General features: G+C 65.0%; 116 protein-coding genes and 2 tRNA genes (2 of these 118 running past the window's edge). 71 read left to right on the top strand and 47 right to left on the bottom strand.

Going from position 1 to position 106773, the window contains the following annotated elements; all coding sequences use genetic code 11:
- Nucleotides 1–1299 carry the 3' portion of a lipopolysaccharide biosynthesis protein gene (locus tag U1702_RS15385; protein WP_332726063.1) on the top strand. The gene continues 171 nt to the left of window position 1, outside the view, so the window shows 1299 of its 1470 coding nt (coding positions 172–1470); its start codon lies beyond the left edge, outside the window; the stop codon is at nt 1297–1299.
- A gap of 115 nt (nt 1300–1414) precedes the next feature.
- Here U1702_RS15385 and U1702_RS15380 read toward each other — a convergent pair whose 3' ends face one another.
- Nucleotides 1415–1843 (bottom strand): CBS domain-containing protein, encoded by a 429-nt coding sequence (locus U1702_RS15380; protein ID WP_332726062.1) that lies wholly within the window; start codon nt 1841–1843, stop codon nt 1415–1417.
- 66 nt (nt 1844–1909) lie between these two features.
- On the opposite strand from U1702_RS15380, the gene U1702_RS15375 reads away from it, so the two are divergent.
- Complete coding sequence (locus U1702_RS15375) at nt 1910–2191, top strand: hypothetical protein (RefSeq protein WP_332726061.1); 282 nt, start codon at nt 1910–1912, stop codon at nt 2189–2191.
- An 8-nt stretch (nt 2192–2199) separates the two neighbouring features.
- Here U1702_RS15375 and U1702_RS15370 read toward each other — a convergent pair whose 3' ends face one another.
- The 6 genes from U1702_RS15370 to hisS all read right to left on the bottom strand — a co-directional run bounded on the left by U1702_RS15370 (nt 2200) and on the right by hisS (nt 9787).
- Nucleotides 2200–3723, bottom strand: coding sequence for a DUF4139 domain-containing protein (locus U1702_RS15370; RefSeq protein ID WP_332726060.1), 1524 nt, complete (start codon nt 3721–3723; stop codon nt 2200–2202).
- Nucleotides 3724–3731: 8 nt separating this feature from the next.
- Nucleotides 3732–5087: a DUF4139 domain-containing protein gene (locus U1702_RS15365; RefSeq protein WP_332726059.1), complete on the bottom strand. Its 1356-nt coding sequence runs from the start codon at nt 5085–5087 to the stop codon at nt 3732–3734.
- A 162-nt stretch (nt 5088–5249) separates the two neighbouring features.
- Nucleotides 5250–6179: a DUF4167 domain-containing protein gene (locus U1702_RS15360; protein WP_332726058.1), complete on the bottom strand. Its 930-nt coding sequence runs from the start codon at nt 6177–6179 to the stop codon at nt 5250–5252.
- Between the two features lie 255 nt (nt 6180–6434).
- Nucleotides 6435–7265, bottom strand: coding sequence for a peptide chain release factor N(5)-glutamine methyltransferase (gene prmC, locus U1702_RS15355; protein ID WP_332726057.1), 831 nt, complete (start codon nt 7263–7265; stop codon nt 6435–6437).
- Between the two features lie 117 nt (nt 7266–7382).
- The gene (gene prfA, locus U1702_RS15350) at nt 7383–8456 is read right to left on the bottom strand and encodes a peptide chain release factor 1 (RefSeq protein WP_332726056.1); all 1074 of its coding nucleotides are present in this window, start codon (nt 8454–8456) and stop codon (nt 7383–7385) included.
- On the bottom strand, nt 8453–9787 hold the full coding sequence (gene hisS / locus U1702_RS15345; protein WP_332726055.1) for a histidine--tRNA ligase: 1335 nt from the start codon (nt 9785–9787) through the stop codon (nt 8453–8455). The genes prfA and hisS overlap by 4 nt, the downstream gene beginning before the upstream one ends.
- A gap of 70 nt (nt 9788–9857) precedes the next feature.
- Here hisS and miaB point away from each other — a divergent pair, with 70 nt between their 5' ends.
- Nucleotides 9858–11195, top strand: coding sequence for a tRNA (N6-isopentenyl adenosine(37)-C2)-methylthiotransferase MiaB (gene miaB / locus U1702_RS15340; protein ID WP_332726402.1), 1338 nt, complete (start codon nt 9858–9860; stop codon nt 11193–11195).
- 18 nt (nt 11196–11213) lie between these two features.
- Here the strand turns inward: miaB and U1702_RS15335 are convergent, their stop codons facing one another.
- On the bottom strand, nt 11214–11747 hold the full coding sequence (locus tag U1702_RS15335; protein ID WP_332726054.1) for a hypothetical protein: 534 nt from the start codon (nt 11745–11747) through the stop codon (nt 11214–11216).
- A gap of 315 nt (nt 11748–12062) precedes the next feature.
- On the opposite strand from U1702_RS15335, the gene U1702_RS15330 reads away from it, so the two are divergent.
- From U1702_RS15330 to U1702_RS15305, 6 genes are read left to right on the top strand one after another with little or no spacing between them, the layout of a single operon-like run.
- Nucleotides 12063–13076 carry a PhoH family protein gene (locus U1702_RS15330; protein WP_332726053.1) on the top strand — a complete coding sequence of 338 codons (1014 nt, stop codon included), beginning with the start codon at nt 12063–12065 and terminating at the stop codon, nt 13074–13076.
- A 49-nt stretch (nt 13077–13125) separates the two neighbouring features.
- Nucleotides 13126–13380 (top strand): type II toxin-antitoxin system VapB family antitoxin, encoded by a 255-nt coding sequence (locus U1702_RS15325; RefSeq protein ID WP_332726052.1) that lies wholly within the window; start codon nt 13126–13128, stop codon nt 13378–13380.
- Nucleotides 13377–13775: a type II toxin-antitoxin system VapC family toxin gene (locus U1702_RS15320; protein WP_332726051.1), complete on the top strand. Its 399-nt coding sequence runs from the start codon at nt 13377–13379 to the stop codon at nt 13773–13775. Before U1702_RS15325 ends, U1702_RS15320 begins: the two co-directional genes overlap by 4 nt.
- Entirely contained in the window at nt 13775–14284 is a 510-nt protein-coding gene (gene ybeY, locus U1702_RS15315) for an rRNA maturation RNase YbeY (RefSeq protein ID WP_332726050.1), read from the top strand. The genes U1702_RS15320 and ybeY overlap by 1 nt, the downstream gene beginning before the upstream one ends.
- 9 nt (nt 14285–14293) lie before the next feature.
- The gene (locus U1702_RS15310) at nt 14294–15223 is read left to right on the top strand and encodes a hemolysin family protein (RefSeq protein WP_332726049.1); all 930 of its coding nucleotides are present in this window, start codon (nt 14294–14296) and stop codon (nt 15221–15223) included.
- 5 nt (nt 15224–15228) lie between these two features.
- Nucleotides 15229–16599: a PQQ-dependent sugar dehydrogenase gene (locus tag U1702_RS15305; protein ID WP_332726401.1), complete on the top strand. Its 1371-nt coding sequence runs from the start codon at nt 15229–15231 to the stop codon at nt 16597–16599.
- Here U1702_RS15305 and U1702_RS15300 read toward each other — a convergent pair.
- Genes U1702_RS15300 through U1702_RS15290 form a run of 3 tightly spaced genes read right to left on the bottom strand, consistent with a single transcriptional unit; the run spans nt 16572 to nt 17559 of the window.
- Entirely contained in the window at nt 16572–16781 is a 210-nt protein-coding gene (locus U1702_RS15300) for a hypothetical protein (protein WP_332726048.1), read from the bottom strand. The genes U1702_RS15305 and U1702_RS15300 overlap by 28 nt on opposite strands.
- Nucleotide 16782: 1 nt before the next feature.
- Nucleotides 16783–17208, bottom strand: coding sequence for a hypothetical protein (locus tag U1702_RS15295; RefSeq protein WP_332726047.1), 426 nt, complete (start codon nt 17206–17208; stop codon nt 16783–16785).
- A gap of 48 nt (nt 17209–17256) precedes the next feature.
- Nucleotides 17257–17559 (bottom strand): polyhydroxyalkanoic acid system family protein, encoded by a 303-nt coding sequence (locus tag U1702_RS15290; RefSeq protein ID WP_332726046.1) that lies wholly within the window; start codon nt 17557–17559, stop codon nt 17257–17259.
- A 79-nt stretch (nt 17560–17638) separates the two neighbouring features.
- Here U1702_RS15290 and lnt point away from each other — a divergent pair, with 79 nt between their 5' ends.
- From lnt to U1702_RS15255, 7 genes are all read left to right on the top strand, one after another.
- Nucleotides 17639–19192: an apolipoprotein N-acyltransferase gene (gene lnt / locus U1702_RS15285; RefSeq protein WP_332726045.1), complete on the top strand. Its 1554-nt coding sequence runs from the start codon at nt 17639–17641 to the stop codon at nt 19190–19192.
- A gap of 83 nt (nt 19193–19275) precedes the next feature.
- Nucleotides 19276–20487 carry a methionine adenosyltransferase gene (gene metK, locus U1702_RS15280; RefSeq protein ID WP_332726044.1) on the top strand — a complete coding sequence of 404 codons (1212 nt, stop codon included), beginning with the start codon at nt 19276–19278 and terminating at the stop codon, nt 20485–20487.
- 87 nt (nt 20488–20574) lie between these two features.
- Nucleotides 20575–21960 carry an RNB domain-containing ribonuclease gene (locus U1702_RS15275; protein ID WP_332726043.1) on the top strand — a complete coding sequence of 462 codons (1386 nt, stop codon included), beginning with the start codon at nt 20575–20577 and terminating at the stop codon, nt 21958–21960.
- A 43-nt stretch (nt 21961–22003) separates the two neighbouring features.
- Nucleotides 22004–22684: a tRNA (guanine(46)-N(7))-methyltransferase TrmB gene (trmB, locus tag U1702_RS15270; RefSeq protein WP_332726042.1), complete on the top strand. Its 681-nt coding sequence runs from the start codon at nt 22004–22006 to the stop codon at nt 22682–22684.
- Nucleotides 22685–22828: 144 nt separating this feature from the next.
- Entirely contained in the window at nt 22829–25561 is a 2733-nt protein-coding gene (locus U1702_RS15265; protein WP_332726041.1) for a TonB-dependent receptor, read from the top strand.
- 28 nt (nt 25562–25589) lie between these two features.
- A complete protein-coding gene (locus tag U1702_RS15260; RefSeq protein WP_332726040.1) occupies nt 25590–28421 on the top strand; it encodes a hypothetical protein in 2832 nt (943 codons plus the stop codon).
- Nucleotides 28422–28553: 132 nt separating this feature from the next.
- On the top strand, nt 28554–28892 hold the full coding sequence (locus U1702_RS15255; protein WP_332726039.1) for a hypothetical protein: 339 nt from the start codon (nt 28554–28556) through the stop codon (nt 28890–28892).
- Between the two features lie 18 nt (nt 28893–28910).
- Here U1702_RS15255 and U1702_RS15250 read toward each other — a convergent pair whose 3' ends face one another.
- The 3 genes from U1702_RS15250 to U1702_RS15240 form a co-directional block, all read right to left on the bottom strand.
- Complete coding sequence (locus tag U1702_RS15250) at nt 28911–30086, bottom strand: mandelate racemase/muconate lactonizing enzyme family protein (RefSeq protein WP_332726038.1); 1176 nt, start codon at nt 30084–30086, stop codon at nt 28911–28913.
- A gap of 8 nt (nt 30087–30094) precedes the next feature.
- A complete protein-coding gene (locus tag U1702_RS15245) occupies nt 30095–31018 on the bottom strand; it encodes a dihydrodipicolinate synthase family protein (RefSeq protein WP_332726037.1) in 924 nt (307 codons plus the stop codon).
- 110 nt (nt 31019–31128) lie between these two features.
- Nucleotides 31129–31851, bottom strand: coding sequence for an IclR family transcriptional regulator (locus U1702_RS15240; RefSeq protein WP_332726036.1), 723 nt, complete (start codon nt 31849–31851; stop codon nt 31129–31131).
- A 178-nt stretch (nt 31852–32029) separates the two neighbouring features.
- On the opposite strand from U1702_RS15240, the gene U1702_RS15235 reads away from it, so the two are divergent.
- The 6 genes from U1702_RS15235 to U1702_RS15210 are packed head-to-tail and all read left to right on the top strand — an operon-like array spanning nt 32030 to nt 37842.
- Nucleotides 32030–32989: a 2-dehydro-3-deoxygalactonokinase gene (locus tag U1702_RS15235; RefSeq protein ID WP_332726035.1), complete on the top strand. Its 960-nt coding sequence runs from the start codon at nt 32030–32032 to the stop codon at nt 32987–32989.
- On the top strand, nt 32986–34224 hold the full coding sequence (locus tag U1702_RS15230; protein ID WP_332726034.1) for an MFS transporter: 1239 nt from the start codon (nt 32986–32988) through the stop codon (nt 34222–34224). The genes U1702_RS15235 and U1702_RS15230 overlap by 4 nt, the downstream gene beginning before the upstream one ends.
- Nucleotides 34221–35309 (top strand): DUF4432 family protein, encoded by a 1089-nt coding sequence (locus U1702_RS15225; RefSeq protein ID WP_332726033.1) that lies wholly within the window; start codon nt 34221–34223, stop codon nt 35307–35309. The genes U1702_RS15230 and U1702_RS15225 overlap by 4 nt, the downstream gene beginning before the upstream one ends.
- A complete protein-coding gene (locus U1702_RS15220) occupies nt 35299–36030 on the top strand; it encodes an SDR family NAD(P)-dependent oxidoreductase (RefSeq protein WP_332726032.1) in 732 nt (243 codons plus the stop codon). Before U1702_RS15225 ends, U1702_RS15220 begins: the two co-directional genes overlap by 11 nt.
- A 4-nt stretch (nt 36031–36034) precedes the next feature.
- A complete protein-coding gene (locus U1702_RS15215) occupies nt 36035–36658 on the top strand; it encodes a 2-dehydro-3-deoxy-6-phosphogalactonate aldolase (RefSeq protein ID WP_332726031.1) in 624 nt (207 codons plus the stop codon).
- Entirely contained in the window at nt 36655–37842 is a 1188-nt protein-coding gene (locus U1702_RS15210; RefSeq protein ID WP_332726030.1) for a GDSL-type esterase/lipase family protein, read from the top strand. Before U1702_RS15215 ends, U1702_RS15210 begins: the two co-directional genes overlap by 4 nt.
- A gap of 33 nt (nt 37843–37875) precedes the next feature.
- On the opposite strand, the gene U1702_RS15205 is transcribed toward U1702_RS15210, so the two are convergent.
- Together U1702_RS15205 and U1702_RS15200 are read right to left on the bottom strand one after the other, a co-directional pair.
- Entirely contained in the window at nt 37876–39249 is a 1374-nt protein-coding gene (locus tag U1702_RS15205; protein ID WP_332726029.1) for a hypothetical protein, read from the bottom strand.
- Between the two features lie 114 nt (nt 39250–39363).
- Nucleotides 39364–40461 (bottom strand): GNAT family N-acetyltransferase, encoded by a 1098-nt coding sequence (locus tag U1702_RS15200; protein ID WP_332726028.1) that lies wholly within the window; start codon nt 40459–40461, stop codon nt 39364–39366.
- A gap of 96 nt (nt 40462–40557) precedes the next feature.
- Here U1702_RS15200 and U1702_RS15195 point away from each other — a divergent pair, with 96 nt between their 5' ends.
- A complete protein-coding gene (locus U1702_RS15195) occupies nt 40558–41013 on the top strand; it encodes a DUF2721 domain-containing protein (RefSeq protein WP_332726027.1) in 456 nt (151 codons plus the stop codon).
- A gap of 1 nt (nt 41014) precedes the next feature.
- Here the strand turns inward: U1702_RS15195 and U1702_RS15190 are convergent.
- The 4 genes from U1702_RS15190 to dapB form a co-directional block, all read right to left on the bottom strand.
- Nucleotides 41015–41091, bottom strand: a tRNA-Arg gene (locus U1702_RS15190).
- A gap of 64 nt (nt 41092–41155) precedes the next feature.
- A complete protein-coding gene (locus U1702_RS15185) occupies nt 41156–41530 on the bottom strand; it encodes a hypothetical protein (protein WP_332726026.1) in 375 nt (124 codons plus the stop codon).
- 10 nt (nt 41531–41540) lie between these two features.
- The gene (nth, locus tag U1702_RS15180; protein ID WP_332726025.1) at nt 41541–42206 is read right to left on the bottom strand and encodes an endonuclease III; all 666 of its coding nucleotides are present in this window, start codon (nt 42204–42206) and stop codon (nt 41541–41543) included.
- Nucleotides 42203–42931 carry a 4-hydroxy-tetrahydrodipicolinate reductase gene (gene dapB / locus U1702_RS15175; RefSeq protein WP_332726024.1) on the bottom strand — a complete coding sequence of 243 codons (729 nt, stop codon included), beginning with the start codon at nt 42929–42931 and terminating at the stop codon, nt 42203–42205. The genes nth and dapB overlap by 4 nt, the downstream gene beginning before the upstream one ends.
- An 88-nt stretch (nt 42932–43019) precedes the next feature.
- On the opposite strand from dapB, the gene U1702_RS15170 reads away from it, so the two are divergent.
- Nucleotides 43020–43946: a M28 family peptidase gene (locus U1702_RS15170; protein ID WP_332726023.1), complete on the top strand. Its 927-nt coding sequence runs from the start codon at nt 43020–43022 to the stop codon at nt 43944–43946.
- A 6-nt stretch (nt 43947–43952) separates the two neighbouring features.
- On the opposite strand, the gene rpoN is transcribed toward U1702_RS15170, so the two are convergent.
- From rpoN to U1702_RS15140, 6 genes are all read right to left on the bottom strand, one after another.
- Nucleotides 43953–45446 carry an RNA polymerase factor sigma-54 gene (rpoN, locus tag U1702_RS15165; protein WP_332726022.1) on the bottom strand — a complete coding sequence of 498 codons (1494 nt, stop codon included), beginning with the start codon at nt 45444–45446 and terminating at the stop codon, nt 43953–43955.
- A gap of 3 nt (nt 45447–45449) precedes the next feature.
- Nucleotides 45450–46226, bottom strand: coding sequence for an LPS export ABC transporter ATP-binding protein (gene lptB, locus U1702_RS15160; protein ID WP_332726021.1), 777 nt, complete (start codon nt 46224–46226; stop codon nt 45450–45452).
- Nucleotides 46227–46329: 103 nt separating this feature from the next.
- Nucleotides 46330–46875, bottom strand: coding sequence for an LptA/OstA family protein (locus U1702_RS15155; protein WP_332726020.1), 546 nt, complete (start codon nt 46873–46875; stop codon nt 46330–46332).
- A 2-nt stretch (nt 46876–46877) separates the two neighbouring features.
- Nucleotides 46878–47519 carry an LPS export ABC transporter periplasmic protein LptC gene (gene lptC, locus U1702_RS15150; protein ID WP_332726019.1) on the bottom strand — a complete coding sequence of 214 codons (642 nt, stop codon included), beginning with the start codon at nt 47517–47519 and terminating at the stop codon, nt 46878–46880.
- The gene (locus U1702_RS15145) at nt 47512–48132 is read right to left on the bottom strand and encodes a ribonuclease D (protein WP_332726018.1); all 621 of its coding nucleotides are present in this window, start codon (nt 48130–48132) and stop codon (nt 47512–47514) included. Before U1702_RS15145 ends, lptC begins: the two co-directional genes overlap by 8 nt.
- Nucleotides 48133–48175: 43 nt before the next feature.
- The gene (locus U1702_RS15140) at nt 48176–48985 is read right to left on the bottom strand and encodes a TerC family protein (RefSeq protein WP_332726017.1); all 810 of its coding nucleotides are present in this window, start codon (nt 48983–48985) and stop codon (nt 48176–48178) included.
- Between the two features lie 204 nt (nt 48986–49189).
- Here U1702_RS15140 and U1702_RS15135 point away from each other — a divergent pair, with 204 nt between their 5' ends.
- Nucleotides 49190–50041 (top strand): cold-shock protein, encoded by an 852-nt coding sequence (locus U1702_RS15135; protein ID WP_332726016.1) that lies wholly within the window; start codon nt 49190–49192, stop codon nt 50039–50041.
- A gap of 20 nt (nt 50042–50061) precedes the next feature.
- A complete protein-coding gene (locus U1702_RS15130) occupies nt 50062–50883 on the top strand; it encodes a glutaminyl-peptide cyclotransferase (RefSeq protein WP_332726015.1) in 822 nt (273 codons plus the stop codon).
- On the opposite strand, the gene U1702_RS15125 is transcribed toward U1702_RS15130, so the two are convergent.
- Nucleotides 50880–51908 carry a DUF1176 domain-containing protein gene (locus tag U1702_RS15125; RefSeq protein ID WP_332726014.1) on the bottom strand — a complete coding sequence of 343 codons (1029 nt, stop codon included), beginning with the start codon at nt 51906–51908 and terminating at the stop codon, nt 50880–50882. The genes U1702_RS15130 and U1702_RS15125 overlap by 4 nt on opposite strands.
- Before the next feature lie 68 nt (nt 51909–51976).
- Between U1702_RS15125 and U1702_RS15120 the strand changes: the two genes are divergently transcribed.
- A complete protein-coding gene (locus tag U1702_RS15120; RefSeq protein ID WP_332726013.1) occupies nt 51977–52846 on the top strand; it encodes a 3-hydroxybutyryl-CoA dehydrogenase in 870 nt (289 codons plus the stop codon).
- On the opposite strand, the gene U1702_RS15115 is transcribed toward U1702_RS15120, so the two are convergent.
- Both U1702_RS15115 and U1702_RS15110 read right to left on the bottom strand, forming a co-directional pair.
- On the bottom strand, nt 52813–53361 hold the full coding sequence (locus U1702_RS15115; RefSeq protein WP_332726012.1) for an STM3941 family protein: 549 nt from the start codon (nt 53359–53361) through the stop codon (nt 52813–52815). The two genes, U1702_RS15120 and U1702_RS15115, sit on opposite strands and share 34 nt — an antisense overlap.
- The gene (locus tag U1702_RS15110; RefSeq protein ID WP_332726011.1) at nt 53358–54644 is read right to left on the bottom strand and encodes a NupC/NupG family nucleoside CNT transporter; all 1287 of its coding nucleotides are present in this window, start codon (nt 54642–54644) and stop codon (nt 53358–53360) included. The genes U1702_RS15115 and U1702_RS15110 overlap by 4 nt, the downstream gene beginning before the upstream one ends.
- Nucleotides 54645–54732: 88 nt before the next feature.
- On the opposite strand from U1702_RS15110, the gene U1702_RS15105 reads away from it, so the two are divergent.
- The 5 genes from U1702_RS15105 to U1702_RS15085 all read left to right on the top strand — a co-directional run bounded on the left by U1702_RS15105 (nt 54733) and on the right by U1702_RS15085 (nt 59880).
- Entirely contained in the window at nt 54733–55389 is a 657-nt protein-coding gene (locus tag U1702_RS15105; RefSeq protein ID WP_332726010.1) for a queuosine precursor transporter, read from the top strand.
- Nucleotides 55390–55398: 9 nt separating this feature from the next.
- A complete protein-coding gene (gene argB, locus U1702_RS15100; RefSeq protein ID WP_332726009.1) occupies nt 55399–56298 on the top strand; it encodes an acetylglutamate kinase in 900 nt (299 codons plus the stop codon).
- Nucleotides 56299–56374: 76 nt separating this feature from the next.
- Complete coding sequence (locus U1702_RS15095) at nt 56375–56689, top strand: YggT family protein (protein ID WP_332726008.1); 315 nt, start codon at nt 56375–56377, stop codon at nt 56687–56689.
- A 44-nt stretch (nt 56690–56733) separates the two neighbouring features.
- Nucleotides 56734–57606 (top strand): bifunctional 5,10-methylenetetrahydrofolate dehydrogenase/5,10-methenyltetrahydrofolate cyclohydrolase, encoded by an 873-nt coding sequence (locus U1702_RS15090; protein WP_332726007.1) that lies wholly within the window; start codon nt 56734–56736, stop codon nt 57604–57606.
- 111 nt (nt 57607–57717) lie between these two features.
- Nucleotides 57718–59880 (top strand): TonB-dependent receptor, encoded by a 2163-nt coding sequence (locus tag U1702_RS15085; protein ID WP_332726006.1) that lies wholly within the window; start codon nt 57718–57720, stop codon nt 59878–59880.
- Nucleotides 59881–60104: 224 nt separating this feature from the next.
- Here the strand turns inward: U1702_RS15085 and ung are convergent, their stop codons facing one another.
- Entirely contained in the window at nt 60105–60791 is a 687-nt protein-coding gene (ung, locus tag U1702_RS15080; protein ID WP_332726005.1) for a uracil-DNA glycosylase, read from the bottom strand.
- A gap of 60 nt (nt 60792–60851) precedes the next feature.
- On the opposite strand from ung, the gene U1702_RS15075 reads away from it, so the two are divergent.
- Both U1702_RS15075 and U1702_RS15070 read left to right on the top strand, forming a co-directional pair.
- On the top strand, nt 60852–61223 hold the full coding sequence (locus U1702_RS15075) for a tRNA-binding protein (RefSeq protein WP_332726004.1): 372 nt from the start codon (nt 60852–60854) through the stop codon (nt 61221–61223).
- A 306-nt stretch (nt 61224–61529) separates the two neighbouring features.
- On the top strand, nt 61530–62096 hold the full coding sequence (locus U1702_RS15070) for a hypothetical protein (protein WP_332726003.1): 567 nt from the start codon (nt 61530–61532) through the stop codon (nt 62094–62096).
- Between the two features lie 94 nt (nt 62097–62190).
- Here U1702_RS15070 and ubiG read toward each other — a convergent pair whose 3' ends face one another.
- Complete coding sequence (gene ubiG, locus U1702_RS15065; protein ID WP_332726002.1) at nt 62191–62940, bottom strand: bifunctional 2-polyprenyl-6-hydroxyphenol methylase/3-demethylubiquinol 3-O-methyltransferase UbiG; 750 nt, start codon at nt 62938–62940, stop codon at nt 62191–62193.
- A gap of 62 nt (nt 62941–63002) precedes the next feature.
- On the opposite strand from ubiG, the gene U1702_RS15060 reads away from it, so the two are divergent.
- From U1702_RS15060 to U1702_RS15050, 3 genes are all read left to right on the top strand, one after another.
- Nucleotides 63003–64262 carry an aspartate kinase gene (locus U1702_RS15060; protein WP_332726001.1) on the top strand — a complete coding sequence of 420 codons (1260 nt, stop codon included), beginning with the start codon at nt 63003–63005 and terminating at the stop codon, nt 64260–64262.
- 43 nt (nt 64263–64305) lie between these two features.
- The gene (locus tag U1702_RS15055; protein ID WP_332726000.1) at nt 64306–65325 is read left to right on the top strand and encodes an NAD(P)H-dependent flavin oxidoreductase; all 1020 of its coding nucleotides are present in this window, start codon (nt 64306–64308) and stop codon (nt 65323–65325) included.
- A 75-nt stretch (nt 65326–65400) separates the two neighbouring features.
- Nucleotides 65401–65476, top strand: a tRNA-Val gene (locus tag U1702_RS15050).
- Between the two features lie 160 nt (nt 65477–65636).
- On the opposite strand, the gene U1702_RS15045 is transcribed toward U1702_RS15050, so the two are convergent.
- Both U1702_RS15045 and U1702_RS15040 read right to left on the bottom strand, forming a co-directional pair.
- The gene (locus U1702_RS15045; RefSeq protein ID WP_332725999.1) at nt 65637–65999 is read right to left on the bottom strand and encodes a hypothetical protein; all 363 of its coding nucleotides are present in this window, start codon (nt 65997–65999) and stop codon (nt 65637–65639) included.
- A gap of 66 nt (nt 66000–66065) precedes the next feature.
- Complete coding sequence (locus U1702_RS15040) at nt 66066–66635, bottom strand: helix-turn-helix domain-containing protein (RefSeq protein ID WP_332725998.1); 570 nt, start codon at nt 66633–66635, stop codon at nt 66066–66068.
- Nucleotides 66636–66726: 91 nt separating this feature from the next.
- Here U1702_RS15040 and U1702_RS15035 point away from each other — a divergent pair, with 91 nt between their 5' ends.
- The gene (locus U1702_RS15035) at nt 66727–67206 is read left to right on the top strand and encodes a DUF6456 domain-containing protein (protein WP_332725997.1); all 480 of its coding nucleotides are present in this window, start codon (nt 66727–66729) and stop codon (nt 67204–67206) included.
- 4 nt (nt 67207–67210) lie between these two features.
- Here the strand turns inward: U1702_RS15035 and U1702_RS15030 are convergent, their stop codons facing one another.
- From U1702_RS15030 to U1702_RS15020, 3 genes are read right to left on the bottom strand one after another with little or no spacing between them, the layout of a single operon-like run.
- On the bottom strand, nt 67211–67675 hold the full coding sequence (locus U1702_RS15030) for a hypothetical protein (protein ID WP_332725996.1): 465 nt from the start codon (nt 67673–67675) through the stop codon (nt 67211–67213).
- Between the two features lie 3 nt (nt 67676–67678).
- Nucleotides 67679–68107: a hypothetical protein gene (locus tag U1702_RS15025; RefSeq protein WP_332725995.1), complete on the bottom strand. Its 429-nt coding sequence runs from the start codon at nt 68105–68107 to the stop codon at nt 67679–67681.
- A gap of 44 nt (nt 68108–68151) precedes the next feature.
- The gene (locus U1702_RS15020) at nt 68152–70647 is read right to left on the bottom strand and encodes a DUF2339 domain-containing protein (RefSeq protein WP_332725994.1); all 2496 of its coding nucleotides are present in this window, start codon (nt 70645–70647) and stop codon (nt 68152–68154) included.
- Between the two features lie 103 nt (nt 70648–70750).
- Between U1702_RS15020 and dapF the strand changes: the two genes are divergently transcribed.
- The 8 genes from dapF to U1702_RS14980 all read left to right on the top strand — a co-directional run bounded on the left by dapF (nt 70751) and on the right by U1702_RS14980 (nt 77580).
- Entirely contained in the window at nt 70751–71689 is a 939-nt protein-coding gene (gene dapF, locus U1702_RS15015) for a diaminopimelate epimerase (RefSeq protein ID WP_332725993.1), read from the top strand.
- 155 nt (nt 71690–71844) lie between these two features.
- On the top strand, nt 71845–72621 hold the full coding sequence (locus tag U1702_RS15010) for a hypothetical protein (RefSeq protein WP_332725992.1): 777 nt from the start codon (nt 71845–71847) through the stop codon (nt 72619–72621).
- On the top strand, nt 72618–73928 hold the full coding sequence (locus U1702_RS15005) for a DNA-packaging protein (RefSeq protein ID WP_443026851.1): 1311 nt from the start codon (nt 72618–72620) through the stop codon (nt 73926–73928). The genes U1702_RS15010 and U1702_RS15005 overlap by 4 nt, the downstream gene beginning before the upstream one ends.
- Nucleotides 73929–74623: 695 nt before the next feature.
- Nucleotides 74624–74980: a hypothetical protein gene (locus U1702_RS15000; protein WP_332725991.1), complete on the top strand. Its 357-nt coding sequence runs from the start codon at nt 74624–74626 to the stop codon at nt 74978–74980.
- Nucleotides 74981–75000: 20 nt separating this feature from the next.
- The gene (locus U1702_RS14995) at nt 75001–75672 is read left to right on the top strand and encodes a spermidine synthase (protein ID WP_332725990.1); all 672 of its coding nucleotides are present in this window, start codon (nt 75001–75003) and stop codon (nt 75670–75672) included.
- 89 nt (nt 75673–75761) lie between these two features.
- Nucleotides 75762–76874, top strand: coding sequence for a phage portal protein (locus U1702_RS14990; RefSeq protein ID WP_332725989.1), 1113 nt, complete (start codon nt 75762–75764; stop codon nt 76872–76874).
- Nucleotides 76871–77176: a DUF6127 family protein gene (locus tag U1702_RS14985; RefSeq protein ID WP_332725988.1), complete on the top strand. Its 306-nt coding sequence runs from the start codon at nt 76871–76873 to the stop codon at nt 77174–77176. Before U1702_RS14990 ends, U1702_RS14985 begins: the two co-directional genes overlap by 4 nt.
- Complete coding sequence (locus U1702_RS14980) at nt 77173–77580, top strand: HK97 family phage prohead protease (RefSeq protein ID WP_332725987.1); 408 nt, start codon at nt 77173–77175, stop codon at nt 77578–77580. Before U1702_RS14985 ends, U1702_RS14980 begins: the two co-directional genes overlap by 4 nt.
- Here U1702_RS14980 and U1702_RS14975 read toward each other — a convergent pair.
- Genes U1702_RS14975 through U1702_RS14965 form a run of 3 tightly spaced genes read right to left on the bottom strand, consistent with a single transcriptional unit; the run spans nt 77565 to nt 79356 of the window.
- Nucleotides 77565–78149: a hypothetical protein gene (locus U1702_RS14975; protein ID WP_332725986.1), complete on the bottom strand. Its 585-nt coding sequence runs from the start codon at nt 78147–78149 to the stop codon at nt 77565–77567. The two genes, U1702_RS14980 and U1702_RS14975, sit on opposite strands and share 16 nt — an antisense overlap.
- Entirely contained in the window at nt 78146–78751 is a 606-nt protein-coding gene (locus tag U1702_RS14970; RefSeq protein ID WP_332725985.1) for a hypothetical protein, read from the bottom strand. Before U1702_RS14970 ends, U1702_RS14975 begins: the two co-directional genes overlap by 4 nt.
- A complete protein-coding gene (locus U1702_RS14965; RefSeq protein ID WP_332725984.1) occupies nt 78748–79356 on the bottom strand; it encodes a hypothetical protein in 609 nt (202 codons plus the stop codon). The genes U1702_RS14970 and U1702_RS14965 overlap by 4 nt, the downstream gene beginning before the upstream one ends.
- 104 nt (nt 79357–79460) lie before the next feature.
- Between U1702_RS14965 and U1702_RS14960 the strand changes: the two genes are divergently transcribed.
- From U1702_RS14960 to U1702_RS14880, 17 genes are all read left to right on the top strand, one after another.
- Nucleotides 79461–80516 (top strand): phage major capsid protein, encoded by a 1056-nt coding sequence (locus U1702_RS14960; protein ID WP_332725983.1) that lies wholly within the window; start codon nt 79461–79463, stop codon nt 80514–80516.
- Nucleotides 80517–80591: 75 nt separating this feature from the next.
- Nucleotides 80592–80858, top strand: coding sequence for a spike base protein, RCAP_Rcc01079 family (locus U1702_RS14955; RefSeq protein ID WP_332725982.1), 267 nt, complete (start codon nt 80592–80594; stop codon nt 80856–80858).
- Complete coding sequence (locus U1702_RS14950; RefSeq protein WP_332725981.1) at nt 80858–81790, top strand: phage head spike fiber domain-containing protein; 933 nt, start codon at nt 80858–80860, stop codon at nt 81788–81790. The genes U1702_RS14955 and U1702_RS14950 overlap by 1 nt, the downstream gene beginning before the upstream one ends.
- Before the next feature lie 27 nt (nt 81791–81817).
- Complete coding sequence (locus U1702_RS14945) at nt 81818–82360, top strand: head-tail connector protein (RefSeq protein ID WP_332725980.1); 543 nt, start codon at nt 81818–81820, stop codon at nt 82358–82360.
- Nucleotides 82357–82557 (top strand): hypothetical protein, encoded by a 201-nt coding sequence (locus U1702_RS14940; protein WP_332725979.1) that lies wholly within the window; start codon nt 82357–82359, stop codon nt 82555–82557. Before U1702_RS14945 ends, U1702_RS14940 begins: the two co-directional genes overlap by 4 nt.
- Nucleotides 82554–82943 carry a DUF3168 domain-containing protein gene (locus U1702_RS14935; RefSeq protein ID WP_332725978.1) on the top strand — a complete coding sequence of 130 codons (390 nt, stop codon included), beginning with the start codon at nt 82554–82556 and terminating at the stop codon, nt 82941–82943. The genes U1702_RS14940 and U1702_RS14935 overlap by 4 nt, the downstream gene beginning before the upstream one ends.
- A gap of 102 nt (nt 82944–83045) precedes the next feature.
- On the top strand, nt 83046–83453 hold the full coding sequence (locus tag U1702_RS14930; protein WP_332725977.1) for a phage major tail protein, TP901-1 family: 408 nt from the start codon (nt 83046–83048) through the stop codon (nt 83451–83453).
- Nucleotides 83454–83521: 68 nt separating this feature from the next.
- On the top strand, nt 83522–83815 hold the full coding sequence (locus U1702_RS14925; RefSeq protein ID WP_332725976.1) for a gene transfer agent family protein: 294 nt from the start codon (nt 83522–83524) through the stop codon (nt 83813–83815).
- A complete protein-coding gene (locus tag U1702_RS14920; RefSeq protein ID WP_332725975.1) occupies nt 83812–84006 on the top strand; it encodes a phage tail assembly chaperone in 195 nt (64 codons plus the stop codon). Before U1702_RS14925 ends, U1702_RS14920 begins: the two co-directional genes overlap by 4 nt.
- Entirely contained in the window at nt 83999–84556 is a 558-nt protein-coding gene (locus tag U1702_RS14915; protein WP_332725974.1) for a tail tape measure protein, read from the top strand. Before U1702_RS14920 ends, U1702_RS14915 begins: the two co-directional genes overlap by 8 nt.
- A 255-nt stretch (nt 84557–84811) precedes the next feature.
- Nucleotides 84812–87091 carry a DUF2460 domain-containing protein gene (locus U1702_RS14910; protein WP_332725973.1) on the top strand — a complete coding sequence of 760 codons (2280 nt, stop codon included), beginning with the start codon at nt 84812–84814 and terminating at the stop codon, nt 87089–87091.
- A 526-nt stretch (nt 87092–87617) separates the two neighbouring features.
- Entirely contained in the window at nt 87618–88415 is a 798-nt protein-coding gene (locus U1702_RS14905; RefSeq protein WP_332725972.1) for a phage/gene transfer agent baseplate hub protein, read from the top strand.
- Nucleotides 88412–88792, top strand: coding sequence for a peptidoglycan endopeptidase (locus U1702_RS14900; protein ID WP_332725971.1), 381 nt, complete (start codon nt 88412–88414; stop codon nt 88790–88792). The genes U1702_RS14905 and U1702_RS14900 overlap by 4 nt, the downstream gene beginning before the upstream one ends.
- Before the next feature lies 1 nt (nt 88793).
- Nucleotides 88794–90953, top strand: a complete 2160-nt coding sequence (locus tag U1702_RS14895) for a phage tail protein (RefSeq protein WP_332725970.1) — start codon at nt 88794–88796, stop codon at nt 90951–90953.
- Nucleotides 90954–90958: 5 nt separating this feature from the next.
- Entirely contained in the window at nt 90959–91459 is a 501-nt protein-coding gene (locus tag U1702_RS14890) for a DUF2793 domain-containing protein (protein WP_332725969.1), read from the top strand.
- A gap of 108 nt (nt 91460–91567) precedes the next feature.
- A complete protein-coding gene (locus tag U1702_RS14885) occupies nt 91568–92686 on the top strand; it encodes an OmpA family protein (RefSeq protein WP_332725968.1) in 1119 nt (372 codons plus the stop codon).
- 190 nt (nt 92687–92876) lie between these two features.
- On the top strand, nt 92877–93572 hold the full coding sequence (locus U1702_RS14880) for a phytanoyl-CoA dioxygenase family protein (RefSeq protein ID WP_332725967.1): 696 nt from the start codon (nt 92877–92879) through the stop codon (nt 93570–93572).
- Here U1702_RS14880 and ygfZ read toward each other — a convergent pair.
- A complete protein-coding gene (gene ygfZ, locus U1702_RS14875; RefSeq protein ID WP_332725966.1) occupies nt 93561–94301 on the bottom strand; it encodes a CAF17-like 4Fe-4S cluster assembly/insertion protein YgfZ in 741 nt (246 codons plus the stop codon). The genes U1702_RS14880 and ygfZ overlap by 12 nt on opposite strands.
- Before the next feature lie 44 nt (nt 94302–94345).
- Between ygfZ and U1702_RS14870 the strand changes: the two genes are divergently transcribed.
- Complete coding sequence (locus tag U1702_RS14870) at nt 94346–95671, top strand: dihydroorotase (RefSeq protein WP_332725965.1); 1326 nt, start codon at nt 94346–94348, stop codon at nt 95669–95671.
- A 392-nt stretch (nt 95672–96063) separates the two neighbouring features.
- On the opposite strand, the gene U1702_RS14865 is transcribed toward U1702_RS14870, so the two are convergent.
- Nucleotides 96064–97893, bottom strand: coding sequence for an ABCB family ABC transporter ATP-binding protein/permease (locus U1702_RS14865; RefSeq protein WP_332725964.1), 1830 nt, complete (start codon nt 97891–97893; stop codon nt 96064–96066).
- 84 nt (nt 97894–97977) lie between these two features.
- Here U1702_RS14865 and U1702_RS14860 point away from each other — a divergent pair, with 84 nt between their 5' ends.
- Nucleotides 97978–98208 carry a hypothetical protein gene (locus tag U1702_RS14860; protein WP_332725963.1) on the top strand — a complete coding sequence of 77 codons (231 nt, stop codon included), beginning with the start codon at nt 97978–97980 and terminating at the stop codon, nt 98206–98208.
- Nucleotides 98209–98220: 12 nt separating this feature from the next.
- Here the strand turns inward: U1702_RS14860 and U1702_RS14855 are convergent, their stop codons facing one another.
- Genes U1702_RS14855 through crtY form a run of 6 tightly spaced genes read right to left on the bottom strand, consistent with a single transcriptional unit; the run spans nt 98221 to nt 103067 of the window.
- Nucleotides 98221–98418 carry a hypothetical protein gene (locus U1702_RS14855; protein ID WP_332725962.1) on the bottom strand — a complete coding sequence of 66 codons (198 nt, stop codon included), beginning with the start codon at nt 98416–98418 and terminating at the stop codon, nt 98221–98223.
- Between the two features lie 48 nt (nt 98419–98466).
- Entirely contained in the window at nt 98467–99411 is a 945-nt protein-coding gene (locus tag U1702_RS14850; protein ID WP_332725961.1) for a phytoene/squalene synthase family protein, read from the bottom strand.
- On the bottom strand, nt 99408–99989 hold the full coding sequence (locus U1702_RS14845; RefSeq protein ID WP_332725960.1) for an LOG family protein: 582 nt from the start codon (nt 99987–99989) through the stop codon (nt 99408–99410). The genes U1702_RS14850 and U1702_RS14845 overlap by 4 nt, the downstream gene beginning before the upstream one ends.
- Complete coding sequence (locus U1702_RS14840; RefSeq protein ID WP_332725959.1) at nt 99986–100432, bottom strand: T6SS immunity protein Tdi1 domain-containing protein; 447 nt, start codon at nt 100430–100432, stop codon at nt 99986–99988. The genes U1702_RS14845 and U1702_RS14840 overlap by 4 nt, the downstream gene beginning before the upstream one ends.
- Nucleotides 100429–101997, bottom strand: a complete 1569-nt coding sequence (locus U1702_RS14835; protein ID WP_332726399.1) for a phytoene desaturase — start codon at nt 101995–101997, stop codon at nt 100429–100431. Before U1702_RS14835 ends, U1702_RS14840 begins: the two co-directional genes overlap by 4 nt.
- Nucleotides 101904–103067, bottom strand: a complete 1164-nt coding sequence (gene crtY / locus U1702_RS14830; RefSeq protein ID WP_332725958.1) for a lycopene beta-cyclase CrtY — start codon at nt 103065–103067, stop codon at nt 101904–101906. The genes U1702_RS14835 and crtY overlap by 94 nt, the downstream gene beginning before the upstream one ends.
- A 167-nt stretch (nt 103068–103234) precedes the next feature.
- On the opposite strand from crtY, the gene U1702_RS14825 reads away from it, so the two are divergent.
- The 6 genes in view from U1702_RS14825 to U1702_RS14800 are tightly spaced (at most 37 nt apart) and all read left to right on the top strand, a layout consistent with a single transcriptional unit that may run on beyond the window.
- Entirely contained in the window at nt 103235–104656 is a 1422-nt protein-coding gene (locus tag U1702_RS14825; protein ID WP_332725957.1) for an HWE histidine kinase domain-containing protein, read from the top strand.
- Nucleotides 104657–104667: 11 nt separating this feature from the next.
- Nucleotides 104668–105252, top strand: a complete 585-nt coding sequence (locus U1702_RS14820) for a DUF2585 domain-containing protein (protein WP_332725956.1) — start codon at nt 104668–104670, stop codon at nt 105250–105252.
- Nucleotides 105253–105289: 37 nt separating this feature from the next.
- Nucleotides 105290–105517 (top strand): type II toxin-antitoxin system ParD family antitoxin, encoded by a 228-nt coding sequence (locus U1702_RS14815; protein WP_332725955.1) that lies wholly within the window; start codon nt 105290–105292, stop codon nt 105515–105517.
- The gene (locus tag U1702_RS14810; protein ID WP_332725954.1) at nt 105517–105810 is read left to right on the top strand and encodes a type II toxin-antitoxin system RelE/ParE family toxin; all 294 of its coding nucleotides are present in this window, start codon (nt 105517–105519) and stop codon (nt 105808–105810) included. The genes U1702_RS14815 and U1702_RS14810 overlap by 1 nt, the downstream gene beginning before the upstream one ends.
- On the top strand, nt 105798–106589 hold the full coding sequence (locus U1702_RS14805) for a sterol desaturase family protein (protein WP_332725953.1): 792 nt from the start codon (nt 105798–105800) through the stop codon (nt 106587–106589). The genes U1702_RS14810 and U1702_RS14805 overlap by 13 nt, the downstream gene beginning before the upstream one ends.
- On the top strand, nt 106552–106773 hold the 5' portion of the coding sequence (locus tag U1702_RS14800) for a DUF2141 domain-containing protein (protein WP_332725952.1). The gene runs 171 nt beyond the window's last position; the window shows 222 of its 393 coding nt (coding positions 1–222); its start codon is at nt 106552–106554; its stop codon lies beyond the right edge, outside the window. The genes U1702_RS14805 and U1702_RS14800 overlap by 38 nt, the downstream gene beginning before the upstream one ends.

Here is a 106773-nt window from a genome sequence, read left to right as displayed (position 1 = left end):
GCCATGACTCAGGTCGTGCTGGTGCTGCTCAACATGCTCAACGGCTATGGGCTGGCGAGCGCGATCATCCAGAAGCCCGATGTCGACGACCGCGCGGTGCGCCAGCTGTTCGGCATGCTGTTGCTGCTCAATTTCGGTCTTGGCGCAATGCAGTTCCTGCTCGCCCCGCTGGCGGCGGCTTACTATCGGCAGGATATCGTCGCCGATCTGCTGCGGGTGCAGGCGCTGCTCTATATCGCAACGCCGTTCATCGCCCTTCCTTATGCACTGCTCGCCCGCGCGATGGATTTCCGCAAACAGGCGCAGGTCAATCTGATCTCCGCCACCTGCGGCGCGATCGCGGCACTCGCCGGTGCCTATGCCGGAATGGGCGTGTGGACGCTGGTGCTCGCCCCGCTCGTCCTGTTCGCAACGCGCGCGATCGGCATGACATGGGCGGCGCGCTCGCTGATGTGGCCGAGCTTCGATTTCCGCGGCGCGGGCGAGATGGCGCGGTTCGGCGGATTGATGGCGGCGGGCCAGCTCTTCTGGTTCGCGCAGAGTCAGGCCGATATATTCATCGCCGGCCGCCTGTTCGACCCGCACTGGTTGGGCATTTATACCACCAGCCTGTTTCTGACGCAGATTCTGGTGTCGAAATTCGTCCCCGCACTGAACGAGGTCGCCTTCTCCGCCTATTCGCGCATGCAGGACGATGCGGCAGGGGCGGCAACCGCCTTCGCCAAGTCGGTGCGGCTTATCATGGTCGCGGCGATGCCATTCTACCTTGGTCTCGCCGCCACCGCCGAACCTTTGGTGCGCGTGGCGCTGGGCGAGAAATGGATCGAGGCGGGTCCGATCGTCCATCTGCTCGCGCTCGCCATGCCGTTCATGACGCTTCAGATCCTGTTCGCCGCCGCCACCGACGCGCGCGGAAGACCGGGCATCGCGGCGCAGATATCGGCGATCGGCGCGTTCCTGCTCCCTGCAGCGTTTCTGGTCGGCGTCCAGTGGGGCGTCACCGGGCTGGCGATCACATGGATTGCGATCTGGCCGGTCTATCTGGTCATCACCGCGTGGCGCAGCCTGCCGGTTATCGGCCTGTCATGGCGCAACTGGCTCGCGGCGATCGCACCGCCCGTCACCGCCGCAGCAGCCATGGCGTTGATCGTCGCCTTGGTCGATCGCGCACTGCCCCCGCTGGGGTCGCTGCCGCATCTGATGATCCTGAGCGCGACCGGTGCCGCCGCCTATGGCGCATGGCTGTTCCTGTTCGCGCGCGAAACGGTAAATGACGCGATCGGCATGATCCGGCGCTGAACTGCCGCATAGCGGCATTTATCTCGCACAAAGACACAAAGCCACGAAGAGAGTGTTGCCTCCTCTTTGTGGTTTTGTGTCTTTGTGCGAGTCAAAATAGCGCTACGCGCCAACCTCACGCCTGTTGAATATACGCCCGCATCATGTTCGCCTCGGTCTCGATCCGGTCGATGCGGTACTTCACCAGATCGCCGATCGACACGAAACCCACCAGCGCACCATTCTCGACCACCGGTAAATGCCGAATGCGCCGCTGCGTCATCAGCGACAATGCGGCCAGCACCGGTTCTTCGCCGGTCACCGTGATCGCGGGGGCGGTCATCACCATCCGCACCTGATGATCCATCGCCGCCGCGCCGTCACGCTCGATACAATGGATCACGTCGCGTTCGGAAAAGATGCCGACGACGGTACCACCCTCGATCACCGGCACCGCGCCGATGCGTTTTTCCGCCAGCAGCGTCACGGCGTCGCGCACCGTGCGGTCGCCCGTGATCGTGATGACATCCTGTCCGCGTCCGCTCAGGATCGCCGCGATGGTCATCGCCTGTCTCCTTTATATCTGTTCAGGCGATTGAGACTTTCATGTTTCGTCCCCAAATGAAAGGGCATGGAACCCGATCTCGACAATCCCGATTATGCCCGGCTCGCCTGGCGACGTTATCGCCGCATCTTTGCGCTGGTCGGGGTGGTCGCGTTCCTCTCCGCCGTGGTCGCCGTGGTCGCCTTGTGGCTGTCGCTCGGCGAGTTCCAGTTGCATGCGTCGATCGCAATGGCGATCGGCATCGGGCTTTCGGTGCTGCTCGGCGGCGCGCTGATGGGGCTGATCTTCATGAGTTCGGGCACCGGGCATGACGAACGATCGCGCGATGCGACCGAACGAAACCCCTAATTTGCCAGCTACCTTGGCAACGTAACCGTATAGCGCAGGTCCGACGATCCGTTCGCCGGCACTGTTACCGCCCACAGATAGCGTCCGTCCTTGCGCCCCACCTTCGCCGACATGCTGCCCATCATTTCGGCGGCAATGTCGAAATCCCCCTCAAAGCGGACGGGGAACGGATTGGCGTTGCGCACGGTCAGTTCAAAGGGGCGTTTCTTGCCCTCCGACACCAGTGCACGATGCTCCAGCGTGACGTTCGACGCGCTGCCGAACTTGATCTCAACCTCCTCGCCGATCGCCTTGTCATCGGTCGACGACTCACCGATCAACAGGTTGCGCTCGCCCTGCCGCTCGAACAGTGCGACCGGCCCGGCGGGCAAGGGCAGACCCAGCCCCTTGTCGGCCTTGTTCATGGCCCGAATTGTGATCTGCGGGGCGGTGGCATAGGAAAACTGGATATCGGCGGCATAGATGATGGCCACCGGCACCGCGTCCTTGCTCAGCAGCGCGACCTGCTTCTGCGATTTGCCCGCAACCGTCGTCCGCTCGGGCACACGATAGGCCTTCAGGTCGCCCAGATCCTCCTGCTCGACCCTACGGATGCGCGCGCCGGTCACGACGATCGCATCCTCACGCGCCATCATCGCTGGCGGCGCGGACATCACCGGTGCCGGCGGCGGTGGCGGCGCGGGCGGGGGCGGGGGCGGTTCGGGCGCGGTCAGGAAACACTGAAACTCGAACGCCTCGGTCGATTCATAAGGGTTGGATGTGCGGCCGGTGGTGCGGTTGACCTTGCCCGCCACCACCATCGTCTCGGCATCGACAAAGCTCGTCATGTCGGTGCTCGCCAGCGTCACCCAGCCGAACAGGTCGGCGGCGGTTCCGCCCTCGCGCAAGGTTGCGACATAATTGGCCTGCCAGTCGAAACCCCAGGCGAGGTAGGACAAGGTCACCGTCGCCGTCCCGCCCTGCGGTGAGTCCGTCTCGACCGACAAGGTCGGCCGCGCCGACAGCCCCGGCGGCACCCCGTCATAGCTGATCGCATCCTCGGTCGGCCCGCAGTTCAGCACCTCGAACCCGCGCGACGTCTCGACGATCGCGGCACCGGCTGGCCCCGACCGGATGATCGCCTGCTCCTCCACCGTCTTGCCGTCACGCGTGCGGCGTAGCGTCACCGGTCGGGCATAGCCGCGACTGTACAGGCTGGCGGCGGAGAGCAATTCGGCATCCAGATTCTTCTCGCGCACCCCCGATGGCAGCCCGGTGACGATCGCGCTTTCGGGCAGGATGCCCGACGCCACCCCTTCGAACCGGATTACCGCGCGCCCCTGTGGAATCGTGATCGTGCGCGTCTCGGTAATCAGCGCATAACCGCCCAGATAGCTCAGCTCGATCTTGTCGCTCGCATCGCGATAAGGCGCACGATAGACAGTGACCGCGACCGCGTTCGGCCCGGCGGAAGTCTGCACTTCCTCCGCCCACGCGCCGCCCGCCGTCGTCATCGCGGCGAGTACCATGATCGATGTGCGGAACCCCCGCACCGGCGCGATCAGTACCGGGTTTCAAAGATGGCGGTGAGCGTCGCCTCGCCATTGGCAGGCACGCTCACCTTCCACAGCGCTTCGTCAGCGTTGACGCGCTCGCTCACCTGGCTTTCCTCGATGATTTTGGTGTCCTTCCACCAGCTGTCGAGTCCGCCCTGCGACAGTTCGACTACCGCCGCGTCGGCCCGCGCATTGGTCAGCGTATAGACCATCGTCGTGCGCCATTTGCTGCTGTTCACCCGCTCGCGGGCCTGCACCACCGCCTTGACCTTCACGTCGAATGCCTCGCCGGTCTTGATCGCCAGCCGCGATCCCATCGGCGTGTGGCCGATGCCATTCTCACCGATGAACTGCGGTGCCCCGCGCGCATCGCGCATGTAGATACGCACGGTCCCGGCGGGAAGCGCATCGCCCAGCCCGCCTTCTGCCGAAGACGAGAAGCGCAGCACCGTATCGACGCTGCGCGGCTGATCCTGGCGCCCCAGCCACGGATTGCGATAGGCATAGGCTTTCGCAGCGGGTGCACCCGCGACATCCAGGAAACTAACCTGCTTCTGTTGCCGCTGGGCGATCGTCACCCGACCGGGTATCGGATAGACGTAAAAATCGCCGATCCGCTCGCGGCTCGCCGTCTCGGTCCCCGGCACCATCGTCGAACCGGACCCGCGCCCCATCTGTCCACCACCGCCCGCAACCAGCAGAGTCATCGCATTGCTATAGGTCGTGCCGCTATTGTTGGTCAGCGTCAGCCAGCCCTGCACGTCGATCTTGCCCGCCTTCTCGTCGAACAGCGCGACATAATCGGACTTCCAGCCCATCCCGTAGGTCAGATAGCTGAGCGTCGCCGGGCGCGATCCTGCGGCATCGGCATCCAGCGTCACCGACAGGGTGGGACGCGCGCGCAGCGAAGGCGGCAGCGCCGGGAAGACCACGCGGTCCTCCTTCTGCAAAATCTCGATCCGCCCGCCAATCTCGACCACCGCGCCGTCATTATAGGCCAGCACTTTCGCGGGCAGGCTCTGGCCGCCGCGCACGACGGTGACACTCTGCCCGACCGCCTTTTCCATCAGCGCCTCGGGCGTCAGCAGGTCGAAATCGAAATTCTGCTCGACGATCGTCGCGCCAGCGGTGGCCAGCGTCACCGTCTCCGGCCGCATCTGTGCCGACACGTCGGGGAAATCCTGTTTCGACTTGCCCGCAGGCAGCCGCAGGTCGCGCTTGTCCTGAACCAGCGCCAGATTGTTGTTGTAAATGGTGACGGAAACTTCGCCCTGCGCGGACTGCGCGAACGCCGTGCCTGGAAGCGCGGCTCCCACCGCCAACGCCCCAATTGCCGCATGAGCCAAGGTCAGACGCCGCATCGCACTCCCCCTTCGTACCGTTGCCGCAACATCGCCAGCCTACCGTGCGTGTCAACGGACAATACAAAGAATCAGAATGATTTGGCTGGCGCGCAAAATACGAAAGAGGCCGGTTCGCCTGTGACGAACCAGCCCCCTTATTCTTCCCGCAACGGCAAGAACTCACTCCGCCGCAGCAGGCTCGTCGTCTTTCTTCACGCGGCGACGGCGGGGCTTGACCTCGACCACCTCACCCTCGACGCCCAGCGAAGGGGGCAGGATCGCGGCGATGCCGATAGCCTCGCCCGTATCCTCGGGTTCGCGGCGCGGACGGCCACGGCGGGGACGCTCGGGAACGGCTTCGGTGCGGGGGGACTCATCCTCGTTCGCAGGCATCGGCACGGCCGGAGCCGGGGCCTCAGTCATTTCCGAACGATAGGCGTTGGGACGACGATCACTCCGGTCTGGACGGTTGTCGCGCTCGGCGCGCTCAGGGCGTGCATCACGATTGTCGCGCTCCGGGCGCGCTTCCCGCTCAGGGCGCACATCGCGGTCCTGACGCTGGTCGCGGTCGGCGCGCGGTTCGCGCTCCGGGCGAGTGTCGCGTTGAGGCCGGTCCTCGCGCTGGGGCCGGTTGTCCTGACGCCCCTGATCCTGACGGCCATCGCGGTCCTGACGGTAATTCCGCTCGGGCCGCGCATCGCGGCGCTGGCCGCGATCGTCGCCATCGTCGGCGTCACCCTCGTTACCGCGCGGGCCTTCATTGCCGTCGGTGTCGAAATCCTCGTCGTCGCCGTCGATATCGGTGTTCGGGCGCTTGCCATGCGCGGTCTGGCCGGGGTTCTGCTCCTCGAAGCGCGAACGCGTCTCGGCCAGCACGCGGAAATAATGGTCGGCGAACTGCAGATAATATTCGGTGTTGACCCGATCGCCATGCATCTGCGCTTCACGCGCCAGATTCTTGTATTTCTCTAGCAATTGCGCGGCATTGCCACGCGCGCGGCTGTCGATGCGATTGCCGTTGCCTGCGTTCTGGTTGCCACCGCCACCCTGGGGGCGCTGACCGCCACGGCCACGCCGGCGGCCGTTGTTAGCCTGACGATTGTTGATCAAGTCTTTGCGTCCTGTCCTTACTCAATCCGCCATCGGTCAAAACAGCGATCCCGGATGCGTGTTATACCGCGTGCCGCACCGGACCTTTAGGTCCGAAACGGCTTTCCCGCATGGCTGCCGGACATTCAGCAGCGCGCATGCTCTGGAGCGGGGCAGCGCCCTTTTTCAACGATTTAGGTTGAAAATGCCGTCCCCGGAGGCAGTCTTAGCCCGCGGCAGGGCTTTCTCCAAGCATATTATTGTGGTGCCACACCATTAGTTCAACTTCGCCGTCACCACGCGCGGTCGCCCGCCCAGGTCGTGATGCACCGCCGCGACCAGCCCCGCCGCCGCGACCAATGTCGACACTGCGTCACCTTGCGTCCACCCGATCTCCAGCACCGCGATTCCGCCCGGCGCGATCAAGCGGGGCAGATCGGGCACGATCCGCCGGTAATCGTCCAACCCGTCCGCCCCCGCGAACAGGGCGCCAGGCGGCTCATGGTCGCGCACCTCTGGCCCCAGGTCTTCACCGGTGCCGATATAAGGCGGGTTGCACAGGATCAGGTCGAACTGGCCTTCCAGCCCGTTAGCCCAGTCGCCCAGCTTGAAGCGTGCGCGCTCTTCCATCCCAAGGTCAATCGCATTGTCCTGCGCGTAGACAAGCGCCTTCTCGAACTCATCGATACCCAGCCCATATGCCTCGGGCCATTCAGCCAGCGCCGCCAGCAACAACGTCCCCGGCCCGGTGCCAAGGTCCAGCACCCGGCTCGGCCCTGCGGTCCCGGCGAAGTGCCCCACCGCCACCTCGATCAGCGTCTCGCTGTCGGCACGCGGCACCAGCACTCCCGGCCCGACGCCCAGTTCGATTGTCCGGAACCCCCGGCTTCCGGTAATATAAGCCACCGGCTCGTGCGCGATCCGCCGTTCGATAAGCGCCGCAAATCCGGCGGGTTCGGGATCGCCCAGATGTTTGAGGATGAGTGTTTCCCGCGACACCCCCAGCGCATGTGCCATCAGCAATTCGGCATCGAGGCGCGGTGTGGCGGAGTCGATCCGCGCGGCGGCAGCAGCTATGGCGGTGCGGATGTCGGCATACTCCGACATTTCAAAATTCTTTCGTCACCCCGGCTTTGAGCCGGGGTCCCGCTTCTTGTTTGGGAAAGGCAGCGGGACTCCGGGTCAAGCCCGGGGTGACGGAAAGAAGGAGGATAAAGCCTCCCTTCACGAATCCAGCGTCGCCAACCGGTCAGCCTCATCCTCGGCACTCAGCGCGCCGATCAACTCGTCCATCGCGCCCTCCAATATCTCCGGCAACCGGTGCAGCGTCAGGTTGATCCGATGATCCGTCACCCGTCCCTGCGGGAAATTATACGTCCGTATGCGCTCCGACCGATCCCCGGACCCCACCATCGACTTGCGCGCGCCAGACCGCTCGTCTGCCAGCCGCGACCGCTCAAGCTCGTACAGCCGCGTGCGCAACACCTGCATCGCCTTGTCGCGATTCTTGTGCTGCGACCGCTGATCCTGCTGGATCACAACCAGCCCCGTCGGGATATGCGTCAGCCGGATCGCGCTATCCGTCGTGTTCACATGTTGTCCGCCAGCGCCCGACGAGCGATAGATATCGACGCGCAGATCCTCGGGCCGGATCTCGACATCGACCTCTTCCGCCTCGGGCAGCACCGCCACGGTCGCCGCGCTGGTATGGATGCGCCCGCCGCTCTCCGTCACCGGCACGCGCTGCACGCGGTGGACGCCGCTCTCGAACTTCAATTTCGCGAACACGCCCTTGCCCGCGACATTCGCGACGACTTCCTTGTAACCGCCAGCTTCGGAGGTGGAGGCGGAGATCATCTCGACCTTCCATCCCTGATTCTCGGCATAGCGGGTGTACATCCGCAACAGGTCGCCTGCGAACAGCGCCGCCTCGTCGCCACCGGTCCCGGCCCGGATTTCCAGCATCGCCGCGCGCTCGTCCGCCGCATCGCGCGGCAACAGCGACAGCGCGAGCGCGAGGTCGGCTTGCTCCAGCGCCGCCGCATTGTCGTGCAGCTCCTCATTCGCCATCGCGCGCAATTCGGGGTCGCCGTCGCGGCTCATCTCGGTCAGCGCGACCGCCTCGTCCCGCAACCGCCGCACTTCGCCCGCCGCCGCCGCAACCGGCTCCAGCTCGGCATATTCCTTCGACACCGCGACAAAGCGCTCCGATGGCAGATCGCCGGTCGCCATCATCGCCGACAGCTCATCCCGCCGCGCCTCGATCGCCGCGATCTTTTCCGGCGAGATGCGGGTCACAGGTTTAAATCTCGCCGAGAGACTTCGGCTTCAAATATGCCCGCTTGCGCATCCGTAAACGTAGTCTGGTAGAGATAAAGCGGATCAATCGCGTTCAAAACTTCGATGAAGTCGGCTTCGCTTGCGATTCCCCAAGTTGGTGAGAATGTTCTGAAGCGTAGTTTTGTCGACTGCGTTGAAACCGCTTCTAAGGTAATCTGGAAAATCGGAAGCGATTTCCGAGCGATCTCAAATCGCCGCTTTGCATTTCCTTTGAATGCAATCTCAACGGCCCGCCCTGCTGCCCGTACCGCCGACGCGATAGCATGAGCATCGACACTGGTGTCGTTGGCTTCTGGAATTACGACGGCCCAGTTTGATCCCTGGGTTGGTTCCTCCAACAACATCCCCAACCGCTCGATCCCGGCCGCCCAGCCCACGCCGGCCGTCTCCGGCCCGCCCAGATTCCCGATCAGCCCGTCATACCGCCCGCCAGCCAGCACCGTCCCCTGCGCCCCAAGCCGGTCGGTGACGAATTCAAACGCGGTGTGCCGATAGTAATCCAAACCCCGCACTAGCTTGTCATTAAGCTCGAAATCTACTTTTGCCGCCACCAGACCTTCTTTTACCTTGTCAAAGAAACTGCGGGCATCATCCGTCAGATATCTTTCTATGCCCGGCGCCATCTCGACGATCTTACGATCACCGGCATCCTTGCTGTCGAGTATCCGAAGTGGGTTTAACTTGAGGCGCATCTGACTGTCAGGCGAAAGGTATGTGCTGTGAGCATTCAAGTGGTCGAGTAGCGCACTTCTCCACTTTTCCCGGCTTACCGAATCGCCCAGCGTATTCAGCTGCAACGTCACGCCCTCGGATATCCCCAGCTCGCGCAAAAGCTGGTCCGCCATCGTCAGCAATTCGACATCGGCCTGCGGTTCCGCCGCCCCGATGATCTCGGCGTCGATCTGGTGGAACTGGCGATACCGCCCCTTTTGCGGGCGCTCATAGCGGAACACCGGGCCATGCGTGGTGAGCTTGAGCGGCGCGAACTGCTGCCACCCCTCGGTAATATATGCCCGGCAAATCCCGGCGGTGAATTCCGGCCGCAGCGTCAGCAGGTCGTCGCCGCGATCCGGAAACGTATACATCTCCTTCGACACCACGTCGGACGTCTCGCCCATCGACCGCGCGAACACGGCGGTGGATTCGAACACCGGCACCTGGACTTGCTGGAAGCAGTAGAGCCGCCGCACCTTCTCGAACGCCTCGACCACCCGCGCAAAGCGCCGCTGGTCATCGCCAAAAATATCCTGCGTGCCGCGCACGCGCTTGGGGGTTTCGATCCGTGCCATTTGGGGCGGCTATCTATTAGGGGCGGCCCTGGAACGCCAGAGGTGGTTTCGCTTGAGACCCCATTCCCTTATAGGCCTACCCATGAAGCCCGCCCCAAAAACCTTCCACGTCAAATCCTTCGGCTGTCAGATGAACGTCTATGACGGTGAGCGCATGGCCGAACTGATGGCCGCGCAGGGCATGACCGCGATTGACGACGCGACCCAAGCGGATCTCGTGGTCCTCAACACCTGCCACATCCGCGAGAAAGCGACCGACCGCGTTTATTCCGACATCGGCCATTTGCGGAAAAAGGCCCGCAACGCCGACCGCGAAGCCCCGATGATCGCCATCGCCGGCTGCGTCGCCCAAGCCGAGGGCGACGAAATCATTCGCCGCGCCAAGGTCGATGTCGTCGTCGGCCCGCAAGCCTATCACAACCTCCCCGCGTTGATCGTCCAAGCCACGTCCGGCACCGCCGCGACCGACATCGACATGCCCGCCGCCAGCAAGTTCGGCGCGCTCCCGTCACGCCGCAAAGTCGGCCCGTCCGCCTTCCTGACGGTTCAGGAAGGGTGCGACAAATTCTGCACCTATTGCGTCGTCCCCTACACCCGCGGCGCCGAAGTCAGCCGCCCGTTCGCCGCGATCGTCGACGAAGCCAAGGCGCTGGTCGATGCCGGTGCCCGCGAAATCACGCTGCTGGGCCAGAACGTCAACGCATGGGACGACGACAGCGGCACCGGTCTGCACGGTCTGATCCACGCGCTTGACCGCATCCCCGGCCTCGCCCGCATCCGCTACACCACCAGCCACCCCAACGACATGCGCGACGGCCTGATCCGCGCCCATGCCGAAGTCGAAAAGCTGATGCCCTTCCTGCATCTGCCCGTGCAAGCAGGCAGCGACCGCATACTGAAGGCGATGAACCGCAGCCACACTTGCGACTCATACCTCCGCATCCTCGACCGCGTCCGCGCCGCCCGCCCCGATATCGCGCTGTCCGGCGATTTTATCGTCGGTTTTCCGGGCGAAACCGAAGCCGACTTCGCCGACACGCTCAGCCTGGTCGATGCCGTTGGCTATTCGCAATGCTTCAGCTTCAAATACAGCCCCCGCCCCGGCACCCCGGCGGCGGACATGGCCGACCAGATCGATCCGCAAGTGATGGACGACCGCCTCCAGCGCCTCCAGTCCGCGTTGAACCGCGACCAGGCTTCCTTCAACGCCGCGACGCTGGGTCGGATCTGTCCGGTGCTGATCGAACGCAAGGGCAAGCTCCCCGGCCAGATGCTCGGCAAGTCGCCATGGCTGCAATCGGTCCATTTGCTCACCGACGCGCAGATCGGTGATCTGGTCGAAGTCGAGATCGTCCGTGCCGACCCCAATTCGCTGTCGGGCGTGGCGCGGGTGAAAGCTGCGGCCTGAAGTCGGGAACTCTGCCGGTCAGCTTGCCTTGATCGCGATCAGCACCAGCACCTCGAGCATGCAGATCGCCGCGATACCGAACAACAGACAGCCATAAGCACGCTCCGGTACCAGCGCAGAGGTGGTGCCGCCCCGGGCCAGAAACGGCTGATTCGCAGCCGACCGGGATTGCGCAAAGGGCGCGGTGTGGTGCGCATCAATCGCTGCATGGATCGCACCCGACACCGCCGGGCGCGGGATCGGTGGTGCCGATATCGGCGCGGACATTCGTGCATCAGGCCCGCTGTCGCCCAGCAACCGGCGGACCTCGGCGGCACGCGCGGCCATGTCATCGACACCCGCGCCGATGGGATGACGTTCGCCCCCGATCGTCAGCGCAATCAGATTGGACACGGGTATGCGGTGCGGACGGCGGCTATCGCCACCGCGCACTTCAATTTCCGCACCTTCGCGGACACCGATCAGCCGAGCGTCCAGGCTGCCGCGCTTGCGACGAGCTGCGCCCTTGGCGCTCGCTGCTCGATACTCGATACACTCCAGCGATTGCGGCATAGCTTACGTTGCCATCCCCTTTTGAAACCGAATTCCCGTTCGGGTCGAACCCACGCATAACCGTAATTTTTGCCATTCAAAACAAAATCATTCGCTGCACCGCAAACTGCGACGCAAGGTGTGGCGTCGCTGCGTCACTTGCCGGAAAAGGCTGTGGTTTCGCCATCTTTCCGCTGTCCACGTCGCCGCCGGTCTGTCATCCTTACCGGGCAAGATGCGCAACGGAACCCTCGCCCCTCGTGCCGGTTTGCCATGTAATGGCCGCTTCCGCTGCACGCGCGTCTTCGCAACGCCCCTCATCCCCGAAAGGACCGCATGAGCCGTAAGCCTGTCCCCGCCCAATCGGGCGATCGCTCTCGTGTCGAGGTCAATTTCGACAAGCCGCAACTGCTGCCGCAGCTTTTTGGGGAATATGACAGCAACATCCTCGCGCTGGAGGAGCGGCTCGGCGTCTATATCCACGCCCGCGGCCAGCGCGTGGTGATCGAGGGGAGCGCAGAGGCGGTCGCGCATGCCCGCGAAGTGCTTCAGGAACTGCACAGCCGGGTGATTCGCGGGGAGGCGGTCGATACCGGCCTGATCGACGCGGTGATCGCCATGTCGAGCGAGCCGATGCTGACCGGTATCGTCCGCGCCCAGAATGATGCCAACGGTCTTGGGGGGGCCGCTCCGCCGATCATGATCCGCACGCGCAACAAAACGATCGTGCCACGCTCGGTGACGCAGACGGCGTATATGCGCGCGCTGATTTCCAACGACATCATCTTCGCGCTCGGGCCGGCCGGCACGGGCAAGACCTATCTGGCGGTGGCACAGGCGGTCGCGCAGCTCATCACAGGATCGGTCAAGCGCTTGATCCTGTCGCGCCCTGCGGTGGAAGCGGGCGAGCGGCTGGGCTTCCTGCCCGGGGACATGAAGGAAAAGGTCGATCCGTATCTGCGCCCGCTCTACGACGCGCTGTACGATTGCCTGCCCGCCGAACAGGTCGAACGGCGGATCGCATCCGGCGAGATCGAGATCGCCCCGATCGCCTTCATGCGTGGCCGCACGCTCGCGGACGCGTTCGTGATTCTGGACGAGGCGCAGAATACCACGCCGATGCAAATGAAGATGTTCCTCACCCGTTTCGGCCAGAACAGCCGCATGGTGGTGTGCGGCGATCCCAAGCAAACCGATCTGCCCGGCGGCCCCGGCGCTTCCGGCCTCAACGATGCGGTCAACAAGCTGGAGGGGATCGAGGGCATGGCGATGATCCGCTTCGGCATCGGCGACGTCGTCCGTCACCCGATCGTTGGGCGGATCGTTCAGGCGTATGAGGGGAACGATTGATAACGGGATATCCTGACGCTATATTGGGATATCCTTCTGGAGTTGAACGATGGGCGCGCTGTACATCAAGGATGGCAAAACGGCGTTTCTCGCTGAGCGCGTTGCGCAGAAGCTCGGCACGACCAAGACCGAGGCCGTGCGTCAGGCGCTGGAAGCGATCGACGCTAAGCTGACGCCGGAAGGTAAGGATCGGCGCCCGATGCGTGAACGCATGCTTGAGTATTGGAAACAGCATCCCCTGCCACCCGAGACCGGCCTCAAGGCTGACAAGGCGTTCTTCGACGAACTATCGGGCGATCTGTGAGCTGGTTCATGGATGCGTCCGCCATTATCGCCATCGTCGGTCAGGAAGCCGACTGGCAGACCTATGCTGATCGGGCGGATGAAGAAACCGAACTGCTCTGGTCGGCGGTGTCGCAATGGGAAAGTGTGTTTGGTCTGCGCCGGTTGCGCGATCTGACCATCGCGGAAGCACATCATGAGGTCGAACATTTCGCTCGAGAACATAGTTTGGTCATGGTCGATCTCGGCGAGAAGGAAGCACAATTGGCGATTGACGCGGCCAGCCGTTACGGTCGCGGATCAGGCCATCCGGCCAAACTTAATATGGGCGACTGTTTTGCCTATGCGTGCGCCAAAACGAACGACGCCCGTCTCCTCTACAAGGGCAACGACTTCATCCACACGGACCTCGCCTGATGCTTGATATCGCCGTCCAGCGCGAAGCCGACTGGCCCGATGCCGATTGGGAGGCGATCGGCGCAAGGGCGGCCGCCGCTGCCGTCGGACAGACCCCGCACGGATCACTCGCCACCACAGTTGCCATGATCGAAATCGCCGTGCGCCTTACCAGCGATGGCGAGGTGCATCAGCTTAACAACCAGTATCGGCAAAAGGACATGGCCACCAACGTCCTGTCCTTTCCGATGATCGAACCCGATCTGATCGAGGCGCTGACGCAGAACAGCGACGATGGCGAGGTGATCCTGGGTGACATCGTCCTGGCGCACGGCGTCTGCGCGGCGGAAGCGGCGGAAAAAGGCATTACCGTCGAGCAACATGCCACGCACCTCATTGTCCACGGGGTGCTGCATTTGCTAGGATACGATCATCAGGGGGATTCCGAAGCCGAGGCGATGGAGTCGATGGAGCGCGCCGCGCTCGAATCATTGGGCATCCCCGACCCCTATCTGGTGCGTGAGGACTAATCGGCGAACATGGCGGACGGACCCAGTAGCAACGGGAGCGGCGACAGTAGCAGCGAGGGCGGGATATGGCGCGGGCTGCGCGCCCTCCTGTTCGGCGATGAGCAGAATGAAACGCTGAGAGATCGAATCGAGGAAGCGATCGACGAGGCCGACGCCGAGGATGGCGGCGACAAGAGCGACTTGTTGTCGAAGGACGGCGACCTTTCCCCGCTCGAGCGCAAGATGATGCGCAACCTGCTCCATTTCGGCGAGCGCGATGCCGGCGATGTCGGCGTGCCGCGTGCGGACATCGTCGCCGTTGCCGAGAGCACCAGCTTCGCCGAACTGGTCCAGCTGTTTGCCGAGGCCGGGCACAGCCGTTTGCCGGTCTATCGTGAGAAGCTCGATCGCGTGATCGGGATGATTCATATCAAGGACGTGTTCGCCGTTCTCGCCGCCGGGGCCGGCCCGCCATCGAAGATTACCGATCTGATGCGCCAGCCGCATTACGTGCCGCAATCGATGGGTACGCTCGACCTGCTCGTACAGATGCAGGCAAGCCGCACCCATCTGGCGATCGTGCTCGACGAATATTCGGGGACCGAAGGCCTCATCACGATCGAGGATCTGGTCGAGGAAATCGTCGGCGAGATCGATGACGAGCATGACGACGCACCCGAGGCACTGTTCGTGCCGCTGGACGATGGTGGCTGGGATGCCGACGCCCGCGCCGAGCTCGAAGACGTCGCCGCCGCGATCGACCCGCGCTTGGGTGAGGTTGACGAGGATATCGAGACGCTGGGCGGCCTCGCCTTCATCCTCGCCGGCCACGTGCCCGAAGCGGGCGAATGCCTGAAACATCCCAGCGGCTGGACTCTCGAAGTATTGGAGGCCGACGCCACGCGCGTTCGTCGCCTGCGCCTCCATCCGCCCGAAGAATTACTGGAAGTCGAAGAATGACCCGTTTGCGCAAGATCCTGATTATCGTCGGCGGACTGATCCTCGTCGCTGCCGCGTTCGTCTGGTACGTTACGCGGCCCGATGTGGCGCAGCTCGATGCCAATGCGGTGGCGGGTCAGAAACCCCAGATCACCGATACCCGCGCCGAAACCTTTCCGACGATCAATGTCGCCGAAGCAGTCGGCTGGCCCGGCGACGCCAAGCCCACCGCCGCAGCGGGTCTGACCGTCAACGCCTTTGCCAAGGGGCTGGACCATCCGCGCTGGATTTATCGCCTGCCCAATGGCGACGTGCTGGTGGCCGAGAGCAATTCGCCGCCGCGCGAGGATGGCGGCATCACCGGCTGGGTCATGAAGCTGCTGATGGGCCGCGCCGGTGCCGGCGTCCCCTCCGCCAACCGCATTACCTTGCTCCGCGATGCCGATGGTGACGGCGTGGCGGAAAGCCGGTCGGCATTGCTGACCGCCGCCAACGGCCTGGATTCGCCGTTCGGCATGGTGCTGGTGGGGGAGACGCTCTACGTCGCCAACCACAATGCGCTGGTTCGCTTTCCGTTCAAGGTCGGCGAAACGAAGATCACGGCCAAGGCGCAGAAGGTGGTCGACCTGCCCGGTGGCGGCAATCACTGGACCCGCGACGTGGTCGTCAATCCGGAGGGCGAGGGCAACACGCTGCTGGTCAGCGTTGGATCGGCGTCGAACATCGCCGAAAACGGGCTGGATGTCGAAAAGAACCGCGCGACGGTGCTGGAAGTCGATCCTCGCGCCCGCACCTTTCGCATCTATGCGGCGGGCTTGCGCAATCCCGTCGGCCTGGCGATCAACCCGACGAGCAACCGATTGTGGGCGGTGGTCAACGAACGCGACATGCTCGGTTCCGACATGCCGCCCGATTATCTGACCCAGGTCGATGTCGGCAGCTTTTATGGCTGGCCGTGGAATTACTGGGGCGGTTATGTCGACAAGCGCGTGAAGCCCGAACGGCCCGATTTGCGCGAATATACAGCGCGACCCGATTTCGCGCTGGGCGCGCATGTCGCCCCGCTTGGCCTGACCTTTGCTCAGGATCTGAAACTGGGGGACAATTACGACAACGGCGCATTTGTCGGCCTGCATGGATCATGGAACCGGGTGCCGGCCACGGGTTACAAGGTCGTCTATGTCCCATTCGATTCGCGCGGACTTCCGATTGCCGGTGCAAAGCCGGTCGATGTCGTCAGCGGGTTCCTGAACGCCGAAGGCAAGGCGATGGGACGTCCCGTCGGCGTCGCAGCGGACAAGACCGGCGCGCTGCTGGTGGCGGACGATGTGGGCAACGTCATCTGGCGGGTGAGCGCACCCGCCGCCCCTCAATCGACCGAGCCTGCGTCCGAATAAGCCGACTCGAACAATGGATCGCGCGACGCCGTGTCGCGCGGTTCGCCCAGCGTCGAGCGCGACACCAAAGGCATCATGCCGGTCACGGTGTAATGCCCCATCATCGCGCCGGTGCAGCTGCCCAATGTCAGCGCACCGGCACCGACGATCATCCAGCTGATGGCGCGCGAACGCCCGCGCATCTCAGCGATCCACCTGTGGCAACGCGATCAACTCATCGCGCGTCGTCGCCGCGCGCAGATCCCAGTCGTCGCCATCCGATGCGGCAGTCAGCCGCGTCAGCGGCAATCGCACCAGGCGGTCCGGGTTGGTGTCGTCCACCTCTACGATCACGCCGACGATGTTGCCCGATGCGTCGGTCTCGACTCGCTCGACATCGCCCAAATCCTTGCCGCTGCTGTCGATCAGGTCGGCATCTTCGATCTGCCTGGTGGTCAGGCCGAACGCGGTGCCCGGGCCAGTCGCAGATGGCAGTGCGGCGGGCGTTTTCGCCGGAGCGGGGGCGGAAATCGCGCCGTTGGCGGTGACTTCGGTTCCGGCAGGTGCTTGCGGTGTATCGTCCGAACAGGCGGCGACGAGCACAAGCGGAATGGCGACCAGCAAACGCATTACGATGTCTCCCTGTGCGCTAAACCGAATGGCTGCCCGCAGGTTCCTTCATTTCAGTAATTTTGGCCCCTCGCTCAGCAACTTCTCTCGGATTTTGTTGGCGAACAGCGCCAACAGCGGCGGCAGATCGACCACGGCGTGAACGCGATCCTCAAAGATGTCGAGCTTGCTCGCCACCGACTGCCCCATCGCGCTGACGGTGAAATGGAGCGTATCGCCGTCCCAGCGCTCCTGCACCGTCCCGCCGCCGGGAACCATGCTGCCGATCTTGCCGACGCCAGCGGCCAGCCGCGCGCGGGCGGCGTCTTTGCCCAGCTTGTGCGGGATATCAACGGTAACGGGTTCGGCCATGATCGCTCCTTGGGTGTGTTGATGCAATGATACGCCCCAAGCTTGTGTCTGTCACGTTCCGGCGCAATAGCATCGCACCATGTTGCCACGCCCCCGTCTCATCGCGCTCCTCACCGGCATCCTTTCCGCCACCGCCTTCGCCCCGCTCGACTGGTGGGTCGTCGGGCTGGTGTGCTTCGCCATCCTGTTGCGGCTGACGCATGAGGCGCCGACGCTGAAGCAAGCGTTGCTGCGTGGCTGGCTGTTCGGGCTTGGCCATTTCACCGTCGGCAACAACTGGATCCAGCACGCCTTTATCTATCAGGACAAGATGCCCGCGGAGCTGGGCTATGTCGCGGTGGTCCTGCTGGCACTTTATCTGGCGATCTATCCGGCGATGGCGATGGGCCTTGCGTGGCGCTTTGGTCAGGGACGAAAGCTTGACGTCGCCTTCGTGCTGATCGCTGCTGCCGCGTGGATCGTCAGCGAATATCTGCGCGCCGTCATGTTCACCGGTTATGCGTGGAATCCGCTGGGCGTCAGCTGGCTGCCGGTGCCGGGGGTAGCGTCGCTGTCGGCGTGGGTTGGTACCTACGCATTGTCGGGTCTGGTGATTGTCGTGGCAGGCGCGCTGCTGCTGGCCAGCCGGCGCAATTGGTGGTTTCCGGTTGCAGTCATCATGCCGCTGCTCGCCTCCGCCGTGCTGTTCGCACCCATTTGGAAGCCGCACGTCGCCGCAGCCAACCATCCCCGCGTTCGAGTCCTGCAACCCAATATCGGACAGGAAGCCACGCTCGACGGCACCTACGCGAAACTCGCGCTGAGCGAACTGGTGCGGCTGTCCAACGATCGCCCGGCCCTCCTCCCCGGCGGCCCCGCCCCGCGCCTGATCGTCTGGCCGGAGGGCGCAGTCGATTACTGGGTGGAACAGGGCTATCCCGAAGCCTGGTATAGCAAGGGCGATCCGCGCACGATCCGCGCGACCATTGCGCAGACGCTGGGACCAAAGGACATCGCGCTGATCGGCGGCAATGCGCTGTTGTTCAAGGGCGATACCGAACTCGACGCGGCGACCAATTCGGTGTTCGCGCTCGATGCCGCCGGGACCATCCTGGGCCGTTACGACAAGGCGCATCTGGTCCCATATGGCGAGTATCTGCCAATGCGCACCATCCTCGAACCGCTGGGTCTATCCCGGCTGGTCGCGGGCGAAATCGACTATGAGCCAGGTCCGGGGCCAAGGACGATGGCGATCCCGGGTTTCGGCAATATCGGCATGCAGATTTGCTACGAAATCATCTTCAGCGGCCAGACGGTGGACCGCGCCAATCGCCCCGCGATCCTGTTCAACCCCTCCAACGACGCATGGTTTGGCGGCTGGGGTCCGCCGCAGCATCTGGCACAGGCGCGGATGCGCGCGATCGAGGAGGGGCTGCCCATCCTGCGCTCTACGCCGACGGGCATTTCCGCAATCATCAACGCGAATGGCCGCGTTGTCGCATCGGCGGGTATGGGCGAGGCAAAGGCGATCGAGGCGCCGATGCCCGCCGCGCTCCCGCCCACGCTGTTCTCACGGTTCGGAAACTGGATCGCATTTCTCTTCGCGGGACTGCTGCTGGCCGCCGCAATTGCCTTTCGGCGCTTCGCCCGCTAGGGCCAGCGCGATATAACAAAAGCTTTATATCACCGTCTTCCCGTCAGGCATGGCAACGGCCCGACTTATCACTGAGGATCATCATGCGTTCCAGCTATCTCTTCACGTCCGAATCGGTTTCCGAAGGCCATCCCGACAAGGTCTCCGACCAGATTTCCGACGCCATCGTCGACCTGTTTCTGTCAAAAGACCCCGAGGCACGCATCGCGTGCGAGACGCTGACCACCACGCAGCTGGTCGTGCTCGCCGGTGAAATCCGTGGGCGTGGCATCATGGACGAGGCCGGCAACTGGGCACCGGGCGTCAAGGACGAAGTCGAAAAGGCCGTCCGCGATACCGTGAAGCGGATCGGTTACGAGCAGGACGGCTTCCACTGGGAGACGCTGCGCTTCGAGAATAATCTTCACCCACAGTCCGCGCACATCGCACAGGGGGTGGACGCGTCCGGCAACAAGGACGAGGGTGCCGGCGATCAGGGCATCATGTTCGGCTATGCCGCCGACGACACGCCCGATCTGATGCCGGCGACGCTCTACTACAGCCACAAGATCCTCGAACAGATGGCCGCCGACCGCCATTCCAAGAAGGCCCCGTTCCTGGAGCCGGATACGAAGAGCCAGGTTACGCTGCGCTACGAGGGCAGCAAGCCCGTCGCCGCCACCGCGATCGTCGTCTCGACCCAGCATGGCAGGGGCTATGACGAGGGCGAGAAAGAGGCCGAGCTGCACGCCTATGTGAAGTCGGTGATCGCCGACGTCATCCCGGCCGAACTGCTCAGCGACGAGACCGTCTATCACATCAACCCGACCGGCAGCTTCGAGATCGGTGGACCCGACGGCGACGCAGGGCTTACCGGGCGCAAGATCATCGTCGACACCTATGGCGGCGCGGCCCCGCATGGCGGCGGCGCGTTCAGCGGCAAGGATCCGACCAAGGTCGACCGCTCGGCGGCGTACATCACCCGCTATCTGGCGAAGAACATCGTTGCCGCCGGTCTGGCCCAACGCTGCACGATCCAGCTCGCCTATGCCATCGGTGTGTCGAAGCCGCTGTCGCTGTACGTCGACACGCACGGCACCGGCACCGTCGGCGACGATGCGATCGAAAACGCGATCCTGAGCATCGAAAAGCTCGGCGGCCTGACGCCACGCGGCATCCGCACGCATCTCGGTCTCAACAAGCCGATTTACGCGAAGACCGCCGCCTATGGCCATTTCGGGCGCAAGCCCGAGGGCGATTTCTTCCCATGGGAAAAGACCGATCTGGTCGATGATCTGAAGGCAGCTTTGGCCTGATCCGCCGATAGCGAAAACAAAGGGGCCGGGAAGCGATTTCCGGCCCTTTTGCGTTGCGCGATTGCGGCCAGCGCCTAGCATGCCGCGATGAAGACCCTCGCAGACCCCGCCAATGTCCTTGCCCGCGAACTGGCGGCGATCCGCGCCGAGTTTCAGGTGCCCGACGGCTTTCCGCCCGCCGTGCTGGCGGCAGCGGCGGACGCCGCGACGCGTGCGCCGACCGATCACGCCGACTGGACCGACCGGCATTTCGTGACGCTGGATCCCGCGACCGCCAGCGACCTCGATCAGGCGTTCAGCATCGAGGCGGCCGGTAACGACCTGATCCTGCATTATGCCATCGCCGATGTTGCGTGGTTCGTGGACGAGGGCGGCGTGATCGACGCCGAAGCGTGGGCGCGCGGCGAAACCTTCTACCTGCCCGATGGCAAGGCCGGACTCTATCCGCCGGTGCTGGCCGAGGGGGCCGCCAGCCTGTTGCCGGACGGCCCGCGTCCGGCGGTGGTGTTCAGCGTGCGAGTTGCACCCGATGGCGGCGTGAAGCTGGACGCGGCGACGCGTGCGGTGATCCGATCCCGCGCCAAACTGGCCTATGCAACCGTGCGGGAAAGCGACCTGCCGCCGGGTTTTGCCGAGCTTTCACGGCGCATCGAGACGGCGGAGATCGCGCGCGGGGCGGCGCGGGTCGATCCGCCGGAACAGGAAGTTGCGCATGGGCCGGACGGCAAACTGGCGCTGGTGTTTCGCGAGCGACACCCGTCGGAGGCGCAGAATGCGGCGCTGTCGCTGGCCGCCAACATGGCGGTGGCGGATGCGCTGATCGCGCACGAAACCGGGCTGTTCCGCGTGATGGCCGAGCCGGACGATCAGGCGGTGCAACGGCTGCGCCACACCGCGCGTGCGTTCGGCATCGAGTGGCCCGCCACCGCGACGCTGACCCAGTTCGAGCGGACACTGAACCCCGCCAACCCGCGTGACGCCGCGCTGATGCTGGCGATCCGCCGCGCCGGCAATGGTGCGGGCTATCAGCCATTCCGCGCGGGCGAGACGCCGTGGCACGCCGCCGTCGCCGCGCCCTATGCCCATGCCACCGCCCCGTTGCGCCGGCTGGCCGACCGCTATGTCGTACAGGCCGCGCTCGCGGTGGCGAACAATCGCGAAGTGCCCGCGCATGTCGTGGCCGCGTTTGCAAAGCTGCCAAAAGTCATGGCCCGCGCCGACGCCCGCGCCAATCAGATCGACCGCGCGGTGATCGACATGGCCGAGGCGGTGATGCTGGCGGGCCGCGAAGGGGAGATTTTCGCGGCGATCGCCACCGATATCGGCGAGCGCGGCGCGTCGATCCAGCTGTGCGAACTGCCGGTCGTCGCGCGAGTCGATGCGTCGGGGCTGACGCCCGGCGATACGCTGACGGTACGACTGACCGGCGCCGATGCGCGGACGCGGAAGATCGCTTTCGAACGCATGGGCTGAGCGCGGTTCACATCAGTCGCGCGCGCCGCTAGTGGCTTCGGCGATGAACGACCCAACTACCATTCGCCGTCTTTATGGCCGCTCAAAAGGCCACAAGCTTCGCACCGGTCAGGCCGCTTTGGTCGAGGAACTGCTGCCACAGGTCGAGGTGCCGGAAACCGGGCCGCTCGATGCGCAAACCCTGTTCGGCGATGATCGTCCTCTGGAAGTCGAAATCGGCTTTGGCGCGGGCGAACATTTGGCGGGACAGGCGGCGATGCGGCCCGATACCGGCTTTATCGGCTGCGAGCCGTTCCTGAACGGCGTGGTCGGCGCGCTGGGGCATATCCGTGACAGCGCGCTGGACAATGTCCGGCTGTATATGGGCGACGCGCTGGACGTAGTCGAACGGCTGCCCGATGTCAGCCTCGATCGCCTCTATCTGCTCCACCCCGATCCGTGGCGGAAGGTGCGGCACGCCAAGCGCCGCATGGTCAATCACGGCCCGCTCGACCTGATCGCCGCCAAGCTGAAGCCGGGTGCGGAATTCCGGCTGGGCACCGACGACCCTACCTATTGCCGCTGGTCGATGATGGTGATGAACCAGCGCCGCGATTTCGAGTGGCTGGCCCAGACGGCGACGGATTTCCTGACCCGCCCCGACGACTGGCCGGAGACGCGTTACGAGCGCAAGGCGCGGCGACAGGGGCATGAAGTGTGGTATTTCAGATATTTACGGGTGTGACGCCGATGGGTCGAACACGGCGAAACAGATAAAGCGTACCGCAATGGCCGTAGAAAGTGTTTGACCTATGGCTAAAATAGCAACAATATCCTCTCATAAACATGGGACGCGAAATCGCGCCCATCGGGTGTCTGGGGAGGAAAAATGGCAGTTTCTCGTGATTTTCTCGCGGCAACGGCGGTCATCGCGCTGATTGCAGGTGCGCCACAGTGTTTCGCCATGGCGAACAATCAGGCCGCTCCGGTGCCCACGCCACCCGCCCAGACACTCCCCGCCCCCGCCGCGCAGACCGACGAAGCAGCCGCCGACGAAGTCGTCATCAGTGGCATTCGCGCCAGCCAGGCCGAAGAAATCGACATCAAACGCAGTTCGGACCAGATCGTCGATTCGATCGTCGCCGAGGATATCGGCAAGCTGCCCGACCAGAATGTCGCGGAATCGCTGGAGCGCGTGTCGGGCGTGCAGGTGCGGCGCGGAATCGACGAGGCCAGCGACATTTCGGTGCGCGGCCTTCGCCAGAACCGGCTGGAGTTCAATGGCCGCACGCTCATCAGCCCCTATGGCCGCGGCCCCGACGGACCAGATGACGGCGCGTATAACGTCCTCACGCTGATCCCGTCCGAGCTGGTTTCGCGGATGGACGTGACCAAGCTTCCCTCCGCGTCGATGATCGAGGGCTCGCTGGGCGGCACCGTCAACATCCAGACGCGGCGCGCGCCCAAGAACGACGAATGGTTCATCGGCGGATCGGCGCAGGGTGTTTACAAAGACAAGGCCGACAATCTGTCCTATCGCCTGACCGGCCTGATCGCCAAGTCGTTCATGGACGGCAAGTTCGGTTTCTCGCTAGGCGTCAACTATCAGGAACTGAACATCCTTCAGGATTCCAGCGACAGCTTCACCGGCTGGCGCGAGGCACCCGACAGCTTCAACAGCAACGCCGCGATCCGCGATCCCAATGGGGATGGCATCAACATCTTTTACTATAACGACATCCGCTATCAGCGGCTGGAGGAAAAGCGCCGCAAGCTGGGCGTGACGACCGGCCTGACCTTTGCACCGTCGAGCGATTTCGACATGTATGTCGACGTCCTCTACGCGCGTGCCGACACCGACCGCTATCGCCGCTGGATCTCGATCCCGCTGAGCGCGGCATCGTCGGCCTATACCAACCCGATCTATACCGCGAACGAGAATCTGATCGCGGGCACCGTCCGCGCAACGGTGCAGGGCAATGGTGAGCGGATGACGCTGCCCACCAACATCTGGAGCGGCGCGGTCGGCGGACGCTGGCAGGCGGGCGATCGTCTCGAATTGCGGGGCGAAGTTTCCTACACGCGCGGCACGCAGGACTATTATCAGGCCTATCTGCGCGCCGACACTCGCGCCACCCACCTGATCCCGTTCGATTTCCGCGACAGCGACGTGCCGCAAATCACGCTGCCCGCGACACTCGATCTGACCGATCCCGCGCTGTACATCTATCGCACCAGCTTCGATAATCTGTTCGTCTACAAGTCGGAGGAGCTGAACGGACGGCTCGACCTGAAATACGATATCGAAGGGCCGTTCCTGCGCAGCATCGAGGCCGGGGTGCGCTACAGCAATATCAAGAGCAACCGCGAAACCTTTCGCAACCAGAGCACCTATGCCGCATCCGGCGCGGCGGCGATCCCGGTCACGTCGTATCCGAACAATTACGAGACCGTCACCTTCGACGATTTCATGAAGAGCGCGACGGGCAATTTCCCGACCAGCTTCCTGCTGGGCGTGCCCGAATTCGGCGAGCTGGAGGGCGTGTGCAAGGTGTTTCAGCCCAATTGCACGCCCTACCTCTACGACCCCACCTCCAGCTATGACATCGAGGAGCCGATCTATTCGGCCTTCGTCCAGGCGAATTTCGGCGCGGACTGGTTCGGCCTGCCGATGACCGGCAATGTCGGCGTGCGCTATGTGAAGACAAAGGTGCTGGCCAACGGCTTTTACGGCATTCGCGGCGGCACCGGCGGGTTCGAGGAGCGCAACGACCGCATCAGCTATGACGACTGGCTGCCCAGCACGGCGTTCCGGTTCCAGCTGACCGACACGCTGTTGCTCCGGCTGGGTGCGGCGCGGGTGATGGCGCGACCCAACACCCGCGACCTCTCGCCCTCCTTCTCGATCACCTCGGCTGGTGGCGGTTCGGGCGGCAATCCGGCGCTTCAACCGTTCCGCGTCAACCAGTTCGACCTGTCGATCGAATGGTATCCGACGCGCGACTCGATCGTGTCGCTCGCCGCCTTCTACAAGGATGTCGAAAGCTTCATCTTCACCCGCCTGGTCGAGGAAATTCTTCCCGGCCTTGACGCCGACGTCACCGACAGCGATCCGCAGACGCCGTACCGCATCAATCGTACCTTCAATGGCGCGGGCGCCACGATCAAGGGGTTCGAGTTCCAGTTCAAACAGCCGCTGACCTTCCTGCCGGGTCCGCTCGACGGGCTGGGCATCAATGCGACCTATACGTTCATCGACAGCCAGTCGGGCATCACTGATATCCGCACCCAGGCTGACTTGCCGCTCGAAGGCCTGTCGAAGCACAGCGCCAATCTGGTCGGCTATTACGAGAAAGGTCCAATCGGGCTGCGGGTCGGCTATGGCTGGCGCGGCGGCTTCCTCGACAAGATCGGCGGCAGCGGCGACGGCGTTTATTACAAGCCGTATGAGAGCCTGTCGGCGTCGGTGAATATCGACATCACCAAAGAGCTGAAGCTGAGCCTTTCGGGATCGAACCTGCTCAACTCGTCGATCCGCAAATATAGCAGCTTCGAGGAGGCGACCCAGTCCTTCCTCGAAAACGGGCGGACGTTCACCGCCAATCTGCGCGCGAAGTTCTGACCCCGACCCGAGTAATGGAGCGTATCTGGTGATTGCACGGCTTATCGGGATCAGCGCGCTCGCGCTGGGGGTTGCGACGGCGGGCGGGGTTGCGTTCGCGCGCGTCGGCGCGGCCCCGAACGGGCAGGCCGCGGCGGCGGCGATGCCCGCCGAAATGGGTGGCTTCACGATGGACTTCGTGGTGCTGCACCGCGCCGACAATCCCGGTCTGGCAACGCGCGCAGCGGGCATTGCCAAGGTCAATTACAATGTCGAAACCTGGACAGCATTCGACCCCGCCAGGGCGGACCTCGCGCAAACCAAACGCAGCGTCGCCAGCCAGGGCGACGGCTTTGACGATCGTATCCTCGACGGCAAGGCGGACCGGCGCAGCGCCAATTACTTCAACAGCGGCGAGCAGATTCGCATGGCCCCGACGCAGGTGACGCGCGCCGGGAATATGCTGACCGCGGAATATCCGGCGGACCCGCGCTTCACGCTGACCGCAACCGCCGACCTGTCGGCCCAGCCTTATCCGCTGGTGAAGTGGAAGCTGACCGCCCGCGCCCCCGGCTATTATTCGGTCGGCTATGTCGGCGCGCCGAAGATCGCGGCGGCAGCGGCGGACGAATTGTGGCAGCCCCTGGTGTGGCAGGAACGGCGGATGCCCGACCGGCCCTATCTGACGCTCGCCTATCGCGCGCCGTTGCCGACGACGTTGGTCCGCGACGAGGGCGTGGCTTATGGCGCGCTGGCGCATCCGTCGGAATTCCCGTTTCAGCCGATGCCGCTGCCGACCAACAGCCGTTTCGGCGTCGCGCTGCGCACCGAGGATGGGCGCGCCAGCCCGATGATCTTCGCGCCCGTCATGGGCGGCACGCTCTCCCGCCTGCCCGCCGGGGGCGTGCGCGATTTCAGCTTTTATCTGGTGCGGGAGAAGAGCGAGGACCTGACGCAGGTCTATGAAAAGCTCGCGCGGCGCATCTATGGCTTCCGCGATTATCGTAGCAATGCGACCGGATCATTGAACGCCACCTTCGATCGTATGGTCGATTATTCGATGACCAAATATGCACGCTGGCTCGATGAGCTGAAGGGCTCGTCCTACTCCACCGACGTGCCGGGCGCGGTCAAGAACGTCTCCAGCCTCAACCCGCTGATGTTGGCGATGGTGACCGACCGACAGGACATGTTCGACGGCCGCGTCGCGCCCTATGTCGAATATATGCTGTCGCGCGAGAAGTTCCTGTTCGCGCTCGACCCGAAACAGAAGATCCAGCACCCCTCGCGTCAGCTGCTCGGCCCCGCAGCACCCGTGTCCGAACTGGCGACGCTCTATGCGATCTTCGGCAAGCGCAACGCCGCCTATCTCGACCTCGCCCGCGCGGAGTATGAAGGCGAGCGCGTCCGCAATCTCGACGTGGCGGAGCCGGGCAACAGCTGGCACAACGCGCTGTCGCTGTTCGAGGCGACCGGCGACAAGGCGATGCTGTCTGCCGCCGTCACCGGTGCCGACCGCTATTTGGCGAAGCGCGTCGCGGTGAACCAGAGCGAGTTCAAGGACGAAAGCTTCTTCTTCTGGCCCGCCTTCGTCCCCGATTTCGTCGACCTCTACCGTCTCTATGAAGCCAGCGGCGAGCGGCGCTTCCTCGACGCGGCGCGGCTCGGCGCGCGGCGCTATACGATGTTCACCTGGATGGCCCCGCGCATCCCCACCGCCGACGTCACCGTCAATCCCGGCGGCGAAGCGCCAATGTATTGGTATCTGAAGGGCAAGGGCCACAAGCCGATGAAGGCGCGCGAGGGCAAGGTCGCGGCGTGGCGCGTGTCCGAAATCGGGCTGACCGCCGAAAGCTCCGGCACCAGCACCGGCCACCGCGCGATCTTCATGGCCAATTACGCGCCGTGGATGCTCAAGATCGGCGAGGATACGAACGACGCCTTCCTTAAGGACGTGGCCAAGGCGGCGGTGATCGGGCGCTATCGCAACTTCCCCGGCTATCACATGAACACCGCGCGCACGACGATCTACGAGGATGCCGACTATCCGTTGCGCGAGCATCTCGAGCTGAGCGTCAACTCGTTCCACTACAATCACATCTGGCCGATGGCCTCGCTGCTGCTCGATTACCTCGTCGCCGATGCCTATGCGCGCTCGGACGGCGCGATCGACTTTCCGGCGCAGTTCATTGAGGGCTATGCCTATCTCCAGAGCAATTTCTACGGCTATCAGCCGGGCAAATTCTACGGCGATAGCGGCGTGCAATTGTGGTTGCCCAAGGGGCTGGTGCAAACGCAAGCGAGCGAGCTGAACCATGTCGCGGGCTATCGCGGCGACGCGGTCTATCTGTCCTTCGCCAACCAGTCGGCCAAGGCGGTCACGGCGGACTTCACGCTGAAGCCCGATCAGGTCCAGCGCGTCGGCGCGACGCGGGTGACGACGCTGTCGCCCGAGGGTTCGGCGGTGGCGGCAGGCAATGGCTGGCGCGTCACCGTGCCGGCGGGCGGTCAGGTGGCGATCCGCATCGACGGGTTGCGCGCCAAGGCCGAGCTCCAGCGCGCGATGCTGGGCGGCACCGGCGCGCGGGTCAAGACCGACAGCGCGAGCGTGAAATTCGGCGACGCCCGCGCCTACCTGCTCGATTTCGGCAAGTTCGGACGTCGCGGCTATGTCTATCTGCGCGAGGACGACCGCACGATCGCCAGCGCAACCTTGCGTTATCGTGTTGGAGGCGGCGCATGGACCGAGACGACCGACACGGCATTCCCGTTCGAGTTCAGCGTGCCGGTGCCAGCGGGCGAAAGTTTCAGCTTTCGCCTGTCGGGCAAGCGCAAGGGTGGTGCGAATGGGCAGGGTGATGAGGTGACGTTGGGGCGGTAGGTGCGGCAGCTGCTCACGACCCACTTGCGGACATTCGCCGGGTCATCGCATATTACGCGGATGGCTCAACCTCCGTCTAAAGAAGAGCGAATGGAGCTTCGTCGCGCGACGGGGAATAGAGCGCTGCCTGTGATGACAGGCCTCCCCAACTATCGAGGGCCAATTTGCCTTTGGCCCCACGCCTGCTTCGACTGTCAGAAGTCTTGGAAGCTGCCGGACGAGGCCATTGGCAAGTGCCCGGAATGCGGCGACACGCTTCATTCGATGGGGCGTGCGTTCAAGGTGCCCAAGAGATCCGACAACGAACAATGGGCCAAGGTTCGCGCCCTCTGGTTTGCCGGATTTCGCTTTGTGAATCACACGCGCTGGCAAGAGGCAGAGCCGTTCCCGGAGCGCTTGCGGGAGGTTGACGAGTTCATCCGCCGGAACCCCAAGCATCCGTTCCGGGTTGCAGAACCGAACGCCAGCTAACGACCCAATAGCCGCCACCTACCCCTGAATCTTCACCGCATGCTGCCACAGTGCCGCGCCCGGCTCCACGCCCAGCCCCGGTCCCTCGGGAAGCAGATAAACCCCCGCCTCCGCCTTTAGCTGCCCGTCGAGCAACTCGGCATTCCGGTCCATGATTGAATGCTGATATTCGTGCATCGGCAAATCGGCGATCGCCGCCGATGCCTGGAGGCTCGCGGCCTGGAAGATGCCGGTGCCGATCGTCGCGTGCGGGATGGTGGAGACGCCGTGCGCCCCCGCCAGCGCGGCGATCGCCATGAACTGGGTGATGCCGGTATGGCCCATTTCGGGCTGGACGATCGACACCGCCCGCGCCTTCAGCCGGGGCAGCGCGTCGTAGGTGCTGCGCCATTCCTCGCCCGCCGCAACGGGCACCGACACATCGCGCGCGACTTGCGCCAGCCCGTTGACGTCCTCGGGCTTCACCGGGGCCTCGGCGAAGAACAGGCCGTAGGGCTCCAGCCGCCGGATCAGCGCGGTCGCCGCGTTCGCATCGAACATCCAGTGGAAGTCGATCATCAACTTCACGTCCGGCCCCAGCGCCTCGCGCAGCGCCTGCATCTCCTCCTCGATGCCCTGCGTCGAGACTGCCGCCGCGAACTTGATCGCGCTATAGCCTTTGGCGACGAAGTCCTGCGCCAGCTCGACCCGCTCTGAAATCGTCGCGCGCGGCAGGCCGGAGACATAGGCGGGGATCGTCTGCCGCCGAGCACCGCCGAGCAGGTCGCGCACCGGCTTCCCCGCCAGCTTCCCGCAAATATCCCATAGCGCGATATCGACCGCCGCCACCGCATCCAGCCAGAAGCCGCCGCCATAGCCGCGCACGCGCAAGATATCGTAGAGATCGTCCCAGATCGCGGCGACGTCGACCGGATCTCGCCCGCGCACCAGCGGCAGGATCAGATCGTCGATCAGCACGCCGATCACGCCCGGTGCGGTCAGGCCATAGGTCTCGCCCCACCCGACCGCGCCGTCGCGCGTCGTCACCTTGACCAGCACCGAACGGTCCTCGACCGGATAGATCGTGCGGTTCGACGTGCGGACGAAATAGCCGCGCTCGTTGACCACCTCGCCCGGCCGCAGCGGCCCCAGATAGGGCGTGTCGCGCGGGATCGTGACGACGAAGGTCTCGATATGGGCGATGGCGTCGGTCATGGCGGCGACTATAGCGCGCGGGCGAGCCGCGGCGAGGGCGCGTCGAGCAGGTCGGACAGGCCCGCCATCAACTCGTCCAACTCCTTCAGATCGTGCGCGTCGAGCGCGGGTCCGGGCGCGCGAACATATGCGCTTTCGATCAGCCCGCGCCGCTTCAGCACTTCCTTGGTCAGCCGCCAGCGATACACCGCCTGCATGTTGAGCAGCGGCAAGGTGCGCTCGAACAGGCGGCGGACCTCCGCCCAGTCGCCCGCGCGCTGCGCCGCGATCAGCGCCACGTGAAGGTCGGCGATCTCGGCGGCGGGCATCGTGCCATCGGCCCCGCGCGCCAGTTCATCGGTGATGTAGCGTCCGCCAGCCCCGCCGAAAATCCCGGCCAGTCCCGCGCCGCCTGCCTCACGCAGCGCGGTGATGCGCTGGCCGCAAGGGGCATTCTCTTCCTTGACGTAGCGGATACCCGGCGCGCGGGCGGTGATCGCCAGCACCTCGTCGGGCGAGAGGCCCAGCCCCATCGGCTTGGGCGCATTCTGCAGCATGATCGGCAGCGGCGCGGCGGCGGAGAGGCTGTTGTAGAAATCGACCAGCGCGTCGGTATCGCCACCCAGGCGCGCGGGCGTCACCACCATTGCGGCGGCGGCACCGGAATCGGCGGCGGTGACGATCAGCGCCGCGCTCTCTTCATCGCTATGACCGCCACAACCCGCGATGAACGCGGCGCGGCCATGCGCGACCTCCCCCACCACGCGGATCAGGCGGCGGCGTTCGTCGAGGGTCAAATGGTCGTATTCGCTGGCCAGACCCGGAAACACCACGCCGTCCGCGCCGCAATCGATCACCCACTGCACCACGCGGCGGAACCCGGCCTCGTCGACATCGCCATGCGCGTCGAAAATGGTGGGCAGCACCGGAAACGCGCCCGCAATGTCTGACATGAAATCCCCTCCAGCACGAGACGCACGGCGATTTGCCGCCCTTGCTGAAGCCCAATAACGATAACGGTGCTAAATTAGCAATAACAATGTTGCTGATAGCGTTTCATTTGTCAGTCGCCAATCTCCGCGACGGCTTCGCGCAGCGCTTCGACGATCGCTGCCGTGCTGTCCTCGGGGATCCAGCCGGACAGGCCGATGGCGGCAAAGGCGGGATGGGAGACGGGCAATGCGATGGTGTGGCGGTCATGATTCTCCCCCACCCGCACCCGCGCATAGCCCTGCGCCCGCACCTCGGCGATGGCGACCATCAGCTCGGCCAGCCCGCCGGGGAAGTCCGGAATCTCGCGTTCCTCGAACAGCTCCGCCAAATGCTCGTCATCCTGCTCCGCCAGCAACGCCATGCCGATCCCGCTGCTGCTCGCCGGAAGCAGGCCGATCCGCCCCAGCGCCTGGGTCGTCTCCATGCCGGGGGGGGCGTGGAAGAGGTAACTGACATTGTCGTTCCACAACACGCCCAGCGCGATCGTCAGCCCGAACCGTCGCAGCTTTTCCAGCGCTGGCAACGCGGTTTGCACGATCTTCGACGCGAACAGGCTTTGCGCGGCCAGCACATGCATACCCGGCCCCGCCGTATATTTACGGTTCGCCGTCTGCCGCGCGATGCCCAGATAAGCGAGCGTCTTGAGCAACCGGTTGACGCGCGTCGGGTTGAAGCCGAGCTGGCGCGCAAGCTCGCGATTTCCCACGGGATCCGGCGAGACGGCGAGCGCCTGAAGCGTCGCAATCCCGTCGATCAGGCTCTGGTTCGGCTGGGCGTTCGGCTTTTGCCGCATATCGTGCTCAAATCCCCGGTTTGTTGCGCAACGTGATGGCGGATGCGATGGCGAGGTCAAGCCTTTGGCGATGCACAACACAGCAATTGCAGGTTGACTTGTTGCTTCAATCGAAACATTTCTGAAGTCGGAACAGACGATGCGGGCGCCAGACCCGCTGCGATGAGAGGACAAGGCCTTGAACGAAGAGCTGCTGATCGTCGGCGACTGGGGATCCACTGCGATGCGGCTACATCTGTGTGCGCGCGATGGTGACAAGGTGCGCGTGATCGACAGCGCCGCCGGACCGGGCGTCAAATTCTGCAGCGATTTCGAGCAGGCGTTCTTCGATTCGGCGGCCGGCTGGCTGGCCGTGCACGGCACGATGCCGGTGGTGCTGGCGGGAATGATCGGGTCGAATCTGGGCTGGGCGGACTGCCCCTATGCGACCTGCCCCAGCGATGCGTCAGCGCTGACCGACCGCCTCCACCGCTTTACTGCGCGGGGTGTGGAAATCGCCATCGCGCCGGGGCTGCGCTGCACCAACATCTTCGGCCTGCCCGATGTAATGCGCGGTGAGGAGGTGCAGCTGTTCGGGCTGCTCGATCTGATCGACACCCCGCGTGAACGCATGCTGGTGTGCCTGCCCGGCACCCATGCCAAATGGGCGATCGTTCAGGACGGCGCGGTGCGCAGCTTCTTCACCAGCATGCAGGGCGAGTTGTTCGAGATCCTGCTGGCGCACAGTCTGGTCGGGCGCGGTCTGCCCGATGCCAGCGCGTCGGTCGCAATCCAGCCCGACACCCCCGCCTTCCGTGACGGCGTCGCCCGCATGCTCGCCGATCCAACGCTGGCGGTCGAACTGGCGGTGTTCGCCGCGCGCAGCCGCGTTGTGACCGGCGACCTGCCCGCGATCGAGGCGCGCGCGTTTCTGTCCGGCCTGTTGATCGCTGCGGAAGTCCGCGATGCCATCGCCGCGCATCGTGCGCGCGGAATGGACTTCGAGGCCGTGACATTGGTCGGCGCGCCGGCGCTGATGCCGCTCTATGCCGCGCCCATCGAAGCGCTCGGGCTGACCGCGCGGCAAGTGTCGGCGCACGACGCCAGCATCGCCGGGCTTGCGGCGCTGGCAACCGCTCGCTCGGTGGCACGGCGATGAGCGCAAACGCCCCCGTCACCGCACCGCACCGCGTCCGCTGGGCGATTCTCGCGCTGCTCTTCTTCTCGACCGTGCTCAACTATGTCGACCGCCAGACGCTGTCGATTCTGGCGACGACGATTCAGGCGGATCTGGGGATGAGCGACACCGACTATGCCGGGGTCGTTCAGCTGTTCCTGATCGCCTATACGCTGGCTTATCTGGTCGTCGGCTGGATCACCGACAAATTGGGGCCGAAACTCGCGCTGGCCGGGTTCGTCGCCTGGTGGTCGATCGCCAATATGGTGACCGGGCTGGTCAGTTCGGTCGGACAGTTGGGCGCAGCGCGCTTCCTGCTCGGGCTGGGCGAAGCGGGCAATTATGTCGCCGCGCCCAAGACCGTGTCGGAACGCTTCCCGCCGCATGAGCGCGGCTTTGCGGTCGGCGTCTATACGGCGGGCGCAATGGTCGGCGCGACGATCGCGCCACCGCTGATCGGCTGGCTGGCGATCGCATATGGCTGGCGCGCGGCGTTCTTCGTGACCGGCGGGCTGGGCTTTGTGTGGCTGGCGGCATGGCTGCTGGTATTCCGCAAGGCACCGAAGGCGGTGGTGAGCGAGGCGGAGTCGGCCGAACCCAAATGGCCTTTGCGCCGCATCCTCACCGACCGCTCGGTGTGGGGACTGGCGCTGGCGCGGACGATCACCGATCCGGTGTGGTATTTCTATCTTTTCTGGTTCCCCAAATATCTGATCGATGCGCGCGGCATGACGCTGCTGGGCGTCGCCGCCACGGCGTGGCTGGTCTATCTGGCCGCCGATGTCGGCAGCATCTTCGGCGGCGGCGCATCGGGGCGGCTGGTCAAGCGCGGCATGGCCCCGGCGGCGGCGCGATTGCGAATGATGGGCTTTGCCGTGTGCATCGCGCCGGTCGGTGCGCTGATCGCTGCGCAGCCGTCGCTGCCGATCACCTATGCGCTGGGCGCGGTCGTGGCGCTGGCGCATATGGCGTTTCTGGTCAATCTGACGACGCTGGCGGTGGATATCTTTCCGCAGCGTCAGGTCGGCGCGATCTTCGGCCTGATCGCGGCGGGCAGCGGCGTGGGCGGGATCATCTCGACCGGCATCGTCGGCCAGTTCGCCGAGGGGCGCGACTATGCGCCATTGTTCCTGGCGATGGCGGTGATGCACCCGATCGGCTGGCTGATCGCGCGCGCCTGTGTGTCGCGCGCACGACGGCTGGCCATGCCCGCATGACGACGGATTGGGGCCGTATCGGGCCGCACCGCAACCATGGCGCGCGGCTGCGTGAATATGTCTGGCGGGGGCGGCGCTGCGTGAGCATCGAGAATGCCGTGCTGCGCGCGGTGATCGCAATCGACAAGGGCTGCGACATTTTGGAGCTGACGCACAAGCCGAGCGATACGGAGACGCTGCATCAGGCACCCGGCGGCATGCTCTCGCCGCTCGCAATGCAGTCCTCGCCGCTCCCCGGCGGTGGCTTCCGCGACCAGTTTCCCGGCGGCTGGTATGTCATGCTGCCCAACGGCCCCGGACCGTGCGAACATGGTGGCATCGCGTTCGGCCATCATGGCGAGGCGACGTTTCTGCCGTGGGAATACGGGATCGAAGAGGACCGTGCCGAGCGTGTCGTGCTGCGCGCCCATGCCCGGCTCCGACGCATGCCATTGCTGATCGAGCGGCGGATCGCGCTGGACGCCGACGGCGCAGTGCTGCGGATCGACGAGGCGGTGACCAATGAATCCGCCCAGCCGCTCGACATGCTGTGGGGCCACCATCCGACTTTCGGCGCGCCTTTGCTGGATGCGAGCGCGCGGATCGACCTGCCACCCGCGCGCCTTACGACGACCGACACGCCCCCGCCCGCCGCGACGCTGGCGGCGCAGGGTGAGGGCCAATGGCCAATGCTCGATGGACAGGACATGTCGGTATTTCCGGATCCCGACGCCAACAGCCAGGAGTTCATGCGCGTCGACCGCTTCGATGCCGGCTGGTTCGCAATCCGCAACGCCGCACGTGGTGCCGGGGTGGCATTGCGCTGGAATGAGACGCTGTTCCCACTCCTTGGCTATTGGCGGCTGGCGGGGGGCGGCAAAGATTATCCATGGTATGGATCGCGCACGATGCTGGCACTGGAACCGTGCAACGCGCTGCCCTCGCTGAGCGAGGCGGCGGCCAAAGGAACCGCGATCCGGTTGGCGCCGGGTGAGACGCGCGCGACAACGCTGGTGGCAACGCTGTTCGCCGCCGACGAACGCGCGGTGACGGGCATGGACTGGAATGGCGCGCTGATGCTGGAGGAACACGCGGATGCGGCTTGATGGGCAGATCGCACTGATAACCGGTGCGGCGGGCGGGATCGGCAAGGCCGCGTGCCGTCGCCTATGTGAGGCAGGGGCGCGGGTGATCGCGCTCGATGTCACCCAACCCTCGATCGGCGATCTGGCGCTGGCCTGCGATCTCGCCGACGACACGGCGATGACGGCGATGGCGGCGGAGGTGCAGGCGAGGATCGGCCATCCTGACATCGTCATCCACGCCGCCGCGACCACCGAATTCGCCGCCACGCTTGACTCCTCCCCTGCCGCGTTCCTGCGCGTCTATGACGTCAATGTCGGCGGCGCATTGCGGTTGGTGCAGGCCTTTGCCCCGGCGATGCGGACCAAGGGCTGGGGCAGCTTCACCTTCGTCTCGTCGATCAACGCGCGCATGGGCGCACCGGGGTTGGCCGCCTATGCCGCGTCCAAGGGGGCGCTGGAGACGTTCCTGAAAACGCTGGCGCTGGAAGTCGCCGCCGACGGCATCCGCGTCAACGGCATCGCGCCCGCATCGGTCGACACCCCGATGCTGCGCGCATCGTTCGACCGCGCCGACGATCCCGCCGCAGCGCGCGCCGCCAATGTGCTGCGCCATCCGCTGGGGCGGCTGGGGACGGCGGAGGATGTGGCCGAATCGCTGCTGTTCCTGTCTTCCGACGCGGCGGGATGGATCACTGGCACCGTGCTTGCCGTCGACGGCGGTGCGGGTGTGACAAGGCGATAGAACGATGGATTTCGATACTGCGCGCGCCTCACTCCCGCTGGTCGCAATCCTGCGCGGGATCGCGCCGGACGAAGCGCTGGCGGTGGGCGAAACACTGGTGGCAGCGGGCTTCACGTTGATCGAGGTGCCGATGAACTCGCCTGATCCGTGCGACAGCATCGCGCGGCTGGCGCAGGGTCTGGCGGGACGTGCGGTCATCGGTGCCGGGACCGTGCTGAGCGCCAATGCCGTCGATGCGGCGGCAAATGCAGGCGCGACGCTGATTCTGGCGCCCAATACCGACACGGGTGTCATCGAGCATGCCGCCGCGCGCGGACTGACGACGATGCCGGGCGTCGCCACCGCCAGCGAAGCATTCGCCGCGATCGGCGCGGGTGCGTCCGCGCTGAAGCTGTTTCCGGCAAATATGCTTGGGGCCGGGACCGTCGCGGCATGGCGTGCGGTGCTGCCGTCCGGTATCCCGATCTTTGCCGTCGGCGGGATCGATGCCGATGGCTATGCCGCGTTCCGCGCCGCGGGTGTCGCCGGGTTCGGCATCGGCACCGCGCTCTTCAAACCGGGCATGAGCGCGGAGGAGGTCGGGCGGCGGGCCGTCGCAATCGTCGCCGGGTGGCGGGCGGTTTCGTGAGGCTCGACCGGCGTGCGGCGCTGGCCGGCCTGGCCGGACTCGCCGCGACCCCCGCGCTGGCGCAGACGCGACGTGGATCGAGCGAACCGACCACGATCTGGGCAACGGCAACGGACCGGCTCGACTATCCCGTCGCCGACCGCACCATCCGTCTGGCGATCCGCGCCACGGCGGATGCGGGGCGGGTGCGGGTGCGGCTGAGCAATGCGTTCGGGACCGATCCGCTGGTGGTCGCGTCTTTGCACATCGGATTGCGGGCTGTGGGTGCCAACGTCCAGCGCAGGAGCAACCGGCGCGTGACCTTCAACGGCAGCGGCGGCATCGTCATCCCGGCGGGAGCCAGCGTCATAAGCGATTCCGTCGCGCTCCCGGTCGCCGCGAATGCCGACCTGTTAGTCAGCGTGGCGATCAGCGGCAGCCCCGCCACCACGACCGGCCATCTGCGGCCCAAGGACAACAGCTACCTTTCCGCCCCCGGCGATCATGGCGCGGTGGAGGACGGTAGCGCGTTTCCGACCACCGTCCCGCACTGGCTGTTTGCAGATGCGCTGATCGGCGAGGGCGCGCCCAATGCCGGGTCAGTCGCCATCATCGGCGATTCGATCACCGACAGCGGCGGCAATCCACGCGGCAGTTATCAAGGGTGGGTCGATCATCTCGCCCGGCGGCTGGCGCGCTTGCCCGCAGCGCGGCGGCTGGGGCTGGTCAATGCCGGAATTTCGGGCAACCGCATCGCGGCACAGCGTCCGGGTGCGGGCATCAACGCACTCGCCCGACTCGACCGCGATGTGTTGTCGCATGCGGGCGTCCACACGCTGATCGTGTTCGAGGGGATCAACGATATTTACGGCACCCCGATCACCGCCGTGCCGCTGATCCAGGCGCATGCGCAACTGGCACTGCGCGCGCGAATGGCGGGGCTGCGCGTCATCGGCGCGACCTTGCTGCCGACGCGGCGACAGAGGTTCACGGCGGAACGCGAGAGCGTGCGCGCCGCGCTCAACGGCTTTATCCGCAGCAGCAGCCTCTACGATTACGTCATCGACTTCGACCGTGCGGGCCGCGATCCCGCCGACCCGCTCGCGCTCGCCACGGCTTACGACAGCGGCGACAAATTGCACCCCAGTGCAGAGGGCTATCGCGCAATGGCGGCCGCCGTGCCGCTCCGCATCCTCTACCGGTAAAGCGGGGCGACGCATCGCCGCCCCGCCCCCGTGTCACCCCGGATTGCCTGATCCCGGCGCATCCGCCGCATAGTTGGTGATGTCGATCTTGCGTCGCGTGATGCGCAGATTGTTGTTGGTCGTGTTCTTCTTGCGATAGAACATATAGAGTTTGCCATTGTCATAGGCGCGGTCGAAATTGTCGTCGCCATAATCGCCGCCGTCGAAGTCGACGAGCACCGGGTAACTCGCCGCATCGCTGTCCGACGTCAGCAACAGGGTGGACGCACTCCAGTTGAGCATGTCGGTCGAGGTGGTGTAATAGACGCCGTCGGACTTGCGCAGAATCGCCACATAATGTTTCGACGGCTTGTGCCACACGACGCTGCGCACATAGGTGTTGAACAGGGTCGGCTGCACCACCGCACAGGTCGAATTGGTGGTGGTATAGGGATTGCCCATCACCTGCGTGAAGCCGGGCGTCGTCGCGTTGCCGTTCCATGCGCGCCAGCTGCTCTTGTCCGCCGGATTGTCGCTGCGGAACAGACATACCCCCTTCGCCTGCCCGCCATAGCCCGAATTGGTATAGGCATACATGTACCAGAAATTGTCGGTCGTGCCGTCCTGATTGCGGCCACGGAAGATGTTCGACGGCGCGCCATAACCGATCCAGCCCGCGGTCGGCGTCAACGCGTCACCGGGATACTGGACATGCGGATAGATGGCGATGTGACCCGGCGCGGTGCCGTCGCGGCTGAAATCCAGATGCCGGTTGGCGCTCGACACCGGGTTCGCCTTCCAGGTGGCGATCGAGGCGTACCAGCAGCCCGGTTTGCCATCGGTCGCACCCGATTTGTGGCAATCGGGATCGTTGTTGACGCGGTTGCCCCAGAAATCCTGATGGCCATAGGCCCAGGCGGTGGTGCCATCGAAATAATAGCCCTGAATCCACGTTTTCTGATCGAATTTCGACGGGTCGGTATTGCCGACATTGCCGATCATGACGGGTGTGCAGTCGAGCACAGCGGTCTTGGGGTTGTTGGTGAAGCCGGTGACCGATCCATGCCATTGCCACCCCTTTGCATCGGCATCGGACACGGTCATGTGGATGACGTTATACTGATCCTCGAACACACGGACCGGGCCGTCCTGCTTGACCTTGGTCGTGCCGCACAGATCGACATCGCTGTCGTGAAAGGTCTCGATGGTCGAATCGGCCAGACCCAGTACCGGCGCGTCATTGGCGGCCATCGCGGCAAAACCGCTCGTACCGCCGCCGGACCCCGCCGCCGTCTCCGCCGGGGCAGCGGGTTTTACGACAATCTTGCCTGCTTCATTTGTATTGAAGTGTGAAACACTAGCTGCCGTGGCGATACCGCCGATGACAAGCGCGATCCCACCGGCAACTGCCAGTTTCTTCCTCTCCATGCTGCTTTCTCCATCTGGAGACAGCCGAAGCCGCCCCGCTTGTGGCACGAGTCATATCGCTCGCAGCTGTCACTTTATAAGCAACGATTGAAAATGCAACAGGTGCAGGGGGAATCAGACCGGCGCGTGACCGCTGCGCTGCCACAGGCCCTTGAGCAGACGCCCGATCGTCGCCGGAGCGCCACGCCGGATGAACAGCCAGTCGCGGATTGCCGGACCCGCCGCGGCGCCGATCACGCGCTTGTAGCCGCTGTCGCCTGCCCCCCAGTCGACCGTCATGATGCCATCGTCGATCGCGCGGACGAGGTTGCGATAGTAAAGCAATTTGCCCGGCGAATGCTTGCCCACGCGCGGGTCGTAACTGTTGGCGATGGCGTATTTCAGGCCGCCCGCATTCATGTCGAACGAAAACGCTGCGGGTTCACCGTCGATATGCAGCACCGCCGCCCACATCATTTCCGCCAGCACCGGGTCGGCGGCAGCGCCGCGCCAGAACGGGCCGTGGCCATCATCGGTGAACTTGGCATCGCTGCCATCGGTGCGATCGGCGATCCAGCTCTTACGCTCGACTGCGGCGAGGTCATTGAACGCCACGTCGGTCCAGTTCGGGCCCGAGACAAAGCGCCAGTCGAGCGCGCCATGCTCGCCCAGATGCTTTTCGTGAAAGCGGTTCTTGCGCAGCGTCGAGTTGCGCGGCCATGTCCCCTCGTCACGCAGCGCCGCCATGTCGAGCAGGAAGCTTTCGGCAACGAACCGGTCGATCGCCAGCCAGCCTTTGGTTTCGGCGGCGGCGCGCAGCCCTTCCAGCGCGGGGTCGCCGTCATAGACTGGCCCCACCCTGAGCGCCGTCACCTCGCGCCCCAACCGGTCGAGCAGCAGTTCGAACGCTTCCGCCCCGGCATCGCCCGCGACGGGGAAGCTGCGAAACGGCCAGTAACTCCCCGGCACCGTCGCCGCGCCAAGCGCGCCCGGACCCATGGGCACGAACGGCAGCGCCAGCACCGGTGCCCCCTCACGCGCGATCGTCAGCGTCCGCGCCGCGCCGCCATAGGCACCCAAAGCGGCGGCAAACCAGCCATAGCGTAGAAAGCGGTGGGTTGGCGCCGCGCGATCCGCGACCGTGTCGAGCGCACTCGCCAGCCCGTCCCCCACCGTCGCAGTGAGCAGCGGCGGCAAACGCGTGAATTCGGCGAGCGGCATCGGCTTCGTCATGCGCGGTTTGTAGCCGCAATCGGTTACCAACCGGTGGAGGTGCGGGCGGTACCGCAACCGGTTCAGCTTTGCCGCAGCCGTGCTAGAAGCATGCCCATGCAACCGATCATGCTTTCCACCGTCGCCGCGACGATCCAGATCTCGATCGCCCCCGTGTTCCTGCTCGCGGGCATCGCGGGCCTGCTCAACGTGCTGGTCGGGCGGATGGCACGGGTGGTCGACCGATCGCGCAAGATCGAACAGCTGCACCCGGTATCGACTGGGGCGGAACATGAGCGGCACGTCGCCGAACTGCGGCTGATCGACCGGCGGCTGTCGGTGATCAACCACGCGATCTGGCTGTGCGTTGCCAGCGCGATCGCCATCTGTCTGGTCGTCGCGCTGCTGTTTGGGGCGGAACTCACCCATCTCGACATCGGCGGTGTGGTGGCGGTGACGTTTATCGCGTCGATGCTGTTCCTCACCGCCGGGCTGATCGCGTTTCTGGTCGAGGTGCGCCTGTCGATCCGCGCGGTGCATATCCGCGAGGAATTGCTGGAACGCGAAAAATAGTTGGTGCACCCGACTGGATTCGAACCAGTGACCCCTGCCTTCGGAGGGCAGTACTCTATCCAGCTGAGCTACGGGTGCGCAGGCGCGGCACTAGCAAAGCGAAACGCGGCGCGCCAGTCGATTCGCGCCGCGTTTGCGCCGCTTACTTCTTGGTCAGCGTTACCGGCTGAAACTGGCCAAGACCACAGCTCGCGCCCTGATCGTCGGCGGTTGGTCCAATCAGCACGGTGACGGTGTCGATTGCGCACAGCTCGCTGCCCGAAGTCTTATAGAGAAAGCGCTCCTCGAACCCCAGCCGCGGACAGGCCATCGGCAGCGTATTGCGATAAGTCTTGCCCCCACGCATACGGAAATCGATCACTTGATCGCTGTGGACGCGCGTGTCGCGGATCTGGCGGAGCGGGACACAGTCCACCGGTTCGCCATCCGGGGTGGCTTCGGGTACCGCCTTGTCCTTCGCGGCACCCGGCGCAATGGCAAGCAGGACCGCGGCGGCGGCGATGGTGCGGATACGCATGACGATCTCCTCAAGTAACGGCGTCGGCCTTACCCCGGGCGGGGGGCGGCGTCTTGGGTTTGAACGCACAAAGATCGGCGACGACGCATCGCCAGCATTCGGGCGTCCGGGCCTTGCAGATATAGCGGCCGTGGAGGATCAGCCAATGGTGCGCGTGCAGCCGAAACGGCTGGGGCACGGCCTTGTCGAGTTTCAGTTCCACCGCCAGCGGCGTCTTGCCGGGGGCAAGGCCGGTGCGATTGCCCAGTCGGAATAGATGCGTGTCGACCGCAAACGTCTCCGCCCCGAATGCCACGTTCATCACGACATTGGCGGTCTTGCGCCCTACCCCCGGCAGCTTCTCAAGTGCATCGCGGTCGGCGGGCACCTGCCCGCCATGATCGGCGATCAGCGCTTTGCTCAACGCGATGACGTTCTTCGCCTTGGCGTTGAACAGCCCGATCGTCTTGATGTGCTGCTTCAGCGCGTCCTCGCCAAGCGCGACCATTTTCTCCGGTGTATCGACCTCGGCGAACAGCCGCCGGGTCGCCTTGTTGACACCCACATCGGTCGCTTGCGCGGACAGCACCACAGCGACGAGCAGGGTATAGTCGTTGACCGATTCGAGTTCGGTCTCCGGGTGCGGATTGGCCTCCGCCAACCGCTCGAAGAACGAAAAAACGTCGGCTCTCTTCAAAGGCCGAGCACCGCGTCCATCGTGTAGCGACCGGCAGGCTGGCCGCTCAGCCACAGTGCCGCCTTGACCGCACCGCGCGCAAACAATGCGCGATCGTCGGCGCGATGGGCCAGTTCAATCCGCTCGCCGGTCCCGGCAAAGATCACCAGATGGTCGCCCACCACCGTGCCGCCGCGCAGCGATGCGAAGCCTATTGTCCCCTCGGCCCGCGCACCGGTCAGGCCCGCCCGGTCGGCGACCCGCACTTCGCCCAGCGCCACGTCGCGCCCCGCCGCCGCCGCTTCGCCCAGCATCAGCGCGGTGCCGGACGGCGCGTCGAGCTTTTGCCGGTGATGCATCTCCGCGATTTCAATGTCCCAGTCCGGCCCCAGCCGCGACGCCGCTTCGCGCACCAGCCGCGCAAGCAAGGCAACGCCCAGCGAGGTATTACCGGTCTGCAATACCGCGATATCGCGCGCGGCTTCGTCGATCATCGCATGATGCTGCGGCAACAGCCCGGTGGTGCCGATGACGATCGGCGTACCGGCGGCGCGCGCGGCGGCGAGGTGCGCTTCGAGCGCGGCGGGGGCAGAGAAATCGACCAGCGCATCGGCATCGCGCGCCAGTGGCGCCGGATCGTCGCTCGCATCCACACCGCCCGCGAACCGCAGCCCTTCGGCCGCTAGGATGTCCTGAATCGCCAGGCCCATTCGGCCGAGGCTACCGTAAATGCCGATGCTGGTCATGCTCGCTGATTGGACATGGAACGAAGCGGGCGCAACAGCGGATTTGTTTTCGCTTGCCGCTGCGGCGCGGGGCGGCAAAGCATGGCCTATGATCGCCCGTTTCCTCGCTTTATTCGTCGGCATTTGCCTGACCGCCACCACCGCCGCACAAACGCCGCCGCAACAGCTGTTCGACGATGTCCGCATCCTGGCCGCCGACGATATGGAGGGCCGGCTCGCCGGCACGCCCGGTTCGGCCAAGGCGCGCGCCTATTTGCTCGAACGGCTGCGCGCCATCGGCGTCGAACCCGCTTACGCCGCGCTCGAGCAACCGTTCGAGACGGTCTACAAGGACAAGCCGCTAAAGGGCGTGAACCTGATCGGGCGCATTCCGGGAACGGGCAAGAGCGATCGCGTGCTGGTGATCGGGGCACATTACGATCATTTTGGCGTGCAGGATGGCAAGATCTTCAACGGTGCCGACGACAATGCCTCGGGCGTCGCGGTGCTGCTGTCGATTGCCGAAGCCTTTGTGCGCGAGCGGCCCGAACACGACGTGATCTTCGCGTTATGGGATGCGGAGGAACAGGGGCTGTTCGGCGCAAAGGCGTTCGTCGCCGCGCCGCCGGTGCCGCTGTCGCGCATCGTGATGAACCTCAACCTCGACATGATGAGCCGCAGCGACAAGAACGAGTTGTGGCTGGCCGGGGCGCACCATTACCCCTTTCTCCGCCCGCGTTTCGAGCGTCTGGCGAAGGCGGCGCCGGTCTCGCTCAAGCTCGGGCATGACGGCCCGCCATGGAAGGGAATCGACGACTGGACCGACGGGTCGGACCATCATGTGTTTCACGCCAAGGGCATCCCCTTCGCCTATTTCGGCGTCGAGGATTATCCCGACTATCACCAGCCCGGCGACGATTTCGCGGCGATCCCGAAAGACTTCTTCGCGCGCTCGGCCGCTACCGCGCTGCTGGCGGCGCGATTGTTCGACACCGAACTGGACGCCATCGCGCAGGAGTCCAAGCGGGCGAAGTAGGACGCGCTAAGCCCCCTCCAGCGCCTTTTGCCGCCGCCGCTGGACCGAACTGCCAATCCCCATCGCCTCGCGGTACTTCGCCACCGTGCGTCGGGCGATGTCAAAGCCCTTGGCGTTGAGCAGTTCGACCAGCGTGTCGTCGGAAAGGATCTTTTTCGCGTCTTCCGCCTGAATCAGCGCGCGGATCGCGCTCTTCACCGCCTCCGCCGACACCGCATCGCCGCCTTCGGTCGACTGGATGGCGGAGGTGAAGAAATATTTCAGCTCGAACAGCCCGCGCGCGCACGACAGATATTTGTTCGACGTGACCCGGCTGACGGTCGATTCGTGCATCTCGATCGCATCGGCGATCTGGCGCAGCGTCAACGGCTTGAGGTGCGACACGCCCTTGCGGAAAAAAGCCTCCTGCTGCTTCACGATCTCGCTCGATACCTTGATGATCGTGCGCTGGCGCTGATCGAGCGCCTTGACCAGCCAGTTGGCGCTGGCGAGCATGTCGCTCAGCCATGCCTTGCTCGACTTGTCCTGCGGCCCCGCCGACACCTCGGCATAATAGGATCGGTTGACCAGCACGCGCGGCAGCGTCGCACTGTTCAGCTCGACCGCCCAGCTGTTCCCTCGCTGCGCCACGAACACATCGGGCGTGACGGCAGGCACCGGATCGCCGCCATAGCGACAGCCGGGCTTGGGATCGTACGCACGCAATTCGCGGATCATATCCGCCATATCCTCGTCATCCACGCCGCAAATGCGCTTCAGCCGCCCGAGTTCGCCGCGCGCGAGCAAGTCTAGATTGGCGATCAGTGCGGCCATGCACGGGTCGTAACGATCCGCCTCCTTCGCTTGCAGCGCCAGGCATTCGGCGAGGTCTCGCGCGCCGACGCCCGTGGGATCGAAGGTCTGGATGATCGCCAGCACCGCCTCCACCCGCGCCAGCGGCACGCCGAGCCGCGTCGCCATGTCGAGCAACGATGCGGTCAGATACCCGGCCTCGTCGATCTGGTCGATCAGATGCTGGGCGATGAACAGGTCCGCCCCCGCAACGCTCGCTCCGGCCTGTGCGGTCAGATGATCGGCAAGACTCAGGTCCGCGGACGCGAAACTGTCGAAGTCCGGGCCGTCCTCGCCCATCCCGCCCGCGCCCGTCCCGGCCATGCCGAGACCGCCATCCAGTCCGCCGATCGAATCGGATGCGCTGTCCTGATGCAGGTTTTCGCCCGCCGACGCGATGTCGAGCGCGCCTTCGCCCGTGGCCGCGCTCGAATCGAGCAGCTCCCCGGATTCTACCGGCGCATCGCGCTCCGGCTCGGCAATATCCGCCCCGCCGCGCTCGTCCTCGCCGCCCAGCGAATCGAGCAGCGGGTTCTTCTCCAGCTCCTCGGCGATGAAGGTCTCGATTTCGAGGTTCGACAGCGCCAGCAGCTTGATCGCCTGCTGCAACTGCGGCGTCATCACCAGCGATTGCGACTGCCTGAGATCGAGGCGTGGCGCGAGGCTCATAAGCTAGAGCGAAAAGCCCTCGCCCAGATACAGGCGGCGCACATTGGCATCGGCGACCAGATCCTCCGGCGACCCGGCGAACAGCACGCGACCATCGTAAATGATCGACGCGCGATCGACGATGTCGAGCGTCTCGCGCACATTATGGTCGGTAATCAGCACGCCGATATTGCGCGTCTTCAATTCCTTCACCAGATCGCGGATATCGGAGATCGAGATCGGATCGATGCCCGCAAACGGCTCGTCGAGCAGCATGATCGAGGGGTCGGCGGCCAGTGCTCGGGCGATTTCGGCGCGGCGGCGCTCACCGCCCGACAAGGCCATCGACGGTGCGTCACGCAGCCGGGTCAGGCCGAACTCCTCCAGCAACTGCTCAAGCCGCCGTTCGCGTGCCGCCTTGTCCGGCTCGGCCAGTTCGAGCACGGCGGAGATGTTCTTGCCGACCGTCAGCCCGCGAAAAATCGACGTCTCCTGTGGCAGGTATCCCAGGCCCAGGATCGCGCGACGATACATCGGCAGCGCGGTGATATCGTTGCCGTCGAGCATGATGCGGCCCGAATCGGGCTTCACCAGCCCCATCACCGAATAGAAACAAGTGGTCTTGCCGGCACCGTTCGGGCCGAGCAGCCCGACCACTTCGCCGCGCCCGACGGTCAGCGACACGTCCGACAGCACGACGCGTTTGTCATAGGCCTTGGCGATCGAAACGACCGCAAGGCCCGCGCCAAGCGTGGCCGCTTCTTCAGCGTTCACCGGTTCCAGCGTTTCGACGTCAGCCATATAGCCTTTCCTGCTCGCACGCGGTGCTTAGCGAATCCTTATCGCGCCGTCACTTGGCAAGTTTTATGCATGAAGAAGGCGGCCGTGCGATCCAGCGACCGGATCAGTCGCGTTTGGGAACCGTGAAACGTCCAGTCACGCGCCCGCCCGATTTCACCACGCTGCCATCCGCTGCGCGCGTGGTTCCGACGCCGGAGCCGTCGATCGAGGCGCGGCCGGTGTCGAGATTGAGCGTCAGCCGCCCGCCGCTCACCGTGTTGCTGCCCTGCCGCAACGTCACCGCGCCCAGCATGGTGATGACGCGACGGTTGATGTCGTAAACGCCGTACTGGGCCTTGGCGGTCTGGTCCGGCCTCGTCACCGTGACCCCGCCAGATGCATCGAAACGCGAAACCGACGGCGAGCCGTCGATCACCTGGCCGGTATAGACGACGGTGACGCGCGCCGCGGTCAGCGTCATGTTCGCCTGTGTGATCCGCACCCCGCCCGACAGGATCGCGCGGTTGGCGCGGTCTTGAAGCTCGATATTCTGCGCGGCGAAATCAATGGGCGCGTTGGAATCGTGGCGGGTCTGACCCAGCGCCGCGGTACCGATTGCGGCGGAGGTAGCGATTGCCGCGATTGCCGCGATGAGGAGGGGACGGGACATGGTCACCTATTTGCGCGCTTGGGGTCGATCCGCAAGCGGGCATTCCCTTGTATTTTTACGGTGCGCTTGTCGAGGTCTGCCGTCATCTTGTTCCCGCTGAACTTGCCGAGCGGGGTGCTGCCATCGACCGCGCCAGTCCCTGTCAGCTGTCGCGTCTTCAGATCGATCGTCGAATCGCGCGTGTCGAGACGATAGCCATCGGAGGTGCGAAACTGGATCGGGCCATCGACCGCGACCTGCTCGCTCTCCATGTCATAGCGTCCGCGCTGCGCCTTCACCTCGGCCGGACCGTCGGACAACTGAATCCCGGCGGCCAGATCGTTGAGTTGCACCACAGGCTGCGCCGAACTCTTCTGCACCGCCGATCCTGCGCGCAGCACGAACGCCTGCCCCTTCGCATCGGCACCGCGATAGCGCGCCGACTGGATACGCAACCGCTCGCTGGCGACATCGACCTTGTTCTTGTCGAGCAGGAACGACATTTCGCCGCCCATGAACAGCGGTGCCATCACCAGAAACGCGCCGAGCACACCGATCCCGGCGGGCAGCACCATCAGCAGCGTGCGCACGATATAATCGTGGCTGCTGCCCGGCCGCGCCCAGCGTTTGCGCCGTGAGCGTTCCTGAAGGGCAATTTCAGACATGCGCGAAGATATCGGTTTCGGGCCAGCCCGCCAGATCAAGCTCCGCACGATGCGGCAGAAACTCGAAACAAGCCTGTGCCAGCGCCGTCCGGCCCTCGCGCGCCAGCCGCCGGTCGAGCTCCTCACGCATCGCGTGCAGATAGCGCACGTCCGACGCGGCATATTCCTTTTGCGGCTCGCTCAGCACCGGCCCGCCCCAGTCGGACGATTGCTGCTGCTTTGAGATTTCCTGCCCCAGCAACTCGCGCACCAGATCCTTCAGGCCGTGCCGGTCGGTATAGGTGCGCACCAGCCTTGAGGCGATCTTGGTGCAATAGACCGGCCCGGCGGTCACGCCCAGATAATGGCTGACCGCCGCCAGATCGAACCGCGCGAAGTGATACAGCTTCACCCGCGCAGGATCGGCCAGCACTGCCTTCAAATTCGGCGCGGCATAGTCGCTGCCCGGCGAAAACCGCACCAGATGTTCGTCCGCGCCGCCGTCCGACAGCTGGACCAGGCACAGCCGGTCGCGCGGCGTCAGCAGCCCCATCGTCTCGGTATCGACGGCGATATCGACGCCCGGTGCGAACACGTCGGCGGGCAAATCTTCTTCGTGCAGGTAAACGGCCATCGCGTGCGACTAGCCGCTTATCTCTGAACGCTCAATGGCCAGCTTAGGGGCTAGCGGGTGGTTCTTGCGGCCCGCCCTTCTTCGCCTTTGCCCGGCGAGAGAAGATATTGAGCGCCTCGACCAGCGCGGAGAATGCCATCGCGGCATAAATATACCCCTTTGGCACATGCACGCCAAAGCCGTCGGCGATCAGCACGGCACCGATCATCAGCAGGAAGCCCAGCGCCAGCATCACCACCGTCGGGTTCTTGTCGATGAAGTTGGCCAGCGGATCGGCGGCGACCAGCATCACGATCACCGCGACGATGACGGCGACATACATGATCTGCACATGCTCGGTCATGCCGACCGCGGTCAGGATCGAATCGATCGAGAACACCATGTCGAGCAGAATGATCTGAAAAATGGCCGATCCGAAGTTCAGGCCCGCGACCTGCTTCTTGTCGAGCACCGCATGGTCGCTGGGCACCGGATCCAGCGTGTGGTGGATCTCCTTGGTCGCCTTCCACAACAGGAACAGGCCGCCCGCGATCAGGATCAGGTCGCGCCATGAAAACAGCGTCTCGAAGCTCGGCTCGCCATTCGCTCCGACCGGTCCGGTCAGGCCCAGATCGAACACGGTCGCGGTCAGCCCGACGATCCATGCGATCATCGACAGCAGCGCCAGCCGCATGACGAGCGCCAGCCCGATACCGATGCGGCGCGCCTTTTGCCGCTGATGCTCCGGCAGTTTGTTCGACAGAATCGAAATGAAGATGAGATTGTCGATTCCCAGCACCACTTCCATGATGACGAGGGTGATCAGGGCGGCCCAGGCGGCCGGGTCGGCCAGCAATACAGAAATATCGGTCATCCCCGCCCTGTGCCTTCTGGGACGCAGGTGCGCAAGGTTCGGTTGAAATGGTGTTCAAATTAGACGAAATCGTTCGCACGGCGTGTCGTAGTTCGCTATGACCTGATTCCATAGGCGTGTCTCAGGAGCGCCGGAATGCCTGCGCCTTCGTCCAGCGTATGGTTTTCGCATCGAAGTTGGGCGACCGGGAAGACGAACAGGGCAATGAGTTTTGATCGAGGGCGCCGCGGGGATCGCGGCGGGCGTGGCAGAGACAAGCGCGACGGTTTCGGCGGCGATGAATTTGGCGGCGGCAGCAGCTTTGGTGGCGGCGGCGATCGCTTCGGCGGCGGCGGCGGTGGTTTTGGCGATCGCGGCGGTGGTGGCGGCTTCGGCGGCGGTGACCGCTTCGGCGGCGGCGGCGGCGGAGGTGGTTATCGCGGCGGCGGCGGTGGTGGCTTTGGCGGCGGTGGTGGCGGCGGCTTCGGCGGCGGAAATCGCGGCGGCGGCGGTGGTGGCGGCATGCCCCCCCAGGTCGTTGGCGAAGGCACCGGCGTGGTCAAATTTTTCAATGGCCAGAAGGGCTTTGGCTTCGTCGTCCGCGACGATGGCGGTGAAGATGTTTTCGTGCATATCAGCGCGGTCGAACAAGCCGGTCTGACCGGTCTGGCCGAAGGGCAGCCTTTGGGTTTCACGCTGGTTGATCGCGGCGGCCGCATCAGCGCAACCGATCTGAAGATCGACGGCGAACCGATGCCAGTCGAAGATCGCGGTCCGCCGCGTGACCGCGATGCTGGTCCGGGTGCCCCTCGCGGCGGTGCTGGCGGCGGTGCCGGTGGCCCGCAGCGTCAGCTGACGGGTGAGAAGGCGACCGGTACGGTCAAGTTCTTCAACGCGATGAAGGGCTTCGGCTTCATTCAGCGCGATGACGGTCAGCCGGATGCGTTCGTGCACATCTCGGCGGTCGAGCGTGCAGGCATGCCGACGCTCAACGAAGGCGACAAGCTCGAGTTCGAGCTCGAAGTCGATCGTCGCGGCAAATATGCTGCGGTGAATCTGTCGCCGTCGCAGGACTGACGTCGAAGGTACGGAAATCCATGCACCGACTGATCCAGGTCGGGCGCGGGACGATAATCGGGGTCGCCCTGGCCATGCTGGCCGGGGCGGCCCCTGTCGTTTCGGCGCCCCAGACAAGCCAGTCGGAGACACGCGCCGAAACGCCAGCCGGTTCGCCGATCGAGACGGCGACGATTCTGGCCATTCATCCGCATGATCCGGCGGCATTTACCCAAGGCCTGTTCTTCAGCGAAGGTCACCTGTTCGAGAGCACCGGTCAGCGCGGCGAATCGGCGATCCGCGAAGTCGATCTCGCCACCGGCAAGGTAAAGCGCGAAGCGCGGCTGCCCGCGCAATATTTTGGTGAGGGCAGCACCGGCTGGCGCGGCACCATCGTCAGCCTGACCTGGCGGCACGGCATTGGGTTCCGCTGGGATCGTAAGACATTCCGCCAGACCGGCACCTTCCGCTACACCGGCGAAGGTTGGGGGCTCACGCACGATGGCAGCAGCCTGATCCTGAGCGACGGCACCGCCGAATTGCGTTTTCTGAACCCTGAAACAATGGCCGAACGGCGGCGCATCCGCGTCACCTGGAACGGTCAGCCGGTCGATCAGCTGAATGAGCTGGAGTTCGTGCGCGGCGAGGTGCTGGCGAATATCTGGCACACCGACCTGATCGCGCGAATCGATCCGGCGAGCGGCGTCATCAAGGGCTTCATCGATCTGTCGGCGGTGACCGCGACAGTAGTGGTGCGCGATAGCGAATCGGTGCTCAACGGCATCGCCTATGACGCGAAGGCCGGGAAACTCTACGTCACCGGCAAGCGCTGGCCGAAGCTGTTCGAGATCGCCTTGCCTTAACGCGCCACTGGCTCGGCACGCCACACCGTCAGCCAGTTCACCGAACCGCGACATTCGATCATCGACCGCGCTTCGATCAACCGGAACATCGTCCCGTCCCAGACATAGGTTTCGGCCGACCCGCAATCGCCGATCCCGCGTCCCTTGGAATAGCTCGCCAACCGCCCCGTCTTCGCATCGAAGGTCGCGTTGACGAGGTTCGGCGGTCCTTCGCTCGCCATGCCCGGCGCGACATCGAATTTCGCCAGCACAGGCCTGGCACCGGCGGCGAGAATATAAGGCTCCGTCGAGTAGTTATACGCGCCGCTCCCGCATGGTAGCATCAACAGCGTCCTGCCCCCGCCCAGCGCGGCGGTTTCGGCCTTGGGCAATTCCCCCTCGCCGCCCTCATAGACGCTGCCGCACTCGCTCGCCTTGTCGAGCGCGGCGCGCATTGCCGGGGTGAACGATGCCGCCACGCCCGTCGGCCGCACGTAACTCACCTTAGGCATTGCCGGCGGTGCCGGGACCGCGCTCACCGGCTTGGTGCCTTTAGCAACTGTTGCGGTGACCGTTCCTACGCGTCCCTGCTCGGCATCGATGAAACGCAGGGCGGCCGACGATCCCTTGAGCGATGCCATACCCATCACCGACGTTTCATCGCCGATTCGCAGGTCCGCGCCATCGATCATCCCCGCGACAACCTTGGCGGCATCGGTACCGGTAATGCGCAGAAAATCCTTTCGCGGCATCGCGCGCACGTCCAGCCCGCGCTCGGTCGTCACCCGCAGCGAATCATTTCCGGCATTGGCGGGCAACTGCACTTCGACAGTGAACCCACCCGTCGGTCCCGGCGCGCGCTCGACTGAAACCGACACCTGGTCGTAGGGTGATCTGTCGTCCGGCTGCGCCTCGCCGGGCCAGAGCGAGGTCATCTCGCACTGCTTGATATTGTCGCACGCGACCACCCAATCGCCGAACACCTTGATCGGCCCCAACTGCGGGGCAGATACCTGAACGGCAAAGACAAGCGCGAGGGTCAGCATGGCCAGCATCCTAGCTGTTTGCGAAACGAGTCGGTAGGAGGCTGCCATATTCGATATCGGAGGCAAGCATGAAGACGATCGGCGTAATCGGCGCGGGACAAATGGGAGCAGGCATCGCTCAGGTTTCGGCGCAGGCGGGCTATCGCGTGCTGTTGTCCGATGTCGACGCCGAGCGCGCCGAAAAGGGCAAGGCCGGGATCGCCAAGCAACTCGCGCGCGCGGTGGAGAAGGAAAAGATCACCGCCGAAGCGCTCGATGCCGCATTGACCAACATCGAATGCGTCGGTGGCACCGACGCGTTTGCCGTCTGCGATCTGGTGATCGAGGCCGCGACCGAGCGGGAGGCGATCAAGCGCCAGATCTTTGAGAGCGTCGGCAAGGTGCTGGGGCCGGACGCAATCCTTGCGAGCAACACCTCCTCGATCCCGATCACGCGGCTGGCGCAGGCCTCGCCCAATCCGGCGCGCTTCGTGGGCGTGCATTTCTTCAACCCGGTGCCGGTGATGGGCCTGATCGAGCTGATCCGCGGCCTCGCCACCAGCGACGCGACCGTCACTGCGGTCGAGGCTTACGGCGAGACCTTGGGCAAGCGCATCGTCCACGCCAATGACGCCCCGGGCTTCATCGTCAACCGCGTGCTGATGCCGTTCGTCAATGAGGCGTGCTTTGCCCTTGGAGAGGGGGTCGCAACGATTCCTGATATCGACGCCGCGATCCAGCTGGGCCTGAACCACCCGATGGGTCCATTCACGCTCGCCGACTTCATCGGCCTCGACACCTGCCTTGAGATCAGCCGCGTTCTGTTCGAAGGGACCGGTGACCCCAAATTCCGCCCCGCGCCGTTGCTGATCAAATATGTCGAAGCCGGCTGGTACGGGCGGAAGACCGGGCGCGGCTTTTACGACTATTCGGGACCGGAGCCGGTGCCAACGCGATGATTGTGGGCACCGAGATGAGTATGGATTACTTCGGTCAGTCGGTCGAAGCTCTGATCGGTGCCCTGCATTGTCAATGCGAGATCGCCGAAACCCATGCCTTTGTTCAGGCCTGACAGCCTACCGAGAGTCGATTGAGCAGGGTAGTGCTCCGGCGCATCGAGCCATACGCACAGGAACGTTTGGTTATAGATTGCGCGCTGCTCCGTGCGAACGATCGCGCTCCATGGAATGATCTGGTCCAACCAGCGCCGCCAAAGGATACCGCGCGTGTCGATTTCCATTACTGGCCCGTTGCGAAATAGCTGGCGTACACCCACGATCGTAAGTCCGCCGAAAACCAGAATCGCGACAGCGCCAATGAACAAGATGGGCGCAGAACTATCGAAGCCTTTCTGGTACGCAAGTTCGTCGGCATTGATGACAATCCAGAACCCCGCCGCCAAAAATGCCCCTCCAATAAATATCAGAATCAGCATCCTGGTCTTCGATACATGCGCGACGAGCCGCTCGCTCACGGCAGCATCAACCCCGCCAGTGCCGCACTCATCAAATTCGCCAGACTGCCAGCGATCAGCGCCTTAATCCCCAGCTTGGCGATCATCGGGCGCTGGTTCGGCGCGAGGCTGCCGGTCGCGGCCATCTGGATCGCAATCGAGCTGAAATTGGCGAAACCGCACAGCGAAAAGGTGATGATCGCGACGCTGCGCGGGCTGAGCTCAGTCAGCTTGGCGAGCTCGACGAAACCGACGACCTCGTTGAGTACCATCTTGGTGCCGAACAATCCGCCCGCCGCACCCGCTTCGTGCCACGGGATGCCGATCAGGAACATCATCGGCTGAAACACATAACCGAGCAGCATCTGGAAACTCAACTGCGGATAGCCGAACCAACTGCCGACACCGCTCAACAGGCCATTGGCGAGCGCGACCAGCGCGACGAATGCTAACACCATCGCACCCACCGCTACCGCGATCCGCACGCCGGTTTGCGCGCCGCTCGCCGCCGCCATGATGATGTTGGCGGCTTTTTCTTCCTCGATTTCATGCTCGACCACGCGGATCACGACATCCTCCGGATCGTCGCCCAGTGGCAGTTCCTCCTCGACCGGCGGCACGTCGGGCATCATGATCTTGGCCATCAGCAACCCGCCTGGTGCCGCCATGAACGACGCGGCCAGCAGATACGGCAGCGCCTCGGGTTTGAGGAAGCTGGCATAGAGCGCGAGGATCGTGCCCGCGACGCCCGCCATGCCGACGGTCATCACCGCGAACAGCTGCGGCGGGGTAAGCTTGGCGAGATAGGGGCGGATGACCAGCGGCGACTCGCTCTGCCCGACGAAGATGTTCGCCGCCGAACACAGCGATTCGACTTTCGACACGCCGGTCACCCGTTCGATCCCGCCGCCGACCCAGCGGATCACGAACTGCATGATGCCCAGATGGTAGAGGATCGAGACGAGGCTGGCGAAGAAGATGATCACCGGCAGCGCCGCGATCGCAAAGCTCGCGCCGCCAAGATTGGGCTGCGCCAGCGGGCCGAAAATGAAGTTGGTCCCCTCCTGCGCATAGCCGAGCAGCGCGGTCACCCCATTCGCCATGCGCGCAATCACCGTTTGGCCGACCGGCACGTACAGCACAATAAACGCGATCCCCGCCTGAAGCGCGAACGCCGCGCCGACGACACGCAGCCGGATCGCGCGACGGTTCGACGACAACAGGACCGCGATGGCGAGGATCGCGATGATACCGAAAATGCCGATCGGGAAATTAGTCAAATGGTCTGCCCCTGTGAACCGCATCTGGCGCGCGGCATAAGGGGTACCTTAGCGCGCGATTTCCATATCGCTAGGTGCTTCCGTATCGCGTGAAACCGGGTTAGCGTGCGCCATGACGACACCTGTTCCGCTGACGCGCTCGCTCTTCTTCCTCTCGATCTTCTATGGGGGCATGGTCTGCATCGCGGGCGTGCTGGGCAATAAGCAGGTTGCATTGGGGCCATTGGCGGTCGAGGCGGGCATCTTCGCCTTTCTGCTGCTGGTCGCGGTGTCGAGCGCCGTTGCGGAACTGCACGGGCGCAGTGTCGCCAACAAACTGGTGCTGTTCGGCTTCGTGCCGTTGATCGCGTCGCTGCTGCTATCACTGCTGGTGTTCGCGCTTCCGCCATCGGCGGAAATGATCGAGCAACGCGCCGACGGGCTGAAGGCGATCCAGCTGATCCTGTTCAGCACTTGGCGCATCTGGATCGGCGGGATCATCGCTTATGGCATTTCGCAGACGCTGAACGTCACCATCTTCGCCGCGCTCAAGGGGCGGGAAGGATCGCGCATGCTGTGGTTCCGCTCGGCGGTGGCGGGCGTGCTCAGCCAGATCGTCGATACATTGGTATTCGTGTTCGTCGCCTTTTACGGGCTCTTCGACATCACCAACCTGCTGGCGGGCCAGATGCTGGCCAAGGTTACCTTGTCGATCGTGCTGGTGCCGCTGCTGATCTACGGCTTCGTTGCGCTGGGTCGCCATCTGGACCGGAGCGCTCCCGCCGCCTAAAGGCGCGGCATGACCCAACACGCACCCGATCCGGCCATGCTCGCCAAGGCGGAAACGCTGACCGATGCGCTGCCCTATATGCAGCGTTACAAAGGCAAGACATTCGTCGTGAAATATGGTGGCCATGCGATGGGCGACCCGGAACTGGCACGCGATTTTGCCGAGGATGTGGTGCTGCTCAAGGCGGTCGGCATCAACCCGGTGGTGGTGCATGGCGGCGGGCCGCAGATCGGATCGATGCTCAAACGGCTGGGCGTCGAATCGAGCTTTGTCGGCGGTCTGCGCGTGACCGATGCCGAAACCGCGCGGATCGCCGAAATGGTGCTGGCGGGATCGATCAACAAGGAAATCGTGTCGTGGATCGGGGCTGCGGGTGGTCGCGCGCTGGGCATTTCCGGCAAGGATTCGGGTCTGGTCACCGCGCGCAAAGTCCAGCGCAGCGAGGCGGATGCGCTGCAAGGTATTGAGCGTCATGTCGATCTGGGCTTCGTCGGCGAACCTGTTTCGGTCGATGCATCGGTGCTGACCACCCTGTCGAATCAGGGCTTCATCCCGGTGATCGCGCCGATCGCGCTGGGCGCGGACGGGCATACCTATAATATCAACGCCGATACCATGGCGGGCGCGATCGCCGCTGCGCTGGGGGCCTCACGTTTCTTCCTGTTGACCGACGTGCCGGGGGTGCTCGACAAATCCGGCGACCTGCTCACCGATCTCGACCCCGGTCGCATCCTCGCGCTGAAGGCAGACGGCACGATTTCGGGCGGGATGATCCCGAAGGTCGAGACCTGCGTCGCCGCGGTCGATGCCGGGGTGGACGCCGCCGTCATCCTCGACGGACGTATTCCGCATTCGATGCTGTTGGAAATCTTCACGACGCAAGGTGCGGGCACCTTGGTTCACCGCTGAGGCGTCCTATCTAGGCAACACAGCTTGCCGAAACGCGCCGCGTTCAGGTACAGACGAGTAAATCCAGGAGGTCCAGTTGGGCACGACAATCGCGATCATTTTCGACATCGTCCAGATCCTCTTGAACGTGCTGTGGTGGATCATCGTCGTTCAGGCGATCCTGTCGGTATTGATCGCGTTCAACGTTATCAACACGTATAATGATTTCGTCAGCTCGCTGTGGAAGGGTCTGAACACGCTGACCGAGCCGATCTATCGACCGATTCGCCGCATCCTGCCCGACACCGGGCCGATGGATTTCGCGCCGTTCGTGGTGCTGATCCTGATTGCGATCATCAACTATGCGATCATCCCCAATCTGGGTGCGGCGCTGGCGAGCAACGGTATCTAATCCGGCACTGGCGATGATTGCCGCGAGCCTTTATGGCGCGGCGCATGACGGCTGAAATCATCGACGGCAAGGCATTTGCCTTGCGACTCCGCGAGCGTGTCGGCGTTGCGGCGGCAGCATTCGAGGCGGCGGCGGGCCGCAAGGCGGGCCTTGCGGTCGTGCTGGTCGGCGATGATCCCGCCTCCGCCGTTTACGTCCGCAGCAAGGGCAAGGCGACCATCGCCGCCAACATGGTGAGCTTCGAGCATCGCTTGCCCGCCGACACGACGCAGGACATGTTGATAGCGCTGGTCCGCCAGCTCAACGCCGACGCAGCGGTGGACGGCATCCTCGTCCAGCTGCCCCTGCCCCGCCATCTCGACGAACAGGCGGTGGTTGCGGCGATCGATCCGGCGAAGGATGTCGATGGCCTCACCCCGGTCAATGCCGGTCGGCTGGCGCTGGGCATTGACGGGCTGGTGCCTTGCACCCCGCTTGGCAGCCTGATGCTGTTGCAGGACCAGTTGGGCGACCTTTCCGGCAAGGACGCTATCGTCATCGGCCGCTCAATCCTCGTCGGAAAGCCGATGGCCGCGTTGCTGACGGCAGCCAGCTGCACCGTCACCCTTGCCCATTCGCGCACCAAAGACCTGCCCGGTCACGTTGCCCGCGCCGACATCGTCGTCGCCGCGGTCGCGCGCCCCCATTTCGTCAAGGGCGCGTGGCTAAAGCCCGGCGCGACCGTGATCGATGTCGGCATCAACCGCGTCGACGGTGCCCTCGTCGGCGATGTCGAGTTCGACAGCGCCGCCTCGGTCGCGGGCGCGATTACCCCGGTTCCGGGCGGCGTCGGCCCGATGACCATCGCCTGTTTGCTGCGCAATGCGCTGGTCGCTGCGCACCGCAATGCAGGCATTGCGCTCGACGAAAACCTCTAATTCGCCGCACCAGCGACTGGCCCCGTCCGATTTTCGTAAGCTGGCGCTTGTGATGTTGTAACATTGCTCTTAAAGGAGCCGCGTTCTTTCAGCCGAGGATCGCGTATTCCCATGAAGCGTAGCGCCATTGCCCTGTTCGCCACCAGTTTCCTCGCCTTTCCGGCGCTCGCCCAGACCGCCGAGCATCAGGAGCGCGACAGCGACGGCCGCAGCATCGTGCACGGCGAGCCAGCCGACGATGTCGTCATCACCGCGCCGTTCGTGGCCGACCTCGACTTGCTCGCGGGCAGTTCGGTGGTGACCGGCGATGAGCTGGTGCGCGATATTCGCGGCCAGATCGGCGACACACTGACTCGTGTGCCGGGCGTCTCCGCCACGTCGTTCAGCCCTGGTGCGTCGCGCCCGATCCTGCGCGGGTTTCAGGGTGAGCGCGTTCGCGTGCTGTCCGACGGACTCGGCACGCTCGACGTCTCCAACACCTCAACCGACCATGCCGTATCGATCGACCCGCTGACCGCCGAGCGAATCGAAGTGCTGCGCGGCCCCGCCGTGCTGCTGTTCGGCAGTCAGGCGATCGGCGGCGCGGTCAACGTGCTCGACCGCCGCATTCCACGCGCCGTGCCGGAGAATGGTTTTCACGTCGATGCGATGGGGACCTATGGATCCGCGGCCGACGAGCGCAGCGGGGGTGCTGCGGTCGATGTCGCACTGACGAAACAGATCGTCCTCCATTTCGACGGCAGTTATCGCAAGTCCGACGATGTCCGTATCGGAGGCTTCGTACTCAGCCCGTCGCTGCGCGCCGAACAGCTCGAAATCGCCGCCGAAGAAGCCGAAGAAGGCCATGCCGACGAGGCAGCGGAGGCGCTTGAAGTCGCCAACCAGCGCGGCCGCCTGCCCAATAGCGGCACCCGCACCTATACGCTGGGTGGCGGGCTGGCGCTCATCAACGACGGTGGCAGTCTCGGCTTTTCGGTCGGCTATTACGACACGAAGTACGGCGTCCCTTCGCGCCCGGGTGCCGAACACCATCATGAGAACGGTGAGCCGGAGGACGAAGAGCATGGCGAAGCACCGGTCACCATCGCGCTGAACCAGCTGCGCGCCGACCTGCGCGGCGAGGTCAACCTCAATGGCGGCCTTCTCGACAAAATCCGCGTGCGCGCCGGCTATTCGACCTATGAACATACCGAGTTCGAGGGCGACGAGGTCGGCACGGTGTTCGCTTCCGACGGGTTCGAGGGACGGCTGGAACTTGTTCAGGCGGATCGCGGCGGCTGGCGCGGCGTGGTGGGTTTTCAGGGTTTCACCCGCGATTTCTCGGCGATCGGTGCCGAAGCCTTCGTGCCGCCAAACACCACCGATCAATATGGCGTGTTCGCGTTGCAGGAAGTGAAATTGGGCGACCTCGGGCTGGAGGGCGCGCTTCGCTACGAGCACACCAACGTCAGCTCGAACGCGGTGAAGTTCGGACTGGACGAGGATTCGCCGATCGGCGGTGTAGATCGGACCTTCAACGCCTTTTCGGGCGCAGTGGGCCTGTCCTATGCGGTCGGGCCGCGGGTCAAGGTCGGCGTCAACGCCTCACGCGCCGTCCGTGCGCCGTCGGGTGAGGAGCTGTTCTCCAACGGGCCGCACGTTGCGACTCAGGCCTATGAGGTCGGCAACCCCGATTTCCGTACCGAGAAAAGCTGGGGCGGCGAGATTTACGCCCGCGGCGCGATCGGCAGCCTGAAGTTTCAGGTCGCGGGCTATGCCAACTGGTTCAGCGACTATATTTACGAGACCGAAACCGGCCTCGAAATCGATGAACTACCCGTGTTTCAGTACCGCCAGTCCGATGCGCGCTACATCGGCGTCGAGGGTGAAGTCTCGGCGACCCTGCTGCACAAGGGCGAGTTTACGGTCGGCGGCAACATCGTCGCCGATTATGTCCGCGCCACGCTGGAGGATGGCAGCCCGGTGCCGCGCATCCCGCCGCTGCGCATCCTGGGCGGCATCGACGTCAACCAAGGCGATTTCGGCGGACGGGTCGAGGTGGAGCACGTGACGAAGCAATCGCGCATCGCCGCGTTCGAGACCGGAACGGCGGCTTTCACGCTGGTCAATGCGTCGCTCACCTGGCACCCGTTTGGTGAGAAGCGCGAAACCGCGCTGATCTTGTCAGCCAACAATATCTTCGATGTCGACGCCCGCCGCCATGCATCCTTTACCAAGGATTTTGTCCCGCTGGCAGGGCGCGACATCCGGGTGGCGGCGCGAATCAGTTTCTGATCCGCGCATGGCACCTCACGAAAAGGAGAAGGCACCGTCCGTATTGTCAGGACGGGTGCCGATTTCGGCCGCGCTCGCAGCGAGTCGGCGAACCGTCGGGCGCACCCAGGATTGACGAGCGGCACGCTGATCGGCGGCTACGCTATGGTTCCGAATCTTGTCAGCCATCCCGGCCCCCACCCCAAGTTTTGATGCCCTTGTCTAGGCATCGAAAATAACGAAAGTCAAACACTTGCAATCGGCGGCAATGCCCAGTCGATCGCCCCCCGCCCGTGCGCCTTGAGAAAGCTGTTCGCCTGTGAAAAATGGCGGCATCCGAGGAAGCCGGTATGCGCAGACAGCGGCGACGGGTGCGGTGCGCGGAGCACAAGATGCCGCGAATCGACCGACGCCGCCTTTTTCTGCGCATGGCTACCCCACAGCATGAACACTACCGGCTGCGGTTGCGCATTGACGTGCGCGACGACTGCATCGGTGAACCGCTCCCAGCCGCGCCCCTTGTGCGACGCGGCCACACCCATCTCAACCGTCAGGACATTGTTGAGCAGCAGGACACCCTGCTTCGCCCAATGCTCCAGAAAACCGTGCCGCGCCGGGACGATCCCAAGATCAGTGTTCAATTCCTTATAGATGTTGACCAGACTGGGCGGCACGCGGACGCCCGGCTGGACCGAAAAACATAGGCCGTGCGCCTGTCCCGCGCCATGATAGGGATCCTGCCCGAGAATGACGACCCGAGCATCTTGCGGCGGGGTAAGGTCGAGCGCGCGAAACCAGTCGGCACTGTTTGGGAAGATGCGTTTTCCGGCCGCCTTTTCCGCGAGCAAAAAGGCGCGCAGCGACGCCATGTAATCGCTGTCGAACTCCGCCTGTAACGGGTCGAGCCAGTCGGGGTGCAGCTTCACGCTCATTGTGCGGGACTGGGCGAAACCGCCCGGGTCTGTCAATCGGGCGGCAAAAGGAGTCGCCTTATGCATATTTCCCACCAAGCCACAGCGCCCGCAGCGCCCGAGATCGTGTTCGACCAGTTCCTCGCGGTCGATATTCGCGTCGGCACGATCATCGCCGCCGAACCGTTTCCGGAAGCGCGCAAGCCCGCGTTCAAGCTGACCATCGATTTCGGACCCGTGATCGGCGTGAAGCGATCGTCGGCGCAGATTACCGAACATCACGCGCTGGCCGACCTGCCCGGATTGCAGGTCGCGGCGGTGGTCAATTTCCCACCGCGCCAGATCGGCCCCATGATGTCGGAAGTGCTGACGCTGGGCTTCCCCGATGCGGACGGGCAGGTCGTGCTGTTTCATCCCAGCGTTCCGGTGCCGAATGGCGGACGGCTGTTCTGACGCGACAAGTTGACGCAGTTGACACAATCGACGGGTTGTCAGGCGCGTGGTGAGTGCCACGCCGAACCGTGAAAAGTCCCAAAAGTCACACTGCCTCGCGCATGCGCGCGCGCTCTCTGGGGTGCCGCATGCGGCTGATTGAATGAAAGCGTCCCGGTCGGTCATCGGACGGACCATATATCGCGAAGCCGGGTCTGTAGGAAAATGCTATTCCGCCGATTTCAGCGAAACATCATGCTTTGCTCATGACGCTCACCCTTCGGACAGACGATGCCGCTCCCTCAATCGAAACAAAAAGGCGGGCAGATGGCGGCGATAACGGACAAGCATGGCGGCGGGCGCAACCTGTGGCGGATCGCGCGGTGGAGCGCGGCGGCAGGGCTGCTGACAATTCCGGCGATCGCAATGCAGTTTACCGAAGAGGTGCAGTGGACCGCGAGCGACTTCATCGTGATGGGCGGGCTGCTCGCGATCATTCTGGGGGCGTATGAATGGCTGTCGAGCCGGTCGAACGCGATGGCCTATCGCGTCGCCGCCGGGGTGACCGTGCTGGGCGTGTTCCTGTTGATCTGGCTCAATCTGGCGGTGGGCATCATCGGCAGCGAGAATAACGACGCCAATTTGATGTTCGCGGGGGTGATCGCGGTCATCACCGGCGGGGCGTGCATCGCGCATTTCCGCGCCGAGGGAATGGGCTGGACGCTGATCGCCGCAGCGGTATCGCAAGTGGTGGTTGGCGCAATCGCGTTGATCGGTGACTTGGGAACCGATGGCAGGGCATGGCCGCGCGATGTGATCGTACTGAGCGGGTTCTTCACGGGCCTGTGGCTGGTCGCGGCGACGCTATTCCGTATGTCGGCGAAAGAAACATGAACGGCGAGCGGGAGGCAGAGCGCTTGAAACAGGCGTGCGAGCGGGCGGCAACGATCTTCGACCGCATCCACCGATCGCCGCGCATTCCGGATCGTTATGCCGCCCGCTCGACCGACCACCGCGCGGTCAGCAGATAGTTGAGGCTGGTGTCGTCCGACAGGTGAAAGCCCGCGCCGGGCGAGAAGGACAGGCCGCGCAGATCGGCGACGTCCAGCCCGGCGGCGGCGAGCAGCTTGGTCAATTCGCCGGGCGTGATGAACTTGTCATGGTCGTGCGTGCCCTTCGGGATCATGCCCAGCCCTTCGCCGACCGTAATCATCGCCAGCCGTGACAGCGGCGTGCGGTTGGGGGTTGAGAGGATCATGAGGCCGCCCGGGGCAAGGGCGGCAGCGAGACCGCGCACGAACGCGGCGGGATCGGTGACATGTTCGATGACCTCCATCGAGACGACCAGATCGAAGGTCCGGCCCGCCGCGACGCCCTCGAACTCGCCCGCCAGATATTTGATTTCCAGGCCGGAGGCACCGGCATGGGCCTGTGCCGCACCGATATTCTCGGGCGCGGCATCGACCCCGGTGACGCGCGCGCCCAGCCGGGCAAGCGGTTCGGTCAGCAAGCCCGCGCCACAGCCGACATCAACGGCAGCCTTGCCCGTCAGCGGCGTGAAACCGTGGGCGTCGCCATGCCAATGCGCATCCACTGCCTCCCGGATATAGCGTAGCCGCACCGGGTTCAGCCGGTGCAGCATCGCCGACGAGCCCTTGGGATTCCACCAGTCCGCCGCCAGCTTGCCGAAATGCTCAGCTTCACGCGGGTCAATGGTTGCTTTGCTTGTCATCGCCATCCCCCCCTCCTATCAGCGCCTCCGCAACGACCCAAGCATTTGGTTCAGGGGGCAGAAGACTCATGGCACGCATCGTGATGAAGTTCGGTGGCACGTCGATGGCGGGCATCGAGCGGATTCGCAACGTCGCCGCGCGCGTGAAGCGCGAATGGGAAGCAGGCAATCAGGTCGCCGTCGTCGTCTCCGCCATGTCGGGCGAAACCGACCGGCTGGTGGGGTTCTGCCGCGAGGCGAGCGCGCTTTACGATTTGCGAGAATATGACGTCGTCGTCTCCGCCGGTGAACAGGTGACCAGCGGGTTGCTCGCCATCGCCTTGCAGGCGATCGGTGTGCCCGCGCGATCATGGATGGGCTGGCAGCTGCCGGTCCACACCAACGGCGCGCACAGCTCGGCGCGGATCGAGGGCATCGACACCGACGCCCTCAACGCCAGCCTCGCCGACGGCCATGTCGCGGTGGTGCCGGGGTTTCAGGGTCTGACGGCGGAGAATCGCGTCACAACGTTGGGCCGGGGCGGATCGGACACATCGGCGGTGGCGGTGGCAGCCGCGATGAAGGCCGACCGCTGCGATATCTATACGGACGTGGACGGCGTTTACACGACCGACCCCCGGATCGTGCCGCGTGCGCGCAAACTGTCCAAGGTTACCTATGAAGAAATGCTGGAACTGGCGAGCGTGGGCGCGAAAGTGCTCCAGACGCGCTCGGTCGGGCTGGCGATGAAGGAGGGGGTGCGCGTGCGCGTGCTTTCTTCTTTCGAAGACACACATGACGATGACGGCCATCGCGGCACGCTGATCGTCGGCGAAGAGGAGATTGACGACGTGGAACGCCAGCTCATCACCGGTATCGCGCATGACAAAAACGAAGCGAAGGTGACGCTGACCAACGTCCCCGACCGTCCCGGTGCCGTCGGCCATATCTTCACGCCGCTGGCGGAGGCGGGGATCAACGTCGACATGATCATCCAGAATATCGCGCATGCGACCGGATCGACCGACGTCACGTTCACAGTGCCACGCGCCGAACTGACTCGCGCGCTCGACGTGCTGGAAAAGGCGAAGGCGCCGATCGGTTACGACGCGCTGATCCACGATCCCAAGGTCGCCAAGATCAGTGTCGTCGGCGTCGGCATGCGCAGCCACGCTGGTGTCGCCGCACAGATGTTCGAAACGCTGGGCGAACGCCGCATCAACATCCTCGCCATCACCACGTCCGAGATCAAGGTCAGCGTGCTGATCGAGGAGGATTATACCGAGCTGGCGGTGCGCGTGCTGCACACGGCCTATGGGCTGGACGCGCCGGAGGATGAGGCGGCGTAGGCAAGGCTTGCCTGACCCCGCCCGCCCCGGCTAGGTCCGCGCCATGAGCATTGGTGAAGAGCGGCTGCAACGCCGCATGGCGCGCGGCGTCGAGTTTCTGGGCAGCGAGACCGCGATCCTGTGCGGGGCGATGTCGTGGGTTAGCGAGCGTAATCTCGTCTCCGCGATTTCCAACGCGGGCGGATTCGGGCTGATCGCGTGCGGGGCGATGACGCCCGAGCTGCTGGATGCCGAGATTGCGGGCACGAAGGCGCTGACGGACAAGCCGTTCGGGGTGAACCTCATCACGATGCACCCGATGCTGTTCGACCTGATCGCGGTGTGCGCGAAGCATGATGTCACGCATATCGTGCTGGCCGGGGGGCTGCCGCCGACGGGTTCGCTGGATGCGATCAAGACGAACGGGGCCAAGCTGATCTGCTTTGCGCCTGCCTTGTCGCTGGCCAAGAAGCTGATCCGCTCGGGCGTCGATGCGCTGGTGGTCGAGGGAATGGAGGCCGGCGGCCATATCGGCCCGGTGTCGACCAGCGTGCTGGCGCAGGAGATCCTACCCGAGGTGGCCGAACAGGTGCCGGTGTTCGTTGCGGGCGGGATCGGGCGCGGCGAGGCGATTGCGGGCTATCTGGATATGGGCGCGGCCGGGGTGCAGCTGGGCACGCGCTTTGCCTGTGCGACCGAGAGCATCGCCCACCCCAATTTCAAGAAGGCGTTCTTCCGCGCCTCCGCGCGCGACGCCATTTCCAGCGTGCAGATCGACCCGCGTTTGCCGGTGATTCCGGTACGCGCGTTGAAGAACGCATCGTCGGAACTGTTCACCGCCAAGCAGCGCGAAGTTGCGGCATTGCTCGACGAGGGCAAGGTCGAGATGATGGAGGCGCAGCTGCAGATCGAGCATTACTGGGCAGGCGCGCTGCGCCGTGCGGTGATCGACGGCGATATCGACAACGGGTCGCTGATGGCGGGCCAGTCGGTCGGCATGGTGAAACAGGAAGAGCCGGTCGCCGAGATCATCGCGCAGCTGATGGCCGAGGCGGCGCACGCGCTGGAGAAGCGGGCGGCCTGACCGCAATGGCATATTGCGTGTCGGCGACCGTTGACCGTCCTGCGAATCCCCCTAAAAGCGGCGAAATCCCGAGAGGGGCGCTTAGCTCAGTTGGTAGAGCATCTCGTTTACACCGAGAGGGTCGGCGGTTCGAGCCCGTCAGCGCCCACCATGCGGGTTGGAGCTATATCAGCCCAAGCGGGCCTGCGAAGCGCGAATTTTTGCGCTCCGGTGCCCACGTACCGAAAGTACGCTGCGCTCCGGTGCTCAAAATTCATCCTTCTCGGCTCCACCTGGACTAATATCGCCCCAACCCGCCGCCTCAAAATGATTTAGTTGGCGCTTACGGTTGCCCTGCCGCCCGCGAGTTTCAGCGTGATATAGCTGTTGTCGCAAATGTTCACGCCGCTCCACACCTGGCTGGTGGTGTCTTCGAACGTCGCCTTGATATCGTAGCGACATTGCTTCGCCGCCTTGTCGAAGCGGACGGTGGTCTTTGCCTTCACCTTGATAACGGGTTCGCGCTTTTGCCCCTCATCGAGCAGTTGCGGCTTAAACTCGGTGCTGCCCGACGGTGCCAGTTCGATCGTCTTGATCGGCTTGCCCGCATCGTTGGTCAGCATGAAATCCCACTCTTCCGCCAAGGCGGGCGTCGCCGCGAGCGTGAGCACGATCAGGCCTGTTGTCATTCGCATGTGCATTCCTCCCCTAAAGGAATGATGCCAGCATGCGCCTGTGTGGGGCGGCGCGCAAGATAGGGGTTAGAGCTGACGAATGAGCTGCACCGCGCAGGCGATCCACGGCGGGTCGGTGACGATCTGTTGCCGCGCGCCGGGGCCGAGCGGGAGGATGTTGAGTCGCCCCCCTTCCCCTTCATGCGCGATCAGGCGGCCGAACAGGAAGCGACCGGCGGGACGCGGGATCAGCACGTCGCGGTTGAGCGCCGGCGCGAACGAACCCGGCGCGAGGCGGCGGCACCAGATGGCGTCGCCCGCGCGATAATCGCCGATGCCGCCGGATACGGTAATCGCTATCAGGTCGGGTTCTGCATGCGGGGGCGTGACGGTGGCGGTGCGCCGCGGTGCCTGTGCCCCCGAGGCGTCGAGCATCGCGGCAACGGGGATGTCGGGGCGGTCGGGCAGCTTGACGAGATCGGCGGCATCGACCCCAAGTGCTGCGGCAATACGGTTGAGCCAGCCGACCGAGACGGTACGCGTGCCGGTCTCAAGCCGCCCGATCGTCTGCGCGGTAGTGGGTGGATCGCAGCGTGTGGCGACATCTTCGAGGGTCAACCCCTTGGCACGGCGGACTTCGCGGATGGCGGTGATCATCTGGCGGCCTTGATAGAACCTATGTGGTTAAATCACTTTCCTACAAGCGTGACGATATGGCAAGGGTGATTCGTTGTTGCGGGAGAGGTGCATGCGCGAGCTGGTAGAACGGTCGATCGAGGACGGGCGCGTGGTTACGGGCGTGGCGGCACGCCGAGCCGGTCGGCGAGTTACGGTCAATCTGGCCGAATCGCCGCTGGGCTGGTTGCGGTCACGCGGGCTGGTCAATTCCCGCCAGTTTGAGGCGGGGGAGCGGTTGCGCGGCGATTACGAGATGGCTGCATTGGGGCCGCGCGTTACGATGAGCTGGGACGCGGCACCCACGGCACGACGCGGCGGGGTGCCGGGCGGAGGGCTGGACCCGACACTGTCGCAGATTTCCGCGAAGCGGCGGTTCGACGCGGCGGTCGCGGCGGCGGGGCCGGGGCTGTCTGACATTCTGTGGCGGGTAGTGTGCGCGGGCGAGGCCATGCCGGATGCGGAGAAGGCGCTGGGCTGGCCCGCGCGAGCCGGGCGGCTGGTGTTGACGCTGGCGCTGGATCGCCTGGCGGATCATTACGGATTGAAATGAAGCGCTAGTTCGTCATCAGCAGCACGTCCGTCTTAGCCGCACCGGGGTTGGATATGCGGGCGATGAGTTTGCCGGAGCCGGGGGCGATGCGGCAACTGAGCAGTGCGGCACGGCTGGTGTCGGCGCAGACTTGTCTCCCCTCCCCGTCGACGACGGCGAGCGTGACCGGGGCCGGGCCGATGCGACGGAGCGCGACCATGAGCGGCTCGCCGGGGCGGCGGGTAAGTGCGATCGCCCAGTTGCCGCCGCCGGGAACAGTCTGACGGATCGAGGTCGGGCCGTTACCGAGAACGCCGCGTGCGGCATCCGCGTCGGCGGCAGCAATCTCGTCGAGAAGCGCGGGGTTGCCCGCTGCCATCGCGCGCGCCTCTGCCCGCATTTCGGCACCGGTGACGGGACGGGGTTCCTCGGCACCTGCCGCCGGGCTGGCGACCAAGGCGAGGGCAGCGAGGAGACGCGCGATGGCCATCGCTCAGGCGGCGTCGGCGTTGTGGGCAATCGTCATCGGACCATTCCAGACCGGTTCGCCGATGCGAAAGCGCAAATTGGCAGGCTGGGTGGCGGTGAGACCGATGCCGTTGCCCCGATAGGCGACGACCCAACTATCGGCGACGTAGCAACCAGCGATCGGGCGGGTGTAGCCATATTGCACGGCGTTGATCTCGCTCAGCAATGCACGATCGCCATTGGCCAGCAGGCGTGCCTCGGCGAACAAGGCGGGCGGGGTTGCGGCACCGGGGGCGAAGGCTTCGCGCGGGAGTGTGGCGAGGAGGCGGGCCGCCTCGATCATTGCGACGGCATCGCGCGCGGCGCGGGCATAGCCGGCGAGTTCGGCGGCGAGGCCGAGGGTCTCGGCGGCGGCGAGCTCGGCAGGATCGGCGATGCGCACAGTGCGGGTCATTGGTCTCACTCCCTGTTGGTGTGAGGCCGAGATGCCTGATCGGGTCAGGTTGGTTCTACTGACGCTTTCGGTCGAGTTGCGAGGAAGCGGGTGTAGACCCAGCCGAGTGCAATGAGCGCAATACCTAGGCCGAGGAAGGAGACCACGCGGAGAAGTCCGTCAAGGGCCGAGGCATCGACGAGGAAAACCTTGATCGTGACGGCGGTGAGCAGACCGAGGCCGGCGAAACGCAGGTCGCGTGCGCCGCTGCGGATACCAAGCGCCAGCCAGCCGAGTGCGAGCAGCATGAAGGCGGCGGAATAGCCGTAAGTCTCTCCGGTCCCCAGCGGGCCTGTCAGGAGGGTGCCGTGCGCGGCCTGACGGATGCCGATGGCGACGGCGACGAGGGTGAAGGCCATGCCGAGATTGCGCCACGGACGGTCGATCGCAAAGGTCCAGCACCAGGCGGCGGCGAGCGCGGCGTGAAGGACGGCAGCGTTGAGGAGGGGAATACCGCCAACCTGCTGTGCGACCAGCGCAGGGTTGAGAAACATGAGGTCGAACCAGGCGAAGCGGACGAGCGCGAGGCCGAACAGATAGATGCCCGCCGTGCCGAGACCGGGGCGGCGCAGGAGCAGCCAGCCAGCGGCGAACAGCGCCTGGGTGATGAGTGCCCGCTCGACAAAGCCCCATGCGATGAAAGCGGGTTCATCGGCGATGGCGAACGGGAGCTTGGCGAGGTGATAGAGAAGGAGCAGGCCGATCACGATCGCGGCGATCAGCGCGGCGGGGCGGGCGCGGGCGAATTGACGGCGGTCGGCGAGCAGGATTGCAGTGGCGACGAGCGGCGGGAGGATATGACGGAAGGCTTCACCGAGATTGGGGAGCAGATTGTAGGTAAGGTGTTCGCCGCTGGCGGAGGTGGCAATGAGCTCGACATAGGTGCCGAGCGGCATGATGCCCGCGATGAGGGTTGCGGCGATGGCGAGCGTGGGGAGCTGGAACAGCGTGGCGTCTTTGGTCTCGCGCGCCCACCAGCCGAGCGCCAGCGCGATGGCGGTGAGCGGCAGGGCGAGCCAGTCGAACCCGGCGAGTTGGCCGAGCGCGGCGGCGGCAAGGATTGCGGCGGTGAGCGCGCCGCCGACGAGGCCGGGATCGCGGGTGTCAATCTGTGCGCGGCGGCGGAAGCTGACCCATAAGGCGAGGGCGGCAGCGATGAGTTCGAGCGTGGCCCATCGCCAGTCGGTGAGGCGGTTGGACACGAGGAGATTGGCCAGCATGACCGGCGCGGCGATGCCACCGAGCGCGACAATCGCCCAACTGCGAGCCCTATGAAGGAGCCATAGGCCGGGCGCGGCGAACAGGATGGCGGCGACGATCGTCGCGGTGAGTGTGATGCCGGGTTGCGACATGGTCAGGCCGATGGTGATGAGGACGAGCGTAAGGCCCAACGCCGCGAGCAGGCCGGGCAGGTAGCGGTCGTCGCGCCACGCCAGGATCAGCGCGGCGGCGGCGAGGGTCAAATATAGGCCCCAGCCGAGCGGGCTGAAGTCGAGCGCAGGGGCGAAGGCGAGCAGCTGGACGAGGCCGGCGACGAGCGGCGCGAGCCGGAGCCACGCGGATTCCACACCGGCGCGGGGGAGCGCGAGGCTGGCGGCTATGGCCAGAAGAACGGCGAATCCTGCCGGGGCGGCGAGATCGTTTCCGCCGAGCGCGAACAGCAGGAAGTTGATCCAGCCGAACCCGGCGACGGTGGCGGCGATGGCGAGCCAGGCCCAGCCGCGCTGTATTGCCAGACCGAATAATGCGCCGGTGAACAGTGCGAGATAGACCAGCAGTGGCGCGATCCCGGCGGCGTCATATCCGGCGACGAGCGGTGCGACGAAGCCGCCGACAAGCGCGAGGATGGCGGTGGGCGGGCCGTGGCGCAGCGCCAGGAACAGGCCGATCGCGGTGACGCCGAGCATCAGGATGAAGGCCGGAAGCGGCGCGATCAGATGGTAGAGCGCGGCCGCCATATATAATGTCCCGTAGGCACTGGCGATGCCTGCCCCGGCCAGTGCCTGGGCGATGCGCGGATCGTCGCTGGTGGCGGGGAGGCGGCGGGCGACCTCGCTGGCAGCGACCAGCGCGACGGCGAAGAGTGCGGCAAGCGTGGTGCGGACGGCGGGGCCGAGGAGGCCGGTTTCTATGGAGTATCTTACCAGGAAAAATCCCGCCGCGACGAGGGCGATGGCGCCGATCCAGACGGGCAGGCGTGCGCCGATAAGCGATTCGAGGCCGGGGCGAGCGGTGGGTTCAGCGACGAACGCCGACTCCGGTTCGGCTTCGACCGGTTCGGGCGGTGCAGGGGACGCAGTCCAGACCGTGGCCGTTTCGAGCGGGGCGGCTTCCGGTTCGGGTTCCACACGTGGTGCCGCTTCCGCGGCGATGAACTCGACCGGCGCGGGGCGGGTGCGTTCGAGCTGGTCGAGGCGGCGTGTCAGCTGCTTCAGCTTCTGAGCCTGTGCTGCGGCAACGACGCCGAGAACCACGAGGGCGAGAAACAGAATGCCGTCCATCGCCGACCTTGTTGCAGCTTGGGAAGGCGAGCGCCAGTACGGGTTTGCGGGGGCCCAGGCGAACTGCGGTTGCGTGCGACGATGGCGGGTCTAGATGCGGGGCATGGAGATCGCTTTCACCAAATGCCACGGGTCGGGGAATGATTTCGCGTTGGTCGACGCCCGCGCGCTGACGCTGTCGGATGCGGAGTGGTCGCGGATTGCGCGGACATTGTGCGACCGGTCCGGGCCGGTTGGCGCGGACGGGGTGTTGTTGCTGGTCGCGGGTGATGCCGCCCATGATTTCGGAATGCGCGTTATCAATGCCGACGGGTCGGAGCCGGAGACGTGCCTGAACGGCCTGCGGTGCGTGGCGCGGGCGGGGTTTGAGGCGCTGGGGCTGAGCGCGGCGCGGGTGAAGCTGAAGACGAGCAGTGCCGAGGTGGCGCTGGCGGATGAACTGAGCGCGGGCGTTTATACCGTGCGGACGACGGTGGGGCCGGTGTCGTTAGACCCGGTGGATGTGGGGCTGCGCGTGGCGGCACCGGTGATCGATTCGGGGGTGCCGGGATTGCCGAACGGACGGGCGTTCACCGGGGTGGCGATGCCGAACCCGCATTTGATCGCGTTCGCGGACAAAGTGGACGTGGCCGAGCTGGTCGCGCTGGGCGACTGGTGCGAGGCGCGGCCCGATTTGCTGGTGGATAGGGCGAATGTGAGTTTCGTCGAGGTGCGGGGACAGGATCTGTTCGTGCAGACCTATGAGCGCGGCGTCGGGCTGACCGAAGCTTGCGGCACGGCGATGGGGGCGTCGGCGCACGCGGCGGGGCTGACCGGGCGGGTGTCGTTTGGTGGCATGATGACGGTGTTCAATCCTGGCGGGCGCGTGCGGGTACGGGCCGAGGGGCCAAGCGGGGGCGATCGGGTGACGATCGAAGGCAATGCGACGTTCGAGTGGGAGGGCGTGGTTGAGATCGATCCGGCGACGGGGATTGCCGGAGCGGTTCGTGTGACGCGACGACGCGACGACGAGGTTGCAGCATGGGCGGGGGTGGTCGGTTAGAGCTTCGTCCCTATGGTTATCGACAGGCCCTCACCCTTCCGACGGCCTGTTGCTCCCCCCTCTCCCGCAAGCAGAAGAGAGTTTGGGGTAATGAATAACCAAATAGGAACATTTCGCTTGACATCGTCACGCTGATTGGGTACAAATCAGGAACGATGAAGAATTGCGAGTCGGGGCGGCGACGTGGCAAAGCCACGCCGTCGGACGGGTTCGGCATCACGCCGACCCGCCGGCCGCGCGGGCGGCGAGTCCATTTCGTGCTCACGCTCGGCATGGCCGCCTTGGCGGAAGAATTGCGAGTCGGGGCGGTGGCCCTGAACCGGGCCGGGGCGGAAACGCTTTCCGGCCCGATTGCTTTTGGGGGAGCGGCAATGGAGGACAGGATTACATCCGGCGATCGGCGACCCGTTCAAAAACGGGTTGCAGCGCGAGGTTGGACCAAGGCGAAACGCGTGCTGTTTCTGTCGGTGCTGGCCGACAGCTGCAACGTCAAGCGGGCGGCGGCGGCGGCGGGGATGACCGCGAACGGGGTCTATCAGCTGCGCCGGCGCGATCCTGCATTCGCCGATTTGTGGGCCGAAGCGCTGGAGGCGGGCTATGAACGGCTGGAGAATGCGCTGCTCGAACATGCATTGATCGGGGTCAACGCGATCAACATGGGCGACGTTCTGGATGCCGAACCGGTGGACGGCACAAAGATCGTGCCGGGCAGCGGGGTTAGCGCGCGGGCGCTGACACCCGCCACCGTTCAGCTGGCCATGTCATTGCTGAGCCGCCATCGGCAATCGGTGGATGGCCGGGCCATCGCGATCCGTGGCAAACGCGCGACCCCGGAAGAAACCGATGCGGCGTTGAACAAGCAGCTCGATGCGCTGGCGAGCAAACTGAACAAGGGCAAACCCGAAGACAATGCGCCCAAGGGTAATGCGTGAGCGAGGACGATACGCCACCGATCGAGCGGCTGGCGCAATTGTCGCCGGTGCGGCGTCAGGGGATTCTTGCGCGTTTGACTCGCCCGCAACAGATCGAGTTGCGCGAACGCTGGTACGCGTGGGCACATGATGGGCAGCGGGAACCGCCGGGCAACTGGCGAGTGTGGCTGATCCGCGCCGGACGCGGTTTTGGCAAGACGCGCGCTGGCAGCGAGTGGGTGAGCGAATGGGCGCGGCGCGACAAGAAGGCCCGGATCGCACTGATCGGGGCGACGGCGGACGATGTCGCCAAGGTGATGATCGAGGGGCCAAGCGGGCTGATCGCGGTGGCGCGGGCGGGCGAGGCGATCAGATGGCGGGCGAGCGTGGGCGAGGTGCGCTTTGCATCGGGTGCGAAGGGCTTTGTCTATTCGTCGGAGACGCCGGAGAAGTTGCGCGGGCCTGAACATGATGCGGCGTGGTGCGACGAGCTGGCCAAATGGCGGCGCGGCGATGCGACCTGGGATAACCTTATGATGGGCATGCGGATCGGCGAGCGACCGCGCATCGTGGTGACGACGACGCCGCGCCCGGTGAAGCTGATGAAGCGGGTGATGGCGTTGCCCGATTGCGTCGAGACACGGGGGCGGACGCGGGACAACCCGCATTTGCCCGCCAGTTTCGTGAGCGCGATGATTGGCGAATATGGCGCGACGTTACTGGGGCGGCAGGAGCTGGACGGCGAGCTGATCGAGGATGTCGCGGGCGCATTGTGGACGCGGGCGATGATCGAGCGCTGTCGGGGGGCGAAGCCGGTGGATGTCGTGCGCGTGGTGGTGGGGGTCGATCCGCCCGCCAGCGCCGGCGGCGATGCGTGCGGCATCGTGGCGGTGGCGCTGGACAGCGAGGGTGTGGCGCATGTGGTGGCGGATGCGAGCGTGGCGGGATTGTCGCCCGAGGGCTGGGCGCGGGCGGTGGCGCAGTGCGCGAAGGAAGTCGGGGCCGACCGGGTGATCGCGGAGAAGAATCAGGGCGGCGATATGGTCGAGAGCGTATTGCGGGCGGTGAATGCGACCATGTCGCTGACTTTGGTACATGCGTCGCGCGGCAAGGTGACACGGGCCGAGCCGGTGGCGGCGTTGTACGAGAAAGGCCGCGTGCGCCATGCGGGCGTGTTTCGTGAGCTGGAGGATGAGTTGTGCGGGCTGGTCGTCGGCGGTGCCTATGAGGGGCCGGGGCGGTCGCCGGATCGGGCGGATGCGCTGGTGTGGGCGGTGTGGGCGCTGATGCTGGGGCCGAAGGGCGAGGTTGGGGTGCGGGGGTTGTAGGGCGGCGTAAGCGGAATGGCAGGTTACGACCCAGTTGCGGACGTTCGGCTAATTATCAAGCTGATGCGACCTGTCCGTTCTGTGGTCGTGGCCGCAATGGCCGCAGATTTTACGCGGCCACGGCGTTGACCATGCGAAGAAACCTTTACGGGTTTGAAACAGAGATAACCCGCATTGAGGGCAACGAAACACAAACATCATCACCGCACCGTGGCTTAGCCAAAAGACACCGCCAGCGATAACTCCAGCTTCGCCAAAACGCGCCCAGAGTACCGATATCCATAAAGGGAATGTAACGAAAACAACCAGCGTCCAAGCAACAAACCACCAAGATTTCTTATATAGCGACATCAGCCCGTTATTGAATATTCTGTTAGGCGTAGCAACGGTCGTTCCCCACCCAAAGCAGCCGGACCCAAGCTGCACAGTCGCGGATTTTCTAGCCCCACCCGCCTTCGCGGGAGGGGTTGGGAGGGTCTTCTTCTGTCGTCAGGTTGCGGGCTGATTTGATGGGGGCTGGTTAGGACAGGCAAAAGAAGAAGGCCCTCACCCAACCCGCATCGGGTGAACAGCGCCCCGCGCTGTTCAGGTCATGCCGGGGGCATGACCGACCCGATGCGCCCGTGAAGAACGGGAGAGGGCTAAGAAGGCAACTTCCTCGAGATTTCGGGCGAAATGCGATTTAAGGGCCGTCAATGAGCGAGCAGAAAATTTGGGATGGCGCGGTCGTCCGCACATGGCTGGAGAGTCGGTTTGCGGCGTCGCGGACCGATCAGGATCGAGCGGATCGGCTGGGGCGGGCGCATGAAGACGACTATGACAAGGCGCTGGCCGAGGAGTTTGTGTGCCGGGCGGTGATGCGCGGCGATGTCGTCGGCGATCAGGCGCGGTTCGGGGAGAAGCTGAAGGGGCTGCTCGACCGGGACGAGTATGTCGCGGCGGGGGTGCATGACGAGCGGCGGTTCGAGCGTGAGGTGCGGGCGTATCTGCGCAAGGTCATCAAGATGACCAAGACGAACAGCGGGTTCGAGAAGCTGCTGCATCATCAGTGAGGTTCGCGTAGAGAGCGGCGATGACGCCACGTGAATTGATCGACATTGCCGAAGTCCCCGGGGGCGAGCCGCTGCGGCTGTTCCGGCGTGGGGGCGATTTCATGATCGTGCTGGATCGCAACGAGTTGATGTCGAGCCGGATGAGTGGGTCGGAAGAGGCTTTGGCAGTGATGACGCTGGAGCGGCTGGCAACGCCTGCTTCGGCGCGGGTGCTGATCGGTGGCTATGGCATGGGGTTTACGTTGCGCGCGGCGCTGGCGTTGATGGGGGCGGACGGACGCTGCGACGTGGCCGAGCTGGTGCCGAAGATCGTGGAGTGGGCGCGGGGCCCGATGGCGGAACTGGCGGCGGGGTGTCTGGACGATCCCCGCGTGACCGTGGTGATGGACGATGTCGGGGTGGTAATTGCGGACGCGCGGGCGAGTTATGATGCGATCCTGCTGGACGTGGATAATGGGCCGGACGGGCTGACGCGGCTGGAGAATGACCGGCTGTATACCGCGCGCGGGCTGGAAAAGGCGCGGCTGGCGTTGAAGCCGGGGGGCGTGCTGGCGGTGTGGTCGGCGGGGCCGGACGTGAAGTTCAAGCGGCGCATGGGCGATGCCGGGTTTGCGGTGGAAGAAGTGGCTGTGCGGGCTCGGTCGAACGGCAAGGGGCCGAAGCACGTGATCTGGTTTGGGACCAAGCGGTAGTTCGATTCTTTAGGCGCGCAGACGCGCGCACCCACCCCCCGCCCCTCCCTTGCAGGGAGGGGAGTTTGAGGGGGCATTAGGAGATCATCATGAACTGGTTCGGACGGAAGTCCGGGCGCGATGTTTCGCGTCCGGTGTTGGCGCGTGGGAGCGGTATGACCGCCCCGCTGGGCGAATGGCCGCAAAGCTACGAGGCGCAGGTGCGCGAGGGCTATGCGGGGAATCCGGTGGCGCAGCGCGCGGTGAAGATTGTCGCCGAGGGCGTGGCGAGTGCGCCGCTGGTGGCGTCCGATCCGGCATTGTTGGCGCTGGCGACGGCGCGGTCGCAGGGACAGATGCTGGTCGAGACGCTGGCGGCGCAGTTGTTGTTGCACGGCAATGCCTATGTGCAGCTGCTGGGCGATGGTGCGGGCGGTGTGGGCGAGCTGTTCGCGTTGCGGCCCGAACGGGTTTCGGTCGAGACCGATGCGGGCGGGTGGCCCCTCGCCTATCGTTATCGCATTGGCGGCAGCGTGACGCGGATCGCGGCGGAGGATGCGGCGGGCAGGCAGCAGGTGCTGCATCTGAAGGCGTTCAACCCGGTCGACGACCATTACGGGCTGGGGTGCCTGGGCGCGGCATCGGGGGCGGTGGCGATCCACAATGCGGCGACGCGGTGGAACAAGGCGCTGCTCGACAATGCGGCGCGGCCTTCTGGGGCTTTGGTCTATGATCCGGGTGACGGGTCGGCGCTGGCACCGGCGCAGTTCGACCGGTTGAAGAGCGAGATGGAGGCGGGGTTTGCGGGGGCCGCCAATGCCGGGCGGCCGATGTTGCTGGAGGGCGGGTTGAAGTGGCAGGCGATGAGCATGACGCCGGCCGACATGGATTTCGTCGGGCTGAAGGCGGCGGCGGCGCGGGAGATTGCGCTGGCGTTCGGGGTGCCGCCGATGCTGATCGGGCTGCCCGGCGACAACAGCTATGCCAATTACCGCGAGGCGAACAAGGCGGTGTGGCGGATGACCATATTGCCGCTGGCGGACAAGATCCTGACCGAGCTGGCGCAGGGGCTGCGCGGGTGGTTCGCCGATGCGTGGCTGCGCGTCGAGCTCGACAAAGTGCCGGCGATGGCGGAGGACCGCGAGCGGCTGTGGCGCAGCGTGAGCGGGGCGGATTTCCTGACGAGCGAGGAGAAGCGCGCGATGTTGGGGATCGGGCAGTGAACGGCGGTTTGCTCGCGCAGTTGATGGCGCAGGGAGCCGCCGAGGGTGCGGATGTGGCGACGCTGCGCGCGGTGGCCGAGGAGGCAGGGGAATTGGCGGCGAGCCGGGCGCTGGTGCGGCTGGGGCTGGATGATCCGCGCGCTGCGAAGGACATGGCGGAGTTGCGCGAACTGCTGGGGGCGTGGCGTGATGCGAAGCGGTCTGCGGTGAAGGCGGCAATCGGGTGGATCGTGCGGATGGGCCTTGCGCTGGTGATGATCGGGGTGGCGGTGAAATTGGGGTTCTGGGGGCTGGGTCGATGATCCGGTTCGCTGGCTATGCCGCCGTGTTCGATGCGCCGGATCGCGGGGGCGATGTCATTCGAGCGGGGGCGTTCGGGGCGCGGGTGCGGCGGGTGCCGTTGCTGTGGCAGCATCGTGGGCTACCGGTCGGGGTCATCGAGGCGATTGGCGAGGATGCGCGGGGACTGCGGGTGACCGGGCGGGTCGATGCGCCGGAACTGGCGGCGCTGGTGGCGAAAGGGGCGGTTGCGGGGCTGAGTTTCGGATATCGCACGGTGACGGCGCGGCATGGGCGGTGGCGCGAGTTGCGGCGGGTGGAGCTGTGCGAAGTCAGTCTGGTGGCGCGACCGATGCAAAAGCTCGCGCGGGTGCATGCGGTCGAGGCTTTGAACGGCGATGTGCAGCCGGGTCACGACACCATATAGCTAAAGAAGCGAAACAGCGAGAAGCGCGTGCCACTGTAAACGCTGAGATAGAGGCAGATGAGCGCGACGAGGCTGGCAGCGATGGCAATGCGGTGACGCAGGAATATCGCTGCAGTCATCAGGCTGAACCCGGTCAGGTTGACCAGCAGATAGGCGGGCAACCCGTTGGAAGGAACCTTCGGAGATTCGTGGACGAGGATGAGCAGGTTCACGGCAAAAAGCAGACCCAGCACGATGCGGCGGTTGCGATAGAAATAATCGTCGAGATCGGGCCATTCCTCGATATCGCGTGGCACGACCAGCACGCTGGCGGCGAAGGTGGCAACGCCGATCAGCGTGGGTACCGCCAGCCCCATCATCGAAATTTCGACTGACTTGAGACTCATCCACGCGTCGATGAACAACGCCATCAATTGCAGGAACACGAGTGCCCCGAGCAGCGGGGTCAGCAGACCCAGCCGGGGACGCTGGCGGTGGCGCAGCAGGTTCATGAAGCCGAGCAGCAGCTCTGCCACGGCAAGGCCGACGAGCAGACTGTAGAAGGTCATGAAGAATTCGAACTGGCTCATCGCGTTACCTCCGGCAGGCCAGCGAAGATCGGCATGCCGAGATCGCTGTACAGCCATGCGAGGATCAGCATCAGGGCCGCAAGCGCGGCGGCGACGATGCGGCGAGGTCTGGCGAACAGCGCTACAACCGTCAGTCCGATGAGCGCGGCGTTGACGACGAGATAGGGAATGAACCGATCCCAGAGCTGTCGTTCAATCAGGATGCCGACGAAAGGCGCTTCGTAGATGTAGATCAGCACATCCACGACCAGGATCAGTCCAAGGCTCCAGCGCCGGTTGGCGAAGAAATACTCGTCAAGGTCAGTCCATTCGTCGGGCTGGCGGGGCACGACGATAATCGCAACGAAGAACATGAGGACGCCGATCGCAGTGGGCAGTGCGAGCGAATCCATCGTGATGCGGACGTCCTGAAGCCGTCCCCAGGCGTCCATGAAGGTCGACATCAGCATGATGAAGACGAGCAAGCCAAGCAATGGCGTGAGCAGGCCAAGCTTCGGCCGCGCGCGATGGCGCAGGATGTTGCCGAAGCCGAGCAGCAGTTCCGCCACGGCAAGGCCGAGCAGCAGACCGTAAAAGGTCATGAAGAATTCGAACTGGGTCATCCGGCGGGGCTTCCTGCGATGGTCCAGCCGCCCGCGAGCATCGCCTGCACGCCATAGATATAGGCGAAGAACCCGAGCAGGACCGCGAGTGCGGCGATACTGACCGCGACGCGGCGGCTGACCATCAGGACGATATAGGTCGCAAAGAGCAGCAGGTTGCGCAAGATATAGCCGATCAAACCGGGATTCCCCTCGGCAGCGGCCTTTTGAACGAACGGGATTTCGGTGATGAAATGGCCGAGATTGGCGGCGATGAGTAGGCCGACGATCCAGTAGCGGCGTGCGAGGAAATAGTCGGTGAGCGACGGCCAGTCCTCAAGATGCCGCGGGAACGCAATCACTGCGGCGATGAAATAGAAGATGCCGATAAGCGCGGGCAGGCCGAATTCGACCAGGTTGATGTTGATGCCCTGGAGCTTGACCCAGGTGTCGATAAAGGTGGCGCTGATCTCGACCAGGATGAGCAGCGCGACGAGCGGGAGCAGGACGCCCCATTTGGGCTGGGCGCGTTCACGCAGCAGATTGGCGAATCCGCCGAGCAGTTCAGCCACGGCAAGACCGAGCAACAGGCCGTAAAAGGCCATGAAGAATTCGAACTGGCTCATGGCCGCTCCCCCTGAGGGCGCAGCTTAAGGACGGATTTTGTTTGAGCAACAGTGGCTTCGCCGATGGCGGGGCCTTTTTTTGTTTTGCAAGCGGAGGAAATGGAATGGAAATCAAGGCGGATGCACTCGAACAATCGTTCGAGGGACTAGAGACTGCTGGCGTGCCGGCGGCGCGACCGATGCTGGCGGGCGCGCGGGCGCCGAATGGTGCGGCGTTCGAGGGGTTCCTGCGGGCAGGCACCGGGTCGCTGGAGATGAAGGCGATGTCGGGGGCGTCCGACGGCGCGGGGGGCTACGCCATCCCGCGTGAGATCGATGCGCTGGTCGATGCGACTTTGGCGAGCATTTCGCCCATTCGCGCGATCGCCAATGTGGTGACGGTGGGTTCGGCCGGGTATCGCAAGCTGGTGGCGTCGGGTGGCACGCCGTCGGGTTGGGCGGCGGAGACCGGCGCGCGGGCCGAGACCGCGACGGCGGTGTTCAACGAGATCGCGCCGCCGATGGGCGATCTGTTCGCCAACCCCGCCGCGAGCCAGACGATGCTGGACGATGCGGCATTCGACGTCGAGGCGTGGCTGGCCGACGAGATCGCCCGTGAGTTCGCCCGTGCGGAAGGGGCTGCTTATGTGAGCGGCAACGGGACCAACAAGCCCAAGGGCTTTCTGGCCTATTCCACCGCCGCGACGCCGGACACGAGCCGCGCGTTCGGGACATTGCAGCATGTCGCTAGCGGCACTTCGGGGGCGTTTTCGGCCAACCCGGAAGAGAGACTGATCGACCTGGTTCAGGCATTGCGGCCGCCATACCGGCAGGGCGCGGTGTTCGTGATGAATTCGTCGACGCTGGCGCGAATTCGCAAGTTCAAGACGAGCGATGGCGCGTTCCTGTGGGTGCCGGGCATCGCGGCGGGGCAGCCGGCGACGTTGCTGGGCTATCCGGTGGTCGAGGCCGAGGACATGCCGGATATCGCGGCGAACTCGCTGTCGGTGGCGTTCGGCAATTTCAAGGCGGGGTATCTGATCGCCGAGCGCGGCGAGACGCAGGTGCTGCGCGATCCGTACAGCAACAAGCCGTTCGTCCACTTTTACGCAACCAAGCGCGTGGGCGGGGCGGTGACGAACAGCGAGGCGATCAAGCTGCTGAAGTTCAGCGTAAGCTGAGCCTGCTCGACACGCATGATTATCGGGAGGGGCATCGTGCGAGCGGTGCCCCTTCTTCGTTTTCGGGGAGGATTTATGAGCGACCAATTCCAGAATCATGCCGATCAGGTATCGGCACCGGCGACGCGGGCGGTGGCGGTGGTGCCGCATGACAGCAATGCGCTGAGCGATATTCCCAAGGCGCTGTTTGTGGGCACGGGCGGCAACATCACGATGCGCGGGGTGAACGGCACCGCTGATTCGCTGTGGAAGAATGTGCCCGCCGGAACGGTGCTGCCGTTTCGTGCGCGCTATGTCCGGGCGACCGGAACGACGGCGGCCGATATGCTGGCGCTGTACTGATGGGCGTGATCGGGCTGGAGCTGCGCCAGCGGCGCGGGGTCGCCGGATTCGACTTTTCGACTGGTACGTTGCCGCCGGGGGCGAGTTTCGCGCGTGCATCCTTGGCCACGCGCTGGTCGAGCGCCGGGGTGCTGGCGAGCGAGGCGGCGGATGTCGCGCGGTTCGATTATCATCCGCTGACGCTGGCCCCGCGCGGCCTATTGATCGAGGCGGCACAGACCAATGCATTGTTGCGGTCGGGCGAACTGGCCGTGTCGCCGTGGAGTGCGCCGGGAGCGACACTCACCGGCGGGCAGCCTGCGCCCGATGGCGGCACGGGCGCGACGCTGGCCAATGATGGCGGGGCGAGTTTCGGGCAGCTGACGCAGAGCATTGCCGCGACCAGCGGGACGATCTGTCTGTCCGCCTATGTCCGCAAGGATGCGGTGGGCAAGGCGAGCCGGTTCATGGTGTTGCGGCTGGGGACCAATATCGACCTGGGGCTGGATACCGCGACCGGCGAGGTGGTGGATATCCGGGGCACGGCGGCGGGCGTCGGAATCGAGGATTGCGGCGCATGGTGGCGGCCGTGGATCGCGACCTCGACGAGCGTGAGCGGCACGGTGCTGTATCCGGCCTGGGGCGCGGGCGCGATGGTGCTGGCGAGTTCGGGCGCGGCGGTGACGGGGAGCGTGACGCTGTTCGGCGTGCAGCTGGAAGCGCGATCGACGCCGTCGAGCTATGTGCCGAGCGGGGCGGCTGCGGGAACGCGAGCCGCCGACGTGCTGACGCTGAACTGGGCGATGCATGGCGTGCCCGATGGCAGCGTGACAGTGCGATATGGGTTCGATGACGGCAGCACGCAGGATGTGGTGATGAGTGTTGCGGGCGGGGTGGCGGTGGTGCCGGACACGCTGAACCGGCGGCGCATCTTGAGTGTGCGGTTGGCCTGACTTCTCAGATAAATCGGGAGAAATGAGATGGACGCTGGCTTTCCGGCGGACGTGGTCGCGGCTGCGCGCGATGCGGTGAAGACGCATTTGCGCAGCGTGGGCGATGGCGAGGATGCGCTGATTTCGCAACATGCGGTGAGTGCGCTGGCATTGTGCGAGGCGTTTACCGGGCAGGCGACGATCGTGCGGACGCATGTTGCGATCGTGTCCGCCGGGAGCGGCTGGCGGCGGCTGGCGATGGCACCGGTGGTGGCGATCACGACCGTGGAGGGGCTGCCCGCCGAGGGAGCTTCGTTCGCCTTCGCGGCGGATGCCTATGCCGTTGATATCGATGCCAATGGCGAGGGGTGGGTTCGCGTGCTGTCGCCGGGTGCGGCGGGGCGGGCGCGGGTGACCTATCAGGCGGGGCTGGCGGCGGATTGGGCGGGGCTGCCCGCGCCGATCGCGCAGGGCGTCGTGTTGCTGGCGGCGCATCTGTTTGCCGGGGCGACGAGCGAGCCGCCGGCGGCGGTGACGGCGCTGTGGCGACCGTGGCGGCGGGTGCGGCTGAGTGCGGAGCGGGCGGCGTGAGCGGCTCGGCTTGGGCAAAGCGGATGGGCGAGCGGGCGGCGGCAAGGGTGCGTGCGCGGGTTGCTGTGGCGCTGCGGGAACGGTTCGGTGACGCCGTGCGCGAGGATGCTGACGGTGTAGTGATCGAGGCGCGCGGGGTTGCGCGGCGGTGGCTGAGCGATCCGGCGCTGCGCTGGATCGCGGGGCTGATTCGATGAGCGCCCGCGAAATGTTGCAGGCGGGGGTCTGCGCTGCGCTGAGCGAGGCGCTGGACGGGGTCGCCGTGTTCGACGCACCGCCATTGCGCGGGCCGATGCCGCATGCGGTGGTCGAGGAGCCGCTGCTGATCGACTGGTCGACCAAGGATATTGCCGGACGTGAGGGGCGGGTCGCGGTGCAGCTGTTCGATGCGGGCGAACGGCCGGTGCGGCTGCGCGCGCTGGTCGGGCTGGCCGAGGATGCGGTCGAGGGAATCGAGCCTGTTTTGGGCGAAGGGTGGCGGATCGTGACGATCGGGCTGGTGCGCAGCCGGATCGTGCGGGCACGTGATTCCGGTTGGATGGCGATGAGCGAGTTTCGGGTGCGGATGTTGCGGGAGAATTAGGTCCTGACCCGCGGGGTTCCGCCATCTGCGCGGCGGCCCCTCCACCAGCTTCGCTGGTCCCCCTCCCCGTGCCGGGGAGGATTTAGAAGAAGGAGAAGTCAAATGGCGGCGGAAAAGGGAAGCGCGTTTCTGTTGAAGGTTGGGAACGGAGCGACGCCGGTGGTCTATGCCACCGTGGCGGGGCTGCGCACGACGCAGTTGAGCGTCAATGGCGAGGCGGTGGCGATCACGTCGAAGGATTCGGGCGGGTGGCGCGAGTTGCTGTCGGGAGCCGGGGTGCGGTCGGTCAGCGTTTCGGGCGCGGGGGTGTTCACAGGCTCGGCGGCGGAGGTCCGGGTCAAGGGCAATGCGCTGTCGGGCGTGTTGGACGATTACCGGCTGAGCTTCGAGAGTGGCGAGACGATGACCGGGCGGTTTCTGGTCACGCGGTTGGACTATGCCGGGGATTTCAATGGGGAGCGGTCTTATACGTTGTCGCTGGAGAGCAGCGGCGTGGTGGTTTCGGCGTGAGTGGGGGGATCGGTGAGACATCGACCCACCCCCGGCCCCTCCCTTTCAGGGAGGGGAGCGCAAATGGCGTGCGGGGGGAGGCTTCGCTTCGCGTGGGCGGCGTGGCGCTGGTGTTGCGGCCTTCGTTCGCGGCTTTGGTGTCGGCGGAGGAGGAATTGGGGCCGTTATTTGCGCTGGTCGAACGGGCGGCGGACGGGCGGCTGGGGCTGGGTGAGATGGTCGGGCTATTCTGGCATTGCCTGCGCGACGTGCCCGAGGGACTGACGCGCCAGGCGTTTGGCGAGGGGGTTGCGGCGGGGGGACTCGCGGCGGCAACACCTGCGCTGAAGGTGCTGCTCGGGCAGATTCTGGCGGGTCGATGAGTTGCTTCGCGGAGGCCGCCACGCGGCTCGCGGGGCAGGCGGGGGTGGTGTTCGGGTGGATGCCGGACGTGTTCTGGGCCGCGACGCCGGCGGAATTGCTGGCTTTGGTGACGGTGCTGGCGGGCGACGAGGTTGCGCCGCCGGATGCGGCGACGCTGGCGCGGATGAGGGAGGCGTTTCCGGATGGATGAGGAAATCGAGCGGCTGGTGGTCAGCGTGCGGGCGGACACGCAGGGATTTGCGCGCGACGTGGCGGAGATGCGCGGGAATATCGACGGGCCGTTGCAGGCTGGTGCGGATCGCGCGGGGCGCGCGGTCGAGAGTGCGCTGTTGCGCGCGGTGCGGACCGGCAAGCTGGGGTTCGAGGATCTGAAGCGGGTGGCGTCGCAGGTGCTGGCGGAGATTGCCGCCGAAGCGGTGCGGGGTGGGCTGGCTTCGATCTTTGGCGGTGGTGCTGGCGGCGGGATCGGCGGGTTGCTTGGGGGACTGTTGGGGCTGCCGGGGCGGGCGACGGGCGGACCGGTGTCGTCGGGACGGGCCTATGTCGTGGGTGAGCGCGGGCCGGAGCTGTTCGTGCCGACCGCGAGCGGGCGGGTGGATGTGCCGTCGGCTGGCGGCGGGCGCGATGTGCGGGTGGCGATTACGATCAACGCGACCGGTGGCGAAAGCGCGGGGGCGTTGCGGCAATCGAGTCGGCAGGTGGCGCGGGCGGTGAAGGCGGCGTTGAGCGGCTTGGATTAGGCGTTAGCAAACCAGGGAATTGCAGCCTTCGCACCGTCAACGGCGGCACTGAGGGATTCGTAAAGGATGGTTCGCCAATGCTCCATGCAGGGTCGACGGGCGCGTCGAACACGACCCAACAATCTTCCGAGAAACGAAACAGACCTTGGTCGTTCATGTCGAAAACGACACGGCGCAAACCGTCGGGGCGTACTCTGGAGGCCTGATCAATCGGGTTCATATTCCGAATTTGCAGCAGTTTTGAGGGGGTAGGCAATGGCTTATTGGCTGGCGTCCGAACGAACAGTGCAGGTGGAGGGCGTGATCTCGCGCTTTGACCCCGCATATTGGACGGTGAATTTTCCGCGGCCGATGATGGCTTCGGTCGTGACCACCGCGCCCGACGCATTGCGAGTGGATGCGGTGTTTTACCGGCAGGATGATCTGGCGGGGCTGATCTGGGAAAGTGAGGATCGGCATGACCATCCGTTGCTGGCGTATGAGACGTCACGGGATTTTCGCGGGTGTCGGTTGGCGTTTCGGTGGCGGTCGGCGGGAGTGCTGGCGCTGGATGCCGTCAACGGCCCGGTGCTGACGATCGAGGGGCGAGACGCGGCGGGCGAGCCGCGCGCCTGGTATGTGCGACTGTGGAATTATGCGGTGGGCACACCGGAGGATTGCGTCGTCAGCCTTGATTTCGCGAGCGTTGACGGTGGCTTCATGCTGCCGGGTGAGGCCGATCCGGTATGGGCGGGCGATGTCGACCGGATGTTCGTGAGCCTGGTGCCGGAGGGGTTTACCGGGGACGATGCGGCGCTGAGCGTGCCGGTCGAGGGCTGGGTCGAGCTGAGCGAGATCGCGGTGTCGGGGCCGGGCGCGGTGCTGAGCATTGGCGATGTGGTGGTGCCGGAGCATGGGCTGTCGATCTGCTCGGGCTATGACGACAGCTATCATGTAACGCCCGAGCGGTTGCTGCGGAATGCGCTGCAGCTGGGGTATCGCGGGGACATCGTCCATTATGTGGGGATGAGCCATTATTTCCGGCTGGAGGCGGCTTCGGGGGGCCATTATGCCAGCCTGACGGGCGGGGCGCTGAACGCACCGTGCGCGGCGTGGCATGCGGATTTTGCGGCGCGGGCGAAGGCGCTGGGCTATGGCGTGATCTGGTCGCTGTCATATGAATTGCTGGATCAGCATACCTGGAATGACTGGAAGCAGCGGGCGTTTGACGGGTCGCCCGCGCAGACCGGATGGGTGCCGCCATCGGCGTTGCTGTCGCCCGCGCATGGCGGGGCGATGGGCTATTTGCAGGCTGTGGCACGGGCGTTCGTGTGGATCGCACAAGGTGCCGGGGTGGCGGTGAAGTTTCAGGTGGGCGAGCCGTGGTGGTGGGTTATGGCCGACGGGCGGCTGTGCATCCATGACGATGCGGCGAAGGCGGCTTTGGGCGATCCGGGCGAGCAGAATGTGCGGCACGATCCCGATACTGCGGTGCTGGATGCGGCGGGGGCGTTGCTGGCGGCTTCGACGGCGGCTTTGGGGGATGCGGTGCGCGAGGAAGCGGCGGGGGCGACGTTGTTGCTGCTCGCCTATCTGCCGACCGTGCTGGACCGGGAAGCGCCGGAAGCGATGCGGGCGAATTTGCCGGTGGGTTGGGCGTGGCCCGCCTTCGATGTGTTGCAGCTGGAGGATTATGACTGGGCGGCGGCGGGCAATGCCGTGGCGAGCGCTCGCGGGGTGGCGCTGGCGGAGGCGCGGCTGGGCTATCCGGTGGACAAGCAGCATTATTTCAGCGGCTTCGTGCTGAACGCTGAGGACGCCGCACAATGGCGCGGGATATCCGATGCGGCGGATGCGGCGCGGCGGCGGGGGGTGGCGGCGACGTTTGTCTGGGCATTGCCGCAGGTGATCCGGGAGGGATTCGTGACATTCGATCAGGAGGATGATGTGCAGGCATTTGACGATGTGCTGTTCCCGATCGCGCTGGGGCGCGAGGCGGAGGTGGCACCCGAGGTTTCGACCGCGATCCTGACCAGCGCGGGCGGGCATGAGGCGCGCAATGCCGCCTGGGCGGAGGCGCGGACGCGCTACGATGTCGGGCCGGGGGTGCGCAGCGAGGCGGATATCCGGGAGTTACTGGCGTTTTACCGGGCGCGAATGGGACCGGCGCGGGCGTTCCGGCTGCGCGATCCGTTCGACGATTGCTCGAACGACGAGGGCGATCCGGGGGCGCTCGATCAGATGGTCGGCGAAGGGGATGGCGAGGTCCAGTCGTTTCCACTGGTGAAGCATTATGGCGAGGTGGCGCGGCGGATATTCCGGCCGGTTGCCGGGAGCGTGCGGGTCGCGGTAGATGGCGTCGAGACGGCGGCGTTCGAGCTGGACGGCGGTGCTGTGGTGCTGGACGATCCGCCGGAAGAGGGCGCGGTGGTGACCGCCGGGTATCGGTTCGATGTCACCGTGCGGTTCGCCGAGGATTCGCTGAGCGTGAACCGGGCGACGTTTATGGCTGGGGCGGCGCCGAGTGTGCCGTTGGTGGAGGTGCGAGAGGGTTAGGGTATCGGCCCTTTGAATGGGAGTTGATTGCCGATTGTGCGGCTGCCCTCGTCACAATGACCTTCTTTACCGCAGCTATATTCGCGTTCGATAAGCGTCCGGAGGTCTTCCAGCTTTGTGCAGGATGCACCCATTTCCGCTTCGAACCGAACAGGCGGTTGCGGCGAAAGGCCCGACGCGGTGCGCAGGTATTTTGTGATGACTTCAAGTGAGGTCGGACGCCCCATCCAGTAAGTTTTATCGTTCCGATCAAGCGATACGACGACAGATGCCGCGATAAGCCCGTGGGGATGAGGCTCGCCCCAAGAGACGCGGGGCGGCGTGCAAGCGTATTCCGGTTCTGCGGGCGCGCAGCTTATGGCGAGTGTGCTTAGCAGCAAGGCGGAACAGAGGCTGCGTCTCATAGCGCTTCGTAACTGCGTTAGGTTGACGGGACAATTGCAGCGTTTCGCTCGCGGCCCGCCGCCTCCACCGTCCTGCGGACGTCCCCGCTCCCCGTGCCGGGGAGGATTCTCTGGAGACATTTATGACCTGGCTACAGGAACCCCTTGCCACGATTGCGCTGTGCTGGCGGATCGAGCGGCGGGATGGGGTGGCGATTGGTTTGACGGCGCATGACCGGGATTTGAGCGTCGATGGCTTTGTCTATCGCGCGGCGCCGGGGATGACGCCGTCCGCGGTCAAGCGCAGCGCGGGGTTCGATGCGGACAGCATGGATGTAACCGGGGCGCTGACCGGGGCGGCGATAGCGGAACGCGATCTGCTCGCGGGGCGCTGGGACGGAGCGCGGGTGGTGGTGTTTGCGGTGGACTGGACCGAGCCCGGTGAGACGGTGGCGCTGGGCGAGGGTACGATCGGGGCGGTCGAGACGAAGGATGGCGTGCTGACGGCGGAGTTGCGCGGGGTGGCGGCGGCGCTGGAGGGGCCGGTGGTCGAGGCGACGTCGCCGGAATGTCGGGCGGAGCTGGGCGACAAACGGTGCCGCGTGGCGATGGCGGGGCGGCGGCGCTTTGCCCGCGTGGTTTCGGCGGCGGGGGCGGTGCTGACGCTGGATGCGATGCCGGGCGACTGTGCGGGCGGGCGGGTACGCTGGTTTACGGGCGGTAATTCGGGGCTGGAGGATGCGGTTGGTGCGTCGAGCGGCGCGACGGTGACGTTGCGGCGGGTGCCTCGGTTCGATGCTGTCGGCGCGATGGTCGAGGTCAGCGAGGGGTGCGACAAGTCGATCGCAACTTGCGCGGGACGGTTCGGGAATGCGGCGAATTTTCGCGGGGAACCGTATCTGCCGGGGATCGATTTGCTGACGCGCTATCCCGGCGCATGAGGTCGCTGGAAGTGGCGCGGGCAGCGCTGGGCGCGCGGTTTCGGTTGCACGGGCGGACGGTCGAGAACGGACTGGATTGTATCGGGCTGGCGGGGCTGGCTTTTGGGGCGAAGGTGCCGCGCGGCTATTCGCTGCGATCGGGGGATGAGCGGGCGATACTGGCGGGCGTGGCGGATGCCGGGCTGGTACCGGTGAGCGACCGGCGAGCTGGCGACCTCATTCTGTTTCGGGCGGGGCCGGGGCAGCTGCATCTGGGCATTCAGAGCGAGGGCGGCGTGATTCATGCGGATGCGTCGCTCAGGCGCGTGGTCGAGCGGCCGGGGGTGGCACCGTGGCCGGAAATCGCGCGCTGGCGGACTCTGGGGCGGGAGAGATAAGATGGCGACACTGATTCTGACGACGATCGGCGGCGCGATTGGCGGGCCGATCGGGGCGATGCTGGGCGGGATTATCGGGCAGAGCGTGGACCGCGAATTGCTGTTCAAACCCAAGGGGCGCGAGGGGCCGCGACTGACTGAACTGGCGCTGCAAACGTCGAGTTACGGGACGCCGATCCCAAAATTGTTCGGGACGTTACGCGTGGCGGGATCGGTGATCTGGGCAACCGACCTGATCGAACATCGCCACCGTGAGGGTGGCAAGGGGCGGCCGACCGTGACCAGTTACAGCTATACCGCGTCGTTCGCGGTGGCGCTGTCGGCGCGACCGATCCTGTCGGTGGGGCGGATCTGGGCGGACGGGAAATTGTTGCGCGGGGCGGCGGGGGACTGGAAGGCCAATACCGGCTTTCGGCTGCACCTGGGCGGTGAGGATCAGGCGGCGGACCCGTTGATCGCGTCGGCAGAAGGGACGGGATCCGCACCGGCGCACCGCGGCATGGCCTATGCCGTGTTCGAGAATCTGGAGCTGGCCGATTTCGGCAATCGCATCCCGTCGCTGACGTTCGAGGTGACGGCGGATACAGGGGCGGTGAGTGCGGGAGCGATCGTCGCCTCGGTATCCGGCGGCGCGGTGGCGGGCGGCGAGGCGGTGACGGCGATCGGGGGCTTTTCGGCCTATGGCGGGTCGCAGCGCGGGGTGATTGAACCGCTGGTGCAGGCGACCGGTGCGTGGCCACAGACGAACGGAAGCGAGCTGGTACTCGCCGCCGGTGGCGGTGAGGTCGTCACCGTCACGGATAACGGGATGCGGGGTGCTGGCACGGGCAATCGCGCCATCGCCGCCGCCGACCGCGCGCCACGCCGCGTGACGCTGAGCCATTATGATCCCGCGCGCGATTATCAGGCGGGGCTGCAATCCGCCGTCCGGCCGGGGGCGGGGCATCGTGAGGCGGCGATCGAGCTGCCTGCGGTCCTGTCCGCAAGCGAGGCGAAGCAACTGGCCGAGGCAGCGCTGGCGCGGGCGGATGTCGAGCGCGAGCGGCGGACGGTGACGACCGGCTGGGACGCGCTGACGATTCCACCGGGCGGGCGGGTCGAGATCGCGGGCGAGCCGGGGCAGTGGCGCGTGGCGAGCTGGAGCCTTGAGGCGATGGCGGTGACGCTGGAGCTGATCCGGATAGCGCCCGCAGCACTCCCCGCCAGCGCGTCGCCGGGGCGGGTGCTGGGTGCGCCGGACGATGTGCAGGGCGAGACGATCGTGCATGCGTTCGAGCTGCCGCATCTGGGCGAGGGACTGCTCGCCTCGCCACGGCTGATGATTGCGGCGTGCGGGACCGAGCCGGCATGGCGGCGCGCGGCGCTGGCGCTGAGCGTCGATGGCGGCGTCCGCTGGGAATCCGCCGGCGTGACCGCTGCACCGGCGGTGATCGGGGTGGTTGAGACGCCGGGGGGCGCGGCGGACGCGGCGATCGAGGACCGGAACGGCGGACTGGTGGTCGAGCTGGCGCATGACGGGATGGTGCTGAGCGATGCCGATGATGTTGGACTGGATGCAGGGCTGAACCTGGCGCTGGTCGGCGACGAGCTGTTGCAGTTCGGCGAGGCCGAATCGCTGGGCGACAATCGCTGGCGGCTGACGCGATTGTGGCGCGGGCGGCGCGGGACCGAAGCGGCGATTGGCGAAGCTGTGGCCGGGGACCGTTTCGTGCTGATCGACGCAGCGACGCTGGCGGTACGGGATGCGGTGGGCAGCGTCGGCGCGACGGTGTCGGTGCTGGCAACCGGGGTGGGCGATCCCGATGGGGTGGAGGCCGATGCGCCGTTGACCGGCGCGTCGGTGGTGCCGCCCTGCCCCGTCAATTTGCGGGCCGAGATGCAGGCGGATGGCGCGGCGCTGCTGCGCTGGACGCGACGCAGCCGCGCCGGGTGGCGCTGGATCGACGGGGTGGATGCGCCGCTGGCCGAAGAAGCCGAACGCTATCAGCTGCGAATCACACCCGGCACGATGCCCGAACAGACCGCGACGACGGAAACGCCCGAGCTGTTGCTGGGGCCGGAAATCGTGGCGGCGGGACCGGTAGTCATCGAAGTGCGTCAGGCGGGCGACCACGGCCTGTCTGCGCCCGCGCGGCTGGTTCTTTCAACGATCGAGGAGTGATTGCCATGAGCGTGAGTGCGCGATTCGGATTTCCCCTGCTTTCTGCGGGACAGGCGCAGAAGGAAGTGTCGCATAATGAGGCACTGACACTGATCGATACGCTGGTGCAGTCATGCGTCGAATCGATCGGCAACAATGTGCCGCCGGCCGATCCGGTGCCCGGACAAAGCTGGATCGTGGGGACCTCGCCCGAGGATGAGTGGGACGGCGAAGCCGATTCGCTGGCGTTGTGGACGTCGGGCGGGTGGCGGTTTGTTGCGCCGCGCGAAGGAATGGCGGTGTGGGTGGCGCAAGAAAGCCTGTGTGCGCGCCATACCGGCGGCGCATGGCAACTGGGCATCACCCCCGTTGCGAGCGTAATGATCGACGGCGAGCAAGTCGTCGGTGGACGCGAGACGGCGATCGAGGACCCCGATGGCGGTGGCGTGACCGATATCGAGGCACGGGTGGCGATCACGGCCATTCTGGATGCCCTGCGATCGCACGGATTGATCGATACCGCCTGACTGTGACGTAACGGCAACAGTCCCCGGATTTTGTTCGCTTGCGCGGAAACTTTCCACACGGTAGGAAGTTAGCGCTGTCCGATGTGACAAACAAGAAAGGGGATTACTATGCGGAAGCTTGCCGTAACTCTGGCACTCGCTTCGACCGCGCTCGCCACGCCCGCTCTCGCCCGCGACGATGCGTGGTACGTGGGCGTCGAAGGCGGCGCGATGATCGTCGAAGACATTAATTTCGATATCGGTGCCGTGACCAACGCGGGCCGCGTCGATCACAACTATGGCTGGGACGTCGGTGGCGTCATCGGTTACGACCTCGGCGGGTTCCGCATCGAGGCCGACGTCAGCTATCGCCGCGCCACCGTGGACGGCTACAGCGCGACAATCACGACCCCGGCCTATTCCAACGGCGGCGTGCTCTATAACGTCGGTGCCGGCAGCTACACGGCTGGTGGCAAGACCTCGGCGCTGGCCTTCATGATCAACGGCTTGCTCGACTTCGGTGAAGACGATGGCGTGCAGGGTTTCATCGGCGGCGGTGTGGGCGTTGCCCGCGTCAAGAGCCAGTATACCCTGAACGGCAATGGCGACTGGCTTGACGATTCGGACACTGTGTTCGCGTGGCAGGCCGTTGCAGGTCTGCGTCAGCCGATCAGCGAGAATGTCGACGTCACGCTGAAGTATCGCTTCTTCAACGCTGACGATGTTCGCCTGATCGACGTGACCGGTCGCACGAACGAAGGCCGGATGCGTTCGCACAGCCTGCTGGGCGGCATCACCTTCAACTTCGGCGCACCGACTCCGCCGCCACCGCCGCCGGAGCCAACGCCTCCGCCGCCGCCTGCGCCGGTTCCACCACCGCCGCCTGCGCCTGAGGTTTGCACCCCAGGGCCGTACATCGTGTTCTTCGAGTGGGACAAGTCGGACATCACGCCCGAGGCAGCCGGTATTCTCGACAACGCGATCTCGGCATATCAGAGCTGCGGTAATGCGCAGGTCATGCTGGCAGGTCACGCCGATAAGTCGGGTGCGGCAAGCTACAACGTGGGTCTGTCGCAGCGTCGCGCCGACTCGGTTCGCAGCTACCTCAGCGGTCGCGGCATCCCCGATGGCGTCATTGCCTCGGAAGCGTTCGGCGAAAGCCGTCCGCGTGTCGAAACCGCCGACGGCGTCCGCGAACTGCAGAACCGCCGCGTGGAAATCATGTACGGGCCTGGCTCGGGCATGTAAGCCACACGGTCTGCATTGCAGATCGACAAGATTTGGGGAGGTCGGGACACCGGCCTCCCTTTTTCTTTGTGCGGCACCGGTCCTGTTCGTTGGGTACGGCGAAGCCCTCTCCGGACATAATCGAGTGAAATCTGCGTCGGGCAGGCCGCGCATTTGCATGGCTTAAGGCTGCGCGCTACGCCAGCCGACGATGCGCGCGACCGAGCAAATTCTAGCGACCGACAAGATGCAGTTCGCGCGGGACGGTGCCCTACGGCTGACCGGTGCCGTAGCCTCGCTGCTTCCGGCCCTGCGCGACATCGCCGCGACATTCGCGCCCGACCGCGCCGGCATCAGGCTTGCGGGCAGCCCCGCGCTTGGGCAGCTGATCGGTAAGGATGGCGCGGGCGGCATCGCCGCAGCCCCATTTATCGGCGCGGAGGCGCGACCGGTGCGTGCAATCCTGTTCGACAAGACGCAAACGACGAACTGGTCGCTCGGCTGGCATCAGGATCGGACCATCTGCGTTTATGAACGGCGCGAGGTCACTGGTTTCGGGCCGTGGACGATCAAGGCGGGCATGCATCACGTCGCGCCGCCGATTGACGTGCTAAAGCGGATGGTGACGATCCGCATCCATCTCGACGATGTACCTGCGACCAATGCGCCACTGCTGATCGCACCGGGATCGCACCGGCTGGGCATGGTGCGCGAATACGCGATCGACGCGGTGGTCGCGCGGTGCGGGGTCGATATGTGCCTGGCCATGGCGGGCGATATCTGGGTCTATTCGACGCCGATCCTGCATGCGTCCGAGGCCGCGCGCGAACCGGCGCGACGCCGCGTGTTACAGGTCGATTATGCCGCGTTCGACCTGCCCGGCGGGCTTATCTGGTCAGGGCTGTGACGCGAGCGCGTCCGCGAGCCAGCCGGGCATGATCGCATCGCTCAGCGCCTCCACACGGCGATGCTCCACCGCGAGACCGAGGTCCGGGTACACGGCGCGGGTGCGATCGGTGGCTTCACCGAGCGGTACGACGACCAGCCGCCGGTTGACCTTTGACCGGTAGTTCATCCGCGCGGTGTTTTCCTGGCCGACATAGCACCCCTTGGTAAAGCTCACGCCGTTCAGTTCGGCGGCGTTGCATTCGAGCCAGAGGGTTTTGTCCTGACCCAGCTCCGCGAAGCCTTCGGTGACGCCGAGGCGGAGGCGATGTTCGCGCCAGCCAGTTGCAGGGTCGCCGGATACTTCACCGAGCCAGCGCTGGCCGAGGTCGGGCAGACGGGGGTCGGCAACCCCCTCCCCTGCCACGAGCGACCAATGCACGCCGCCCTTGATCGCCTCGATCGTGATCGCACGGCGCAGGCGATAGATCGAAAGGCGACGGATCAGCGCATCGCGCTGCTCCGCTTCGCAATCGATCAGGATATCTTCGCCATCGGCCCACAGGATGAAGTCGAACAGCGCCTTGCCCTGTGGCGAGAGCAGTCCGGCCCATAAGGGTGCGTCGGGCTGGACCAGCGCGACATCCTGCGTCACCAGCCCATGCAGAAAGCCGCGAACATCCTCCCCCGCGATACGGATTAGGGCGCGGTCAGCGAGCAGGGTGGCCCGCTCAGTACTGGAATCACTCATGGCGAACAGGTAGGACGCGGGGCAGGCAAGCGAAAGAGGCTGAGATGGCGACGTTCGATCTGAAGCTCACCGGTGGCACGGTGCATCTGCCCTCCGGACCGGCGCAGGTCGATGTCGGGGTGCGTGACGGAAAGGTCGTCGCGATCGGTGCGACTGGCGACGCGGGCGAGACGATCGACTGCTCCGGCCTCGACATCCTGCCCGGCGTGATCGACACGCAAGTGCATTTCCGCGAGCCGGGGCTGGAGGCCAAGGAAGACCTTGAATCGGGCAGCCGTGCTGCTGTGCTCGGCGGGGTGACGGCGGTGTTCGAGATGCCGAACACCAAACCCAATACCGACACCGCCGACGCGGTGAACGACAAGCTGTCGCGGGCGAAGAACCGGATGTGGTGCGACCACGCTTTCTATGTCGGCGCGACCAATCACAACGCCGCCGACCTTGCCGAGCTGGAGCGGATGCCGGGGACGGCGGGGGTCAAGATCTTCATGGGCGCATCGACCGGCGACCTGCTGGTGTCCGACGACGCCAACCTCGCGCGGGTGCTGGCGTCGGGGCATCGCCGCGTCGCGATCCATGCCGAGGACGAGTTTCGCATGAACGACCGGCTGGACAAGCGGGTCGAGGGCGATCCGTCATCGCATCCGGTTTGGCGCGACGATGAGTCGGCGATTCTGGCGACGCGCCGCATCCTGAAACTGGCGCGGGAGGCGAAGCGGCGCATCCACGTGCTGCACGTGACGACGCCGGCCGAGCTGGAATTGCTGAGCCAGCACAAGGACATTGCGACGTGCGAGGTCACGCCACAGCATCTGACGCTGGCGGGTGAGGACGCCTATCCGCGCCTTGGCAGCTATGCACAGATGAACCCGCCGATCCGCTCCGCCGCGCACCGCGACGGGCTGTGGCACTGGCTCAATCAGGGCGTGCCGGACGTGCTGGGATCGGACCACGCCCCCCACACGATCGAGGAAAAGGCGAAACCCTACCCCGACTCGCCCAGCGGGATGCCGGGGGTGCAGACGTTACTCCCGCTCCTGCTCGACCATGTGGCGAAGGGGCGCATGACGCTGCAGCGGCTGATCGACCTGACCAGCGCGGGGCCACAGCGGGTGTTCGGACTGGTCGGCAAGGGGCGGATCGCGGCAGGCTATGACGCCGATTTCACCGTGGTCGATCTGAAGGCGCAGTGGACGGTCGAGGAAAGCTGGCTCGCGTCGCGCTGTGGCTGGTCGCCGTTCACGGGGGATCGGCTGACTGGAAAACCGATGGGGACGATCATTCGCGGGCGGCGAGTGATGTGGGACGGGCAGTTGGCGAATGCGGCGCACGGGCGGCCGGTGCGGTTCGAGGCGGTGGAGTTCGGGTGATTTGCGAGTTCGGCTTTTCTTAATTTGCGCCGCCAGCTTTGTCGCCGTGGCTAACACCAGAGCAGTGACAGTTGTCACGCCCGGCCCATTCTATGTCCGGTTTGGGGACGGTTCGAGTTCGTCGGACAGAGCCGAGGTCACACGGGTCGTCATGTCGGTATGGCGTTCACTGCCCAGTGCGCCAATCCATTTGTGCTCAACACCGTCTCGATCAGGTAGCGAACAGCGCTGGCGCAAAAAAATGCGCAGCTCGCTTGTCGCGCAAGGTCTGCACAAGAAATGGATACGAGAAGACGGTATGTGCGACGCGGCGTTGTCAAACGAACGGCCGATGGATGCTGTCGTCGCTATCATCGGTCCCAGTGCAACGACTCGAAGCGCCGCGCCTTGAATCACTCCGCCGCCTCAGCCACCGCCTCCCGCTCCGCCTGCTGTCGCGCCCACATGTCGGCATAGACGCCGCGTAGTTCCAGCAGCTCGGCGTGCGTGCCGCTCTCCGCGATCTCACCGGCTTCCAGCACCACGATCCGGTCGGCATTGACCACCGTGGACAGCCGGTGCGCGATGACGATCGTCGTGCGGCCGCGCTCGATCGCTTCCAGCGTGTCGAGAATCTCGCTCTCAGTCCGCGAATCGAGCGCGCTGGTCGCCTCATCGAGAATCAGGATCGGTGGGTCTTTCAACAACGTCCGCGCGATGGCGACGCGCTGCTTCTCGCCGCCCGACAGCTTCAGGCCGCGCTCGCCGACGCGCGTGTCATAGCCATCGGGCATCGATTCGATGAATCCGGCAATCGCCGCCCCTCGCGCCGCCTGTGCGACTTCGTCCGCCCCTGCACCTTCGCGGCCATAGGCGATGTTGTAGCCGACGGTGTCGTTGAACAGCACGGTATCCTGCGGCACGATGCCGATCGCGGCGCGCAACGACGCCTGCGTCACCTGCGAAATATCCTGTCCGTCGATCGTCACGCGCCCGCCGTTCAAATCGTAGAAGCGATAGAGGATGCGGGCGAGCGTGGACTTGCCCGCGCCCGACGGGCCGACCACGGCGACGGTCTGGCCGGGCCGGATCACCAGATCGATGCCCTTCAGGATGTCACGGTCGCGGTCGTATCCAAAGCGGACATCCTCGAACCGCACTTCGCCCCGCCCGACGACCAGCGGCACGGCGCCCGTCACATCCTTCACCTCGGCATCGGTGTCGATCAGGTCGAACATCGCGCCCATGTCGATCACGCCCTGCCGGATCGTGCGATAGACCCAGCCGAGCATATCGAGCGGGCGGAACAGCTGGCTGAGTAGGGTGGAAACCATTACCACATCGCCTGCGGTGAACTCGCCGGTGGACCAACCCCATGCGACAATCGCCATGCCGGCACCCAGCATGATATTGGTGATGATCGACTGGCCCATATTGAGCCAGGCCAGCGAATTCTCGCTCTTCACTGCGGCCTTGGCATAGGAATCGACCGCCGCCGAGTAGCGATCCGCCTCACGCTTTTCGGCGTTGAAATATTTTACCGTCTCGAAGTTCAGCAGCGAGTCCACCGCATGCGCGACCGCGCCGGTGTCGAGGTCGTTCATCTGCTCGCGCAGTTTCGACCGCCAGTCGGTAACCCAGCGGGTGAAAGCGATGTAGATCACCACCATCGTCATCGTCGACGCAACCAGCCACCAGCCGAATTCGCTTTTGAAGATCTGTAGCACCAGCGCGAGTTCCAGGATCGTCGGCGCGATGTTGAACAGCAGGAAATACAGCATCGAATCGATGCTTTTCGTCCCGCGCTCGACCACCTTGGTCACTGCCCCGGTGCGGCGTTCCAGGTGAAAGCGCAGCGACAATTGATGGAGATGGCCAAAGGTAACGATCGCCAGCCGCCGCGTCGCATCCTGCCCCACTTTCTCGAACACGGTGTTGCGCAGATTGTCGAACACCGTGGTGGACAGCCGTGCGGCGGCATAGCCCACGACCATCAGCACAACGAATGTCGCGGCACCGCGATCGCCCAGCGCCATCGCATCCACCGCCGCCTTCAGCGCATAGGCCGCACCATAAACCTGCACGACCTTCGACAGCACCACCAGAACCAGCGCGCCGACGATGCGCGCCTTCAACCCCGGAGCATCCTTTGGCCACAGATACGGCAGAAAGCGCCGCATGGTCGGGATCAGCGGGCGTTCGGGCGTGCCAGGGGGCTGGGTGGTGGCGGTATCGGGGGGCATTGCGCGCTATCTGGGGGCGCGGCGCGCACGATGCAAACGGAACAGCTTTTCGCTTCGCTCGTTAACACTTGCGAGGAGGACGACATGGAACCGGTTTTTTACGTGATGGCGATCCTTGGCTGCGTTGACGGGCAAGATCAATGCCGCGAAGCCCGTGTCGAGCCAGTCCGTTACGAGAGCGCGGCACAGTGTCAGGCTGCGATGTCGACCGTGTTGCCGCGCCACATGGATCTGTCCTATCCCACCGTCGCCGCCGCTTGCCAGCGCAAGGGGCAGCAGACCGCTCGCAACGAAGCGCGTCCCCCGCGCGGCTGATTGCGCGACGGGTTAGGAGTGGTTCTGAATGGGCAACGCCCAGCGAATTTGATTCCGCAACAATGATTCAAGCTCCGGCGCGCCGGCATTATGCGCGGCCGCGCGCTTGCGCAGCAGCGTGAGCAGCAAATCGGCACGGCTGGCGGGTGGTGCCGGCTTCACTCGACCCTTGGCCAATGCGCGCGACAGATGAAGTGAAAGCGCGGTCATGGCACAACCTGTGCGCCGCGCGGCTTTACCACTTCTTACGACAAACGGTTAACGCGGACGCGTCCATAATTCAGCAGGGCGTGGCGTCGGGGGGTATAGCCGCTTCCGTCCGACCGATTGCGCCCATGCGCGCGCAATCCAGCGCAATTTCTGGATGCCGCTGGTCCCCGCACGGTGATCCCATGCGTGGTCACCCCGCGCCACGACTTCGCGCGCGATATCCCCGTAAATCCCAGCTGCTGCCAGCACCGCCCAAGCCGATCGAAAGCCCAGAGCCGGCGTACCGATCCTTGCGCTTGCTTCATGCGCCTGTGCCATTTCGCCCAGCCATTTGGCGATGACGACCAGACGCGGGCGGAGATGGGGCTTCATGTGCTGGCCCGGCGGCATGTCCATTTCGACCAGCCATTCCATCGGCAAATAACAGCGCCCGATGCGGTCATCCGCCTCGATATCGCGGGCGATATTGGCCAGTTGAAAGGCGAGGCCGAGGTCGCATGCCCGGTCGAGCGTGGCGTCATCGTTGGGGTCCACGCCCATCACCACAGCCATCATGCACCCAACCGCGCCCGCGACATGATAGCAATATTGCATCAAATCATGCTCGCTGCGCGGCCCCCACCCCTTTGCATCGAGCGCGAACCCGGCGATCACGTCATGCGCGAACCGGGGCGGCATGCGCGTTTCCTCCGCCACGATCTTCAGCGCATCGAATGCCGGGTCGCCGGTCCATTCCCCCGCCAGCGCCTTGTCGGTCAGCGTGCGGATACGGTCGAGCCGCGCGGCGGGGTCGGTCACCGGCTGTGCGTCATGGCCCGACGTTTGACCGTCCGCCAGATCGTCGCATTCGCGGCACCACGCGTAGAGCAACCATGCCCGCTCACGCGTTTCGCGGTCGAACACTTTGCTCGCCGCCGCGAAACTTTTCGAGCCCTTTGAAATGCTCTCCCGCGCCGCCGCGACGACGGCTGCGCGGGTCGGTTCCGCCGTCACAGGTCCTTGCTGCCGATCTGGCCGATGGTCGTGGTCGGAACATGCGCAGCCATTTTCGCCAGCAGCCCCTCCAGCCGGTCATCGATCAGCAGGATCGACTGATGCTGCGGCCGCAGAAACCCGACCTCACCCATCTTCGCCACGAATTCGATCAACCCGTCATAATAGCCGGCGACATTGAGCAGCCCGACCGGTTTGGCGTGATAGCCGATCTGCGCCCAGCTCATCGCCTCCCACAATTCGTCCATCGTGCCGGTCCCGCCGGGCAGGGTGACGAAGCCATCGGACAGGTCGGTGAACGCCTGTTTACGCTCATGCATCGTGCGCACGATGTGCAATTCGGTACAGCCACGATGCGCGACTTCGGCATCGACCAGCGCCTGTGGGATCACCCCGATGACCTCGCCCCCCGCTTCCAGCGCGGAGTCCGCGATCGCGCCCATCAGCCCCAGCCGTCCACCGCCATAAACGACACCGATGCCACGTTCCGCCAGCGTGCGACCGACGAAGCGGGCATTCTCGACATAGGCCGGGTCGGACGGGCTCGCGGACCCGCAATAGATGGCAAGGCGTTTCATTCTACCACTTTCAATTGCACCTGCGCGCCCTCGGGCAATTCATGAGTTTGCCGTTCGAAATCGCCTGTGAACAGGATCAGTTCTTCGACTGGCATCGTGCAAAGATTGTCATGGCCATAGTCGCCCCTTAGCAGCGCCAACGTGTTGAGCGTATAGCATCGCCCAGTTGCCGGATCGCCGAGCCGCGCATGCGCCGCATCGACCAACGCCCGGGCTTCCCAGACTTCACGAACATCGGGCTCGCGCATGTGCGTGAACAGGCCCGCCTCATCGGTGGCGACCTGTTCCAGCGTCCGCAACTCGGGGTCGAGATACCAGAAAGCCTTCTTGGCATCGCGAACGATGAGATGGCCGAACGGGCTGATCGCCGTCACCGCATCAGGTTCAATGCCCTTCCAGCCCCAGCCTTCACGAATAGCTTCCACCAACGCCGCGCTGGTCACTCCCCCTGCTCCAGCATCAGCGCCGCCGTCGCCTTGGCGCTGCCGACCACGCCGGGAATCCCCGCGCCCGGATGCGTGCCCGCGCCCACGAAATACATGTTGGCAATCGAATCGTCGCGGTTGTGCGCGCGGAAATAGGCGCTTTGCGTCAAGATCGGCTCCAGGCTGAACGCGCTGCCCAGATGCGCGGCGAGGTCGTTCTGGAAATCGTTCGGGGCATAGCTGAATTTGGTGACGATCCGGTCGTGGATGTCGGGGATCAGGCGCCGCCCGACTTCGTCGAGGATGCGCTTTTCCAGGATCGGCGCGATCTCGGTCCAGTCGACCGGGAACTTGCCCATGTGCGGCACCGGGCACAGCGCATAAAAGGTCGAGCAACCCTCCGGCGCCATCGACGGATCGGTGACGGTCGGGTGATGCAGATACAGCGAGAAATCCTCGCTCAGCACGCCGGTGTCGTAAATGTCCGACAGCAGCCCTTTGTAGCGCGGCCCGAACAGGATCATGTGGTGCGGAATGCCAGGCCAGCTGCCCTTCACCCCGAAATGCACGACGAACAGCGATGGGGAGTAGCGCTTCTTCTCAAGCTTCGTCGCGGTCCGTTGCGCACTGCGTGAGCCTTTGAGCAAGTCACGATAACTGTGGACGATATCGGCATTGCTGGCGACCATATCCGCTTCATAGCGCGCACCGGACTTCGTCACGACCGCCGTCGCACGCTCGCCCAGCGTCTCGATCTCCGCGACCGGATCGTCCAGCTTCAGCACCCCACCCAGCCGCTCGAACTGGCGCACCAGCCCCGCGATCAGCCGGTTGGTGCCGCCCATCGCGAACCACACGCCGCCATCGCGCTCCAGCTTGTGGATCAGCGCATAAATCGCACTGGTCGTCATCGGATTACCGCCGACGAGCAAGGTGTGGAACGACAAAGCCTCACGCAATTTCTCGTTCTTCACAAAGGTCGAGACCATCGAATATACGCTGCGCCACGCCTGGTATTTTGCCAGCGCCGGGGCCGCCTTGATCATCGACGTGAAGTCGAGGAACGCGACCGTCCCCAGCTTCTCATACCCCTCGTGATACACCCCCGCCGAATATTCCAGGAACCGGCGATATCCGGCGATGTCGCCCGGATCGAGCTTGGCGATCTCGCTCGTCAGCAGCGCATCGTCATTGGTGTAGTCGAAATTGGTCCCGTCGGGCCAGTTTAGCCGATAGAACGGACTGATCGGCGCCAGCGTGACGTCGTCGGCCATGCGGTGGCCGGACAGCGCCCATAATTCCTCCAGCGCTTCGGGTGCGGTGATGACGGTGGGGCCTGCGTCGAAGGTGAACCCATCCTTCTCCCAATAATAGGCGCGCCCGCCGGGCTTGTCGCGCGCCTCGACGATGGTCGTGTCCACGCCCGCCGATTGCAGGCGGATGGCCAGCGCCAGTCCGCCGAACCCTGCGCCGATAACGACTGCCCGCTTCATCCCGCTTTTCCTCTGATTGCGTTGATTGCCCGTCCGACAGGTACGGGTGGCTTGCCGGTCAGGATGCGCGCCCGGTCCAACAGGCTCGATTGCCCGGCATAAAAACGTGCGATCAACCCCGCGTCCAGCCGATAGAAGCGTTCGAGAATGCGGTAACGTTCCGCCGGTTCTGCCGCCCGGAACAGCATCGCCGAGAGCATGCGATAGAAGCCGCGCCGCTTCCACTGTCGCCGCGCATAGCCTTGGGTCAGCTCATGCAGCCCCGCGCCCGACAGGTCGCTCGCTCCCGCGATCATGCTCGCCAGCCGCACCGCATCGGGCAGCGAGTAACTGGTCAGCGGATGAAACAGCCCCGCACGCACCCCGCCCTTGGCCACGCGGTTGCCGCCGCTGCGCCAATATTCCTCGAAATCGCCGCCCATCACCACGGGCAGCGACCCTGCCTCCTCGCGCGTCACTGCCTCGACCGCGATGTCGTGCGCCTGCATCCAGGCGTCGATCCGCGCGCTCAGCGCCGCGCGGTCGATGTCGGGCGTGTCGCTGTAATAAGTATCCTCGACGAACAGCCGGGTCGCCGCGAACGGCAGCGCATAGACGAAGCGATAGCCGTCATGCTGCGTCACCGTCGCATCCATGATGATCGGGCGCTGCACCGCATGCGGCTCGGCCAGCGCAACTTCGCGGCCCAGAAACTTCTGCCAGCCCAGATCGAGTTTCTTCAGGTCCCCCGCCCCCCGGCAATCGATCACGCCCCCCGCCTCGACCCGGTCGCCATCGGCCAGCACGACGGCTTTCGCGCTGGCCCCCAGAACCTTGCGCCGTGTCATCACCGCGCCCTCCGGCATCGCCGCGCGCACCACCGCGTTGAACCGCTCGGACTCGATCGAATAATAGGGCGCCGTCAGCGTGCGGGCATGATCGGGAAAGGCGACGTCATAGCTGGTCCAGCCATAGGAGATCAGCGGCGCGACCAGCCAGCGGTCGCTCGCCGCCACATCGCTGGCAAAGAACGACCACAAATGATTGCCGCCCAGCACCGGCCCGCCCTCGACGATCCGCACATCGAGATCGGGGCGCTTCTTCCTGAGCGCGAGCGCGATCAATCCGCCCGCAAGCCCGCCACCGACAATGGCGACGTCGCAATGGATGATGGCCGGCATGGTGCGGCGACTAGCGGATTGACCTGCGGGGTTAAACCCCTGTGGAGGGCGAATCCGATGCTTTCTCAGGCGTCCGGCGTATTTGATCGCGCCCTATGGCGTCTGCTCGGCAAATTGCGGTAATATGGTGGGGTGAATCGATTTCAATTTTGTCCGGATGCGCTCGCTTGAACCCGGTTTCGTCGCCCGAGCGCCTTGCCGCGCTCGCGGCATATCAGATCCTCGATACCCCGGCAGAGGCCGATTTTGACGGGATCGTTCGGATCGCCTCGTATATCTGCGCCACACCGATCGCGCTGGTCAGCCTGGTCGAACAGGACCGGCAATGGTTCAAGGCGCGGGTGGGGATCGACGCGTGCGAGACGTCGATCAACCAATCGGTCTGTGCGCATGGGCTGTCGCGAACCGACCCGCTGATCATCCCCGACCTGACGCTTGATCCGCGTACCGCCAGCAATACGCTGGTAACGGATGAGCCAAACATCCGGTTTTACGCGGGTGCACCACTGGTGACTCCCTCGGGGCAGGTTATCGGGATGCTCTGCGTCATCGACACGGTCCCGCGCCCCGCCGGTCTGACGACGGACCAGGCGGAGATGCTCGTCGCACTGGCCGCGCAGGTTGTCGGCCAGCTCGAATTGCGCCGCCATTTGCGCCAGCTCGAGGCACATGAACAGCGTCTGCGCATGGCCCAGGAAGCCGGGCGCGTTGGCAGCTTCGAAGTCGATGTCGATACCGGCGAGTTGCTGGTCTCACCGATGTTCTGCGAGCTGTTCGGACTGCCGGTTCAGGCGAGTTTTGCCGCGTCAGACATCGAAATGCTGGTCCTGCCCGAAGACCGCATGATTCACTCGAACGACGACACGCGTCGCACCGGCACCGCGCAACCGGCGGTCGAATATCGCATCAAACGCGCCAGCGACGGCCAACTGCGCTGGATCAGCCGCGCGGCGCGCTTCCTGCACGATGACGACGGACGCCCGGTTCGCATGCTCGGCACCGTCCGCGACGTCACCACGCGCTGGCTTATGAACGCGGAGATGGCGCACCGGCTGAAGAACACGCTGTCACTGGTTCAGGCGATCGCGCGCATGACCTTTGGCACCTTGTCCGATCGCGGTCCGATTGAGCAGTTCGACCAACGCCTGCGCGCATTGTCCGGTGCGCACGATGTGCTGCTGGCCCAGCAGGTTGAGGGTGCGACGCTCGAGCAGATCGCGAACAAGGTGTTCGACACGCTTGGCGTGCGCCACGTTGCCGATTTCGACGGCCCGTCGGTGCGGTTGGGGCCGAACACGGCGACCATGGTGTCGTTGCTGGTCCATGAACTCGTCACCAACGCGATGAAATATGGCGCGATGTCGGCGCTGGGCGGGCGCATCGCAATGCAGTGGCGGTTCGAAGGCGATGATCTCGCGCTGGACTGGATCGAACGCGGCGGACCACCGGCCGAGCAACCAACGCGCAAGGGCTTTGGCTCCAACCTCATCCGGCGCGGCTTGACCGGCGGTGGTGGGGTCGAAACCGACTATTTACCGGAAGGGCTGACCGTGAGGATGCGTGCCCGCGCCGCCGCGATGGCGGACTAGGCGTGCCGGCAATGATTCGCCCCCAACTCCGTATCACCCGTCCTGCGTTGTTCGCGGCACTCGCACTGGTCGCCGTCGCCGCGCTGATCCTGCTGGCAATGCAGCGCCCGCCAATGTGCCCGTGCGGCAGCGTCAAATTGTGGCATGGCGTGGTCAATTCCAGCGAGAACAGCCAGCATCTCGCCGACTGGTACAGCTTCAGTCACATCATCCACGGCTTCCTGTTCTACGCCGCCGCGCATTTCGCGTTGCGCAGTCACGCGCGAAACTGGGCGCTGCCGCTGGCGGTGGTAATCGAGGGGGCATGGGAGCTGCTCGAAAATTCCCCGATCATCATCGACCGCTATCGTGAAGCGACGATGGCGTTCGGCTATTCGGGCGACAGCATCGTCAATTCGGTCGCCGATATCGGCTGGATGGCGGCGGGTTTCTGGCTGGCGATGCGACTGCCGGTCGCGGTGACGGCGGTCCTTGCGGTCGCATTTGAACTGATGACGCTGCTGCTGATCCGCGACAATCTCACGCTCAACGTGCTGATGCTGGTGTGGCCGGTCGATGCGATCCGCACATGGCAGGCGGCGGGCGGGCTGCTCTGATCTTGCCAATCTTAGCGCAGAATTGTATAAGTTGCGTATGGCACAGATGAACGTTTCCCTCCCCGACGGACTCAAGGCATGGGCCGAGTCCCGCGTTGCCGAGAGCCGTTACAGCAGCACCAGCGACTATGTCCGCGACCTGATCCGTCGCGATCAGGAAAACGAGAAATGGCGCGCGCTCCATGCGGCGATCGAAGAGGGTCTGGCGAATCCGGAAACGAACACCACTGTGCAGGATATCATCTCTGAATTTCGCGCACGCTGATGTTCACGCTCCGCCTGCGTGCGGGCGCGGTCGCCGACCTCCGAAGCATCCTCGAATATGGTAGCGTCAACTACGGCGAGGAGGTCGCAATCGCTTATGTAGAGGCGATCGACAAGACAATGGAGCGGCTGCGTGAATATCCGGAAATTGGCGAAACCCGCCCGGACTTCGGCAAAGGGCTGCGAAGCCTGCCCTGCCGCGAGCATCGAATATATTATCGTCTTGCTGAGCAGCATATCTCGGTCGTGAGAGTGCTTCACAAGGCTATGGACGCCAAACGATGGCTGGACTGACCCTCGCCATCCTCCTCTCCGCACTCGCGATGACCCTCATCGTTGGCGTGCGCTATCTCATCGTCTCGGGCGCGTTCGCCTGGGCAACACGCGTCCGCCACCCCGGCCTGTACCGCGGCCTCGACGCCCAGATGCGGCGCGAAGTCGTGTGGAGCCTCGCCAGCGCCGCGATCTATGGCATCCCCGCCGGGGTCGTCGCCTGGGGGTGGCAGAGTCGCGGCTGGACGCAGGTTTACACTGATGTCTCTGCATACCCGCTCTGGTATTTGCCGCTCTCGATCCTTCTCTATCTCTTCGCCCACGACACATGGTTCTACTGGACGCACCGCTGGATGCACCGGCCCCGGCCGTTTCGCATCGCCCACGCCGTTCATCATGCCAGCCGCCCGCCAACCGCCTGGGCCGCGATGAGCTTTCATCCGATCGAGGCGATCACCGGCGCTGTGGCAATTCCGGCACTGGTCTTTGCGATTCCGATCCATGTCGGCGCATTGGGCTTTGTCCTCGCCACCATGACCGTTATGGGAGTGACCAATCACATGGGGTGGGAGATTTTCCCCCGGTTCATGTGGCGGGGGCCATTGGGGGCATGGCTCATCACCGCGAGTCATCATCAGCGCCACCATGAGCAATATGGGTGCAATTATGGGCTCTATTTTCGCTTCTGGGATCGCCTGTGCGGCACGGACCGCGGGGTTGGAGACTTTGCCAAAACGCATGCTCGCGCTGGGATTGGCCGCGTTGCTGCTCCCCGCAACGTCGCCGGTGGCGACGCTTGAACTCGACGTTCAGAAGCTGCGTTCGACCAGGGGCGTGCTGCGCATCTGCCTGACCGCGCGGCCCGAAAGCTTTCCCGATTGCAAGGACGATCCGCGCGCCGTTTCGCGCAGCGTTCCCGCCAGCCAGCCGCAGGTGCGGATCGAGGGGCTGGCGACCGGCAATTACGCCGCCGCGATCATCCAT

Source organism: Sphingomonas sp. LT1P40 (assembly GCF_036663835.1).
Lineage (GTDB): Bacteria > Pseudomonadota > Alphaproteobacteria > Sphingomonadales > Sphingomonadaceae > Sphingomonas.
The sequence above is the reverse complement of the archived record's forward strand: the minus strand, read 5'-3'. Positions and strand labels throughout refer to the sequence as shown.

Bases quoted from the DNA above. Each gene is read 5' to 3' on its own strand.
- U1702_RS15250 (WP_332726038.1), bottom strand. From the start codon at position 30,086: ATGACCGACGCCATCGCCCATATCGAGACCTTCGTCGTCACGATCCCG.
- metK (WP_332726044.1), top strand. From the start codon at position 19,276: ATGCGTTCCAGCTATCTCTTCACGTCCGAATCGGTTTCCGAAGGCCAT.
- ung (WP_332726005.1), bottom strand. From the start codon at position 60,791: ATGAGCGTGAAGCTGCACCCCGACTGGCTCGACCCGTTACAGGCGGAG.
- U1702_RS15265 (WP_332726041.1), top strand. From the start codon at position 22,829: ATGGCAGTTTCTCGTGATTTTCTCGCGGCAACGGCGGTCATCGCGCTG.
- U1702_RS15075 (WP_332726004.1), top strand. From the start codon at position 60,852: ATGCATATTTCCCACCAAGCCACAGCGCCCGCAGCGCCCGAGATCGTG.
- U1702_RS14815 (WP_332725955.1), top strand. From the start codon at position 105,290: ATGGCACAGATGAACGTTTCCCTCCCCGACGGACTCAAGGCATGGGCC.
- U1702_RS15040 (WP_332725998.1), bottom strand. From the start codon at position 66,635: ATGATCACCGCCATCCGCGAAGTCCGCCGTGCCAAGGGGTTGACCCTC.
- U1702_RS15145 (WP_332726018.1), bottom strand. From the start codon at position 48,132: ATGGCCGTTTACCTGCACGAAGAAGATTTGCCCGCCGACGTGTTCGCA.
- U1702_RS15240 (WP_332726036.1), bottom strand. From the start codon at position 31,851: ATGCGGCAAAAGCCGAACGCCCAGCCGAACCAGAGCCTGATCGACGGG.
- U1702_RS14860 (WP_332725963.1), top strand. From the start codon at position 97,978: ATGGAACCGGTTTTTTACGTGATGGCGATCCTTGGCTGCGTTGACGGG.
- U1702_RS15090 (WP_332726007.1), top strand. From the start codon at position 56,734: ATGACGGCTGAAATCATCGACGGCAAGGCATTTGCCTTGCGACTCCGC.
- U1702_RS15290 (WP_332726046.1), bottom strand. From the start codon at position 17,559: ATGGCCGAACCCGTTACCGTTGATATCCCGCACAAGCTGGGCAAAGAC.
- U1702_RS15130 (WP_332726015.1), top strand. From the start codon at position 50,062: ATGCACCGACTGATCCAGGTCGGGCGCGGGACGATAATCGGGGTCGCC.
- dapB (WP_332726024.1), bottom strand. From the start codon at position 42,931: ATGACCAGCATCGGCATTTACGGTAGCCTCGGCCGAATGGGCCTGGCG.
- U1702_RS14915 (WP_332725974.1), top strand. From the start codon at position 83,999: ATGGATGAGGAAATCGAGCGGCTGGTGGTCAGCGTGCGGGCGGACACG.
- U1702_RS15055 (WP_332726000.1), top strand. From the start codon at position 64,306: ATGAGCATTGGTGAAGAGCGGCTGCAACGCCGCATGGCGCGCGGCGTC.
- U1702_RS15020 (WP_332725994.1), bottom strand. From the start codon at position 70,647: ATGGACGGCATTCTGTTTCTCGCCCTCGTGGTTCTCGGCGTCGTTGCC.
- ygfZ (WP_332725966.1), bottom strand. From the start codon at position 94,301: ATGAGTGATTCCAGTACTGAGCGGGCCACCCTGCTCGCTGACCGCGCC.
- U1702_RS14990 (WP_332725989.1), top strand. From the start codon at position 75,762: ATGAACTGGTTCGGACGGAAGTCCGGGCGCGATGTTTCGCGTCCGGTG.
- U1702_RS15045 (WP_332725999.1), bottom strand. From the start codon at position 65,999: ATGCGAATGACAACAGGCCTGATCGTGCTCACGCTCGCGGCGACGCCC.
- U1702_RS15310 (WP_332726049.1), top strand. From the start codon at position 14,294: ATGGCGGACGGACCCAGTAGCAACGGGAGCGGCGACAGTAGCAGCGAG.
- U1702_RS14965 (WP_332725984.1), bottom strand. From the start codon at position 79,356: ATGAGCCAGTTCGAATTCTTCATGGCCTTTTACGGCCTGTTGCTCGGT.
- U1702_RS15365 (WP_332726059.1), bottom strand. From the start codon at position 5,087: ATGCGGCGTCTGACCTTGGCTCATGCGGCAATTGGGGCGTTGGCGGTG.
- U1702_RS15230 (WP_332726034.1), top strand. From the start codon at position 32,986: ATGAGCGCAAACGCCCCCGTCACCGCACCGCACCGCGTCCGCTGGGCG.
- U1702_RS15155 (WP_332726020.1), bottom strand. From the start codon at position 46,875: ATGTCCCGTCCCCTCCTCATCGCGGCAATCGCGGCAATCGCTACCTCC.
- U1702_RS14935 (WP_332725978.1), top strand. From the start codon at position 82,554: ATGAGCGCCCGCGAAATGTTGCAGGCGGGGGTCTGCGCTGCGCTGAGC.
- U1702_RS15380 (WP_332726062.1), bottom strand. From the start codon at position 1,843: ATGACCATCGCGGCGATCCTGAGCGGACGCGGACAGGATGTCATCACG.
- ubiG (WP_332726002.1), bottom strand. From the start codon at position 62,940: ATGGCGATGACAAGCAAAGCAACCATTGACCCGCGTGAAGCTGAGCAT.
- hisS (WP_332726055.1), bottom strand. From the start codon at position 9,787: ATGGCACGGATCGAAACCCCCAAGCGCGTGCGCGGCACGCAGGATATT.
- U1702_RS15030 (WP_332725996.1), bottom strand. From the start codon at position 67,675: ATGGCCATCGCGCGTCTCCTCGCTGCCCTCGCCTTGGTCGCCAGCCCG.
- prmC (WP_332726057.1), bottom strand. From the start codon at position 7,265: ATGTCGGAGTATGCCGACATCCGCACCGCCATAGCTGCTGCCGCCGCG.
- U1702_RS15035 (WP_332725997.1), top strand. From the start codon at position 66,727: ATGCGCGAGCTGGTAGAACGGTCGATCGAGGACGGGCGCGTGGTTACG.
- U1702_RS15170 (WP_332726023.1), top strand. From the start codon at position 43,020: ATGATCGCCCGTTTCCTCGCTTTATTCGTCGGCATTTGCCTGACCGCC.
- U1702_RS14960 (WP_332725983.1), top strand. From the start codon at position 79,461: ATGGAAATCAAGGCGGATGCACTCGAACAATCGTTCGAGGGACTAGAG.
- U1702_RS15120 (WP_332726013.1), top strand. From the start codon at position 51,977: ATGAAGACGATCGGCGTAATCGGCGCGGGACAAATGGGAGCAGGCATC.
- U1702_RS15255 (WP_332726039.1), top strand. From the start codon at position 28,554: ATGACAGGCCTCCCCAACTATCGAGGGCCAATTTGCCTTTGGCCCCAC.
- trmB (WP_332726042.1), top strand. From the start codon at position 22,004: ATGAACGACCCAACTACCATTCGCCGTCTTTATGGCCGCTCAAAAGGC.
- U1702_RS14905 (WP_332725972.1), top strand. From the start codon at position 87,618: ATGACCTGGCTACAGGAACCCCTTGCCACGATTGCGCTGTGCTGGCGG.
- U1702_RS15275 (WP_332726043.1), top strand. From the start codon at position 20,575: ATGAAGACCCTCGCAGACCCCGCCAATGTCCTTGCCCGCGAACTGGCG.
- U1702_RS14865 (WP_332725964.1), bottom strand. From the start codon at position 97,893: ATGCCCCCCGATACCGCCACCACCCAGCCCCCTGGCACGCCCGAACGC.
- U1702_RS14845 (WP_332725960.1), bottom strand. From the start codon at position 99,989: ATGAAACGCCTTGCCATCTATTGCGGGTCCGCGAGCCCGTCCGACCCG.
- U1702_RS15025 (WP_332725995.1), bottom strand. From the start codon at position 68,107: ATGACCCGCACTGTGCGCATCGCCGATCCTGCCGAGCTCGCCGCCGCC.
- rpoN (WP_332726022.1), bottom strand. From the start codon at position 45,446: ATGAGCCTCGCGCCACGCCTCGATCTCAGGCAGTCGCAATCGCTGGTG.
- lnt (WP_332726045.1), top strand. From the start codon at position 17,639: ATGTTGCCACGCCCCCGTCTCATCGCGCTCCTCACCGGCATCCTTTCC.
- crtY (WP_332725958.1), bottom strand. From the start codon at position 103,067: ATGCCGGCCATCATCCATTGCGACGTCGCCATTGTCGGTGGCGGGCTT.
- U1702_RS15110 (WP_332726011.1), bottom strand. From the start codon at position 54,644: ATGCGGTTCACAGGGGCAGACCATTTGACTAATTTCCCGATCGGCATT.
- U1702_RS15185 (WP_332726026.1), bottom strand. From the start codon at position 41,530: ATGCGTATCCGCACCATCGCCGCCGCCGCGGTCCTGCTTGCCATTGCG.
- U1702_RS14980 (WP_332725987.1), top strand. From the start codon at position 77,173: ATGATCCGGTTCGCTGGCTATGCCGCCGTGTTCGATGCGCCGGATCGC.
- U1702_RS14820 (WP_332725956.1), top strand. From the start codon at position 104,668: ATGATTCGCCCCCAACTCCGTATCACCCGTCCTGCGTTGTTCGCGGCA.
- U1702_RS15205 (WP_332726029.1), bottom strand. From the start codon at position 39,249: ATGGAGAGGAAGAAACTGGCAGTTGCCGGTGGGATCGCGCTTGTCATC.
- U1702_RS14975 (WP_332725986.1), bottom strand. From the start codon at position 78,149: ATGAGCCAGTTCGAATTCTTCATGACCTTCTACAGTCTGCTCGTCGGC.
- U1702_RS14890 (WP_332725969.1), top strand. From the start codon at position 90,959: ATGAGCGTGAGTGCGCGATTCGGATTTCCCCTGCTTTCTGCGGGACAG.
- U1702_RS14855 (WP_332725962.1), bottom strand. From the start codon at position 98,418: ATGACCGCGCTTTCACTTCATCTGTCGCGCGCATTGGCCAAGGGTCGA.
- U1702_RS15200 (WP_332726028.1), bottom strand. From the start codon at position 40,461: ATGACGAAGCCGATGCCGCTCGCCGAATTCACGCGTTTGCCGCCGCTG.
- U1702_RS15105 (WP_332726010.1), top strand. From the start codon at position 54,733: ATGACGACACCTGTTCCGCTGACGCGCTCGCTCTTCTTCCTCTCGATC.
- U1702_RS15220 (WP_332726032.1), top strand. From the start codon at position 35,299: ATGCGGCTTGATGGGCAGATCGCACTGATAACCGGTGCGGCGGGCGGG.
- U1702_RS15325 (WP_332726052.1), top strand. From the start codon at position 13,126: ATGGGCGCGCTGTACATCAAGGATGGCAAAACGGCGTTTCTCGCTGAG.
- U1702_RS15335 (WP_332726054.1), bottom strand. From the start codon at position 11,747: ATGCCGCAATCGCTGGAGTGTATCGAGTATCGAGCAGCGAGCGCCAAG.
- U1702_RS14945 (WP_332725980.1), top strand. From the start codon at position 81,818: ATGGACGCTGGCTTTCCGGCGGACGTGGTCGCGGCTGCGCGCGATGCG.
- U1702_RS14885 (WP_332725968.1), top strand. From the start codon at position 91,568: ATGCGGAAGCTTGCCGTAACTCTGGCACTCGCTTCGACCGCGCTCGCC.
- U1702_RS15125 (WP_332726014.1), bottom strand. From the start codon at position 51,908: ATGCTGACCCTCGCGCTTGTCTTTGCCGTTCAGGTATCTGCCCCGCAG.
- lptC (WP_332726019.1), bottom strand. From the start codon at position 47,519: ATGTCTGAAATTGCCCTTCAGGAACGCTCACGGCGCAAACGCTGGGCG.
- U1702_RS15085 (WP_332726006.1), top strand. From the start codon at position 57,718: ATGAAGCGTAGCGCCATTGCCCTGTTCGCCACCAGTTTCCTCGCCTTT.
- U1702_RS15215 (WP_332726031.1), top strand. From the start codon at position 36,035: ATGGATTTCGATACTGCGCGCGCCTCACTCCCGCTGGTCGCAATCCTG.
- U1702_RS14930 (WP_332725977.1), top strand. From the start codon at position 83,046: ATGGCGGCGGAAAAGGGAAGCGCGTTTCTGTTGAAGGTTGGGAACGGA.
- U1702_RS14910 (WP_332725973.1), top strand. From the start codon at position 84,812: ATGGCTTATTGGCTGGCGTCCGAACGAACAGTGCAGGTGGAGGGCGTG.
- ybeY (WP_332726050.1), top strand. From the start codon at position 13,775: ATGCTTGATATCGCCGTCCAGCGCGAAGCCGACTGGCCCGATGCCGAT.
- U1702_RS15225 (WP_332726033.1), top strand. From the start codon at position 34,221: ATGACGACGGATTGGGGCCGTATCGGGCCGCACCGCAACCATGGCGCG.
- U1702_RS14995 (WP_332725990.1), top strand. From the start codon at position 75,001: ATGACGCCACGTGAATTGATCGACATTGCCGAAGTCCCCGGGGGCGAG.
- U1702_RS14895 (WP_332725970.1), top strand. From the start codon at position 88,794: ATGGCGACACTGATTCTGACGACGATCGGCGGCGCGATTGGCGGGCCG.
- U1702_RS15245 (WP_332726037.1), bottom strand. From the start codon at position 31,018: ATGTCAGACATTGCGGGCGCGTTTCCGGTGCTGCCCACCATTTTCGAC.
- lptB (WP_332726021.1), bottom strand. From the start codon at position 46,226: ATGGCTGACGTCGAAACGCTGGAACCGGTGAACGCTGAAGAAGCGGCC.
- U1702_RS15330 (WP_332726053.1), top strand. From the start codon at position 12,063: ATGAGCCGTAAGCCTGTCCCCGCCCAATCGGGCGATCGCTCTCGTGTC.
- U1702_RS14880 (WP_332725967.1), top strand. From the start codon at position 92,877: ATGCGCGCGACCGAGCAAATTCTAGCGACCGACAAGATGCAGTTCGCG.
- U1702_RS14870 (WP_332725965.1), top strand. From the start codon at position 94,346: ATGGCGACGTTCGATCTGAAGCTCACCGGTGGCACGGTGCATCTGCCC.
- U1702_RS14900 (WP_332725971.1), top strand. From the start codon at position 88,412: ATGAGGTCGCTGGAAGTGGCGCGGGCAGCGCTGGGCGCGCGGTTTCGG.
- U1702_RS15300 (WP_332726048.1), bottom strand. From the start codon at position 16,781: ATGCGCGGGCGTTCGCGCGCCATCAGCTGGATGATCGTCGGTGCCGGT.
- U1702_RS14920 (WP_332725975.1), top strand. From the start codon at position 83,812: ATGAGTTGCTTCGCGGAGGCCGCCACGCGGCTCGCGGGGCAGGCGGGG.
- U1702_RS15060 (WP_332726001.1), top strand. From the start codon at position 63,003: ATGGCACGCATCGTGATGAAGTTCGGTGGCACGTCGATGGCGGGCATC.
- U1702_RS14810 (WP_332725954.1), top strand. From the start codon at position 105,517: ATGTTCACGCTCCGCCTGCGTGCGGGCGCGGTCGCCGACCTCCGAAGC.
- U1702_RS15295 (WP_332726047.1), bottom strand. From the start codon at position 17,208: ATGCGTTTGCTGGTCGCCATTCCGCTTGTGCTCGTCGCCGCCTGTTCG.
- U1702_RS15135 (WP_332726016.1), top strand. From the start codon at position 49,190: ATGAGTTTTGATCGAGGGCGCCGCGGGGATCGCGGCGGGCGTGGCAGA.
- U1702_RS14970 (WP_332725985.1), bottom strand. From the start codon at position 78,751: ATGACCCAGTTCGAATTCTTCATGACCTTTTACGGTCTGCTGCTCGGC.
- U1702_RS14805 (WP_332725953.1), top strand. From the start codon at position 105,798: ATGGCTGGACTGACCCTCGCCATCCTCCTCTCCGCACTCGCGATGACC.
- U1702_RS15070 (WP_332726003.1), top strand. From the start codon at position 61,530: ATGGCGGCGATAACGGACAAGCATGGCGGCGGGCGCAACCTGTGGCGG.
- U1702_RS15010 (WP_332725992.1), top strand. From the start codon at position 71,845: ATGAAGAATTGCGAGTCGGGGCGGCGACGTGGCAAAGCCACGCCGTCG.
- U1702_RS14955 (WP_332725982.1), top strand. From the start codon at position 80,592: ATGAGCGACCAATTCCAGAATCATGCCGATCAGGTATCGGCACCGGCG.
- U1702_RS14950 (WP_332725981.1), top strand. From the start codon at position 80,858: ATGGGCGTGATCGGGCTGGAGCTGCGCCAGCGGCGCGGGGTCGCCGGA.
- U1702_RS15195 (WP_332726027.1), top strand. From the start codon at position 40,558: ATGCAACCGATCATGCTTTCCACCGTCGCCGCGACGATCCAGATCTCG.
- U1702_RS15000 (WP_332725991.1), top strand. From the start codon at position 74,624: ATGAGCGAGCAGAAAATTTGGGATGGCGCGGTCGTCCGCACATGGCTG.
- U1702_RS15375 (WP_332726061.1), top strand. From the start codon at position 1,910: ATGGAACCCGATCTCGACAATCCCGATTATGCCCGGCTCGCCTGGCGA.
- argB (WP_332726009.1), top strand. From the start codon at position 55,399: ATGACCCAACACGCACCCGATCCGGCCATGCTCGCCAAGGCGGAAACG.
- U1702_RS15140 (WP_332726017.1), bottom strand. From the start codon at position 48,985: ATGACCGATATTTCTGTATTGCTGGCCGACCCGGCCGCCTGGGCCGCC.
- dapF (WP_332725993.1), top strand. From the start codon at position 70,751: ATGGAGATCGCTTTCACCAAATGCCACGGGTCGGGGAATGATTTCGCG.